This is a genomic window from Pantoea sp. RG18 (assembly GCF_025910075.1).
In the GTDB taxonomy this organism is placed as follows: Bacteria; Pseudomonadota; Gammaproteobacteria; order Enterobacterales; family Enterobacteriaceae; genus Pantoea; species Pantoea agglomerans.
The window spans coordinates 57,672-173,014 of the sequence record NZ_JAPCIL010000020.1 but is presented as its reverse complement, the minus strand read 5'-3'; the positions used below and the strand labels follow the sequence as shown (position 1 = coordinate 173,014).

Genomic DNA, 115,343 nt, shown 5'->3' with positions numbered 1-115,343 from the left:
AGCAGCTGCCAGGCGGGTCAGCAGGTCTGGCTCTGCACGGTGCTGCGCACCTATGGATCTTCGCCGCGCGCGCCTGGCACCCTGATGACGGTCAACGAAACGGGTGCTTACTGCGGATCGCTGTCGGGCGGCTGCATTGAAGAGGACTTTCTGGCGCAGCTGGCGGCAGGAGCCTATCGCGCCAGCAGTCAGCGGGTGCGGTACGGTGAGGGCGGAATGCGTCCTGACGTCAGCCTGCCGTGCGGCGGCAGCCTGGAGATCGTCATTGAGTTTCTGCCGCCCGATGATGCCACGCTGGCGCTGCTGACGGCCATGCAGCGTGCGCTGAGCGGACAGCAGCCGATGGTGAAAATGATACGCACCGGCGAACGTGCACAGTGGGAAGTGATCGCCCCTGACAGGGTGTTGCCTGCGCTGGATGCCAGTGAGCAGCAGATGTTACTGCCGGTTGGTGCGATACCGGAACTGCTGATCGCGGGCTACTCGACTGTGGCATATGAGTGCATCCGGCTCGGGCAGATGCTGGGTTTTCACGTGCGGGTCTGTGAGCACCGACCGGAGATGCTGACGGAGCTGAAGAGCCACTTCAGCGCTGCGGACAACGTGACGCTGGTGTCACAGCATCCGGCGCGCTGGCTGGAGCTGAACGGCGCGCATGCAGCGGTGGCGATTGTGGCACTGACCCACGATCCCCGCATTGATGATCTGACGATGATGGAAGCGATCGCGACACCCGCGTTCTATATCGGCATCATGGGCTCGGCGAAAAACAGCGAGAAACGACGGGCGCGACTACAACAGATCGCCGGCATGGATCGTGCCGAACTGGACCGCATCCATGCGCCCATCGGCCTGCCTATCGGCAGCAAAACCCCGGCGGAGATTGCGCTGTCGGTGATGGCCGATATCGTCCGGGTGAAAAATCGCGGGCTATCAGCCGCCTGAGTCCGGCGTCGCCTCCGGTGCGAGCCGATAGAGGTAGCTTCCCGAATAGGGGATCGGCAGGAAATCACGGAACAGCTGCCGCAATGTCTGTTCAGGATCGACATCGCGGAACAGTTGCGGGTAGAGCGTGGTGGCGAAGAACTCTGTCGCTACCACGTGCCACGGACTGAGGTAAAAGTTGTGCCAGATTGCCCCGGCATGACCGTCCCGCAATGCCGTCAGCTGCTTCAGCGCATTCTGCTGACCGGTCAGCGCCAGCAGGCTCTGCCGGGTCTGCGCTGTTGTGACGGCGGGGCCGAGTTTTAAGGCTCCCGCTTCATCGGCGCTGCCGGTGCCGGTGGCGAAGTAAAAGTCTGGCTGTGCCGCAATCACACTCTCCTCACTCAGCCGTCCGAACACGCCTTTGATCTGCTGACTGGCGATGTTGTCGCCCCCGGCAAAGCGCAGCAACTCACCCAGATTGCCATTCACCGACGTCACGCAGCATTCACTGCGCCGCCCGAGATGCAGCTGCAAAAGAACTTTAGGTTTAGCACCGTGATAGCCCGCCAGTCGGCTCTCAATGCGCTGCATGTGGCTGCGGTAAAAGCGATTAAAATCAGCAGCCCGCTGGGGCTGATTCAGCACCTCGCCCAGCAGGGTCATGCTGCGCTCGGTATTTTTCAGCAGCTCAACCCGCAGATCGATCTTCACCACCGGGATATGCGCCGCGCTGAGCATCTTCTCCAGCACTGCTCCGCTTTCACTGCCGCGCGCCAGCTGCGGCAGGATCACCAGGTCCGGTTTCAGTGCGATCACCTGTTCGGGATTCATGTCATTGACGCCATCCAGACCCAGCACCGGAATTTCCTCCATCTGCGGAAACTTACTGGCAAAAATCTGCCAGGTCTGGGGATCATACTTTTTCAGATCCTGTGGCCAGCCAGCGATATGCTGCAGCGGATTGCCGGGTGTCAGCAGCGCGACGCTGTAGAGCATCCGGCTTTCACCCAGCACAATACGCTGCGGATGGTCGGGTATCTCTACCTTACGGCCGGTGATGTCGGTCAGCGTGCGGGCGTGTGCGCCAGCGCTGACCAGTATCACGCTCAGCATTAATAACGCACAGCGCAGCGATTTAAAATTCAACACGGGCCTGTACCATCAGGTTGCGGGTTTCACCTTCACGGACGCGCAGGTTGCCGCCGCTTGAACTGTAATAGTGCTGGTTAAACAGGTTATTGATGTTCAGACGCAGCTGCGTTTTTTCACCGAACAGGCGGTTGTTCCATGCCACGAAACTGTCTGCCACCACATAGTCGGGCAGGGTGAAACTGTTATCGGGATCGCCCGCACGGCTGCCGACATAGCGTGCGCCTCCGCCGAGCCGGAACGAGCCGGGCAGGCTGCTGATCTGCATCTCATGACTGAGATAGAGCGCACCGGCATGACGCGGCGCATTCTGCAGCCGATTGCCGTTGTTATCCGGATTAACCCGGTCATTAACGATCTCTGCCTGATCATAGCTGTAGTTCGCACTTAAATCCCAGCCGGGTGCAATTTCGCCGTTCAGCTCAAATTCAGCGCCGGTCGATCGGGCTTTATCAATGGCCCGCGTGCTGCCATTAATATTCAGCGACATCGCTTTTTCGTCTATCCGATAGAGCGCGACGGTGGCGAACAGTTTCGGCGAGAGTTGCCATTTACTGCCAACCTCCCAGCTGGTGCCCTGTTCCGGTTTGCCGACATTGCCATCATCATCCACGTCGGTTGACGGGGTGAACGACTTACTGACGCTGGTGTAGAAAGAGAGGTCAGGTGTGAGTTTGTAGATCACCCCCGCCTGCGGCAGAAACTTATTCCCCTCATCATTCAGGGTTTCCACCTGCGGATTAAATCCGCGCGAGGCGCGCTGTTCATAATGCTGATAACGACCGCCCAGCACCACAATCCAGTCGGGTGACAGAGAAATGCTGTCTTTGGCGTAGAGTGACCGGCTATGAATGCGGTTCAGGTTATTGGCGGCTGCGCTATTTTCCGTGCTGGCGTCCGTGACCGGTGACAGCAAGTCATATTCAGGCGTGAAATAGTTGAACTGGCGGTTGACCTTGCCCTGATACTGATGGGCACGATAAGTCTGGTTCATCTCATAGTCGGTGCCCACCACCAGCGCGTGCTGCATACCCAGAATTTCGGGATTACCCAGCAGATCCCAGCTCAGGTATTTAGTTTTGTGGTTAAACCCGCGATTGGCATCGGCGCGACGTGTGACCACGCCGCTGCTGGCGTTCACCGCCGTCACGCGCACTTCATTGTTGTCATAGCGCCGCTGGTTCCAGCCCAGGGTTAACCGGGTGCGCCACTCATCATTAAACTGCCAGTCATAATGAGCATTCAGGGTTTTGTTATGGCCCCAGGCGTGATTGGCTTTGTCATCCAGCCGATCTTTATAACCGATGTCGATCGGCTTGCCGTCGATAAAGGCCGTGCCGCGATCGTAGGGAATGTCATAGCGGTAGTCGGCATAGCTGATCAGAAAACTTGCCTGCTCGCCATACCATTGCAGAGAGGGTGCCAGCAGTGTGTGCTCTTCACTGCCAAAGTTGCGCCAGTAATCCTGATTTTGCTTTTCGGCGATCAGGCGGAAGGCGAAGCCGTTGCCCAGCGGACCGGTGACATCCAGGGTGCCCGCACCGCCACCTTCACTGGCGTAACGTCCGCTGACGCTGGAGTGCCAGCTGTATTGCGGCTTTTTGCTGACTACATTGATAATGCCGCCCGGATTCTGAATGCCATACAGCAGCGAGGAGGAGCCTTTCAGCACCTCAACCCGCTCGGTCGTGGCATCGAAATTCAATCCCTGACTGCTGCGGATGCCATCCCGGTAGATGGAGCCATCGGCGTTGCTGCCAAATCCGCGTCGTACAAAGCCATCTTCGGTGCCAGCCAGCGTGTTCGCTTCGGTCACACCGCTGACGAAGCGCATCGCATCCGCCAGTGAGCTTGCCTGGTAATCGTCCAGTTGCTGCTGCGTGACCACGCTGACCGACTGCGCCTCATCGATCCGCGCGGTCGGCATTTTACTGGCAACGCTACTCTGGCTGGCGCTGTAATTTCCCTCTGAACTGGCATCCGCGGTCACGGTCATATCCGGGGCGCTGTCGGTTGCTGCATTGACCTGTGGCAGCATGATGCTGCTGCAGATCGCCACGACCAGAGCGGGGTGCCGGGCCGGATATCGTGAGTCTTTGTTTTTCATTTTTCTTTTCGTATCTGAAGCAAAGGACCTGACGACTGACAATCTGTCTGTCTTGCAGGTCTACCCTGGAGGTGTTCTGCAATATGCAGCGTTTAAACAGAGGAGATCAGTATCAGGTCTTCAAGGTCATTATGCCGGCCGGACGACAACCTTTCTCATCTGTAATTGAGAATCATTCAAACATCCGCTATTGTAGTAGTAAACATAATTTGAATAGAATTGACTACATTTTTGCCGTGTCGTTTATCGCTGGCAAATAGATTGGCTGGAAGTTTTAGCTTATTGAAAATAATCAATATATTTTCATGGTGAGGTGATGTTTTTGGTTAAATCCACATCTTCTGCAGGTGAAATATAAAACAGCGTGACGCTTTTACTACATCTCCCGGCCCTTAAACTATCTATTTAGCCAGACTAGCGATGAGCCTTTTCACACGTTAACCCCAGTTGAAGGTGCAACATGAAACAAAACAGGCCCGTTAAAAACAGAGTGGATGTGGTGGCAGAGCGTCTTCGCGCCCGTGAAAAGCAGCTTTCACCCCGCCTGCTGGCGGTGGCGCGCTATATCGATCAACAGCGGGAAACGGTGCTGGAGAGCACCGCGATGGAGATCGCTGTGGCGAATCACACCTCTGATGCCACTGTAATCCGCGCGATTCAGGCGCTGGGCTTTAGCGGGCTGCGTGACCTCAAACAGACACTAAAGGCCTGGTTTGGTCCTTCGCTGACCTCTGAAGATAAGATGATCACCACCGTCAGTGAGGTGACCAGTGATGTGAACAGCGCCATCGACTTTGTGCTGGAGGGCCACCGTCACGCCTGTGAGGTGCTGTCGCAGCCAATGAATCGGGTGGCGGTAGCGGATAGCGTGGCGCTGCTGGGCGAAGCGCGTCAGGTCGCTATTTTTGGCATCAACGCCTCTGGTATTCTGGCGGACTACAGCGTGCGGCTGCTGAATCGTATCGGTCTGCCCGCCTTTTCCCTTAACCGTGCAGGAATTGCGCTGGCAGAGCAGATGCTGGCGCTACAGCGTGGCGACGTGCTGATCATGATGGCGCAACAATCGGCGCACCGGGAAGGGACAACAGTGGTACGTGAAGCGAAGCGGCTGGATATACCGATTATTCTGCTGACCAACGCCACCGACTCCTTTTTCGCCCGCGAGGCGGATGTCGTAATCAATGTGCCGCGCGGCGGCGAGAAGGGACGCATTCCCCTGCACGGCACGATTATGGTCTGTCTGGAGATGCTGATCCTGTCCGTTGCCTCAACGCTGCCACAGCGTACCGTTAAGACGATGAAACGGTTACAGGATCTTAATCGCGGGCTGAAGCCCGCCAGCAAAAAGTAGCCAGTGTAACGACGCTGTGGCGGGTTCCCGGTATTTCACCTGAACCAGCACGGCTGATCTTTAAGTCAAATTTCTCCGCTTTGCGAGCGCGATCCCGTATTTTCTGCCACCCCTTTCCTCAGCCGTCTACGCTTACAGCTTGCTGCGCCAGCCGGTGCGGTTCTTACTCATACTGACTTTCATTTGATTTGTGCGGAGCTGCTGATGAAACCCCTTCACGCGCAATACCTTTTCTGCTGTGCCACCCTGAGCCTGCTGTCGCCGCTGCCTGCGATGGCCTGGAGCGACCTCACCGTCTTTGGCGATAGCCTGAGTGATGGCGGGAACGTCGGGCGCTTTACCTATGATGGCGCGACCCATCCGCTCTATGACGAGATCGTAGCGCAGTCGCTGGGTGATAACCTGCGCCCTTCATCGCAGGGCGGAAGCAACTATGCCGAAGGTGGCGCAGTTGCGGTACCTGCAATTAATCCCCTGTTTAACACTCAGGATCAGCTTGATAACTACCTTGCGGCGCGAGGCGGACGAGCTGATTCGGACGGTCTCTATATTCACTGGATTGGCGGCAATGATTTAGCGGCGGCGGCTCTTGCCCCCCTCGCTGCCCGGCAGATAGTGGATAACAGCGCCAGTGCAGCGGCCTCACAGGTCAGCCGGTTGCTGGATGCCGGAGCCGGAACGGTGATTGTTCCGACGGTACCTAATGTAGGGGCAACGCCCGCCCTGCTGCAGGCGATTCTGCAGGTGCCTGGTCCAGCGGCACAACCTGCCACGGCGGCGCTGTTTCAGTCGCTGAGCACCACCACTACGCCTGACCGTGCCGCAAGAGAGCAGGCGATTGAAACCGCGCTTGGCGAGGCGGCCGGACAAATCTCTTCAATTCCGCTGATCCGGGATGCCATTGCACAGCAGCTGATTGCCGCCTGGCAGTTACTGAGTCAGGAGGCGGCGGCCCTCACCGACCGTTACAACCAGGCTGAAGAGCAGGGGCTGGTGACCGCACGCGGGAACATCGCACGAGTGGATATCAATGGCCTGTTTAATGAGGTGATCGATAATCCGGGCCTGTATGGACTCACGAATACGGCCGGAATGGCCTGTCCGCCAGGTGTCTCGGCGATGGACTGCACCTCCTCGACGACAGGATTTTCGCAGTCACAGCAGTATCTGTTTGCAGACAGACTGCATCCCAGCCCGGCGGTCCATGCGCTGATCGCCGATTACATTCAGTCGGTGCTGAATGCGCCGCTGCAGGTAGCTGCACTGAGTCAGGCGCCGTCGATGCTGGTGGGCGATGCGCGCAATACGCTGGATGGACATCTGCAGCAGCAGCGTCAGCAGCCCGCCAGTGCTGGCGAGTTTACTGTTTTCGGCGGTTATGCCGGGCAGCAGCGTGATTTCCGCGGCGACAGCCTGCAGGATGGCGATGCGACCAGCGCCAGCGGCACCGTGGGTGTGGGCTATCAGCTGACCGATCACTGGCAGGCCGGTGCCATGCTCTCTACGACCTCGCAACGTCAGGATCCCTCGTCGCGCTTTGATTACCGTTTACGCGGCAATCTGGTGGCACTCTGGAGTCAGTTGAATTATCTCGATCGGGGATGGATTAATGCGGACGCCCATTATGCCGATCTCGACTTTGATGATATTGAGCGTCAGATCAGGCTGGGACCGGCGACCCGCACGGAAAAGGGCAACAGCAATGGTAAGGTGCTGGGAATGCGGCTGCAGACCGGCTGGGATTTGCCGCTGGGTAGCTATGTTTCTACTGGCCCGGTGGCCAGCTATGCGCTCGACTACACCCAGGTCGATGGCTATAAAGAGGAAGGCAACAGCAGCACCTCAATGCGCTTTGGCGACCAGACGCTGCACTCTCAAATCGGCGCAGTGGGCTGGCGTATCGACAGCAAAGATTTGCTGATCAATCCCTGGGCGCAGGTCAGCTACAATCACCAGTTTGGTGACAGCGATTCGGCGGTGACCGCCGGACTGAAATCGACCCGCACCGCCTTTACCCGCAGCAGCGATTCCAGTGATGATAACTGGATCGATATGGCGGTGGGTGCGAGCGTGCCGCTTGGCACCTCGGTGAATGCCTTTGCGGGCGTCTCGGCGGTAACAGGCAACAGCGACATGCATCAGGTGACATGGAACGTCGGGCTTAACGCCCGCTTTTAACGGATCTGCTTTGCGGAGTGAAAAGCCCTGCAGACGTTGTCCGTCGCTCTCATAATGATAGCGGCGGGCGACGTTGCAGCAGATCTGAGCGTTCATCACACCCCGGATGCAGTCGGGTATAACTCTCTTCTGTGGCGTACCTTTTTCACGCTTCGATCAAAGCCTGCGCCTCCAGTTCGCGGACCCGCGGTATCACTTCGCGGCCAAAGAATTCGACCTCTTCATGAAAGTGCAGAAATGCCAGCAGCAGCAGATCCACACCGGCCTGCTTCAGTTCGATAATGCGTTCAGCAATCTGCTGCGGTGTGCCAATCAGATTGGTTTTAAAGCCGTCGTTGTACTGCACCAGATCCTCAAACGACGATTTCGCCCAGTTCCCCTCTCCTTCGGGTGAGGCACTGCCAGCATTTTTGACCTCATGCTGAAAGCCTTTTACCGCATCCGGGTTGGCTTTGCTGATGATCTCATGAAGCACCGCCTGCGCCTGCTGTTCGCTCTCGCGGGCAATCACAAAACCGTTCAGCCCGATTCTGACCTGATGCTGATTACGTCCGGCTTTTTCACGGATATCCGCGACCTGCAGACGGACACCGTCCGGGGTATTACCGTTGGTAAAATACCAGTATGACACCCTGGCGGCCATGTCGCGCGCCGCGCGTGAACTGCCACCCTGGAAAATTTCCGGGAGCGGTGACAACGGCTTGGGTTTCATCACGTAATCGTGGAAGCGATAAAAATCGCCGGCAAAGCTAAAACTCTCTTCACGCCAGATGCCGCGCAGGCAGCGAATAAACTCTTCTGAACGCAGATAGCGCTCTTCATGATCGAGCCAGGGTTCACCAATTGCCTTGAACTCGCCCCGGAACCAGCCGCTGACAATATTAACGGCGATGCGTGGACCATAAAGATGGCTGATAGTGGCAATCTGCTTTGCCGCCAATACCGGATTCCACGGGCCGGGAAGCAGAGCGGCAATCACTTTTAATTTCGAGGTGTGACTAAGTAAATCCTGCGAGAATGTGACCGATTCATGCTGATTATCTGCGCCATATCCTGCAGTAAAGCGAATCTGCGTCAGCGCGTAATTAAAACCCGCCTGTTCAGCGATCTGCGCCAGTTTGCGGTTGTATTCGGCATCCCAGCGGGTACGCTGCTCTATCTGACTGATCACCAGTCCGCCCGAGACATTCGGCACCCAGTAGGCGAACTGTAAAGGTTGGTTCAGTGACATGGTTTTCTCCTGGCATATAGCTGGATTAATGGAACAGTTAAATCTTCCAAACTTTCAGATATAAAAGAAAAGACCAAGCAGTAACCATGCCAGAGATTAAATAATTGAAGTTAAAGGATTAAAATCCAGTTTTGCATAAGCGAGCTGTTGCAAATGCAGCAACACAGAAACAGCACGGTTGCTGATGCAGCAGCGCTTCATGACCGCGCGTAACTGCGGCGAGGCCAGGGGCACTGAACCCGGCGGTATTCGCAGATAGCCGCAAAGCGATGTGATAACGTAGCGGTTCTGTTGCAGAGCCGGAGGGCACTATGATTGTCAGACAGGCATCGCCCGAAGAGGCGCACCATTTATGGAACATCAGAAATCTGGCCATCCGTCATGGCTGCCAGCATGCTTATCCACCCGACGTGCTCGCCGCCTGGACGCCAGACCGCATGCCCGCCAGCTTTCCCGCAATGATCCGCATGAATCCCTTCTTCGTGATTGATGGTCCGGACGACGTACCGGTTGCTATGGGATCGCTGGACCTTACCGCCGCCAGCGTGGAAGCCATTTTTACCCTGCCTGGGTTCACCGGACAGGGAATGGCGGGCCTAATCATCAACACCATCAAAGCGGAGGCGCTGCAGCGTGGCTACCGCCGGTTGACGCTTGCGTCGACGCCGAACGCCGTGGGTTTTTACCAGCAGCATGGCTTCCGGCCGCTGGGCGAAAGTTTCTATCCGTCAAAGCTGGCGGGCAGCGATTTGCGCTGTACTGAGATGGCGATTGATCTGTGAATGCCCGCTGCCGTCAGGCTGGCAAAGCAGAGCAAAAGTTTCCGGTGCAAAGACTTCGCAAGCCCCCGCCGGTAAGGTATAGTCCGCGTTTTTTGGAGGAATCATGCTGACTGACTCATCAACTCGTCTTAATAAATACATCAGCGAGAGCGGCATCTGCTCCCGTCGTGACGCCGATCGTTACATCGAGCAGGGCAACGTTTTCATTAACGGCAAACGCGCCACTGTGGGCGCGCAGGTATTTGCAGGCGATGTGGTGAAGGTCAATGGTCAGCTTATCGAGCCGCGCGATGAAGACGATCTGGTGCTGATTGCCCTGAATAAGCCGGTGGGGATTATCACCACCATGGAAGAGGGCGAGCGCGATAACATCAGCGATTTCGTCAATCACAGCAAGCGCGTCTTCCCGATTGGCCGACTCGACAAAGATTCTCAGGGCCTGATTTTCCTTACCAACCACGGTGATCTGGTCAACAAGATCCTGCGGGCCGGTAACAACCACGAAAAAGAGTATGTCGTTACGGTCGACAAGCCGATCACCGATGAGTTTATTGCCGGAATGAGCGCAGGCGTGCCGATGCTGGGCACGGTGACCAAAAAGTGCAAAGTGAAGAAAGAAGCGCCGTTTGTCTTCCGCATCACGCTGGTCCAGGGGCTGAATCGCCAGATCCGCCGTATGTGTAAGCATTTTGGCTTTGAAGTGACGAAGCTTGAGCGCACCCGAATCATGAACGTCAATCTCAAGGGATTGCCGCTGGGGGAATGGCGCGATCTCACTGACGACGAACTCGTTGAGCTGTTTAAACTGCTGGAGAACTCCTCTTCAGAAGATAACCCAGCGAAGAAAGCTAAAGCTCCGGCGAAACCTGCCGCCGCTAAAAAATCGCAGAAGAGTGCGGCGAAACCCGCTGAAAAAGCGGATGCTAACGGTGCCTCACGCAAGCGCTTTGTCCAGCCGGGACGTAAGAAGAAAGGGCGCTAATGCTGACCCGATGCAGAGAGCGACTTTCCTGCTCTCTGCATCGGTAATCAGCGGATTATTACGGAATGATCCGGGCCGCCCGGAAGCGGGCAAACAGATCGCAGAACATCTTATCCGTTGCGCGATAACCGTGGAATCCCGCCCGCCGCAGCTTGCTGCCGTCGCCAAACATGTCGTAATCCCAGCCAAAAACAAAATCAGCGAAAACACCATCACTAAGCGCAAGAATATCGGGCTGGATCAGCCCGTTGGCAGCGGCGATTTCCCGCCACAGCGCACGATAATCCTGAAATAGTTGCCGGAACGACAGCGAAACCGGCGGCGCGATCTCCAGTTCAAACCACGCTGCAATGACCGGCCATAGCTCACTCCAGCGCCAGAGATCGCCATTATTGATATTAAAGGCCTGATTGCGTGCGTCAGAAGTGCGTGCGGCCCAGATCGTCGCGTCGGCCAGCAGAGTGGCATCGGTAAAATCGACCATACTGTGCCAGGTTTCCGGCGAACCGGGAAAGCGTAAGGGCAGCCGCGCCGCGCGACAGATTGAGGCGTACAGCGCCAGGCTCAGCGCCAGGTTCATGCTGTTGCCCGGCCTGTCACTGCCGACCACACCGGGCCGCAGCGCACTCCAGTGCCAGGCTTTACCTTGCTGTTGTGCGCTCAGCCAGTTCAGCTGCGCGACGTTAAACTCAGCACCCGGTACACCAGGATCGCTTTCCCGCGCCGGCGTTTTAAAGCGTCCGAGATGGGCGCCATACACCTTGTATCCCTGCATCAGGCTGACATGCTCAAGTGGTGCGACATCCTCCATGGTCTGAACCAGATTTTGCAGCATGGCAAGATTCGGCCCGACCATGGTTCCCCAGTCAGAAGCGTTCAGCCAGGCGCTGTAAAAGATATGCGTGACGTCGGTGAGTGATGCCAGCCGTTGCTGGCACTGCTGGCTATCGCGCAGATCAACCGCAATCACCTCTGTGCCGCTGACTGCATAGTCTGACCGATGCGTCAGTGCTTTGACCTGCCAGTGGTCTGCTACCAGTGCCTGACTCAGTTGCTGACCGACAATCCCGCTGGCACCCGCCACCAGCGCAACCTTCTTATCCTGCGTCGTTTTCATGATCATTGCCCTGTTAAGAGAGAAGCTGCATTCTCACCTGCGTTTATTTCTGATTAAATACCCTGAACCGGATGTCACTTATCAGGAAAATCAATAAATGCAGAACAAACTGAATGCGATTCAGACCTTCATCCGGGTTGCTGAAGCGGGATCTTTTTCGGCGGCGGCCCGGCAAAACGGCATGAAGCAGTCGGCGGTAAGCCAGCAGATTGCCGCGCTTGAAGAGGCGCTGGGGGTTGTGTTACTGCACCGCACCACACGAAAAATGGCGCTGACGGAGCAGGGTCAGCATTATCTGCAGCAGGTCAGGCAGCTGCTCAGCGCGATGGAAGAGCTGGAGCAGCAACTACGGCCTGAATCGCAGCCTCTGCACGGCAAACTCTATATGCAACTGCCGAGCGGCATCGGGCAGCGGCTTATGCCGTATCTGATTGCATTCCAGCAGGCGCATCCCGCGCTGCGTCTGAATATTGCGCTGGAGGATCGCCTGTCGGATCTCATTGGTGAAGGCGTTGATGTGGCAATCCGCCTCAGCGAATCGCCGCCCGCCACACTGGCTGCCCGTTCACTCACCACGGTTGAAACCGTGCTGGTGGCTTCCCCTGAGTGGATAGCGCGAAACGGCACGCCGCAAACTCCCAGTGACCTGCAGCACCATCCCCACATACGTTTTAGCGGCGTGTCGCCCGATGCGCCGCTGCAGCTGGTGTCCGCGACCACGAGGGTGTCTGTGCCGGTAGAAAGTGCTTTTCGCTCTAACAACAGTGATGCAATGATGCAGGCCCTTGAAGCGGGGCTGGGGATCGGTGGGTTACAAACACTTATCGGCGCAGACGCGCTGGCATCCGGCCGACTGGTGCGGGTTTTATCGGACTGGCGGCTTCCCGACCGCTATCTTTATGCTGTGTTTCCCGATGCCCGCTTTATCCCGGATAAAGTGCGGAAGCTGGTAACGTTGTTAACTCAGGAGCTGGTGCGGTTGCAGGGAACAGGGCAGAAACTCATCTGATGTGGTGAAGAAAAAATCAGGTCTGATTGAAATGCACCCAACTCAGGGGTAAAGTATGCCCAGGTTGGGGACAGGGAAATACTCAGCACATGGACGCACTATTCATCGATAAAGATTAACGCGACGATTTGACCAGGCAACAGCGTGATGCCCTGGCTACCGCGCTGAATGTGATCAAAAAAGGGCTGAGACATGACTGAACGCGATATTTTCGGTGAACTGATGACGGGTATGCAGGAGCTTAAGGATCATCAGGAGGGCAAAATTACGCTTAAGAGTTATAAGGTCACTAAGCGTGCCCCTGTAACTATTGCGCCGCAGGAGTTACGCGACGTACGCGAAAAACTGAACCTCTCCCAGGCCGTATTCGCCCATTATCTTCATACTGGTGAAACGACATATCAAAACTGGGAACAGGGCAGGGCGAGACCTAACGCCCAGGCTGTTTTACTGATCCGCATGGTGCAGCAGAACCCAGAAACGCTGAAGACGCTCGCGAAGCTCTGACAGGCCAGCCCGTAAGGCTGGCATCCTGTTTCATTATCGATGCCTCCGCTTTCCCCTCTCTGACGAATTTAAAACGCTAACCCCTCTCCCCAATCCGATAGTCCGTTTCATGCCTCCGGCCAGATTTTAATGGGGGTCACATTCAGACCAACGACACTTTTCACCCTGATCAGGGCGTGGCAGGATAAGCGCAATCTATCAAGGAGTGTGCCTGATGTTACTGAAAGGTATGAACGATCCGCTGCTGAAAGCGTATCAGCATCCCAAATCACGGATGATGATCAGCCGTTTCAGGGGGCTGGCGGGGGATCGAAGACTCAGTGACTGGCAGGCGTTCTGTATTCTGGTCACCGGCTTTACCAATTACTGGTATGTGCATGCAGGTCACTACACCATTAATGTCACACTGACTAAAACCCGCCAGTTCGACTTCCTGCAGGACTTTCTGCATTTCACGGTTACGCTGGATGGGTTAATTGGTGATGAACATTTTCGTAGTCCGGACTTTGTGCTGCCCCATTATGATGTGCCCTACGAATTCTGCCGCTGGCGTAACAAGCGCGGCTATGATGCGTTAACTACCTATATCAGCAAGCAGGGTGTGAAATCCCATAAAGGGATATTTGTCGCCTCTGAAGGGGCTTCCCCGGAAGAGCAGGTGATGAAATGGGAAGGTGTGGTCAACGTCTATGACAAAACCTTTTTTAGCGTGACTAACTTCAGCACCACCCAGGAATTTCTGATCAAAGACATCAGTAAATCCATACAGGAAGGATTGCTGAAGCACCTGAGTTTTTACCGCGATCTGTTTCACTATATCTTCCCCTCACCAGCGGAGGCGCGGTTGCAGGCGCGCGATGACAGGCGCTATCTGGCTAAAAGATAGCGCCCGGGCATCTTCAGATCAGGTCAATGGGTTCAGCCGGGTCTGCTTAAACGTTGCTAACCCGGTAGTCAGCTGACCTCTCAGCGGGGTTTACCACTTCATCTCGCCGGTATTGACTTTGGCGCTGAGTTCCAGTGAAGCGGGTTCTGCCAGTTTCGGCCAGGCGGCTTTCATGGCGGTAATCACCTGCGCTGAGGTTTTATGTTGCGCCAGCGCCGCCTCAAAACTCTTCAGATAATTCAGGGTGAAATCCACCGCCTGTGAACCGGCCGGACGGGCACCGAGATAGTGACCCGGAATCACGTTCTTCGCGTTCAGGGTCTGCATTTCGGTCAGGATATGACGCCACTCAGCGCGGCTCTGAACGGTCTGAGTGTCAGCCGTCCAGACATGAATGCCCGAGGAGAGGGCGGTACCGCCCAGAATGGTGCTTGCAGACGGGATCCAGATATAAGCGGCGTATTGCTCCGGATGACGCAGCTCCAGCACCTCACCGTCGACGCTAAAGCGGGTCTGATGGGTCACTTCAGGCACAAACACCTTATCCGGCGCGCCCTGCTTCATCTGTGGACCCCAGTATTTCAGCTTGGCGTCATGCGTCTGCTGGATATGCTTCACCACCGCCGGCGCGGCAACCACCTTCACGTCCGGCCAGGCTTTAACAATTGGCTCCAGACCAAAGTAGAAATCGGGATCGCCAGAAGTGATCACAATTTCCTTTAACGTTTTTCCGCTCTTTTTAATCATCTCTGCCAGTTTTTCACCGTCCTGGGTGCTGAACTGGGCATCAAACAGAATCGCTTCGGTTGGCCCGGTAACCAGCGTTGAGGAGACGGCAAAGATGCCCTTTTCCTGCGGATTATAGGTTTGCAGTTGCAGGGTGGCCGCGCTGGCGGAGGCCGAGGCCAGCACCAGCATCACAGGTAACAGCGTAGTTTTCATTGAGGATCCTCAGAGATAAATGCCCGATTCAGGCAGGCGTAACGGGCGATGTTCAGTATCAGTGGCGCTATTCTACGCATCTGGCTATCTGTTAGAATTCCCGCAATCAGAGATGCTGAGTTTCATAATCCGAACAGGTGGAGTGGATGGACAGAGTCACGGCGGCAGCCGTTTTCAACCGGATATGTGAACTGGGCAGCCTGAGTGCCGCCTCACGATCGCTGGGGATCTCTCGCCCGATGGTCAGCCGTTATCTGGAGGAGATGGAAAAGTGGGCGGGAACGCGTCTGCTGCATCGCTCTTCGCGCCAGCTGACCCTTACGCCTGCCGGTGAGGCGATCCTGCAAAAAACCCGTCAGCTGGCCCTGCTCTCAGAGGCGATCCAGCAGGAAACCACCCAGGGCGTACCGGCCGGAACGCTTCGCATCGCCTGCGCCCACTTTACGGCTCTTCATCTTGTCGGCCCGGTGATCCCCGATTTTCTGGCGCGTTATCCGGCACTGCGCATCGAGCTGGAAATTAACAATCAGCCAGTAAGCCTGATTGGTGAGCGTATCGATCTCGCTATTCGCATCACCGACTCGCCAGAGCCGGGGGCGATCGCACGCCGTCTTGGCGAATGTCACTCGGTACTCTGCGCCTCACCTGAGTATCTTAAGGCGCGGGGTAACCCGGAAACCCCGGACGATCTGGCTCAGCATAATTGCCTCTACTACAGTCGCTTTGCCGGACAGAGCTGGCATTTTACGGCGGCTGGCGGGGAGAAAATCGCGGTTGCCGTCAGAGGAAATTTCAGTGCGGGTATCTCTTCACTGTTGTGTGACGCGGCGATAGCGCATTGCGGGATAGCGATGGTGCCTGAGCAGGAGGCTCGCCACGCACTGGAAACAGGGAAGCTGGTAAAATTACTGCCCGATTATGAGCCGCAACGTATCGGCATATGGGGGCTTTACCTGTCGCGTGAGCACCAGTCTGCTGCACTGCGGCTGATGCTGGATGAGCTGCAAAGCACAATCCAGAGCCGGTGATCAGAGGGGAGAGTAACCGATCAAAATGGAACCTTACTATGAGTGATAATCAAACCCTTTACTGGAACCCTATGGTGCCAGAACTGACCGTCACTGACTTTGCCGCTTCGCTGCATTTTTACACCGTGGTGCTGGGTTTCAGTGTGAGAATTCAGCGCCAGCAGCCTGATTTTGCTTACCTCTGCTATGGAGAGGTGCAATTGATGATTGAGCAGTTCCATCCGCAGGGCTGGAACATAGCCGATCTGCGCTGGCCGCTGGGGCGGGGTATTAATTTCCAGATTGAAATTGATGATGTTCAGGCTGTGCTGACGCGTTTGCAGCAGCATGCTGTTCCGCTCTATCGGCCGCTTCGGGACAACCACTATGACACCGGTGAGACCACCGCCTGTCAGCGGGAGTTTCTGGTGCAGGACCCCGATGGTTATCTGCTGCGTTTCAGCCAGTATATGGAATAAGCTGAACGTGTTTTGGCAATATTAATCAGCAGGAGAATGGCTTGAGTAAAATAGACATTCTCTTCGGATATTTTATATTGACTGTTCAATCATGATCAATGGAAGCCTTTAATAGCAGCGTAGTGAAGTCATCTAAAGCGCGAAGAGTTACCTGCTGTTTACCACCGTCACATTAATCATGACCTTTTCCACTAACGGAAGGCGCTATGCATAGCGTGTTAACTATTGTAAAGCGTCATTAAGTAACAGGCGGCCATGATTTGCTGCTACAAGGCCATAATAAAAAATGAATGTAAGAAAGAAAATTTATCCAGCGATGGTCTACACTCTCGTTAGCTGGCTGGATTAGGATTATTCTTAACAAAAGTTTTTTAAGGGATTTCATTGGGCTAAGCGTTCGTACATTTACATTTATTCGTTCACTCAGCACTTAATCTTTGGGAATGTGAGCCGATAACAGGTGATACATACTCAGGAGGACGCACAATGAAATCTTTTTTATCTGTCTGCATTAGCATGTTGCTGATTGCCCTGGCCGGACCGGTTATTGCGGATTCAAATTCAGGCATGCTCACCTTCAGCGGAGCCATTACTAATGGTTCATGTAATATGAATGTCGGAAAAAATCCTGTCGTGTTTGACTGTTTTGATCCCGCCAGTGGTAGGGCTGTGGTCACTACTGCTGACCTGATGAATCCCGAATTGCTGACCAAATTACCCCTGGAAGTAAAAATGCACTGGTTTAATCCTGAAAAAAGCAAAGGGATACTTTACGTTACCTATCTTTAACGCTTCTCTTGAGGTTTTATTCTGAACGACAGTGCAATGCCTTAGCAGCAACGGTGACATAGAACCTAAAGATATAAACCCATAGCTCATACAGGGTTTATCATTAAGTCACCAAGAGCCAGTGAAGTATCTTTTGTGAAATTTTTAAGTCAGCATCGGGGAATTCAGTTTACCGTATTCATCATCAGAAGATAATGTCTGCATCTTATTAATCCCTTGCATAATTGAGGGTTAACACACGTTGCATCTGTTGATATGCAGACAAAACCCACCTTTGCTGTCAAAGGTGGGTTTAATTTACAAAAAGCTTGCGTGAAGATCAGTAAGAGTCAGAAGAGCGCTGAGTAAAATATTTCGTGTTCTGACGCTTCTCCTTTTTACGACGCAGCACAAGGCTGGTGGTAATAATCAGCAGCGTCAAACCGCCGGTTGCCAGTAATTCAGCCTGATGTTTCGCATCAAACAACATGATTACCAGCACCGTGACGATAAACAGGATAGTGACCCACGTCAGGCCAGGAAATAACCACATCCGGTAACTCAGGACTTCACCCGCTTTCTCGCGCTTTTTACGCAGCACCAGGTGGGACGCAGCGATCACCAGATAGACCAGCAGTGCAATCGCTCCCGATGTGGCCAGTAAAAATTCAAACACCACGCTGGGCGCCAGATAATTGGCGATCACCGCCAGAAATGCAGCCGCGGTAGAGAGCAGCACAGCAATCCACGGCGTGCCGCTGCGATTGGTACGTGAGGCAGCCGCCGGTGCATCTTTGCGGCGTGACAGAGAGTAGAGCATGCGCGAAGAGGTATAAAGTGCAGAGTTAAGACAACTGCACACCGCCATCAGCACCACCAGATCGACAATCAGTCGGGCGTGCGGGATGTTCATCGCCTGTAACACTGTCTGCCATGAACCCTGTTCAACCAGCCCTGGTGCATTCCACGGCACCAGCGCCACTACAAAGAAAATCGACAGCAGATAGAACAGCGCAATACGCCAGATGACGGAGTTAGTTGCCTGAGTAATCTGCTTGCCGGGATTCTTCGACTCTGCGGCGGCAATCGTGACAATTTCTGTGCCCATAAAAGAGAACATGGTGGTCAGGATGGCAGCCACTACCGCGCCGATACCATTCGGCATAAATCCGTGAGTGTCATAGAGATGCGACAGGCCGCTGGTATTGCTGTCAGGCAGCACACCAAACACTGCCGCACCTGCCACGCCCAGGAACAGGATGATGGCAACGACCTTGATTAATGCAAACCAGAACTCAAACTCACCATAATTTTTCACGCTGAGCAGATTAGTAATGGTCAGCAACAGGGTGATAGCAAACGTGAACTGCCAGATGGCGACATCGGGGAACCATGCATGAAGAATGGTTCCCGCCGCATTGGCTTCCAGCGGGATCACCAGCACCCAGAACCACCAGTAGAGCCAGCCGATGGTAAATCCGGCCCAGCGTCCCAACGCTTTATCGGCGTAGGTTGAGAACGAGCCTGAATCGGGTGAGGCGACGGCCATCTCGGCCAGCATCCGCATAATCAGGACCACCAGCGCACCGGCGGCGGCATAAGAGATCAACACCGCGGGGCCCGCTTCAGAAATAGCATGGCCGGAGCCAACAAATAGCCCGGCGCCAATCACGCCCGCAATTGAGAGCATACGCACGTGGCGCGGTTTCAGGTTTTGAGCCAGCGAATCTGCATTCGCACTCTGAGTCATCGTCATGTAAACGTCTCCTGTCGACGTCCGGCCTGGATGGCCGGACGAACGGGGATGAACTTGCGTTAACGCGTCAGCGAAATCAGGCCGGGACGACGGGATGTCCGGCGGGTGCGACACAGTGATCGATCACCGTGGAGAGAATGGTCAGCGCCTGGCTGAACTGCGCATCCGGAATGGTGAGCGGGTAGAGGAAGCGGATGACGTTGCCTTTGGCTCCGCAGGTCAGCAGCAGCAAGCCCTGTTCCATCGCCATCTTCTGAACCGCCTGCGCGGTGCTGGCCTGATAGAACTCCATCGCCACCATCGAACCCAGCGCACGCACTTCAGCAATGTCCGGATGTTTGCGTTGATGTTCCTGGAGTTCTGCTTCAAGCCGGGCACCGAGATCAACGGCGCGCTGGCAGAGCTGCTCCTCTTCAATTACATCCAGCACCGCATGGGCCGAGGCGATAGCCAGCGGGTTTCCGGCATAGGTCCCGCCCAGCCCACCTGGTGCAGGTGCATCCATCACCTCTGCGCGACCGGCGACCGCGGAGAGCGGCATCCCGCCTGCCAGGCTTTTCGCCATGGTGATGATATCGGCCTTCACCGGGTAGTGTTCCATGGCAAACAGCTTGCCGGTTCGCGCAAATCCACTCTGGACTTCATCCGCAATCAGCAGAATGCCGTGACGGTCGGCCAGCTCCCGCAACTGCACCATAAACTCTGCGGGTGCCGCATGGAATCCACCTTCGCCCTGCACCGGCTCCAGCACGATCGCGGCGACGTCATGGGGCGCAATGTCCTGCGTAAAAATTTCTTCAAGGCTGGTCAGTGCCGCCTCGATGCTGATCCCCTGAACCGCGCTGGGATAGCGTGCATGGAAGACTGACGGCGGCATCGGGCCGAAATCCCGTTTGTAAGGCGCCACTTTTCCGGTCATCGCCATGGTCATAAAGGTGCGGCCATGGAATGCGTTACCAAAGGTGATGATGCCGTGGCGGCGGGTATAGGCACGCGCCACTTTTACGGCATTTTCTACAGCTTCAGCCCCGGTGGTGAAGAAGGCCGTTTTCGCCGCACCGGCGATGGGAACCCGCTGATTAATACGCTCGGCCAGTGCGATGTAGCTTTCGTAAGGGGTGATCTGGAAAGCCGTATGGGTAAACTTTGTTAATTGATCGGCAATCGCCTGTTCAATGCGTGGATGGCGGTGGCCGGTGTTCAGTACCGCGATGCCGCCCGCGAAGTCGATCCAGCTATTACCCTCCTGATCCCATAAGGTGGCGTTCTCTGCCCGGGCAACGTACCAGTCGCACAGCGTACCGATACCTTTGGGGAGAGCCTGTGCTTTGCGCTGCTGCAACAGGTTATTTTTTTCGCTCATTTATTCCACCTCGTTAATATGCGTGTTTACAATTCCCGACAAACACGTTTATTTATGCCTGAGGCGTGGTGAGTTGCCAGAGCCAATTGTCAGAGGAAAGGTGGAGCCAATTGCGACTCTTATACGCAGATCATCTATTAGCGCGGTTACAGTTTTTAAGAACTGGCTCATTACATCAGCGGCTGCTGAACTGCATGCAGGCCGCGATCGCTGAAGAGGTGTTTCCGCGCGGAAGCCGTTTGCCGCCAACCCGCGATCTGGCGCGCGAACTGGGCGTGTCGCGAAACACGGTTATGCATGTTTATGAGAGCCTGATGGCGCAAGGCTATGTTAACGCGCGGACCGGCAGCGGCACCTGGATTGCAGAAACGCTGCCGGAAAACTCTCTGCAGAGTGATGCAATTGCCGACCTTCAGGCGGTGAAGGCGCAACGACCGGCAACCCTGTCGAAGCGTGGCGCCAGTCTGCTGGGGCATGCTACAGCATCGCCTTACCAGTGGGGCGCGTTTGTCCCCGGCGCGCCCGATGTGACCGAATTCCCCCACAAGCTGTTCAGTCAGATTCAGGCGCGTCTGAATCGCGAACCTGACGTTCACCGCCTGGTCTACAGCAGCGGCGGTGGCTGTCCCGATCTGCGCCATGCGCTGGTGGATTATCTGCGGGTGGCACGCTCAGTGCGGGCCGATGCTGACCAGATCCTGATCACCGAAGGGGTTCATCAGGCGGTTGATCTGGTGACCCGGGTGTTGTGCGATCCTGGCGATCGGGTCTGGATGGAGGAGCCAGGCTACTGGGGAACACGCAATCTGCTGCGCATGAATGGCCTGAAGATTCGGGCGATGCCCGTGGATGAGCAGGGACTGGTGCCGGACAGCGGCCCGGCACCAAAGATGGTGTTTGTGACGCCCTCTCATCAATATCCGCTGGGTGTGCATCTGAGTCTGGCCCGTCGTCAGGCATTGCTCACCCTTGCACGTCGCCATCAGAGCTGGATTGTGGAAGATGACTACGACAGCGAATTTCGTTTTTCCGGCCAGCCTCATCCCTCACTGCAGGGACTTGAAGCGGATGCGCCGGTCATTTACATGGGAACGTTCAGCAAAACGCTCTATCCCGCGCTGCGCATTGGCTACATGGTGGTGCCGAAACCGCTGGCACAGCCGTTGCGCATCGCCGCGGCAGAGCTCTATCGCGGCGGACATCTGCTGATTCAGCGTGCGCTGGCGGAGTTTATCCGGCTGGGCCATTACATGGAGCATATCCGCCGGATGCGCCTGCTTTACCGCCAGCGGCGGCAGTTTCTATGCAGGCTGATCGAGTGCTATCTGGGGCCAGCCTTTTTACCGGCATTCAATCATGAAGCGGGGCTGCATCTGGTGATCCCGTTGCCAGCAGGCGCGGATGACGTGGCGATAGCCGCGGAGGCGCTAAAGCGCGGCGTCAAAGTACGGCCACTTTCGCAATATTATATGCACCCTCAGGAGGCGCGCGGATTGCTGCTGGGTTACGCCTGCGTCAATGAGCGGCAGTGTCAGGATGCGTTTGGCACACTTAAAGCCTGTCTTGCGTCCGCCGGAATGGTGTTCACTCCACAGCGCTAGCGGGTTCAGGGGCGCGTGTTTTGAAGGAGGGCGGTTTTACTGCCGCCTCTGTGCTAACGCATTGACATTTAATCAGAGTCACCGAGAATACTCCTCTTTGCGCCCCGACCAGACAATACTGGAGTCTATCATCGCCTTTAAACCCTTTACTGCACCGGCCCGTGCGGCTATTAAGCGAGGCGCCGCGCTGGCTGCCGCGTTCTTGCTGGTCAGTTGCGCATCCGAGCCGCCGAAATCGCTGGTCACACCTTTTCCGCCCGTGACGAAACAGCCGCTACCGACGCCTGGCAAGCCAGCACATCCTCATGCGCAGGAACCGATGCGGGGTGTCTGGTTAGCCACGGTTTCGCGCCTTGACTGGCCGCCCGTTGCGTCGGTAAATGGCACCAGTCCGGCGCAGCGTATCCGCCAGCAGCAGCAATCACTGATCGAAAAGCTGGATAAGCTGAAAAGCCTGGGCATCAACACGGTGTTTTTCCAGGTTAAGCCTGATGCCACTGCGCTCTGGCCCTCAAAAATCCTCCCCTGGTCAGATATGCTGACAGGAAAAATTGGTGAAGATCCGGGCTATGATCCGCTGCAGTTTATGCTGGATGAGGCGCATAAGCGCGGTATCAAAGTCCATGCCTGGTTCAACCCTTACCGGGTGTCGGTAAACACTAAATCGTCTACCGTCAGCGAACTCAACCGCACGCTGTCACTGCATCCGGCCAGCGTTTTTGTGCTGCATCGCGACTGGATCCGCACTGCAGGCGATCGCTATGTACTCGATCCGGGTATCCCTGAGGCGCGTGACTGGATCACCAGTATTGTGGCCGAGGTGGTGGCGCGTTATCCCATCGACGGTGTGCAGTTCGATGACTACTTCTATGCGGAATCTGCCGGTTCACTGCTCAACGATAATCAGACCTTCAGCCGCTACGGTCAGGGGTTTGCCAGCAAAGCGGACTGGCGGCGTCACAATACTCAGCAGCTGATTGAGCAGGTGTCACGTACCATCAAACAACTGAAGCCGGACGTGGAGTTTGGTGTCAGCCCGGCGGGCGTCTGGCGTAATCTGTCGCATGATCCTGCCGGTTCCGATACCCGCGGAGCGGCGGCGTATGATGAAGCTTTTGCCGATACCCGCCGCTGGGTGCAGCAGGGCTTGCTTGATTACATTGCACCTCAGCTCTACTGGCCTTTTTCCCGTCAGGCGGCCCGATACGATGTGCTGGCAAACTGGTGGGCAGAGGTCGTGAAACCGACTAAAACCCGGCTCTACATCGGCCTTGCTCTCTATAAAGTGGGCGAGCCGTCAAAAGTTGAGCCTGACTGGACACAGCAGGGCGGCGTACCGGAGCTGAAAAAGCAGCTCGACCTTAATGAATCGAACCCCAATATTGATGGCACGATTCTGTTCAGAGAGAACTATCTGAATCAGCCGCAGACTCAGCAGGCGGTAAGCTATCTTAAAAGCCGCTGGGGAGGCTGAGAAACGCCGCGACGCTGGGCCATTAACTCTGGGTCATATGACGGTAACGGGTTTGGTATGGATCTGGATGCAGGAAACTTATTGCTGCAATCATCCAATCTGAAATCAGTGAATGCTACCGAATGGATCCCGATTTTTATCAATGGCGAGCCGCGTTACATACAGTATCAGGAATTCAATAACGCTATCCGATTCCCTCGTTATACATATGCTGAGTTACCAGACCCGGCTAAAACAACTTATGGGATGTGTTTCTGTACCGATACAACACGCACGCCAAAAATGCAGATGCTCTACGCGTCAAATGACGGGTTGTGGTATCCGGTTAACAATCCATCAGAAAAGTGGAAACCTATTTAATGGCCTTCACAGCTAAATTTATACCAGACGAATCAATTGTCGATGGGATTGGTATGCCCGATGCTCGCGGTTATTACAACGTCGAATTTGATTTTCTGGATGTGGTAGAGATTATCGAAACCGAGCCCCAACAGGTTGTGTGCTGCTTCACACTTACTATTGAGGGAACGATACTAAACTATCGGTTTCGTTACGCCTTTACTTATGACGGCACCAATGCAACTGCTGAGGCGGCTGAATATGCCCTCCAAACGTATCTACAGAAAATATACGAAAGCTCTGGTACTGAGGTTGATGATTAACTGAAAAAAGGCTGCTATAAAATTGGAAGTAAATCTTTTATTTTCATGCACTTAAACCAATCGATCTATTATACCGATCAATCTTCGAAAATTGATCGGTACAACCAGTTGGAGCCACCCTAAAACTGAGTATATTTTAATCATGGTTAGAGGGAGCCTGATATATGAATAGGAGAACAACGTGGACGTTAATATTATTTGGATGTGTGATAGCTTGGGTGATAACAATAACTGGACTGATAGAAATATATAAATATTATTGGTTTCACTTTTGAAGTGCCAACACCAGCCCGGTTTATCCGGGTTTTTTTATGTAATGCATCTATTCAATATTATTTGGAAGACGTGTCGCAATATTGACTTCCAAATATTCAAAGAACGATTTGATAAGTTACATTCGGTTTTTTATAGAATGGGAACAGCAATATGAAAAATGGATTTGAAGAGCAAGTACACGATGCTGTATGTAAGGCTATTGGGGAAGCAGTCTGGCAGTTGGTGACAACAGGTGAGCAATTAACGCCTGATGCCATCGCCAGAAAGATTGTGGTGCTCTCAGAGCATCGTGATGGCCTAGCTGCCAGCATTGCACTATCAGTGTTGCTGCAAGCTTACAATTCGCATTATGAGTCCCTTTAGAATTCCGGCACAAATTTCATGTCAGTAACGTTGTGTGATTTATTTCATCTTTATAGCCCGCATCAGACTGATTATTCTATAAAAAAAGGCAGCCTCTGCAGGTGAGGCGCCCTCGTAAAGAAGTTGTTAATCAATGCATATACGGTGTGATTACGGAAATCAGTAGGCCAACCGAAAATATCATGAACACAGCACCACCCGTCTTATTAAGATATGAGAATGCTCTACCCGCAGCCAATTTTTTCTTAACAGCACTTGCAGATGCGCCATAAAAAAAATGAATGATTACGACTAATGCGCAGAATATAGCCGAAAGGGTACAAAACTGCCCTATGAAAGGTTTTTCAGCATTGATGAATTGTGGAAACAGCGCCATAAAAAACACAATAGGCTTTGGATTAAGTAATGAAACAAAAAAACCCTGCCGGAATCTTGAAGATTTTGATGGGAGAATCAGCGATCCTTCGTTGCCAAGCTCGTTCATCTTTCTTGGAGTTGAGCGAAATAGCTTCACACCAAGATAAGCAAGATAAGCGGCTCCGACAATTTTGACGACAATCAGCGCAAACTGAGAGGTAGTGATGATTATGCCAAGGCTACTGGCAGCAATGATAGAAATTACACCCATACCAACTGCCACACCAATAATACCGACTAGTGCACTGCGCAAACTGTAGTTAAGAGTATTAGTTAGTGTGAGCAGGACACCCGGTCCAGGGCTCGCAATGGTTAGGCTTGCAATTAAGATATAAAGGTAAATCTGAGACATTATGATGCCCTGAAAAAAAGGGGGGTATCTCCCCCCGGCAGTTGAAAGATTAGAGTGAAAGATCTCTGTATTCCTGACCTGCAAACAGTGGGCTGTCAACCAAGCGATCGCCATCAGTCTTTGCGACTTCCAGATGGAACTTCGTTGGGCCCGCATACTTGAAGTAGTTTCGTGGAATCTCAAGATCGCTTGCTCGCTTGGCATCATAGGTGCTTTCAGAACAGAAGAAACGCATTACAAATGCTGCACGAATGTCTACCTCACCTTCTCCCAGCATGATGCTACGATGGATGACGTACTTATCGAAAATAAGTGCATCTCCAACCTCAAATTCATCTTCCACACCAAAGTGGTTAAGAATAGCCATTTGAGCATTGTCGTTGAGAGGTCCATCGCGCCACTGAACAAAATCATCTGTGGTTGGATTCTCTTTAGCATCAATTTTTTCCTTCAACATCTGGAATACTGCAGGATCGATATGGCTATAAAGGTAATCACCATTAACGCGATTTTTAGGTACGTAAGCCATACCTCCGCGCTGTCCTTTTGGGTTGATATTGACTAGGGGAGCCCAGATTGTACATCCAAAATCTTCTGCATGATGGTAGCCAAAACTCTGAGTTCCTATATGCCATGGAAAACCTTTATTTTTGAGTTTTTCAAGCTCAAAAGATAATGCTTGCGCATAAAACATATTTCGACCCGTCAGGTCTCTCATTGCTTTCTTAAATGCCGGGTCTTTCAAAAGTCCTATCACAACTTCATCGCCATCATACATGTCAAATGCTAAGCGACTGAATCCCGTCTGATACTTATCAGTAGGTTTATCAATGTACTGCCCAATAGTTGATTTGATATAGCTGATGAACTCCGAAGAATAAAACCCTTTTAATAAAAGGAAGCCTTTTTCTCTAAAGTCTGAAATCTGCTCTTGGTTTAAGCTAAAATTTTTATTAATCATTGCACTACTCCATTTTAAAAGCCCAATAGGGCAAGGCCAACCATATAGGTTGAGGTAAATGCTGCTTCCTGGGGTGATTAAATTAAAAAGTTCAGCAATACATCATAATGTCAGACCTGAGCATCTAAATAATTCGAAGCTTCTGGCATTATTACATTTATTTTTTTATGTTGTTACCGAGCATTGGAACGAATCAGTTACTGATACATCGTTCAGAAGAATCGACATTACTTCTTAATACTTCAAATCGCAGGGCCTTTTTTATTATTTATTCCTGGCCTGCACGCACTTGCATCAGCCTGTCAGGTAAAAATGGGATGGCCAACTCTTGTGCAGCAATGAACGCTACCAACTGATAAAAATGCCCTTCACTATCGATTTCACTTTAAATGCATCCGAAGACCAGCGTTAATTTTTTGCTTCAAACATAAGCTAATCAGGGTATGAGAGGATTTTTAGGAGCATATCACTCTGTACATCATCAACATTTTATCATTAAACCGACTTTCTTAAGAATTCTCTCTAGCGCATGTGATTGCAAATAATATTCAGGAAAAATGATTAATAATATAAAAAATAAGACAATTTTCATGTCTATTTTAGCCCTGAAATTATCCCCTCAAAACTCAAGGCGAGACCTGATGTTTACATAAAATTTACTTTAACTACATTTGGTTTACTTGTCATTATAAAATTAACTATCTGTTTTTAAAGAGTTAAAAAGCTAGAAATGAGAGGTAAGGTTAAATTTTAAGCAGCTCTTAGTGCATTTTAAAGCCGTGATTTTATAAAATACTGCTCAGCGCCATCAAATCAGATATATAAACTATAATGGATAATTTATGACCATAATTAATATCAAGCATAAAATATATATGTTTTTTAGAGTGAATAATTCTTTCGAATATTAACACCATGATTTTAATGTGAAACTATTTGCATGTTAATAGATTCATTTAGGGCATAAATACAAGGATTAATATCTCTTATGGCACACGTCCAATTATAACGAGATCTTCTTATCAAATGTGTTGCTCAACCTCTGCTTCCCAATTTGAAAATGCCTGATATTCATTTTGAACCCCCCTTAAAGCAGAACAATTTGTGCCTCCAAAATTTAAAACCCTATACTCCTTACAGCCTTGCCTGATCCACCATTGAGTTTATTTTTTTCGCAATGTGATTATCGGCTGTACTTCAATAGATGCTTTGTTATAAAGACCATTGCACCCATGCCCTCACACCCGAAATGCATCCCTTCGTCCTTCACTGGTCCGGTTAGCCTATAAAGGTTACTTCTCCGGTTCTGTTGGAAAGCTTTAGGGGCCATGCGTAGGCCCATGTACTTTTGCCTATCGGCCTGCCGCTGAGCCAGCTTCAGGTCCCACTGCGCCTGCATGCTCCAAAGGAACTGCACCAGACCGCTTTGTGCTAGTAGCGGACATCTCACATATCCACATTCGCATATGATCCGCTGCGGCCTACTTCAAGGAAATTAAGCTAAGTAACATTCATATGGATGACACTTTAGATACTCAAAATGATTTATTCGGAATATTGGATACATTTTGAATGGAGCCTTAAGTGCGTCTTTTTCATTTCAGCGATAGTCCTGATATCAGCACATTCAAACCTCGCCCAATAAGGGTTCATGTCGATAGGCCTGCTGGACAAGAGTGGTTAAATGGGTCACTGATATGGGCTACTGATGAAGCTCACGAATTACTTTATCTTTTCCCTCGGGAGTGCCCGCGCATCGTATTTTGGCCACTACCTAATACAAACAGAGTGGACCTTGAACAATGGATGGGAAACAACTCACATGCTACTGCCATTGCCTGCATTGAGCATGCATGGCTATCACGCTTTCAAAATGGAAAAGTTTATAGGTATGAATTGCCTGTAGATCACTTTGAGCCAACGGGAGATGTCGGTATGTGGGTATCCCGGACAAACGTTATCCCAACTGGCTTGAAGGTAATTTCAAACCTGGATGCTGAACTTGTATCAAGGAATATTACGCTTCGTGTAATGGAGAGACTCACGCCACTCAAAAGTATATGGCTGACATCGCTTCACGCTAGCGGCATTAGATTGAGAAACGCACAAGACTGGGGAAAACCAGGCTGGACGCATTCGAAACCGGGCCGCCAGGTTATCGTTTAAATTTATAATTGAGAAGTTAGGCCTTTGAGCCAACGTCAGTGATGTCCGCCTCTCGCTCTTAGCGGACGTTTATCTGATTCCGTCCGCTTTGTGCCAGAAGGGAACGTCAGCATCAGGAACCAGTAAGGTGCATTACGGCGCTTAAAGTAAGAGGCCAAAATTTTGAGTAAGGCACACATATTGGCACAGATAGCAGCCTGCCGGCTGCCATCCTTATCGGGTATGGAGATCACCGTTACAACGGCAAGCTCAGCCAGCAAGCAGATAAAGAGTTTCTTCTTACCTTAGCGCCTACGGGATCAGAATCAGCCGGTCGTCGCCGGTATCCTCATTCCACATTCTGCCCACGTCAGAAAGCGCGCAGGTCCGCACCGGCGTGGTGAATCCCCCCTGAGGGATTGCATTCAGCAGCTCGCCTGCCCCATTAACCAGCGCCTGAACCGAAAGACTGCCTATGCCGCTGCCCAGTATCTCAAGGCCCGAACTCCGAAGCGAAGCTGCAGAAAGGGCGATTGATTCTCCTGCCGCGGAACCCAGCTGAATATACCGCAGCCGCGGCTCTCCCAGTCGCGAACCGCGATTTGCCGTCGCCTGTGAGATTATTCTGCTCGCTGGCTCCCCCCAGAGGTAATCCAGAACCACATCGACCCTTCCGGAGAAAACCTGTTTCAGTGCTTCATCTGCAGATTCATCCAGCACGATTTTTTCCACACCTGCCGGCAGCTTGTCCAGCTTTTGCCGGTCACGCCCCGTTGCAATGATCCGGCTTGCGCCAAGCCACGCGGCTATCTGAACGGCCAGCCCGCCCGCTGAGCCGGTGGCACCATTAATCAGTACCGATTCACCACGCTGAAAACCGGCTCTCAGCGTCAGGGCAACCCAGGATGAAAGCCCTGCGGTTACGACCGCAGCAGCCCGTGCATCGCCCACACTTTCCGGAACCGGAACGACTGATCGTGTCGATACCAGAACCTTATCGGCCATAGAACCGAATGGCGATTTGGGAAACAGGAAGTAAACCCGTTTACCGTCCGGATCAATGCCCACGCCATCAATTCCGGGGATAAAGTTCGCCTCTGCGGTACCCGAGTAGTGCCTGCCTGTCGCGAGGCTTTTCACAATAGGACTCAGGGGTGCGGCCAGCACACGAATAACAACTTCACCTTCACCGGCAACCGGTTCAGAAAAGTAGCCATATGACGGTGGTGCATCAAAACGGGTCACAACAGCAGCACGCATAGTTAATCCTTACGAGGCAACATTATTGCTCATTGATACCCGGTTTACGGGCGCGATGGAGGCGGCTCAGCTGAAGGCCGTCACGAATGTTTAATCCGATCAGCGTCAGGTTCAGCGCCCCTGCAATCAGCTCGATCACCTGAACGCTGTAAAAAGCGCCGTCAAACTGGCCTGCCCTGGCACGAATCCACAGGAAAAGGGCTGATGGCACCAGAATGAACAGACCGTTTATGCCGATGACAGGCGTGCGGCGGCGTTTCAGCTTAATCAGCGGATGATTGACCCTGGCACCCATCGAAAAGCCGGTAGCCGCTGTCAGCCCCATCAGCGGTACAAACGCAAGAAGGGCATGAGCAATTAACTGCTTCACTTCGGCGACTGCTGTAGCCGATAGAAAAAGTTCGGTGATGATTGTCGAGGTCCAGAACGTTGCCAGAAACAACGCTGACAACATCGAAGCGGTAGCATGAATCCTGCGTTTCAAAGGCACTGCTCCGCCAGAGACTTTTCGTGAGTCTCAATGAGACTTTTCAGAACATGCTCCGCCGTTTCCAGTTCGGCTGCGCTGAACTGTCCCGCCATTTCGGTTGCCTGATGTTGCCATCGTGCATTAACGCTGTCATAGATTGACTGACCTGATTCGGTCAGCGCATAAAGCGGCGACCGCTTGTGCATTGGATTGGGCTGCGTTTCCATCAGTCCGGACTCAACCAGTGTATTGAGCTGCTTCTGCGCACCCTGCCGTGTAACACCCATAGTCAATGCAATCTGAGGCGCGGTAACTGGCCGTTGTGCCAGTGCAACTGCACCCAGCATGCGCCAGCGTGTGCCGGTAAGACCATCAGGCAGGACAAATCTGTCACCCCACTCTGTCAGGGCACCGTTGAGCCGGAAAACGTTAAGAATAACCTGCGTTAGCTGATCAGTTTTTGAATGTGCCATAAACCCTCCCGTTATGGTAACAGGTTTGCATTATGGTAACTGGTTGTCAAATAACATTGTTTGAAATTCAGACATTCTTATTTTACGTTTAGATATCTCAGAACCTTTTTTACGTAAGCTACTGCGATGTAGGCTTTTTATTCAGCACAGACAGGTCCTTCATACGGATAACTGAAACTCCGGGTTTTGCTCATATCAAGCTCAGCACAATCTTTCAGAGTGATGAATGAGTATTGTGATATCACTACCGGACTCAGGTATGTGTAATAGAGCAGCAATAATCATCGCAGAATGCAGTTTTCGTTTTCAGTACGCCATAACATCAGTGCACCAGTTTTCTCATCAGGGCACCGATGGTCACCATTTTCGGCTTGTCACGCAGACATAACTCAACGTAGAGATTGCACATCCATTTATTGTGAATTTTTCCGCATAAGGCTGACATGTAAAGCTTTGCTCTTAATTGAGGCGGACCGATTTTAGACATACGGGGCGGCTGCGTACCGACGTGCGTGAACGCTTTTCGACAGGCACCGTACCCAGAAAAGCTGCAGCCTGCTCAGCTGACTCAAAGTTATGGCTGCGGAGCACAACAAGCATGTGCATTCCCAGCGGAGGACCTACAGAGTCAATTGATGTCAGCAGATGTTAATCCTGCTTCAGTCCAGGCCTGAATGCGCGCGTTGATCTGCCGCAGAACTGAAAGCCAGGCAGGGGCCATAAAAGGCTTCCAATAGCTTTCAGTAAATATGTCCGCTTTTCGCTCATAGCGGACGTCAGCTCTGTGCCAAAAGCAGACGATCATTGCAATACTGATGCTAAGGAAAGAAATTTTTTGAAAAAATTGAATGAATAAAGAGCTGAATAAATATTTTTCATCAAAAGCACTTTAGTTTTAGTAATGATATTACTGTGCACATTGTTATACTCTTATTTTATATATGAAGGTAATTTTCACAATGCCACCCCTAAGAATGGCATCAATTAATCATCAATTGCCACTAAACAACTCGCGATAATTTGAGCAATACGATCCTGGAATAAGATACATAGGTTCCAATTTATTGTAGGTACCCATGCTATCGTTTATTCCGAATTGAGTGCCAAAAAAGAAATCAGGATTAAGTGACTTTCTGACCTCTAAAGAAAAAAGATTTAACGCATGAGCTAAATTATAGTGTAGCCGAAATAGTTCTCTTCTCCAATTTTCATAGGTTTCGTTTTTCTCATGATATTTATCTTGGTCCATGCTGATTCTCTTCCAACTCATGTCTCTCTTCCAAAAACCATTTACGTTACTTGCAAAGCTCATATTAGTTATATGTTCGCAAAGGTAATACGCATGGTTAGCAAGCTCAACCATTGATAAGTCAAGGTTGGGAAGTCGGCCTGGCATTTGGGTCGTCAGAACGGTCCGGCAGGCCTCATAAAATCCATCAACAACTTCAGATTGCATACCATTAGCGATAAGGTTATCGCTAATGTTATCCCAGGCATGAAGATACATCTTATTTGTGAGGCGTTCTACAAGGTGGCGTTCTGTTTCGAACTGATTACGAGTCGATTGCCCACATATATAATTTTTTTGCTCATTACTCAGCGTTGCAAAAAAACTCTCAAGGGCCGTAGCACCAATCACCATAGCTTCATTTAAGTTATGTTCATTTTTAATTTCGGCGATGGCATTGTTTAGATATGGTGGAATGCCGTAATATTTATCATTGACAACATAATAAAATTCCCTGACTGTGGAAATGGTATTCCAATACGAGAAAAGCTTTTGAAAATCAGCCTTCATTTTATCTAGCGATTTTTTTTCATTACTAGGCAGGTCCTCTGGAGCGTATACCTGATAGTAAATTCCTGCACCATATACCCATCCATCATTACCTCTGTCACCTATGTTACCATGTGGTTTTACTTTATCGAATCCGGGACGATAATATGACATAATTTTTGAAAATAAATTTTCATACTCTATTCCGTTACTTTCGTGAACTTTAAGTTTAAAGCTCTGGATATATCCCTCTGACACTTTCGGCCCCCTAACTGAAATTTATTTCTATAACTAAATAAGTGAAGGCATGGGTTAAAAACACTCTCCATTTATTTTGTGTTTTACCTTCAGCACAGCTTAAGATGTGCCTAGCTTTGACACTATATCTCTACTAAGCAGTTATGGGGAGCAGATTTTCTGTGACAGTCTATACAATAAATGATGCTGCATATGGCTGATGAGAATCTAGATATCCACCTGAGCTATAGAGTGCCGTTAACGACCGTTTATCGCTCATAGCAGACATCGGGCTGCACAACTGAGCATTGCCGCCTGTAGCGTCTTATACTCATATCAGGAGTTGAATAACGCTGGTTAGAATGGAGCATTGCAATGGCATTTCAGAGCCCCGCCCAGAACTATACTGAAACGCGCCTGAACTTGGGCGATCTGGTCTATCTTTCACCTTATTCAACCTATCTAATGCGTAGCGAAAGCGACTGTCCCGGTGCCGGGATTGTCAAAGGATCCGTGCTGGCCATTAATCGCGCGCTGACACCAGCGCACGGTCAGCTAATCGTTGCTGAGTTTGATGGGGAGCTTACGCTGAGGCGGCTGCTTCTCAATCCTGTTCCCGCCTTGCAGGCGCTTGACGAGGACGAGACTGTTACGCTGCTTGATATAAGCCAGGCTCTTCCAGTGTGGGGTGTGGTTGCCTATGCCCTCACTGATGTAGCCGGGGTGGGATTCAACGGACCAGCAGGGGATTAACTATGTTTGCGCTGGCCGATGCCAACAACTTTTACGCCTCCTGCGAAACTGTATTCAGGCCCGATCTGCGCGGTAAACCCATTGTCGTCGTATCGAACAACGACGGCTGCGTGATCGCGCGCTCAGCAGAGGCAAAGCGCATGGGCATCAAAATGGCTGCGCCGCTGTTTAAAAATGAACATTTCTTCCGGGAAAACGGGGTGCACGTATTCAGCTCCAACTATGAGCTGTACGGGGATATGTCAGCACGCATGATGGCCATACTGGGTGAGATGGCTGCGGGTCAGGAAGTCTACTCCATTGATGAGTCTTTTCTGGACGTTACCGGGATTGGCAACATTATACCGCTTGAGACATTCGGGCAGCAGATGCGCGAGCGTATCCAGAAGGAAACCGGGCTAATAATCGGTGTGGGATTGGCGCCTACTAAAGCGCTGGCCAAACTTGCCAATCACGCGGCCAAGAAGTGGACACAGACTAACGGAGTCGTGGATTTGTCTGACAGAAGCCGGCAGCTAAAGCTCCTGCATCTGACAGATGTCAGCGATATCTGGGGAATTGGTCAGCGCATCAGTAAGCGGCTGAACCAGCTGGGAATAACGACTGCTCTGCAGCTGGCAGACAGCAACATCAGCATGATACGGAAAAATTTTGACGTTGTTGTTGAGCGTATTATGCGTGAGCTGAATGGCGAGTCCTGCATCGCGCTCGAGGACGCGCCGCCGCCGAAGCAACACATACTGAATTCGCGGTCATTTGGCGAGAGAGTCACAAAACTGGAAAACATGCAGCAGGCTATCGTGCTGTATGCCACACGTGCGGCGGAGAAGCTCAGGGAGCAGAATTCGCGCTGCCGCCATATCAGTGTGTCAGTTGCTACCGGCAGGCACGGCGATGAGCCGCGATATTCGAATACTGCATCATGCATGCTTGACTATCCGACCAATGATACGCGGGACATTATCGAATCTGCTCTTCATGGTCTTGGTACTATCTGGCAGGACGGCTACCGGTATGCTAAAGCGGGGGTTATGCTGGGTGATTTTTACCAGTCAGGCATGACGCAGTTTGACATGTTCAGTGAACAGCAACCGCGTGCGAATGCAGACTCTCTAATGGCAGCGCTGGACGGTATCAATCGATCCGGTAAAGGCAAGATCTGGTTTGCAGGGCAGGGAGAGCGTGACAGCTTATGGCAGATGAAGCGTGAAATGCTTTCTCCTCGCTATACAACCAGATTGAAAGATATTCCAATAGTAAAGTGAGTTCAAAGGCTCAAGTTAACATATGGTCGGTATACTTATAGTTAAGAGTAAAATTCATGCCAAAAGCGGAAGTTAGCAGACCTTTAAATTTTGAGATATGGTTACTTCAGCATTTTTCTAAGGAATGGCACTGTATGTATTTACAGTTTTTATGTGATTGAGCAAAAAAATTGGGATACGGACGTTAAAACTGTAATATATTTTTCAACAATGTTGAATTGATTACTAAATGGGGTTAGCTTGTATCTATTCCAATATAGATTGCATCAATCCAATTTTTAATAAAAGCATATTAATTTATTTGCCAGTCAGGTGGTGATATTCCATTATGCTATTAAAAATTTAAAACATATAGCCTGTTATCTTCATTAAAAGGAAAGTTAATGTCTAAGAACCTCCCGATTTTATTAAGCTCACCATCAAGAACTAATTTTCCAGCAACTGTTAATACAGAAATAGAGTTTCTTTCGCAAGCTAGAAGGTTGTTAGATTCTGGTTTCCCTGATCATGCTCTTTTAGATATATGGAATGCAGCTATTCATAATCTTAGGCGGCGAGTTGAGGCTTATGGGCTGGACTTATTCTTATCAGCAATCAAGGATGATAGTGGTCGTAAAAAATATGACAAAGATGGTGAAACATTAAATGAGCGATGGTCAGGCGTGGATGATTTAGTGTTAATTAGCGGATCAACCAAGCTAGGGGTGTTGCATAAAAAAGCTGGAAAATCATTAGAAATGATCAATTGGATGAGAAACCATGCCTCTCCAGCCCATGCTAGTGACAGTAAAGTAGATGCAGAGGATGTGTTTGCTTTAGCTCTTATGCTCCAGAAGAATTTGTTCGAGTCTGAGATGCCAGATCCGGGACACTCACCATCTGGATTATTTGAACCAATAAAAAAATCTGAATTATCAATCGAAAGTATTGATTTACTCAAAGATCAAATCAGAGCATTCAAGCAAGGCGATATAAGAATAACATTTGGATTTTTATTGGATTTAATTACCAAGGGTGAAGGCCCGGCTTATGGTAATGCTAGCAAGTTATTTGAAGAGGTTTGGGAAAAATCAAATGATGACCTCAAAAAATCAGCGGGAGAGAGATATTACTCATTCATGCTTGAGCCTGAATCTGACACCAGTGAGGACAAAGGAGCAAAAATAAGAATACTTGAAACTTTAGTAAAGGTTGAAGGTGTAAAGTTTATACCAGATGCTGCAAGGGCGAGCTTATACAGGCATGCAATTAAACAACTAGCTAAGGCTAAGAATACATCATACGGTTGGAATGATGAAGAAAAAGCTGCTAAGGCATTGATGCAGTTTGGGCCTCATGTCCCATCCATTGCTTTTGAAGATGTATATCAAGAAATACTTACTGTTTGGGTTGGGAATTACTGGGGAAGATCTAATGCACATTTAATACTTAAACCATTTTTAGATATATTAAATAGTAATCAGTTAATGGCCCTCTCAAGGTTGTTTATAAATAATGAAAGAGCAAATTCAGAACTGATATCAGCAAAACCAAAAAGAAGAGCAATCGAATTGCTTGAAACCATAAAAGACAATCTAACAATTCAAGCAAGTATTGATGAAGTCGATAAAATAATTGAAGAAATAGATGAGATGTAATGCAATATGATTTAATCAGGAGTTTTTTTGAAATGTATTATTTTTACTTAATTTAATCTGAGGATATAAGGGCATTGCGATTTATCAGTTTATCTTAGCGATTTTTTTAAATTTTGTCCCAAGGGCGTTTCTCGCTCTAAATGGACCTAAACAACTATAGAATAAAGCCCCGGCGACGGGGCGGATTTTAAACCTCGCTGAACTCAGCGGGCTATGGGGTGGTTTTATCAGATTAGAATGCTGCTGAAATGACAGCCAAGCGACAGGCGAAAAAAGCCCGCTCAGTAGCGGTCTCTTAGCTTTTAGAGATTAATTTGAGTATTTGTCGGAGTTCATTACTAGCTTTCCAGATGTCGTCATGAGTGTCGCCATCCCATTCGGGTGTCATTGCTCTCTCTGCCTGAAAATACCGTAATCTGATGTGTATCTCTGCGATTTCGTCCCGCCTGCATTTAGCAGCGATTCGGTGAAGACCCTCAATGGGTGTTGGCTCCCAAGGCTTCAAGTTTGGTCTTTCTCGCCTGAATAGTAGTGATAGTTTTTTGTTCATAAGGCATATTTAAAAAGCCCACTCAGTGGCGGACTATATTTGTCGCAGGCATGAAAAACCCGGCGCTGTAGCCGGGTTGCTTGGGTTAGTGCAATTCTGAAGAACTATCATGTTCCATATTAATTAATACTTGAATTGGAGCAGGGGTTATATCTGCAAGAGACTTAACTGTCATTCCCATTTCTTTGCAACGTTTAAACACACCAACATCGTGTGTCCAAATCTCGTCCACGTTTAATGATTTTGCAATAGAAATTATTTGCCTATCGAATTTAACTTTGTTAGCGGTATCCGATGACATCATAGCTTTCAATTCTTTAATAGAAGGCATCTGAGCACATTCGATCGCAGCAATTTCATCGAAACTGGCTATTTCAAAACATGATTTTTTTTGAATAATATTTAGGTGATTCTGGTGATCTTTCTTATCGACGCCTACGAGATACTCGGCCAAAACCGGGGTGGGAATTACTATAGAGCCACCACAAGATTCAACCACGTCAACTAATGCTTCAATTCTTCGTTTCGGATCAGGTATCTCTTTTCCATTCTCAGGGTCGGTGAGCTTATAACCTTCCCGCATGCCAGTCATTGCTTGTATGAGAATGTTCGTATCGAATATTATTCGCAATTTAGCGTCCTCAATGCCTTCAAGATGGCTTGCGCATCATCTTCATCTTTCCATTGATTGCCAGGGGCATTTTGAAGTGCTGTGAAAGCGGCCCTTACGTTGGACTTCTCAAGGACTTCATAAGATTCAATTACTAGCTTTTTGAGTTTCCATTTTTCATCTTTTTTAATCCACTCGCTATCACCAGATACTCTGATATACCTGAAAAGTAGAGATCCAAGTTTTGCTGCTAATTCTGGAGTGGCTTCACAATGATAAGTTTCGCCGTTTGGGCCTTCAAGCTTGACTGGTGCCGATTCATCCTTGCCGCCAACGTTATAAAGTTTGCCTTGGACTTTACCCTTCTTTCTAATAACTAAGGGGGTGGGTTGAACTAAAGATGGAAACTCAAGGATAGTGACCTTATTGTGGTTGATTATTTTAGCTTCAAAGCCATCCTGAGCAAGAAGAGTGACCAGTTTCATGTAGGAGGTGCCAGAGCTGGCAGCCTGAGAAATGGATCGCTCAATTACAGCGTTGTATGCGGCTTGACTATCAACCCAAGTGTTAAGACATGCTGACCCTTCGCTCACATCTTTAAAGTGAACGGCATCTTCCGATCCATAAAGACCAGATAATGCAGATAGATACTTCCCCAGACGATGCATAGGCAGCTCATCAGGACTAGTTCCATCAAGTTTTAGGGTCAGGCAGTTGTCTTTGCCCATTTCGAATAATTGCCTCAGAATTTGTAAAAAGTGATAGTGAAAACATATTCATTGTTGTTCACGATAGATCCGCAGTCAACGCGTTTATGACTGAATTTGCGCATCATCTCACCCAAACGTGTCTTCCGGCCATTAGCCTGAAGTAATCGCGATCACAGCATTCACTACTCCAGCCGCTAACAGAACAAAGCTCGGAATCAGGTAGTTTTTATCCCGCTTTTTGCCGGCCAAGTAGAACATTACGAACGCAATGCATAACATCGGAATCGATGTCTTCGCAAAAACTGACATGCCATCTCCTTCGCTACAATCGTCTTCCTGCTATCTAGACATAAACCAGCCGCATCTTTGTCTCGATCGGCTACACCCAGTACCTTACAGTTACCATTGTTCGGCCATTAGCCTACTTGTTATCTCTTCGGTACAGCGCCCATTCCTCTATAAACTCTCCACTTGGTAGGGTGCAGTAACCTGATTCACCATCTGGGCCTTTAACTATGTCCAGTTTGCCATCCATTTTTTCACAATAAACTGAGGCAGGATTAGCCTTGACTATCCGCTGGGGCTTGTCAGTTTGGGCTGAGCAGGCTGCCAGTAACGCAGTGGAAACAATTAGAGTGATAACTTTCATAACGGTCCTTATACCTAAAATCTATGGGCTGAGCTTAACCTGAGCTTTAAACCTACCTGCTAGTGTGGATTTACATGAGGGATTACTGCAAGAGCAGGCTAGGCTACGGAAAAGTAATTTGAGATTAGCCATATGCCCTCCAACCCGCCAAGCTAAAAATCCCGCATCCTCAGCGACTTTACAAATTTCCCCACCGCCTCGCCTTGATCAAAACCACCATGAGCTACTACTGTTTATCCATACAGTATTTGTAATAGGGGATTTATCATGCCGCGCGACTATGAAATCAAACATTCATTTATGAACGCTATGAGGCGGAAGCCAGGGCAGGGTGTCATCGTTACTACGCAGGAATTCGTGCGCCAGTTGGAGTTACTTAACTGGCACTTCAGCCAGCGGGAGGCCAACCAGTGGATCAGGGCTAACACTGTAACGTTCCGCGACGCCTCGACCGAGGAAGGTGAAGCTAAAACCTACTGTCAGTTCAACCCGAACGGGGGAATCTGACATGGCATTTCCATCACCAGCGCAGGACCACATCGAACAGCGCATTGACCTGAACAAAATCCTGATGCCTCACACGGTTCATATGCTGATGATTGAGACGCCGTCTGGATTCGCTATTGTGGACAGAACGGTTTCAGGCAAGCCGGGCGACAAAGTGGCATTCCAACTCGGCAATTACTCTCAGCTGGGGAAACTGTTCAGTACAGGGATTATTACCCATGATGGAGAGACGATTGACGGGGAAGGGCTGGAGGGGATCATCGTGCTGGGAAAAGTGACCGCCACGATTGTAGCGGTATACGATCCGTTTAGGCCTACAATTTAAATCCAGCGACTTTCACCCGTAGATTTCAGAAGTGTATATATACGTGTACATAATAAAAAGCAGTTACAAAAGTCCGCCCAAAAACCCTCGAATTACCAAGCATGTGTGCACTGTACTGTTATAGTTGCGCTTTATATGGGAGGAACCATGAGCGAACTGATTGATATTTTTACAAGTCACAAAAGTGAACGCAGTTTCACTGAGCAATCTGTCGATGAAGCTGTGCTGGATCGGATTATCAGTACCGCTTATCGCGCACCGACATCAGTAAACTCGCAGCAGGTTTCTGTGGTGATCACGCGTGATGCAGGACGTCGCGCACAGATCGCCGCCATTGCAGGCGGTCAGCCGTGGATTGCCAAAGCACCGGTGTTTATCACTTTTGTGCTGGATATGCATAAATCAGCCGTGGGAATGGCCGCTGTCGATCAGCAGCAGATCGCCCATCAGAGCATTGAGAGTATCGTGTCGGGTTCTACTGATATCGGTATCGCGCTGGGATCGGTAATGGCGGCTGCGCGTGCGGAAGGTCTGGGGATTGTGCCAATTGGCGGTATCCGTCGCGACCCGCAGGCGATGATTTCACTGCTGGAGCTGCCGCCACTGACCTTCCCGGTAGCGGGTGTGGTAATCGGTCACGTAGACGAACCGGCTCATCAGAAACCACGTCTGCCTCTGGCGACGTTCCGCCATGATGAGACTTACCAGACGCAGGGTCTGGAGCAGCAGATTGCGGCCTACAACGATGAGATGGTTCAGCACTGGAAGACGATTGGTCGTAATGACGGTGAGAGCTGGAGCGAAAGCGTCAGCGGTTACTATAAAAAAATCTACTTCCCGGATGTACTGCCAGCACTGCTGAAGCAGGGTTTTGGCACAGATAAATAGTTCGCTCTCGTTATTGAGTGAATAGAAAAAGGCCATCCGTAGCGTTTACGGGTGGCCTTTTTCATTTTGTTACTATAACGAAAGGTGACTTTCCACGTCGTAACACATAATTTCCCTTTTAACCGAAGCGCAACTGCCTCTAACACTTACCTTCCAGGGAAATAACATGTCTCAGCGTTCACTCTACGCGCTCTGTTTAATGAGCTTTTTTCTGGCCGATGTCCGCGACGGCCTGGGGCCATTTCTGGGCATCTTTCTTACGGAGCGACACTGGCAACCCGACGAAATCGGTCTGGTAATGACCTGTGGCGGTATCGCCGGATTACTTGCCACGCTACCGGCAGGGATCGCCGCCGATGCGACCCGTCATAAAAAAATCATTGTGCTGCTGGGCTGTCTGGTGATTACCGTTGCCACACTGCTGCTGTGGTACAGCAATCAGACCTGGACGGCGATGGTCTCTCAGGTTGTAGCAGGCCTGGCTGCGGCGTTTATCGGCCCGACTGTGGCGGGGATCACCTTAGGGCTCACGGGTCAGCGCGGCTTTAACCAGCAGATGGGACGCAACGAGGCGTTTAATCATGGCGGGAATACGATTGCTGCATTGCTGGCCGGTTTTTCAGCCTGGTACTGGGGCATGGGTGCCGTTTTCATTCTTATGACGGTAATGGCGGTTTTCGCTGCTTTCGCTACGCTGGCAATTCGCGGAAATGAGATCGATAACGATGTGGCGCGCGGTTATGAACCGCATGAAGAGCGTCAGCCAGCGCTGCACTTATCAATGTTGTTGCGAAACCCGGCGCTGATGATCGCCGGTTTGACGCTGCTGCTGTTTCATCTTGCCAATGCCGCGCTGCTGCCGATGCTGAGCATGCGCGTCGCCTCGGCAGGCGGCCAGGCGGCGATCAGTCCGGGCCTTTACGCGGCGGCAACGGTGGTGATTTCCCAACTGGTGATGATCCCGGTCGCGCTGTGGGTATCTAAACGCGTTGATACGCACGGCTATCGCCTGTTTATCATGATCGCCCTGATGATATTACCGCTGCGCGCGGTTCTCGCCGCCGGCTTTGCCGGGCCGATTTTTGTCATTCCGGTTCAGGTTCTGGATGGTATTGCGGCCGGGATTCTCGGTGTGGCGGTGCCAGGCTATATTGTCTCCCTGCTGCGGGGTACGGGTCATGTTAACGCCGGGCAAAGCGTTATTATGCTGATGCAGGGCGCAGGTGCCGCGCTGAGTCCCGCCATGACGGGCATGATCGCCGCACGTTATTCTTACAGCACCGCGTTTGCGGTACTCGGCGCAATTGCGCTGGCAGCGCTGATTCTATGGTGGCGCACCGGTAGCGCCCCAGCCGCCCGTCTGGCCTGATCGGACACAAAAAAGGCTGCCCATTGGGCAGCCTCTTCTGGCAAATCCGTTTGCGACCATCCGTTATTTATACAGTTCTGCGGTCATGTGAACACGGTTGTTGGTGTTCGCTTCCGTAATTTTATACTGCGCACCCTGTTCCTGAGCCTGAGCAGCAATTTTTGATTCTGCGCCATCCAGTGTGGATGAGGTGACAGAAACGCTCTCGGCAAAGCTGCCAAAAGAGATCAGAGAAAGAGTTGCGAGTGCGGCGATTGAAAGTGCTTTTACGTTTTTCATGGTCATATTCCTGAGTTATGAATTGGGAGGATGTTTGCCTCCGATGGGAATAATAGTAACTCAGGTTATGATATCAATATTAACTATTAGTGCGGCAATGGTGATCGTGCTAATTGTTTATCTGAGGATCAGACAGCGACTGTGCCGTCTCCGCAATCAACGTCCTGAACCAGCGATGGGCAGGATCGTCGCGATAGCGTGCATGCCAGCCCATTTCAACCGGAAAGGTGCCCAGGTCAACCGGCGCGGGAATGATTCTGAGCCGCTGATCGCGTGAAAGATGCTGACAGATCAAACGCGGCAGGGTCGCGCAGTAGTCCGTGACCGCAATCATTTCCGGCACGGCCAGAAAGTGTGTGACGGAGACTGCAACCTGACGACGCAGGCCGCGCTGCTCAAGCGCCTGATATAACCCGGCGCGCATACGGCCAGGTGGCAGAACGTTGACGTGCTTTAGCTGCTCATATTGCTCCGCGCTGAGGTTTTCGCCCACCAGCGGATGATCGGCGCGTATCACGCAGGACAGACCTTCATTCATCAGGTGCTGAACGACGAGATTGTCGGGCGGCTCCACGATACGACCCAGCACCATATCGGTATTACCTGAAATCACACCGGTTTCAGTGACGTCATTGCCAAAAGGAGTGAGGCGGAGTCGGATGCCGGGCGCACAGCTCCTCAGACGAGCCACGATGGCAGGCATCATGATGAATTCTACATAGCTGTTAGGCGCAACCGTGAAGAGCCGGGTGGCATTAAGTGGATCAAAGTCCTGCTGGCCAAGAATAACCTTGTCGATCGATGACAGCGCAGCACCGACCACCTGGGCCAGCTGTTCCGCTTTCGGCGTCGGTCGCATCCCGTAACGTTCGCGGATAAATAGCGGATCGTTGAGCGTTTCACGCAGCCGGTTTAATGCATTAGAAAGCGCCGGCTGGGTTATGCCAAGCCGTTCAGCTGCGCGAGTAACGTTGCGCTCCTCCATCATGACTAGCAAAACTGGCAATAAATTCAGATCGTATTTCATTAAGCTATAATGCTATGTGAATAACTGAAATTGAAGAAATAAATTTCATAAATATTCGCAACCCCGCCATGATTAACGGGTCAACGCAGAAGATGGCGGCTCAGACGCTGGTTCTGACTATCCTTACACCTGAAACCGACTAACTGTTATATGGAGCGGAAATGAAAATTTTAATGGTTTTGACCTCGCATGATGAGTTGGGCACCACTGGCAAGAAGACCGGTTTCTGGCTGGAAGAACTTGCCGCACCTTACTATGCATTTCTTGATGCGGGCGCAGAGATTACCCTGGCTTCACCGAAGGGCGGACAACCTCCACTCGATCCAAAAAGTGATGAACCCGATTCTCAGACTGATGAAACCCGCCGCTTCCATGCCGATTCTGCTGCTCAGGCAGTACTGGCCTCAACCGTCAAGCTTGATACTGTTGATCAGGAAGCGTTTGATGCCGTTTTCTATCCAGGCGGCCATGGTCCTTTATGGGATCTGGCAAACGACAAACACTCCATTTCGCTGATTGAGCAAACCCTGCAGGCGGGCAAACCGGTTGCGTTGGTCTGTCATGCTCCAGGTGTCCTGCGTGATGTGAAAAATGCTGATGGCACGCCTCTGGTCAAAGGGAAAAAAGTCACTGGCTTCACGAACAGTGAAGAAGAGGGCGTTGGCCTGACTGAGGTGGTGCCGTTCCTGGTTGAAGATGTGCTGAAACAGAACGGGGGTCTCTACTCACGAGGCGATGACTGGCAGTCCTATACGGTTCAGGATGGCTTGCTGATTACCGGTCAGAACCCAGGTTCATCAGCCGAGACCGCGAAGGTTTTACTGGCAAGCCTGGCGAAATAAAGATCTTTACAGCATGCTGAGTTTTGAGGGCGCCTGCGGGCGCCTTTTTTTATTGCTACCGTTAAGTGTCAAGATTGATAGTGACCTGCTTAATTATTCAGGTTGAATAGATTAGGGCTCAATTTTTCTTAACATTGATAATAAATTTACGGGCGTTTCAGAGCTAAATGATTGCCTGAAAAATTCACTGCAAATATAAACATGTTTTTAAAACCAGTGTTGACATCGTTTTTTATATCCGTAAAGTAGTATTCATCAGCGGCGTGCAGTTGCCCTGATAGACTGAAAACCAAAGGTGTTATGTGTTAAAGGTGCCGACAAGTGTTTGAGTTGATGTTGTCGGTGGTTCTGTTAAACATTGTTCTTTGAAACTGTTCGTTAGTTAATGATAACCCTGTTAAATGGAGTTGAAGTAAGTCTTTAAGAAGTATGTAGTATCGCGTCGCGATGATGTAAGGCCTCGTAGTTCTGAACGTTACGTTACGGCAGGATACGATTGCGGTTTAAACGTCGTAATGAAAGTAAGGCAACGCATCAAAGAGTATATATCGCGATGGGGGTGTGCAGATTTATACGGGCCTGACCTGTCTTTGTCTCCTGAAAGACTATCAGGTGGTTGAAACCGATAATAATAGTGACATTTCAGTATCGTGATCATTATTATCCGCAGGATCTGTTCATAAATAGCAGTATCGAAGTAGTACCTATCAATTAAGTTAGTTAATGGTAAACGTAAAATCTGTAGTACCTTAAAAGCCCTGGCTATTTCAGTCAGGGCTTTTATCTTTTTACGATGTCTGTCAGTTCTTTTCAGAACGTAAATATGAGTAATTAACATTATCAAAGCAGCTTTTATCGATAATATTTAAAGTGATTCACGCGCGATTTATTCTCCTGCTATTGTTTCCTCAGTTCAACACTCTCTTTCCTGATCTCCCCAGCATCAATTTTTACCCCGCTATCGACATAGTAAAGCGCGATTTTGCCTTTTCGACGTCGGACAGAATGCGATATAACGCCCCGTTATCCTGTCTGTTGCTTAAACAAAATCGCAAAACAGTGAGCCGCAGTCCGCTATCCCTGTTAATACACCACCGTTTTAGCCACGGACGCCAGTCGTTCACGCAGCCACTCATGCCCTTTGTGATGATGGGTTCGGTTATGCCAGGCCATGATTTTACTGAAGCCAGGGATGATCAGCGGTGCTGGCAACATGACCAGACCCGTAGTGTCGATCGCCAGTCGTTTCGGTACCACGCTTACCAAATCAGTGACGCGCAAAATTTCCGGGAGCACCTGAAAACTGCAAACTGAGAGCGTTACCCGGCGGGCCCGGCCAATCGCAGCCAAAGCCTGGTCGGTAACCCCATTAAAATTTCCGCCGGGCCACGAAACCAGCGCATGATCCTGCGCACAGAACTCATCCAGCGACAGCGTCGCACTGCCCGCCAGAGGATGATTTTCACTCAGCAGACAAACATATTCTTCATTGAACAGTTGCTGCATATGCAATGTCGTCGGCGTGGTCTCTGGCGTCAGCAACGCCACATCAACGTCCCCATGTTCAAATTGTCCTGACAGGGTCTTATCTGGCAAAGTAATGATGAAAACATAATCAACCCAAAAAAGGAAAATGCATATGTTATACTTTTCAAGTTATTGAAAAATAATCTCTATATCTAAAATATACTGAAGAAAGACTTACTCAGCATGGTGATAGATGACTGATAGATTTCTCACCTGACAACTATGCATCTATAAGTTTCCACTAGTAATTCATATGAAAGTATCTATTTTCAGGATTCTATTGCCTTCAGGGAGCCGGGAAGGGTTTTTTAAGGAGTTTTTAATTTACCCATTGCGAACCATTTCCGTTTTCAGATGGCAAAAAAATCAATCTGCGTCATAGTCAATATTCACCGAGTTATTGCGCTATAGCTTTCTTTTGAAATTCATCTGCGCCTGTTAAGTGCGCTATTCAAACAGAGGTTAAAATGTCTGCAGAATCTCCAGAGAATATCTCCAGCGATCTTTCTCAGTTCGTCGGTACGCATTTTGTCTATACCTATGATAATGGCTGGAAATATGAGTGGTACGCTCGCAATGAAACCACCTGCGACTACCGCATTCATCAGGGATTGGTAGGTGGCCGCTGGGTGACCAACCAGAAAATGCATGCGATTCAGTTCGCCCCTGGCATCTACAAAGTAGACTGGCATGAGCCCACCGGCACCTGCGTCAGCCTGCTGTTTGATCTGAATCGCACCCTGGTTCACGGCACAATTTTCTTCCCGCAGTGGATTGCCGGTGAAGGTCAGCATCCGGAAAAAACGATCTGTTATCAGAATGACTTCATTGAAGATATGCACCGCTTCCGCGATGAAGGGCCGGCCTATCCGTATGTGATCATTCCAGAGTTTGCGAAAGTGACCTATATGAAGAATGAAGGTCCAGATAACGATGAAGTGATTAATCAGGCACCCGGACAGATGCCTGCTGACTATTTTGATGGTAAGTAATTAAGCCGGTCACCCGCCCCTACGGGCGGGTAGCTTCTGCCTGACGCGCCAGCGTGCGGGCCAGTATTGAGGAGTAGAGTGGTTTCCCTCCCAGAAACTGCGCCAGCAGCGTAGCGCCCAGACAGGTAATAATCATCGGCAATATCAGCTGATAGTTATCGGTCATCTCCAGCACCAGCACGATACCGGTCAGCGGTGCCCTTACCGACGCCGCAAACAGTGCTCCCATCCCCGCGATAGCAAAAGTGCCCGCTTCCAGATGATAAAACGGGAAGAGGTCCGACATGGCCACCCCAAAGGCTGTGCCGAGCAGCGTACCCAGCGCCAGCATCGGCGCAAAAATACCGCCTGGCGCACCTGAGCCAAAACAGAGCAGGGTGGTCACCAGCCTGACCAGAAAGATGATCAGCAGCAGGGTGAACGGGAAGACGCCATGGACCGCCTGTGGGATCAGTTCTGAACCGCCGCCTGCGCCAGGTGCAAACAGCAGAGCCAGAATACCGCAGCCGCCGCCCAGCAATGCACCGGCCAGCACTACGCGTGCCGTTTTACCGGCATAAAAGCGCGCAAAAAGGTCCTGCGTGATAAATATCAGGCGATTAAACAGGACGCCGACCATACCGATAATCATCCCGAGCACCAGATAGAGCCACAGCGTCTGCACCGGCGCATCAGCCAGCTTACCGACGGAGATCACCGCCTGTTCGCCGTTGAAACAGCGGAACACAATGCTGGCCATAATCACACCGGTAAACACGGCTTTAATTGAAATCAGGTTATAGCGGAATTGCGGACGCATCTCCTCGATGATAAACAGGATGCCCGCCAGCGGCGCATTAAACGCTGCCGCCAGACCGGCCGCCGCGCCGGTTGCCAGTAGCGTATGGCGTGCCTCATTGCTGCGCATCCCCAGAATATCAATGACCATGCGGCCAATGTTCCCGCCCAGCTGCACTGTCGGGCCTTCCCGGCCCAGCACCATACCGGCACCCAGCGTGCCCATGCCGCCAAAGAACTTCACCGGAATCACCCGCCACCAGCGCACAGGCCTCAGCTCTTCCAGCGCCCCTTCAATTTCAGGGATACCGGAGCCACCCGCTTCGGGAGCAAAGCGCCTGACGAGAAAATATCCCACCATCGCCAGCAGAGCCGAGATGGCAAAGGCGGCGGCGTAGAGCATCCAGCCCTGAAACTGCGATGGTATAAGCGTGTCAGCACGCCACTGCTGTATTGTTTCAACGGCCCGGGCAAACGCTACGCCCGCCAGGCCAACCAGCGTACCGACCAGCGCGGCACAGAACAGCATCGCCAGCGGCGTTTTATCACGATAGAGCAGGGCGCGAAACATCCGGCTGCGCGCCGCGATGGAGCGGGGAACATAAACCGGCTGCGGTGATTCTTCATTCATTGAGAGACATTCTTGTTCAACCAGACCAGCGCCCCAGTTTACTGAGTGATAAGGTGAAAACAAACGTCAGGATCAATTTCATCGGGGTAAAGGGTTAATTCGTCTGTGGTGGACAAACCACTTGCGCCATGCGTTCGCGGTAGGCTGGATCATCCTGGTTTTTCAGCGCCTGAGCCGCCGCGGTCAGCGTGACCTGATTCTGCTTCTGGTTCTGCTTATCGTTAAGAAACGTCTGACGCAGTTTTTCATCGGAGATGGCTGGCGATAGCTGGCACTTCTGGCGCAGATCGTCAGTTATTTGCTGCTGACGCAGCGCAAACTTCAGCGTGTCGTAGGGTGCGGCTGCCATAATCAGCGGGCTTAACAGCGGCAGAATAAACAGCGTGTTGCGGATCACGTTCATGATGGTCTCCTGACTGCTGAGGACAGGATCGGGTCTTCGGCAGTTTTCAGTTGATATTAATCGCATTGAGTGATTAGCCTGAGCACAATATCCCCGACCGACTGCGGCAATGTCGCCACGGTCGACGCAATAATCATAGCAATACTGGCGTGACAGGGAGCTGACATGCAGCCACATTCCACTGAAATTCTCACCGCTGACTGTTGTATCGTCGGCGGTGGCCCGGCCGGATTAATGCTGGGTTATCTGTTCGCCCGCGCAGGCCTGCGCGTGGTGGTGATCGAAAAGCACGCCGATTTTCTTCACGATTTTCGCGGTGACACCATCCATCCCTCGACGCTGGAAATTATGCATCAGCTGGGTCTGCTGGAATCTTTCCTGACGCTGCCGCATCAGCGTGCTGAAAAGCTGGAGGCGGAAATCGGCGGACAGAGTATTACGATGGCCGATTTCTCACGGCTGCCGGTTCAGTGCCGTTTTATCGCCTTTATGCCGCAGTGGGATTTCCTGAACTATATGGCTGAACAGAGCGCCCGGTATTCGGGCTTCAGCCTGCTGCAGTCGACCTCTTTTGAGTCGCTGAATGTTGAAAATGGCAAGGTCAGTGGTGTGATAGCTTCCCGCGGGAATCAGCAACTGCACATCCGCTGTAAACTGGTGGTCGGTGCAGATGGCCGCCATTCACGCGTACGCGAAGCGGCAGGACTGACCGGACAGGAATTCGGCGCAGCACGCGATGTCATCTGGTTCCGCTTAAGTAAACAGCCGCAGGATCCCGATCTGGGTATGGGGCATAAAGGGCCACGCCAGAACTTTATTGTTATCGACCGCGGCGACTACTGGCAGTGCGGACTGACTATTCCGAAAGGGGAGTTTGAAGCGAAACAGGCCGCCGGACTCGACGCATTTAAAGCGGAAGTTGCCGCACTGTCGCCGTTCGGGCCTGCGCGCATGGCGGAAATCGAGAGCTGGGAGGCGTTCAAACTGTTGACGATACGTATCGACCGCCTGGACAAGTGGGCGAAACCAGGTGTGCTCTGCATTGGTGATGCGGCGCATGCCATGTCGCCGATTGGCGGGGTTGGCGTAAATCTGGCGATTCAGGATGCGGTAGCGACGGCGAATCTTTTGACCGATCCTCTGAAGCGGGGAGAACTGCAGCTGCGCGACCTGGAAAAAGTGCAGAAGCGCCGTCAGTTCCCTACCGTCGCCACACAGTTTTTGCAGATCAAAATGAGCCGCAGCAAAGCAAAAAGAAAACCTACGGGAAGCAGCAAGGTTCCCGCGATTATCCAGCGCCTGCCGTTTCTGCGTTTTGTACTGGGACGCCTTATCGGTCTGGGCTTCAGGACGGAGTCGCCGCAGGTTGCGCGCATGAAAGAAGAGCGTTAAATGATTTCGACAGCGATCAGATATCATGCGACACTGTTTCACTGTGAAAGTACTGTCAGATTGAGCCGCTATTTATCTGATAATTGGGCGCTAATTGAGCATTTCTGAGCTAAATTATTTTCGATTTTTGCGCCTGCATAGGAGAGGTTTCAGTGCATAACGAGCAAAATGGCAGCGACGTAAAACGTCTGAGTGCGATCAAGGCACTTTTGTCCCCGGATGAAGCCCGGGATAAGGTGCTGGAAAGATTCGTTAATCTCGCCAGCCAGGTGCTGGGTATTTCTGGCAGCTTCATTTCAATTATTGACGATCATAACCAATATATTAAAGCGTCCCGCAACTTCGATCTTAAGCAATCGACCCGTGATGAATCTCTTTGCCGCCACGTCATTGATGGTGAGGGACATCTGGTGGTGTATGACACCTTACTGGATGAGCGCTTTGTCACGCACCCGTTTGTGAAAGGCGATCCGCATATTCGTTTCTACGCCGGTGTCTCGCTGCAGAACCTAGACGGCGCGGTGCTGGGCACGCTCTGCGTCACCGACACCCAGCCACATCCCTTTACGGATGAGAAACTCGCTACGCTGCGCTCACTGGCTACGCTGGTCACCTCATTTCTGGATGCCTGGAACAATGCGGGTTTTGCCGACGTCATTACGCACCTGCCGAATCGCCCACGTCTGATTCGTGATATTCAGCAACTGACCCTTGTCGCACCACAGAGCCGCTTTCGCCTGATTCTTATCGACTGCCTCGACATCATTCGCGCCTATGAGCTTTCCCGTGCGGTGGGCATTGCGCCGATGGAGAAACTGCTAAAGCAGATGGCGCAGGATGTCGCTCACCGGCTCAATCTTCCGGAGAATGAAACGCTCTATACTTTCGCTCCAGGCCGTTTTGCCATTGTTCAGCCCTACTCGGGTCGTTATACCGCACATAACATGATCGACCTGTTTAAGGGCATGAAGGCCGATCTGGCGGAAAATATCACGCTCGACCTGGATGTCTTTACCGGTGAAACAGAGTTTGTACCGGGCCAGATGGATGCCAATGAAACGGTGCGTCAGGCCGTGAGCGCGCTGCATGAGGCGGTTGATGAGAACATCAGTGCAATGTGTTTTGAAGAGAGTTACGACTCGCGGCGCACCGATGACTTTATGATCATGAACGATCTGGCTCAGGCGCTGAATAAAGACGAAGAGCTTTACCTGGCCTGGCAGCCTAAAGTGTGTCTCAAAAGCGGTAAAACGGTCGGGCTGGAGGCGCTTATCCGCTGGAATCATCCTGAGCGGGGCGAGCTTTTCCCTTCAGAATTCATTCCGTTAGCGGGTAAAACCAACCTGATTTCCGATCTGACCAACTGGGTTATCGATCACACTATTGAGCAGCTTGCGCGCTGGGATCGCGAGTACGATTTGATTCCGGTTTCGATCAACGTCAGCGAACGCGACTTCGCAAAGCCCGATTTTGCCGATCGGCTGGTGGCAAAATTAGCGGCGGCTCAGTTACCCAATTCTATTCTGGGCATTGAGTGTCTGGAGAATGAACTGATCACCAAAACCAATGTGGCGATCAGCGGGCTGGAAGCGCTGAAATCACACGGCTTTGTGATCTCGCTGGATGATTTCGGCACCGGCTACAGCAACATCAGCTATCTGCAGGATATCCCGCTGGATGTGATCAAGATCGACCGATCCCTGATCTCGCGTATGAGTGAAGATGATGCATCAAAAATCATCGTCAGATGCATTATTCAGATGCTGAAAGAGCTGAACTACACCGTGCTGGCTGAGGGCGTTGAGACGGAAGCCACCCTGACGTTGCTGAAAACTTACGGTTGCGATCAAATCCAGGGCTACTTCTTTTCAAAACCGCTGCCAGCCAGCGATATTGAACACTGGCTTTATCAGAAGTGATGCCAGGAAAATGGCCCGCAGCGATCGTTGCGGGCTCTCATATTACTCACTGCCGGTAGCGTAGCGCTCAACCGGCGTGATGCTTTTAATCAGCTTGTTATCAAACAGAAATTGCTCGTAAGCCTGATAGCGTGCGCGATCCAGTTTTGCCGGATCGGCGGCAAACAGCGGCAGGGTGGCACGCCATGCCTGATGATTCAGCGGTGTGTTCAGCTCCGGATGCGCGCGGGCAAAGGCCTGCCAGCTCTCCTCCGGGTGCGCCTGCAACTGCGCATTACCCTTCTTCAGTGCCCGCAAAAACTTTTTGATTTTCTCCGAGTGTGCCTCATCACGGTTGGCGACGATGATCAGTTCGTCATAGGCCGGAACACCATAATCCTCGACGTTGAAGACTACCGGTTTTTTACCGTGCTGTTTCATCTCCAGCGCTTCGATATTGCGATAGCCGCCGATAACCGCATCCACCTGCCCGGTCATCAGGGCGCTGGTGAGCTGGAAATTGACGTTAACCAGCTTAACCTGATCGGCTTTAACGCCATCATGGTTCAGCATGGTCGCCAGCGTCGCCTGTTCAATGCCGCTGACCGAATAGCCGATGCGTTTCCCTTTTAAATCGGCTGGTTTTTTTACCGTTTCGTCTAACGTCATCAGCGTATTCAGCGGACTGTTAATCAACGTCCCCACCCGCATCAAGGGCAATCCCTGATCGGCGAAGAAATGAAGCTGCGGCTGATAGGTAATCGCTAAGTCCGCCTGCTTTGCTGCCACCAGACGCGGCGGCAGCGCCGGATCAGAAGGCGGCACAATGTTAACCTCCAGCCCTTCTGCCGCAAACGCGCCGGTCTGCTGGGCCACCATAATGGGTGCGTGATCGGGGTTGATATACCAGTCGAGCACCAGTGTCAGTTTCTCCATCGCCTGAGCCTGTGTGGCTAAGGTGGCGCTGAACAGCAGGGTAAACAGAGGCATTTTTGTCATGGGTTGTCTCATTGGTATAGTCATTAATGTGTCTCGGGTGCCCAGGTAATCAGGCGGCGCAGCAGGATGTCGAGGGTCAGCCACAGGGCCAGCGTCATCAGCACCAGAATAAACAAGGCGGCGAAACAGAGGTCGCTCTGCATCCGGGCGTTGGCATTCAGCATCACGTAGCCCAGCCCCTCGGCCGAGCCGACCCATTCACCGATGATTGCGCCTATTGGCGCGACGGCTGCCGCCATCCGCAATCCTGAGCCCAGGGCGGGCAGCGCGGCTAGCAGCCGGACATGGCGCAGTTGCGCTGCAGGTGATGCGCCCAGCGTGCGAGCCAGATCGAGATAGCCGGGGGTGACGCGACGCAGGCCATCAAAAAAGGCGGAGGTCACCGGGAAGAAGATTACGAGGACGGCCATCGCGACCTTTGCGCCCATGCCGAAACCAAACCAGAGCACCAGCAGCGGCGCCAGGGCAAAAACCGGAATCGCCTGGCTGGTGATCACCAGCGGCATCATCCAGCGCTGCAGCCATGGCGAAAAGGTCATGCCCAGCGCCAGCACACTCCCCAGCAGCACGCCGAGAGCCATGCCGCTGACGATCTCGGTCAGGGTAATCAAAGTGTGATGGCCGAGATAGCCGGCGTTTTGCCACAGTGCGATGGCGACCGCAGCGGGTGAGGGCAGCAGAAAGGCCGGAACCGAAGTCAGCGTGGCGAGCCACCACAGCGCAATCAGTCCGGCAAACAGCATCACTCCACGGTGAAAACTGGCAAAACCTTTGTGTAATCTCATCCCGCTATCCTGCTCAGCTGCTTCAGCAATGCGGCCTGACTCTGCAATACCTGTATGTCGTCTGCAGCCCGCGGTGGCTGGCCCGCCAGGGGCGGGCAGGTTTCAATTCCCGCAGAACCGATCATAAGCACGTGGTGACTGAGCCGACAGGCTTCGGCGGCGTCATGGGTAATCAGCAGCACGGTGTGTCCGACCAGCACTTCTGCAGCCAGCGTCTGAATCTGAGCGCGGGTGAGGGCATCCAGTGCGGAGAAGGGCTCATCCATCAGCACAACGGGCTGACGGGTGTAGAGGGTGCGGGCCAGCGCGGCGCGCTGACGCATCCCGCCGGAAAGTGTCGCGGGTCGCGCGTTCGCAGAATGGCTAAGACCTACCCGCATCAGCAGATGCTGCGCCCAGTCGCGATCGGCCCTTTCACCTTTCAGGCGACTGGCGAGACAGACATTTTGTTCAACCGTCAGCCAGGGATAGAGCAGATCCTGTTGCCCCATCCAGGCGATGCGTCCGGTCAGTGGCAGGCCGTCGCTGCCGCTGACCTGCCCGGCGGTGGGTGGCGTCAGACCAGCAATGACCCGCATCAGGCTGCTTTTTCCGACGCCGCTGGCACCCAGTAAAGCGGTAAAAGCACCGCCCGCGATCTCCAGATCAAGCTGGCTGAAGAGTGGCTGCTGGCCATAATTCAGGCTGAGCTGGCGAATTGAAATGCCTGGCGGCACCGGATGGCACGGCAGGTTCATGAGCTGATCCGCTGGGCGGCAGCATGGTTGAGACCCATCTGCCAGAAAGCGGCTTCCAGCCGGGTTGCAGTGGTAAAAATCTCCGCCAGCGGGTTAAACCGGTGTTCACCGGCGCGCTGCCGGGCCAGGGTTTCAAACAGTGAAAGTGAGGAGCGAACGCCAGCCAGATAGGCTTCGTCGGCGTAATTTTCTATCCATGCCGCGTAAGGATTCCCCTCAAAGCGGGTTGCGGGATCATGCAGTAGTGTCAGACCAATTTCAGCGTAACCGGCAACGCACGGCATCAGCGCGGTCAGCAGCTCCAGCGCATCCCCGGTGTGACCCACGTCCAGCACGTAGCGGGTGTAGTTGAGCGTTTCCACGGCTTCGGGTTCACTCGCCATAGCCGCCTCGCTGATGCCCCATTGCTGGCAGTAAGCCTGGTGAAGTGGCAGTTCGCTGACGATGGCGTTAAGCGATGCCGTTGCGCTGCGTAAGGCTGCTGGCTCGGAAAGTTTGCTGATCAGCAGGCCCCAGGCACGGGCGAAGTGCAACAGAAACAGATAATCCTGGGTGAGATAGTGGCGGAAGGCGGCGGGTGGCAGGGTGCCCTGACCGAGTTGCCGCACAAAATCGTGCCCGATATAGGCGTGCCATTGACTGCCCGCCTGCTGGCGCAGACGACCATAAAAGCCGGTGTCGAAAAGCGGATGTGACATAGGATCTCCAGTAACAGGGAGATCCGGGCATACGGTCTGGAACAGGGAATGTTGCAGGAGATGACGCAGAAAATCTGCCGACCCGTCCCTTCGCTGGCATGACCCAGATCAGGTTCAAAGGGTTCGGCTTACGCCATCTCAGCCCATTACAGGACACCCCTCGGAGACATTGGTTATACGATAATTACTGCCGGAGTACAACGGCAGAAATAAGCGTTCTGTTCCGGCGTTGCTGTCGCGCCAGTAACAGCATGACGATAGATTTTAAGTGACGTTGTCACTCAAGATCCGCACCATTACTGGCAATGACTTTTTTGTACCACCAGAAGGATTTCTTCCGCGTGCGCGCCAGCGTGCCGTTACCCAGGTCGTCGCGGTCAACATAGACAAATCCGTAGCGCTTGCTCATTTCACCCGTTGAGGCGGCAACCAGATCGATACAGCCCCAGCTGGTGTAACCCATCACTGGCACGCCATCCTCAATTGCGTCGCCCATGGCGCGGATATGTTCGCGCAGATAGCTGATGCGGTAATCATCGTTGATCTCGCCATTTGATTCGATCTCATCGCGCGCGCCCAGGCCATTCTCCACCAGAAACAGCGGCTTCTGATAGCGGTCATACATCATATTCATCGTGATGCGTAAGCCGAGCGGATCGATACCCCAGCCCCACTCACTGCGCGGTACATGGGGATTGGTCAGGGATTTCACCACATTGGCGGCGCTGCTGTTCTGCTCGTTCATCTCGGCCGAGGCGCAACGTGAGGCGTAGTAGCTGAACGAGACAAAATCGACGCTGTTTTTCAGAATGTCGTCATCGCCGTCAGCGATCTCAAGCGTCACCCCTTTTTCACGGAATACGCGGGCGGCGTAGGCCGGATAGGCCCCACGCGCCTGCACGTCAATAAAGAACAGGTTTTCGCGATCCTTTTCCAGCGCAGCCCAGACATCTTCCGGCTTGCTCGACCAGGGATAGAAGTTGCCGCCTGCCAGCATGCAGCCGACCTGGTTCATCGGATTCACTTCATGCGCGATGCGCGTCACCAGCGCGCTGGCGACCAGTTCATGATGGGCCGCCTGATACTTTACCTGATCCTTGTTCTCACCGGGTTCGAACACCAGACCGGCGCCGGAAAAGGGGCTGTGCAGCAGGATATTAATCTCATTGAAGGTCAGCCAGTATTTCACCAGGCCATCAAACGCCTCAAAGCAGCTGCGGGCATAACGGGCAAAAAAGTCGACCATTTTGCGATTGCGCCACGAGCCATATTCAGTCACCAGATGCATCGGCACATCAAAGTGACAGAGCGTGACCAGCGGTTCGATATTATATTTCCGGCACTCCTCAAAGACCGCGCGGTAAAAGGCGATGCCTTGCGGATTGGGCGTCAGTTCGTCGCCATTGGGATAGAGACGGCTCCAGGCAATCGACGTGCGGAACACGCTGAACCCCATCTCCGCCATCAGCGCAATGTCTTCCGGATAGCGGTGATAAAAATCGATGGCTTCATGGCTGGGATAAAATTCATCGTCACGCAGGGTAAAACGCTTTTCCAGACCGAGTTTGACCGGCATACGGTGCAGGCCATGTGGAATCATGTCGACGGTGGTTAAGCCCTTTCCGCCTTCACGAAAACCGCCTTCACTCTGGTTGGCGGCCAGTGCGCCGCCCCATAAAAATCCTTGCGGAAACCTTGAATCAGACATGCAATCCTCTTTTCCGGGTCAGCGTGACCCTTTCCTTTAGTGGCTATTAATCGCGTTAGCGCGTTCGGTAACGGGCGCAGGTTGCGTTGCGCTTTCGGGTGCGGTTTTGATTTCGGGTTCGGTTTCAGGAATATCTTCAAAACCTAACAGCAGCGTCAGCACAAATGACAGCACCACAGACAACACCATGACCGCACCGACCCAGACAATACTCATGGGATTGGTGGGATCGAAGAACTGTACGCTGGTAAACAGGCCAGGAGAGGCCATGGAGTGGCTGGCCAGCCCGCCAATGCCTGCTACCGCGCCGCAGATAAAACCACTGATCAGACAGGCGATCAGCGGTCGTTTTAAGCGGACCGCAACGCCATACAGCGCCGGTTCTGAAATGCCGGCAATAATCGCTGATGCCGCCGCTGCCAGCGCGGTCTGGCGCAGTTCACGGTTTTTGGTCCGGAACGCCACCGCCAGCGACGATCCTCCCAGCGAAAGGTTGGCGCCAATCTCTGACGGCATCACCATGCCCTCTTTGCCGGTTTCGGCAATGGTCTGGATGATGGTGGGGGTGAACACCCGATGCATTCCGGTCATCACCAGTAGCGGCCAGATTGCGCCCATAATCGCGACGGAAAGCCAGCCAAGATAGCCATGCACGGTGTAGACCAGCGCGGAGATACCGCTGCCGATCCAGATGCCAATCGGACCGATCAGCACAATCGCGATGGGTGCCGCAATCAGCACAATCAGCATCGGTTTCAGGAAGTTTTTAGTGACGGCAGGGGTAATACGATCCACGCCGCGCTCGATGTGCGACAGGATCCAGGTCATCACCAGCGCCGGGATTACGGTGTAGGTATATTTCACCGCGGTCACCGGGATGTAAGCAAATTCCACCGCCTGACCCTGTGCCGCTTTCGCCATCAGTTCAACAAAGTTGGGATGAACCAGTACACCGGCAATGGCGATCGCCAGCGACATGTTCGTTTTGAATTTCAGCGCCGCAGAGGCGGCCACCATGATCGGCAGGAAGAAGAATGCGCCATCGCCAATCACGTTGAGGATGACCAGCGTTGATGAGCCTTTCTCAAACACGCCCGCCATATCCAGGATCATCGCCAGCAGCTTAACCATTGACCCGCCAATAATGGCCGGAATCAGCGGCGACATGGTGCCCACCAGCGCATCAAGAATCCCTGCACCGATGCCTCGCAGCGTGATTTTACGTTTCATGGGTGCAGCCGATGTCGCTGCGGGCGAGCCCAGCTCCAGCACCGCCTGATAAGCCTGTGACACGTTGTTACCAATGATCACCTGGCACTGAGTGTCGTTGTGCACCACGCCCATAACACCATTGATCGCCTTGAGCCGGGGATAGTCGACCTGAGCTTCATCTTTCAACACAAACCGCAGGCGGGTCATGCAGTGGGTTACGGCTTCGATATTGGTGAGGCCGCCTAGCGCATCAACGATGGCGCGTGACACCTCGGCATAATTTCTGGGCATGATCGCTCTTCTCTGTAGGGTAAATCGGTCAAAGTTTTTATGTTTTTGCGCCTGCGGGCAGGCAAATAGGAAACCGGTTTCACAAAATCATGAAGTGCTTTCACTGCGCCGACAAGCGCCAAAATCATCCAGATCTCTTTTTTGTGAACTCCATCACCTGATGCTGCCAGGTAACCTCATACTAAGGCGGGGTAAATATTTCCAAGATTGAGAGGCTTAGGTAGACTGCAGGACGACGCAGCAAAGGAGCATCAGCATGGCAACGATTCAGGAAGTGGCAAACAGGGCGGGCGTCTCAAAAGCGACAGTGTCACGTGTGCTCTCGGGCAATGGCTATGTCGGGAAGGAAAAGCGCGAAAAAGTACTGAAGGCGATTGCCGAAACCGGATACCGGCCCAATCTGCTGGCGCGCAACCTGGCGACAAAAACGTCTCAGACCATTGGACTGGTGATCACCAATACGCTCTACAGCGGCAGCTACTTCACTGAACTAATGGCACACTCCGCGCGCATACTGGAGCAGCAGGGCCGCCAGCTGATTCTGGCGGACGGCAAACACACCGCTGAGCAGGAAGAGGCGGCGATTCAGTTTCTGCTCGATCTGCGCTGTGACGGCATCATTATCTATCCGCGCTTCCTGACTATTGACGCGCTGGATGCGATTATCTCCCGGCACAAGCAGCCGATACTGGTGATCAACCGGCGGCTGCGCGTCAACCATAGCTACTGCATTTACAGCGATCAGCACGCCAGCAGCGCTGCGGCGGTGAGCCATCTGCTGAATCAGGGGCATCGCGAGATCGCGTTTATCACCGGTTCGCTCGATTCGCCGACCGGCGTGGAGCGGCTTTCCGGCTATCACGCTGCGCTGGCCGCACAGGGCATTGAAGCCGATTCCCGGCGAATCGTGACCGGTAAATGGACGGCGCAGAGCGGTATGGCGGCCGTGGACCAGCTGCTGGAACGCAGGGTGACATTCAGCGCGCTGGTGGCGAGTAATGATGAGATGGCGATTGGTGCCATCAAACGTCTGACTGAATGCAACATCGCGGTACCCGGGCAGGTTTCGGTGATTGGCTTCGATGATATTCCGCTGGCGCCCTTCATCACGCCGTCGTTATCCAGCATGAAACTGCCGGTCACCGAGATGATCGATGAGACGATTAACCGCCTGCTGAACATGCTTGATGGCGGAGACTGGCATACTCAGGCACCCTTCACGGCCAGCCTGATGATGCGGGACTCCGTTACTAAAGGCCCCGGCCGTTCTGCTTAACCTGCGGCGATCTGTATCACCTCTATCGCCTGTTCCCTGAGCTGCGCTACCGTCGCCGCATCCAGCGTCTCATCGGTAATCACGTGCCCGACCTGATAACCGGATGAAAGCGGATAGGGGTGAATCTGACCAAACTTGGAGGCGTCGGTCAGGGCATAGCTCTCAGCGCCTTTCGCCAGCACGGCATCCACCACATCACAGCGCAGCATGTTGCGGCCGGTAAAACCAGTTTCGGGATGCCAGCCATCCACGCCAACAAATGCCCGGTGAAAATGGACCTGCTGGATGGAATACCGCGTCAGCGGGCCGACTACCGACTCACTGCTTTTCTGCAGCAGGCCACCGAGCACAATCACCTCACAGGCGGCTTCCCGAAGAAGCTGGGCAATATAGTGACTGACGGTAATCAGCGTAAGATCGGCGCGGTCAGCCAGCGCACGCGCCAGCAGCGCATTGGTACTGCCGCCTTCGATGAACACCGATTCACCCGCCTGAACCAGGCTGGCCGCATGTCGTGCCAGCGCCTGCTTGATGGGATAGCGGGTATTCATGCGGGTGCCGACGTTATCGCTGTCCAGCGCCAGCGCGGAACCGTGAACCCGCCGCAGCAACCGGTCGCGTTCCAGCAGCGTGAGATCCTGCCGCACCGTCACTTCAGAAACCCCGGTAAGCTGCGCCAGTTCGCTGACCGTTACGCTGCCCCGGCTATTAACCAGTTGAATAATCTGATGATGTCGCGGGTTCATAATTGCGTTTCGCAGAAAAAAAGAAGCTCCAGTGTAACAGGGATATCCCGCGCTGGTGTACAACGCGGGATTGGGATCAGGACAAATCCAGCGACCGGCGTCCGTTAAGATTGAGATCCTGCAGCGTAAAACGCTGGCCCCACTCTGTTTCATAATCTTCTGGCGGAAAATCTCCCGGTGAACGTCCCTGCTCCAGGGCCTGTGCAACCCGCCGGGCATAGGCGCGGTTTTTGTCACACATAGGTGCAGCGGGGATATACATCACATTGCCCCAGCCCTGCTGATCTTCAACCGGTGCAACGGCGTGGATCACATCACAGTGCCACCATACCGAATCGCCCGCCTCTAAGGCCGGTATCGAACAGAGTCCTGCAATCAGGTGCGGATGCCACTGTTCATTAACGGGCAACACCCGGCCCGGCGCGACGCCGCACAGTTCATCTTCGGGTACGTCTGAAAGCAGCGGGCGCAGCAGAACATAGGCCATCGCCTGCGGCACCGGCACCACGTGCAGCAGGCCCTGACCGGGGATCATATCGGAGAGTGCGGTCCAGCCCTGAAAGGTCCGGAACACGGAACATTTGGTGGTACCCGGCAGATCATACTCATCCACTTCGGTGCGGTGAGCTGCATCCCAGGGGTCGTAAGCGGCAAAATCACCGTGAAACAGCTTACTGAAAACCTGCTGATACGCGGGGAGTAACCAGCGTTCCAGCGCGCCGGAATCGGTATGGGCGCCTAATCCCTTCGAGGTGGTGCCCGGCAAGCGGCGACGGATGCGATCGGGATAGATAACGCTGACATCCGGGTCAAACCACTGCTTTCCCTGTGATTCAGACTTCCATAACCGGTTCAGAAAAGATTGCGCGTCAGCCATTGCCGCGCTCTGCCGCGCCTGCATTTGCGCCTGTGACCAGTAAATCGGATAGATTTCGGGGCGGGAGGCGGCCAGCGATCCAAAAAAGTCATCGCCGGGGCCGCGATAGTGTTCGTCAAACCGGTTGTGATCCAGATAGTCGAGCATCGACTTATCCCATGCCAGCGCCTGCTCACGCGCGAAGTGCTGCTTAATTACCACACAGCCGCGACGTTTAATCAGCGCCCGGGTTTCATCCGAAACCTTTCCCGCTGCAATGTCCTGCATGGGCACTACCGGCCAGGCACTGCCCGTGCGCTTTTCATCTGCTTTTGCTTCAGCAATCGCAGCAGTGATGTTGTCGCAAACCTGACGGAAAAGGGCATCGACATCACCAATCTGTTGACGTAACTGCTGTTTCATCTCGCGAATAGCGGTTTTGACGTCGTCAGGTAAAGGGGTTGATCGGGAATCTTCACGCATCTCGTGCTCCTGAATATCTGGGGGTTGAGTTACGAATGTAATTAAAATAACCTTCATTCGTAATATTCGACTGAGGTTAACATCCTTTTAACGAAAAAAAACGTGCGTGATAACACAACTCCGGAACCGGAACGCTCTGAAAGCCGTTAGCAAAGTCACTATTTGCATTCTCATTAATCCACACAGCGAGTAAGCTTTATGAATCAAATCAATCAGCCGAAAGGACAGAACGGCGAACGTATAGGGGCAGGCGAGATGGCGGTTAAGATGATTGCGGTGGATATGGACGGCACCTTTCTGGACGACAATAAGCAGTACAACGTTCAGCGGTTTTCACGTCAGTATGCGCTGCTGAAGCAGAAGGGCATCCGTTTTGTGGTGGCCAGTGGTAATCAGTATTACCAGCTGCAGCGCTATTTTCCCGACATCAAAGATGAGATCGCTTTCGTGGCGGAAAATGGCGCATGGGTTTCTGACTGTAATGAAGAGATCTTCTGCGGAGAGTTAGCTCAGGAGAAAGTGCATAAGATCCTCGATATCCTGGCGCATGAACCTGACATCGCGGTCGTGGTCTGTGGACGCAACGGCGCCTATATGCATTCATCCACCTCTGACGAGGTGATGGCAATGCTTGCAAACCACTATCACCGGCTGGAAAAACGCGATGACCTCTATGCCATCGACGACACCATTTTCAAATTCTCGCTGAAGCTGGAGCACGAAGGGGTTGATGCACTGCTGCAGAGACTGCATTCCCGTCTGGGCGAGCTGGAAAACATCATGCATCCGGTATCCAGCGGTTTTGGCTTTATTGATCTCATTATTCCCGGCTGCCATAAGGCACACGGCATTGCGCTGCTGCAGGAAAAGTGGGGCATCAGCGATTGCGAAGTGCTGGCGATTGGTGACAGCGCCAATGATATTGAGATGCTGCGTCAGGCCTGCTTCAGTTTCTCAATGGCCAATGCCGCTGATTCGGTCGCTGCCGTGGCGCGCTATCAGACTCAGAGCAACAATGATGAAGGCGCGCTGAATGTCATTTCCCGCGTGCTGGCGCGCGAATTCCCGTTCGATTAAGCCTGCACTGCGTGAGAACTGGCGGCCTTCTATCCGCCACTCTCCTGATGGCTGCGCGCGTGATGTTCCATTTCATCCAGCGCAGCCTGATTCTCCAGTCCCCACTGATACATCTGCTCAATCGGCTGGGCAAAGGTATGCCCCAACGGCGTGAGGCTGTATTCCACTTTTGGTGGCACCACCTGCCACACCTGACGCGACACCAGTCCGCGCTGCTCCAGCTCACGCAGCGTCTGAATCAGCATCTTCTTCGAAATACCCTGCAGGCTACGCTCCAGTTCACCCGTGCGTGCCCGATTTTCCGGCCAGTGATAGAGCGCATGCAGCACCATCGTGCTCCACTTCACCGAAAAGAGTTCCATCAGGCGGCGTGGCGGTGAATCCGCATAAAAGCAAAGTTTTCCTTCAACCCAGACCGGCATAGTGACTTCCCAGACATGATGGTAACCAAAAGGTAACTACTACCAAATGGGGTTCCGTATGTCTATAGTGGGCCGCTTTCTTTACGACCACCAGGTGATAAGAGGCAACAGATGAAAATTAACGCGCTGATAGCGTCCCAGGCAGACCAGCCGCTGCGGGCAGGCCAGGTAGAGTTACGCGAGCTGCAGGCTGACGATGTGAAAATCGAAATTCTTTACTGCGGTGTTTGTCACTCCGATCTGCATATGGCCCGTAATGAATGGGGAGTCAGCCGCTATCCGCTGGTTCCCGGTCACGAAATTGTCGGACGCGTAGTGGCAGTGGGCGGCAACGTCACTAAATTTTCCGCCGGGGATACGGTTGGCGTTGGCGTGATGGTCGACTCGTGCGGTGAATGCCATTTCTGTCAGCAGCAGGAAGAGCAATATTGTGAGGCGGGTTTCACGCCGACCTACAACGGTACGGATAAATACACCGGCAATACGACATTTGGTGGCTATGCGCAGCATGTCATCGCCGACCAGCATTTTGTGGTCACGGTGCCCGACAATCTGGCACTGAATGCGGTGGCACCGCTGCTGTGCGCTGGCGTGACCGTCTGGTCACCGTTGCAGCATTTTAAAGTCAAAGCAGGCGATCGTGTGGGTGTGGTCGGGCTTGGGGGATTGGGCCATATGGCGGTTAAACTGGCCAGTGCACTGGGCGCAGAAGTCACCCTGTTTACGACTTCTCCGGCGAAAGGGGAAGATGCACGCCGGCTCGGCGCTAAGAACGTGGTGATCTCACGAGACGCCGCACAAATGGCTGACTGCCAGGCGTCACTGGATATCATTCTGGACTGTGTCGCTGCACCACACGACCTTGATCCTTATCTCGGTGCGCTGAAAACCAATGGTCAGCTGGTGCTGGTGGGCATACCCGATCAACCTCATCCATCACCGAATGTGACACCGATGGTGTTTCGTCGCCTGAGCATCAGTGGCACCTCGATTGGCAGCATTCAGGAAACACAGCAGATGCTCGACTTCTGTGGTCAGCACAACATCACGGCTGATGTTGAGATGATCACCGGTGAAGAGGTCGAAACTGCCTTTGAACGTATGCTGACCAGCGATGTGAAATATCGTTTTGTCATCGATATGCAGAAAACCCACTGGTGATGAATACGGCCCGCTGTGAAAGCGGGCCGTCAGACTTTTACAGGGGCTGAACCCGAAAGATAAAGCCCTGCATATAGTTACAACATACTTAAATGTTTTAATATCAACCCACCTCATTGAACTCCGTGCAGCAAAAGTCTTGCAGCAAGATCGTTCTGATTAGACAAAAAAATACCCGGCTCATTGACCGGGTATCTCTTTTGCCGCTTACCAGGCGCAGTTAATCCTGCTCTTTATCCGCGTCACTCTTTTCCGCTTCTTCTTTCTCCACAGCATGGGTAAAAGGCTTAAGCAGTTGAATATCCAGAATCACATAAACCATGGTGCTGATAAACAGGGAGATGACACTGCCAAACACCCCGCTGGTGGTAAACGTCAGATAGTTATAAATCACCAACCAGGTCAGGCAGATAAACAGCGCGAGCGAAATAGAAAGGTTGGGCACGGAGTAGTTGCTGGTACCACCGCCCTGGGTATGCGTCGCTTTAAACAGATTTCCGATGGAGTATTTCTCCAGCACCAGGATAGTCCTTTCCCAGTTACGCTGTTTACGCGCGCTGGCGCGGGTCAGGAAGAGATAGAGAATAGAGATGAAGAAGCCGGAGAAGGCGATGAGTACCGGAATCGCTTCCAGCGCATATTCAATACTCTTATGAGGCGTGCCAGTGGTGCTGAGATCAAGCGTCAGCGAGGCACCCAGCGCAGCATATAAAAAGAGAAACAGAATCAGAAAAGTCAGACTACGTTTCCAGTCGCCATCAGCCTCTGCACCTTTTTGCTGGATGGCCAGCTGAAGCGATTGCTGAATCTGTTGTGCCTGTGGTGAGTCTGTTTCAACGGTGTGGCATGGCGCAGCAAAGAAGTTGTGCATAAACAGCTCATCTTCTTTGTGAATGGTGATTTTCATCAGAAACCTGTATTCGGGAAATTTTCTTTATTCTAATCAGCACAGCATGAATTAACAGTAACTTTGGCTTTATACCTTCAGCCCCGCACTGACTCAGCGGGATATCAGGTTCATCAGGCTACCTGAAACTGAATCGGTTGCGAAATTCTGCTCAGCATTATCCTCTTCGTGACGCAGTTGCTGATAGCGCAGCAGCGCAGCAGCGCGGCATCGGCGTTATCGGCATGCACCACGTCCCACACCATCTTATAGCCATCAGCCATTAACGCGTCCTGCTGATCCTGCCGCTCAGTGTTCACGGCTCTGACTGTTTGCTCTTTCTGAAACAGACGATAGTCTGGCATGGCTATTTCTCCCCTGGATGGTCCAGCGCTTTAAACTGCTTAATGGCTTCATTGATATTGTTGGTATCGACGGTTGCAATACAGCGATCGCCGTTGAACACCTCATAGCGGGCGTTGTGCAGCTGAAACAGCAGATCCCTGCCACGGAAGTGTATACGTTTCTGTTTAACGCCAATCCCATGCCGCCGTAATAATGCCTGTGACAGGCGATCGGTCTCTTTTATCATTCCTTCAGCTCCTCGGCAGTACGTGGTCACTGCCAGTAAACCTGATGAACATTAGTTTTATATTAAGAGATAACCCTATTTTTTACAGGGCTAAACGCATGTTTCAGAGAAATTACCGGGCTGCGTGTGCTGACGGAATCAGAAGCCCACCGGATTAATGCCATTCCCTGCGTTAACGGACCGCAAATGCGGTACACTTGCCGGGATAACTCGCCACAGGACACGCCGCTATGAACGATAAAAAGATGATTTCCATTGATCAGTTCAACGCTGATGAACGACTGGCCGTCGAGCAAACCTATAAGGGCCTGGCCGAGAAGTACCGTCAACGAACCGGTAAAGAGCCTGATAGCAAAAAAGAGAAAGAATTCAATAGTGAAGCTCGTCAGATCATCATGACCAGCAAAATGGAGAAGCAGAGAGCGCAGGCTGAAAAGGAGAAGAAAAAACCACTACGTAAGAAAAAACCTTCTTCAATGACCGCCAGCGAAGTCAGCGATTTCAACTGGTCTGCCTCAGTGGTTAAAGGCCGTCGATAAACAGCCTCCGCGCGTATTCATGGCGCGCGGTATCTTCTCACATTACTGCCATTGTTCCCTGACTACCATCGTCCCCGGCACACAAGTCACAACCTGACGAGATACCTTTCTCGGCCCGCAATAAGAATATTCTGTAAATAATTTACCCTGATTTATTAATTACCGATAAACTGCCATAACCCGTTGCTGCTTCAGTCTGCATATGAATTACTACACTCCTGACGATATTCAACTGAAGCGCCGTTCGACGCGATTTGTGCGCCGCATGTTCATGATGCGCCAGCTTGGCACCTTTCTCTGTTTTCTGCCCATTCTGTCGGTACTGATGGAGATGGGAAAAAGCCCGGAGCTCTGCGCACTGCTATTTACTAATGCGTTTGTCTGGCCCTATGCGGCCTTCAGACTGGCATTGCGATCGCGCGATCCCACAGGTTTTGAACGTAAGAATCTGACGCTGGATGCCGCTTTCGGCGGCTTCTGGGTGGCAACCATGGCGCTGAGTCCGCTTCCCTCGATTATTATCATGGCGGTACTGATCTCTGATCGTTACTCGGCGGGCGGTTGGGTTCAGCTGAAGTCTGCTTTGCAGGCCTTTCTTTTGACCTTTTTAATGGTCTGGTTAGCGGAAAAGGCGCCTTTGCAGCTGACTTTCTCTACCCGCACCGTCTGGCTGACTCTGCCGCTCGCCAGCGGCTATCTGCTGGCGCTCAGCGTGGTTTCACACAATCTGACCCTGAGTCTGCGAAAGAAGAATCAGGAGCTGGAACGCATTGCGCTGATGGATCCTGGTCTGAAAATACCTAACCGCCGTCTCTTTGAGCGGCGGCTTGAAAGCGAGTTTTTACGTACACAGCGAGGTGAGGGGAAGGCCTGGCTGATGCTGCTGGATGTCGATCACTTCAAACAGGTTAACGACACTTTCGGGCATGAAGCCGGCGACTTTCTGCTGGCAGAAATCTCGGCACTGCTGCGGGACAGCGTCGGCCTGAAAGATATACCTGCCCGCTTTGGCGGTGATGAGCTGTGTGTGATTGTGCGGGATGCGGATGAACCCAGCATCATGTTGCTGGCAGCGCAGATCAGACAGGGGATTGCCCTGCTGCGGCTGCCGGCTTCATCCACCTTTCAATGCTCGGTGAGTATCGGGATTGCACCGGCATGCGATGCGGCGACAATTCATGAATGGCTGAGATGCGCCGACGAGGCGCTGTATCAGGTCAAGCGCGCCGGACGTAACGATGTGCAGGTGTGGCATTCCGGCACGCTGGAAACGCTGAGTGAAGTCAGGGGCAGTTAACAATGCAGCCTGAGAGCGTGGCTCAGGCTGAGAGATTAAATCGCCGGGTAGTCGCCGGTGCCTTCAGGCCAGGGCGTGAGCAGATCAAAACCCTCATCGGTCACGGCGACGGTGTGTTCCCATTGCGCCGAGAGCGAGCGATCTTTGGTGACCACCGTCCAGCCATCTGACAGCACGCTGGTTCCGGCTTTACCGGCATTAATCATCGGTTCGATAGTGAAAATCATTCCTGCTTTCAGTGGCATTCCTTCGCCCGGCGTGCCGTAGTGCAGCACCTGAGGATCGGTGTGGTAAATTTCACCGACGCCGTGACCGCAATATTCACGCACCACCGAGAAGCCAGCCGATTCAGCGACACGCTGGATAGCCGCGCCCACATCGCCCAGCGTCGCGCCAGGACGGACGGTTTTGATACCGGCGACCATCGACTGATAGGTGATATCGACCAGACGTTTTGCACGGACTGACGGTGTGCCGACAAAGTACATCCGGCTGGTATCGCCATACCAGCCATCTTTAATGATCGCTACATCGATATTAACGATATCGCCATCCTTGAGTTTTTTGCTGGCCGGAATGCCGTGGCAGACCACATGATTAACCGACGTGCAGGTGGTGCGGGTATAGCCGTGGTAACCGATGTTTGCTGGCGTCACTTTAAGCTCATTCACAATAAAATCGTGACAGATATCATCCAGTTCTTCCGTGGTGATGCCGGGACGGACGTGAGGTGTAATCATCGCCAGCACCTGAGCCGCAGCCTGTCCGGCTGCCCGTGCCATTCCGATTTCCGCTGCGGTATGAATTTTAACGCTGTTCATGACACGTCTCCTTGTGTGGTGAGGCTCTCTTTAGAGAGCATATTGCGTATATCAGCGCTGCCTTCCAGTTCAAGCCGGATTAGCATCTGCGCCAGTTGATGTTGGGTCTGCTGCGGATAGAGTTCAGCCAGCATACCGAGTTTTAGCCAGTGTTCTGCCTGTGCATTAATTGAGCGGCTCATCGCCTGACTGGCGATGCGCAGATTCTCATGCATCAGGTCGGAGATTTTTACGATACCCATGCAAGCCTTATATGAAACGTATATGTTTCGTATAGCTTAACGCTATCGGCGTGATTTGAAAAGAGGGGGAAGAATGTTGCGCGTCTGAAGCAGGGTACAGAATGATGACCCACGGCCACGCATTTCGGTCGCGACAGAAAAATCTATAGATAACAGAGATGTGTGGATGGCCAGGTAACAGTAGTGCTAGCCCCGCCGAAAAAGCGCCGAAACACTGTCTTTTTTTGAAAACGTAGCTGATGACTGAGCAGATGAAGTACTGGGTTGTTCTGGTGGCTGTGGATATTAAGACTGTAGAATAGATGATATAAAATCCGGGAAAACATCAGGGATGTAATCATGAAAAGAATAATTGCTTTGACTGCCGCATTGGCCGTTTCAGGATGCCATATGAGCACAAATCACATCCGACAAAAGGGAATTAAGACTCCCGACGCGTCAGAGATTAAAAGTCAGTGTGAATCTCAGACACCACAGCAAACTCAAGAGCGTGAAACTCAGCTTTGGCTCTGCCAGGCTGTTACAGCAATACAATATCGGTTTTTCGATGCAGATAATTATCGCGGTAAAACATGTGATGTAAGGATCAGGCAGCCGGAAGGCGAGCCTCCGGTAAGCATCAACGTTCAGGGCGGAGATCCAGCTCTGTGCGCTGCTGCAATTAAAGCAATCAAACAAGCTGCAGATGCCCACACTTTTCCAATGAGACCCGCCTTTATGAAGGATGAAATCCCGATACATTTTGCTCCGCAATAAGATTACATAGCTAAGGAAAGTGTTAAGCGTTGCACTTAAATGTCTAAACTCACAATCCCATAAGGCACCGTGCTGCTCTGAAGCTATGCCGTCAGATACCGGCTGCTAAAACTGTGTACCGCGATGCAGTTATCCGTTGTCAGCAACTGACAGCAAACTCTTACTCCGGTACAGGCTCCATTCAGCCCAGCAATTTTCAGGGTTGATATCGAAGTAACCGCGACATTCAGCCATGGCGAGAGCAACATCACGCGGTACTTCGATAGTTGTGGCATTATCACGGATGCTACTGACTTCCTGCTCAGTAAGCGGGCTTCCTTTCTCATTCTCAATTCTCATCAGTAATGGGATGAGGGCAGGTATAAAAACTATGGTCATGAGTTATATCTCATATTATTAAAGGTTCGTGTCCCTACGAAGTCACTAAAATATGACCTCTCCGGGGTGCGGTAAGTGGCATTCTGTAAAATGTGTCTTCCTGAAAAATATCAATTCATCGTCGTTTCATCGCTACAAGGCTTGAAATCAATTAACACTGCCCAGGCATACAGGCAGGTTTGTATAGCCCGGCTGGCTTACCATAGATAAGGGTGAACATGTCGGTGCCATATTCTGGCTAACTGGCTGAGCCTGGGGCTGATTTGGATACTGGTTGTCATAGCTGTTCGTTGAGGGTTTTCTTGCGGCCTGACGGCCCTTCTCACGCACGTAGGATGACGTGTAGTTATGGGCCTGGTATGCGCCATAACCCGCCACGCCCGCAGTAGCATATCTGGCCGATCGCTTGCTGCTGGAATATCTCTTCGTGATTCTGGGTGTCGTTGTTTGTGATGAGTAACCTGAACTAAAACTATGGCTGTAGCTTCTATGCCCACCCCCACCACGATGGCCGCGCGCATCAGCTGTAAACGAGGCAGCCATCAGTGACGCCATAGTCAGACTTAAAATAATTCCCTTCATTACTGCTCCAGTTTATTCATATTCATTAATCATGTTCTCGTCAAAAATCACGATATCTTCAGCCAGAAGAACAATTTTTTTAGATTTATTTAACTCGTTCAACGCTGCGCTATCCTTATGAGAGGAGGTCCCCATGTGTGGACGGTTTGCGCAGTACAGCAGCAGAGACGATTACTTTGCATCCCTGAGGCTGAAGCCCGATGAAATTATTTATGATCCGGAGCCGATAGGCCGCTTTAACGTTGCTCCAGGCACCAAAGTGCTCTTGCTCAATGAGCGGGATAATGAACTGCACTTTGATCCGGTTTACTGGGGTTACGGTCCGGAGTGGTGGGACAAACAACCGCTTATCAATGCGCGTGGTGAAACCGCTGCGACGGGACGCATGTTCAAACCGCTGTGGGAGCATGGTCGCGCCATTGTTCCTGCCAATGGCTGGTATGAATGGAAGCGAGAGGGCGACAAAAAACAGCCTTACTTTATTTACCACAAAGAGAAAGAACCGCTGTTCTTCGCCGCTATCGGCAACGCTCCTTATGGTAAGGATCATGGGCATGAGGGTTTTGTTATCGTAACGGCAGCGAGCAATAAAGGCATGGTTGATATCCATGACCGACGCCCGCTGGTTTTAAGTGCGGATGCTGTACGCGAATGGCTCAGTGCCGAAACCACGTCAGAACGTGCTCAGGAAATTGCACATGAAGCCGCATTACCGGAAAAGGACTTTGCCTGGCATCCTGTTACAGCCAAAGTCGGCAACATCCACAATCAGGGTGAAGCGCTTATTAAAGAGATCAAGCCTGACTGAACAGACCGATGAGGTGAGAGATTTACATCGTTTCCCGCACCGTTTCCCGTTATAAAAACAGGATCACTCGTTTCTTAATCTGAGAGCGTTTATTTTGCAGCCAGACACTATGCGGTTGTTTCTTCGGCCAGTCACCCCATCAGATGCCGATGATCTTTACAGGATCTACGGCGACCCTGCGACGAATACGTTTAATCCCGCTGGCCCACATCCGGATATCCATCATTCACGGGAAGTGCTATCGCGCTCTATCCGTCACTGGGAATTGAATGGCTTCGGCAGTTGGGCTATCTCGCTTCAGGATAATCCAGAAAGAATCATCGGTTTTGGGGGATTGAGCATCAGAAGCTTTGCCGATATCACGATCAATAATCTGGGATATCGTTTCTCTCCGGAAGCCTGGGGGAAAGGACTGGCGACGGAATTTGCGAACTATGCAGTTAGTTATGGGTTCGAAGAGATAAAACTGGCTGAAATTTCTGCAGTCGTAAGAGCGAATCATCTGGCTTCACAAAAGGTTCTGATTAACGCCGGCCTCCGGCATACCCGGGATATTTATGATGTGGAAAATGCGCCCGCAAGCATGCTGTTTACCCTGAGTCAGGATGAATGGAATCAAAAACGGGGGTGAGGAGGATATATCCTGTCCTGCTCAGTACCTATCGTTTCAGGTCAATCAGTGCGAGCTGTAGATGATGCGCTATAAAGTTCGCTTTGAGCGCGCTGTAGCGTTGAGCATCGTTGTTACAGAGTGATGCTGCTTCACGCTTTATCTCAGCATAGGTTGCTGCGATATCTGTGTTTTCTCTGAGGTAATCACGGAAAGCAAGGTGCCTTATTATCTGTTCGTCTCCAGCTGCAAACGCATGCACCTGATGGCTACGCCTTTCTCCACCCTTAATAAAATATCTGCGGCCTGAGATTCCGTTCTCACCACGAGGACACTTCTATTGTCAGTCATCTCAAATGACGCTGAAGAGTCTGTTAAATCCGTGGTGCCACAAGCGAAGCTGGAATAGTTTTATCCGCATTCAGGCGACAAGTTACGAGAATAACACTCACTGCCTTAATGGCATCCGTCAGGGATTTACCCTTTTACTCAGCCCAGGAATCATCGCTTCTTACCCCTTTCATTACTGTAATTTCTTTCCCCGCTGCCGATAACAGATCCAGTACCAGCGAGCCATAGAAGCGGAACGTCGGTGATAACCTATTAATTCAAACATCGGGGTCTCCTATGTATCGGAACAAAAAAATAAAATTAAGCGTCATGCTCACTGCGGCATTCCTCACAGTCATCTTAACGGGCGTTTTTGTGACAGGATTCGCCGGGTTTAAACTCAATACGGCCAGCGATCAGCAGGAATTGACGCGCGCGCGGCTGGGCGATCTCCAGGCCTTGCAGACGCTAAAAGATAATTTAACTCAGCAAACTGTCCTTTTACTGTCCGTGGCTTCAGACACTCAGCCTCAGGCAGAGGCCACTATAAAAACCCAGTTCTCTGCGTTGCAGACCAACAGTGATAATACCACTGCGCATTTCCGGGAACTGATCAACGGTGCCAAAAGCATTCCGGGGATCAATCTTGCTGAAGTAGAAGAGGCTTCCACGCAATTAAATAAAATTGAAGTGGCAGCGGGTCCGCTTCATCAGGCAGAGCAAAACCTGTTTATGCAGAACGCCACTACGTTCCCGGAAAAACTCCGTGGTGAACTGATCCCTGCGCTTTCGCACTACCGCAGTGCGGTGGATGGGATGGTTGATTATCAGGCGAGGGTAACGAGTAAAACGGCGGAAACGTCGACTCAGGCGCTCTCCGGTGTTTATATGACGCTGGCAGGCCTGACCACCCTGTTTGTTGTGATGGGATTTGTGATGAGTGGGCTGATCACCCGCTGGATCAAGACTCAGCTGGGTGGCGAACCTTCGCATGCGCAGGGCCTGGCCGCTGCGATTGCGGCGGGCGATCTGACGACAAAAGTGACCCTGCGTCAGGGGGATACCGTCAGCATGATGGCTTCTCTGGATAGCATGCAGAGCAATCTGCGTGACCTGGTCTCGCAGATTAAAGATTCTTCCGCTTCGGTCGCCATGGCAGCTGATGAAATTTCCCAGGGCAATACTGAACTCTCTTCCCGTACAGAGCAGCAGGCCGCCGCTTTGCAGGAAACCGCCGCCAGTATTGAACAGCTCACGGTTACAGTGAAAAGCAATGCAGCGGGCGCGCAGCAGACCGCGGATTCAGCCCGTGAAACCGCTGCGCTGGCGCGTTCGGGTGAACACGATATGCAGCGCATGTCAGAGACGATGAATGATATTTCAAAAAGCGCGGTGAAAGTCCGGGATATCACATCCGTTATCGAAGGAATTGCATTTCAGACCAACATTCTGGCGCTTAACGCGGCAGTCGAAGCAGCGCGAGCGGGCGAACAGGGCCGGGGTTTCGCCGTTGTCGCGGGTGAAGTCAGGACGCTGGCGCAACGCAGTGCAACGGCAGCCAGAGATATTAAACATCTGATTGAAGAGGCTGTGGCGCAGGTCGAAAGTGGTGTTGTCGTGGCAACCGGGACCGGCAAGAGCATTCTTGATATCAATGCAATGGTTGGAAAACTTGCCGTCGCGATGGATAACATCTCACTCGCCTCAGCTGAACAGATGCAGGGCATTTCACAGGTCAGCATCGCAGTGAACGAGATGGATGGCGTCACGCAGAATAACGCCGCGCTGGTTGAGGAGTCCTCTTCGGCATCACAGTCGCTTTCAGCCCAGGCACACGCTTTACGTGAAGCAGTGAATGCTTTTCGCATTTAAGTTCATGCGCATAACTCACGGCGAAAGACGTGGGTTGAGAGCATCTGAGCTGTCCGGGGCAATGCTTTTTTACATTGCTGATTTGTATGACCGGGAGCTATTTCTTGCCAGTAATGACGGCTGTCTGCTGTGCGTGAAAAGCAGACGTTGACGCAGTATGGACTCGTTATGATAAGCCCACCTCTGGTGGGCTTATTGCATATCGCCTCAGCCTGAACCCCCTCAGATTAAAAAAATTAAAATTTTTTGCATCCGTTTTCGCTGCTCATTCGTATTAACAGATAAGGGCGCTCTCGCCCTGTCCGTTAACTCAATGAGGGAAGTGAAAATGAAACCATTCCTGCCAACTCTGATTTTTTCTGCATTAGCCTTCAGTGGCGCCACTTACGCGGCGAGCATGGACAGCGACACGGTGATGGTCGGCGGTGCCGCCATGTACCCATCGAAAAATATTGTTGAGAATGCTGTTAACTCGAAAGACCACACCACGCTGGTGGCCGCCGTTAAAGCCGCCGGTCTGGTCCAGACACTTGAAGGTAAGGGGTCGTTTACCGTTTTTGCGCCCACCAATGCCGCCTTTGAAAAACTGCCTAAGGGCACCGTCGACTCCCTGCTTAAGCCAGAGAATAAACAAAAACTCACCAGTGTCCTGACCTATCACGTGGTTGCAGGAAAACTGGACATGAAAGCGCTGGAGAAAAAAATCAAAGCGGGTGGCGGTAAAGCCGAGCTGAAAACGGTGAATGGCGAATCACTGTGGGTGATGGCAAATGGCCCGCACAATATTCAGCTTAAGGATGCTCAGGGCAATATTGCCAGTATCACCACGTATGATGTGAATCAGAGTAACGGTGTGATTGACGTTATTGATACCGTGCTGATGCCGTAAAGCGTTACCTATACTGTGTGTAGCCACTTATCGCGTGGCTACATCTTTCACAGGGAAGCCGATGACAAAAAATGTGCCCCATATTCAGGCCGGTTTAATGAATCAGATAGCCGTCGGTGATAAAGCTGCTCTTGAGCAGCTTTACCGCGTTCTGTCGCCCCGACTCTATGGGATCATCCTGCGGATGGTGAGACGCCGGGACTGGGCAGAAGAGATCCTGCACGATACGTTTATTCAAATCTGGCAGTCGGCTAACTATTACGACGATAAGCGCAGTGAGCCGCATATCTGGCTCAGTCACATCGCCAGAAATCGGGCGATTGATTTCCTCCGTAAACATGAAAACAGAAGCTGTTCCGTGGATGAGATCAGTGAAGCGGAAGCGGGTTTCCAGACGCCACTTCCTGCCGATGCGAGTCATGCGGAGGCGCGTCGCCTTCAGCACTGCATGGCGCACTTACCCTCTGAGCAGCGACAAAGCATTTCGCTTGCCTATTATCGTGGCCTCTCACAGAGTGAGATTGCGCTCTCAATGAGTCAGCCTGAAGGGACGGTGAAAAGCTGGATCCGTCGCGCGTTAACCCATCTTCGGGAGTGCATAGGCCTATGACCGGTCAGGAACAACATGATCTTACTGCGGCGGAATATGTGCTCGGCCTTACCGACGATGTGACACGTCATCGGCTGGATAAACGCCTCAATGACGATTCAGTATTTGCTGCAGAGGTGCTGCACTGGCAGAAAGCGTTCAGCGGCATTGACCTGCTCACTCACGCCGTTATCCCGCCTTCTGCGGTCTGGCAGCAGATTGAGCAGGATCTTGGCCCGAATACTGGCGTTTCTGGCACGACATCAATCCGCAGGCATCCTGGCTTCTGGCTCGGCTGGGGCCTGGCGGCGGCAATGGCTGGCATCCTCATTTTTACCCATTTAAGCAAGCCGGATGCCCCACAGTCTCTGCAGCCGATTGCGGTACTCAGCGGCGCACAGCCCGATGCACAGTTTGTGGTGAATCTGGATAAGTCAGCTTCACTCCTTCAGGTTTCGGCACTGAACATCACGCTGCCGGAGAATAAAAACCTGCAGCTCTGGCTGATCAGGGGCAGTGCTCCGCCACAATCTCTGGGGTTGATCAATCACCGCGACAGTAATGTTTTCCGGTTACCGCCTGGCGAGTTAGATAATCAGACGGTACTGGCGGTGAGTCTGGAGCCGGTGGGAGGGTCTACGCTCAGCGGGCCGTCCGGTCCGGTGATTTTCCAGGGCAAAGTCACGTTGCTTTAATCTTCAGGACGCGGGTTCTCGGGCCGGGATTAAGCGGCAAAGGGGAGTGGATGGCTTTTCCAATGGCAAACCTCATCCTCTTGCCTTAACCAAATCAGGGGGAATGACAAAAGAATGGAAATCAGAGCGGCGTTGGAGTCTGATGCGGCAGGCATCAGTGAGCTGATACAGCTTGTGTCTGTGCAATGTAATTTTTCAGAGACAGAGCCCTGTCCGCAATGGTTCATCGAGAGCACAAAACCCGATGTGCTTCAGCCGTTGATTGTTTCAGATGACTATCTCTGGCTGATTGCCGTGGAAAGAGGTGAGGTGACAGGCGTACTCACCCTTTTCGAAGGCAATTTAGTTAAATACCTTTTTGTACATCCGAAATGTCAGCGAAAAGGGGTAGCGAGGGCACTCTGGCAGCGGGCGATTCCCGAACTGCGTTCAGAAATCAGCGTACGGTCTTCACTCTTTGCCATCCCTTTTTATGAGAAAAGGGAATTTAAAAAAGTCGGTGAGGTGAAATTTTTTAACGGTGTATCATTCCAGACAATGATCGCTCAGCTCTGAATTAAAAAAGAGATTTTAAGTTCTCTGTTTCTGCAATAAAACGGCCCGGCCACGCATTTATCAAACCAGCTTTGAGGGTGAGCGGAACCGGGCCAACCCGCCTTCTTTATTTATACCCGCGTATATTCCCTGTATTGAACTCACTGACTTTTTGCGCCATCGCTGTCCGCTAATGCTATATCGGACGCGTGATTTGCAGCGTTTTTACACTTCATCAGCCTCTTTTTACGCCTTTTTTACAGGCCGTTCGGTTTAATTAAAGACATCAGGCGTTTACGTGACAACGTTACACGATGGCAGTCACAACCCGATTTACGCAAAAAGCGTCTGCAGGCATTAAGTGGACGGGGTGCACATTCATGAGTGGTTTTCTCCAGTTTATTATCCGACCTCCGATTAACAGCCGCTGGCTGCCAGGCACTGTTGCCTCTCCGCAGCGGGTTCTTAAGGAATACTGTATGTCAGGCCTTATCCTTGTTTCGCATAATCAATGTCAACGATCGACGCTTAATGCAATTTATGACGGCATACTTTCCCGTCAGGGAGGCGTCTGGATTAGCTGGGATGGTGAAAGCAGGGTGATGCCTCTGGATGCGTCAAGACCCTACGCCGTGCAGCAGATGAGCCAGTATGAAACCGTGACCTTCCCGTATACGCCGGGCGAGCTTAATGAGGGGTACCATAATTATATTCACAAAGGGCTCTGGCCTGTTTTTCATCAGCGTCCGGACATAGCCCGTTTTTCCGCCAGCGGCTATCAGGAATATAAAAACATCAATAAAGCCTATGCACGCGCCATCTGCGAAAATGCCACACCCGACGATGTTATCTGGATTCAGGATTATCATCTGCTAGGCTGTGCCACTTATCTTCGTGAAGAGGGGCTGACTAACTCAGTGGGTATTTTTCTGCATCAGCCTTTCCCGGCTGGCAGAATGTTTGAAACCATACCCGAATGGCGCTGGTTCACTGACTCTCTGTTATGTTGTGATCTGATTGGCTTTCAGACCGTGCAGGATATGAATAACTTCCTTGTCTGGCTGGAGAGCGAATTCCGTATAGAACGGCTGGAGGCGCAAAGCTTTCGTGTTCATGGCCGGATTATCAGGGTGGGTGTGTTTCCTGTCGGAATTGACCTTGACGATGTCCAGTCTCTGCGTGATAGCAACAGCTGTGCTTACATGGAAATGCAGTGCCGCGAAACCCTGCCCGAAAATACCGTGCTAAGCGGCGGCCATCTTGATGAGAGTTCAGGTCTGCCTTACCGAATCAGCACCCTGGAGGTGCTGCTGCGAAAACATGATTGCTACCAGAAAAATATCACGCTGTTGCAGCTGGCGCCTCCGGCAGCCGGACACGCACATGATGCGTCAGAACTCGGTCACGCTCTGGAAGCACTGTGCGGGGAACTTAATGGCGTGCATGGCACAATGAACTGGTATCCGGTGAACTATCTGACTCATGGTTACAGCCGGGAAGAGCAGGCCGGTATCTATCGTGCCTCACGCGTTGCGCTGGTGACGCCGTTGATGGCAGGCATGAGCCTGATGGCCAAAATGTATATCGCCTTACAGGACCCGAAAAAACCCGGGGTGCTTATCCTCTCGCAGTTTGCCGGTGCAGCCGGGCAGATGGAGGGTGCCATCATCGTCAATCCTTATGATCCTGATGCAATGGCCAGTGCGGTACATCGCGCATTGCAGATGCCGTTACACGAACGGCGGTCTCTGCATGCCCGTCTGATGAAGGGACTGCATATGCAGAACAGCCATCACTGGGCTGAGTCATTTTTGCGCATGCTGAACGCTGAGCCAGCAGCCCCGGAAGCCTTGCCGTCGCCTGCCTTTTTTCCGCACCTGAGCAGTAGCCGGGCGAGGTACTGAGGTTTATAGGTTAAAACGGCGATTTAAAAGGGATGGTGTGGACTTCAAACAGCATCACGCGGATAGAGAACAGGGCAGGTAAAACTTTTACCTGCTTATTCATGGGCTCTTTGAGTTTGCGCTCAATAACATGAGGTTAAGGTCCTCATCGAACGAAGGTGTCACTACAGGTCTTAGCTTCCCATGAGAGCAGCTATTCAGGTTCGTTCTGTCATCACGCTACGCAGTTCCTCCCTGAGCCAGCGCAGTGACAAATCGTTATCAAACCGTTTATGCCAGAGCAGTGACAGGGCTATTTCCGGTGTTTCAACGGGAACGGGGCTACAGCATAAACCGTAATGCGTCACCCACTCATCCGATAGCCCGGCGGGAACGGTGGCTAACGCGGGTGCGCGCGCCAGCAGCGGAGGCAGAGAGGAAAAATGTGGCGTCACGTAGCGAATCGAACGGGCCTTTCCTGATGCCGCAAGCTGGTCATCGATGGCGCTCCAGTTCGCCCCGCGATAGGAAACCAGCAGATGGTCATGCGCCACATAATCCTCCAGCGTCAGCGGTGCACGCAACGAAAGCTGTTCCGGGTGCCACAACGTACAAAAGTTGTGTGACACAATTTTCTCGCGCTGGAGCGTGGCGGGTGTGCTCTCGCCAACCGAAATGGCAAGATCGATCTCTCCGCGCGCGACCAGCTCCGCATCCCGGAAGGGATCGCTGGCCGTAACCTGAAGCGTCACGCCGGGAGCGGTGCGCGTGATGCGCGCATACAGTCCCGGCATCAGCCAGCGTTCAACCCAGTCGCTCATCCCCAGCCGAAAAACATGTGTCGCCTCAGAAGGCGTGAAGGATGCTGGCTGAAACAATACGTTCTGCATCTGTGCCATTAACGGGCCCAGCTCAGCGATCAGCGCTTCAGCACGCGGGGTAGGCTCCATGCCTTTCGCCGTGCGCACAAACAGTGGATCGCTGAACATGACCCGCAACCGGGCCAGTGCATTACTGACTGCTGGCTGACCCAGATGCAGCTTTTCTGCTGCACGCGACACGCTGCCTTCCCGCTTCAGAACCAACAACACCGTCAGTAAATTCAGGTCGATTCGATGAAAATCATTTTCTCTGATAGTGAGCATCAGTTTAATCAATTTGAGTGATACAGGTTGCGTAATGATACTGCCCACCACGTTGTGATGAAACTTTCTGGAGAGATATTTATGAAAATTTTACTGATGCTGGTGGCTTCTCTTATCGCGTTCAGTCCGGTCTATGCTGCCGAACAGACCTCTGTACGGGATCAGCAAGCTCCGGGTTATTACCGGATGACATTGGGGAAATTACGCATTACCGCGGTTTCCGACGGCACGGTAACCGTTCCCCTGAATAAATTACTGACTAACATTTCGCCTGAAAAACTAAACCATGCAATGGCCAGAGATTCGATGACGCCGCAGGCCGAAACATCAATCAATGCCTTCGTTATCGATGATGGTAAAAAGCGCATTTTAATCGACACCGGGGCCGGTGAGCTTTTTGGACACAATGGCGGACATCTGCTGACTAATCTGGCCGCCGCTGGCTATCCGGCAGAGTCGATCGATGCCGTACTCTTAACCCATATTCATGCCGATCATTCAGGCGGTGTTTCACGCGCGGGCAAGCCTGCTTTTCCAAAGGCCGAAGTGTTCGTGGATAAGCGGGATGTCGATTTCTGGCTTAATCCGGCTAACGTCAGCAGGGTAGAGACCAGTCAGGCCCATACCTTTGCAGAATCTGAACGGACTCTTCGCCCGGTCATCAATGCTGGCCTGCTTAAAACGTTTATGGCACCAGCCACATTACCGGGGGGAATCCGTGCAGAGTCGACAGCCGGCCACACGCCGGGCAGCGTACTTTATCGGGTAGAGAGTGAAGGACAGTCCCTGGTGCTGTGGGGAGATATCATCCATGCCAAAGCGGTGCAAATGCCCGATCCTGAAGTAGCCATCCATTTTGATGTGAATCAGAAGCAGGCTATCACTACACGTGAAAGGGTACTGAAACAGGCTGCAGATCAGGGCTACTGGGTGGCTGCGGCGCATATCGCCTTCCCGGGCCTGGGCCATGTTCAGCATGAAGGTAACGCTTATCGCTGGGTACCTGCTAATTACACCACGCAGCTCGGGCAGTAAGGTTTTTTAATTTAGCGGCAAGCGGAACGGCATCATCGCTCTCTGCTAATCGCCGGACGTCAGCTGTTCTGGTGTTATGCCGCTAATCATTCAGGTCGTCGCAGCAAATCAGGCACATTTTTTCTGAAAGCACGGTAGTCGATTTTCCAGGCATTCAGCTTGTTGTATAACGCCGTTCGTGAGATCCCCAGCAGTTGCGCCGACTGCCGCAGATTTCCCTGTTGTTCACTGACAATCTGTAAAATATGCATGCGCTCCAGGTTGTGCAGTGAGGATGGCATATCCCCGGCAACCTCATTCATTGAGACTTTCTGCAGCGATTCGGGCAAATCGGTTCGGGTAATCTCTAGCCCTTCACTCAGATTGACCACACGCTCGATCACATTTTCCAGTTCCCGAACGTTTCCCGGCCAGTTCCAGGATTGCAGACATGCCATTGCGTCTGGCGCGACCACCGGCGGAATACGCTTCAGACGCGTGCAGAGTGCCTGAATAAAAATGTTAACCAGCTCCGGAATATCTTCGCGACGATCACGCAGCGGCGGGATCTCCAGTGAAATCACATTCAGGCGGTAATAGAGATCGCGCCGGAATGCGTTTTTCTCAACGGCTTCAGGCAGATTACAGTGGGTAGCCACAATAATACGCACATTCACTTTAACGGGCTGCGCTGCGCCGATACGCAGCACTTCGCTCTCCTGCAAAACACGCAACAGGCTGGTTTGCGCTTCGAGCGGCATCTCACCTATCTCATCAAGGAACAGGGTGCCGCCGTCAGCCAGTTCAAACTTGCCCGCTGAACCGCCACGACGCGAACCGGTGAAGGCGCCATCGGCATAGCCAAACAGTTCGCTTTGCACCAGGTCGCGCGGTATTGCGCCGCAGTTCAGGGCGATAAACGCTTCATGCTGGCGGGGACTGGCATTATGAATGGCCTGAGCAAACAACTCTTTGCCGGTCCCGCTTTCGCCGCTGAGTAGCACCGTGCTGTCGGTGCGGCTGCTGACGCGTGCCTTATGGATCGCCTGCTGCAGGGGCGGCGAGTGGCCGCGGATCATTTCAAAGGTGTAACTGGCGTTTACGCCCATTACCCGCCGTGTAATGGCGCGGATACGTTGATTTTCACGCAGTGACAGCACGCGTCCACCATCCGGTGCGGGCATTAAAGATATCAGGCAGGATAGGGGATCAAGGCCTTCCGGCCTGAACTGCAGCTCAAGGTCATTGCAAAAAGGCATCGTCAGCAACGATCCGCCCTGCGGTTGCAGCAGTGCGTCAATGGGGGTGTCGTGTGGATCCAGCCCGCTGAAAATCTGGCGTGCATAGCGGTTAAGGGTTTTGATGCGGCCCTGTTTATCACAGACAATGACGCCCTCATTCAGCGTCTCCAGAATGGACTGCTGTTCAGCCAGCAGGCGTCGAAGCGTCAGCTGCTGCCCGACAGCTTCTGCCGCCGCCTGGACCGTTCCCAGAGTATGGGCATTAAAATTCTCCGGCGTGGCGGTCAGGGTCAGCACACCAACCAGCTGGCCGCTGTCATCGCGGACCGGTGCCGCCGCGCACTGTCGGCGGCGTTTACGCAGATCAAACTTCCAGTTCTCACCGCTCAGCACGTACACCAGCCGCTGTTCAATCAGGCAGCGCGCGGTACAGTTAGTGCCCAGTACCTCTTCACGCAGGATACTGCCGACGGGTGTCAGGTCGGCACCGCAAAAATGCAGCGTCACGCCCTGCGCGTCGGTAAGGTTAATGTGACCGTCCGGATTATAGGCGAGCAAATTTTCCATAATGCTACGCGCCACAAGAATCAGTTCGGCATTGTTCTCAAGAATCGCAGTCAGCTCACTGTCCGGCGGGGCGGTATAGATAAAGCGGTGTGGATCAATACCGTACTGCTGCGAACGCTGCCATGAATGCAAAATACTCTGTCGCAGCGCGGGTGGCTGTTCGCCCCGGGTAAAGCTCTGCCAGCTCTGCCACAACAGCGCGTCCCAGCTGTCAGCATCCTCTCTATCCGGCAGGCTGAAAATCGCATCGCTCTCATCTCTTAATAACCGTTGCTGATTCACCGGCCATTCCCTTCAGGTTAAATGTCCATTTTATTGACATGTGAAGTTGACATGTAAACTTTGTTGCCGATTTGTGATCAGATACCGTGCCCATGCTCACAAAATTTCCCGTATTTTGGTTGGCATCTCCTTTGCAATGGTTGATGCCGTGATGTGAATCAAACAAGCCAAGGGAAATAAGTTGTTATGCGCAAACATAATTTACGCCTGATTCTGTTTATCTGTGCCATTGCCTCACTCAGTGGCGTGATTCTGGGTTATGACGCTTCAGTGATTTCCGGCGTTATCGATCCGCTGACAGAACATCTGAATTTAACGCCCTGGGAAAGTGGCTGGGCAGTATCAAATGTCATTCTCGGCTGCATCGCTGGCGCATGGGGCGTTGGCTTCATTTCAGATCGTATCGGCCGCAAATCGACACTAATCGTCACCGCCATACTCTTTGTGCTCTCTGCGGTGGGCGCGGCGCTGGCCAGTTCTTTGACAGATTTTGTTATCTGGCGACTGATCGGCGGGCTGGCGGTCGGGATGGCCTCTGCGATTACGCCGCTTTATATCGCGGAAGTTTCACCGAAAGACTGGCGGGGCCGCATGCTCGGCCTGCAACAGATGCTGATGGTCGGCGGACAGGTGGCGGTTTATATCGTGAATTACCTGATAGCACGCGGTATGCCACATCAGTGGATTGTCAGTGAAGGCTGGCGCTGGATGCTGGCCTCTGGCGTGGTGCCCTGTGCGCTATTCCTGCTGCTGGTACCATTTATGCCTGAGTCGCCGCGCTGGCTGGCGCTGAACGGTAAAAAAGATCGCGCCCTCGACGTGCTGACCCGTCTTTCGAATGCGCAGCACGCCGAGCGACTGTTACAGGAGATCCTGACATCGAGTCAGCATGATAACGCCCGGACCAGCCAGCGCGGCATCCTGCGGGACGCGCGGGCACGCTATATCCTGCTGGTTGTCTGTGCCATTGCCATTTTGCAGCAGATCTCCGGTATCAACATCCTGCTCTATTACGCGCCGTCACTTTTACAAAACATCACCGGCAGTACCCAGTCTTCCCTGTTTCACAGCATCTTCCTTGGCCTTGCGCTGCTGGCTGGCGTGGCCGTTTGTCTGAGTACCATCGATCGTCTGGGCCGGACGCTGCTGCTGCGCTGGGGGGCACTGGGATGTGCGCTCTCTATGGTCTTCACCGCCTGGGCATTTATCGCCGATGCTGGTGGATTGCTGCCGGTGATTGGGCTGTTAGCCTTCGTACTGATATTTGGCCTTTCCTGGAGCCTGGGTGCCTGGCTGCTGATCTCTGAAATCTTTCCTAATCGTATTCGTGCCGTGGCGATGGGCTTTGCGTTTGCCTCAATGTACGTCGCGAATTTTATCGTTACCCAAAGCTTCCCGATGATGAACCGCAGCCGGGTGCTGATGGAACACTTTCATGGTGCCTTCCCGCTGATGTTGTGTGCGGTGGGATCGCTTATCGCGTTCTGGTTTGTCCGCCGCTTTTTACCGGAAACCCGGGGCGTTTCACTTGAGCATATTGAGCCACTGATGCTCTCCAAATCCCGTCGTTTCGCGGCTGATGCGCAACGATCTGATCAACACCCGTCCTCGCCCGCCTGGGCTAAAGCGAAATAATAAGGAGTTTTTATGAACCATCAAACAGTGCGTGTGGGTTTAATTGGCGCAGGCCGCATGGGCAGTTTTCATGCCGAAAATCTGGCCTGGCGCGTGCCTGGCGCCACCCTGGCAGCCGTGGCCGATCCGTTCCCTGGCGCGGCGGAAAAGCTCGCCAGCCGGCTTGGGGTCAGCAAAGCGCACAGCGATCTGCATGCGCTGCTGCAGGATGATGAAATTGACGCCATTGCGATTGCGGCTCCTGCCCGGACACATGCAGAGTGGGTGATCGCTGCGGCCAATGCCGGCAAACATGTGTTCTGTGAAAAGCCGATGGCTGTGACGCTGGAGGAGGCCGATCGCGCTATCGCGGCGGCAAAACAGGCAGGTGTTGTGTTACAGGTAGGCTTTAATCGCCGCTTTGATTCCGGCTTTGCAGCGGCGATTGCGGCGGTGAAAAACGGCGAGAATGGGTCGACGCAGCTCAGCCGATCTGTAACCCGTGACCCGGGCCTGAACGATCCCGCCCCGATTCCGCAGTGGACAATTTTCCTTGAAACCCTCATTCACGATTTTGACACCCTGCTGCACTTCAATCACGGCGCGAAGCCGGTTGAAGTCTATGCGCTGGCAGATGCACTGGTGCGGCCAGATTTCAAAGATAAAGGTCTGCTGGATACCTCGGTTGTCACTATTCGCTTTGATAACGGCGCCATCGCGATTGCTGAGGCTAACTTTCAGGCGGTGTATGGCTACGACGTGCGTGGCGAGGTCTTTGGCAGTAAAGGCATGCTTCAGGCGGGCCACATCAATGCCAATCACTGCGTGCGTTACACCGCCAGCGGAATTGCGGTGGATACGTCACGACTGGATTCAGATCTGCTGCGCGAAGCGTACGTGGCAGAAATGAGTGAGTTTGCCCGCTGTATCCGCAGCGGTGAAACGCCCCGCGCCACCGGCGAAGACGCGCGAAACGCGCTGGAAATCGCGCTGGCCTGTATCGAATCCGTGCAGCGCAACCTGCCCGTTAAGCTGGGAGTTCGCTGATGGCCGGTTATCAACTTTCCGTATGCGCTGAAATGGTATTTCTGGAACTGCCGTTTGTTGAGCGCGTAAAACGCATTCATGAACTGGGTTTTGGCGTCGAAATCTGGGGATGGGCCAGCAAGGATATCGATGCGCTGGTCGCGACCGGTGCACGCTTTACCTCTATGACTGGTTATCTGAGCGGTAATCTGACGGATGAGACGGAAATCCAGCAGCTGCTGCAAAGCGCTGAAGCGTCGCTGGCCGTAGCTGCACGTCTCGGCTGTCCGGTACTGAATCTGCATGGCACAGGGCTTGACGAACGCGGTCTGCCGGTAAAACCCGTGACAACGGTAACGGGCGCAATGTGGCTGAAGGCCGCCGATACGTTGCGGCAGGTTGCGCTTCTCGGCGAACGAGCCGGGCGGGTTTTCACCCTCGAAAACCTTAACCTGCCGGTCGATCATCCAGGCACACCCTTTGCCCTGGCGTCTGAGACGCTGGCGCTGGTCGAAGCGGTCAACAGCCCGGCGCTGAAGATGAATCTGGATCTCTACCATGCACAAATTGGCGAAGGCAATCTGATTGAACTGCTGCGGCGCTGCGGCTCCGCTATCGGAGAAATCCAGGTTGCCGATGTACCTGGCCGCCAGCAGCCGGGCACCGGGGAGATCAATTACCGTGCTATCGCCCGGACCCTACAGGAGATGGGTTACAGCGGCACAGTAGCCATGGAAGGCTGGGCCAGCGGCGATAGCACAGCGGCTATCCAGCAGTTCCGCGATCACTTTACGTTGTAAGCGCAGTGCGTCGGGTATCTGCCTGTTGCCCGACGCAAAATAAAGTTAATGAAAACAATAACAACCTCAACCCTACAGGAACACACTATGAACATCAGAAACCTCCTTCTTTGCCTATGCGTCCTGCTGTTTAGTGTCGGTGTCAACGCCAAAACCCTCACCGTTGGCGTCGCGCTGGCTAACTTCGATCTTAACTTTGTCTCTATTCTTCGCACCCGCATGCAACAGGAGCTGAAAGCCAGCCAGCTCAACAGCCAGTTTGTCGATGCGAAAGGTGATGTCGCGCTGCAGGTGCAGCAGGTAGATGACTTTATCAACCAGGGCGTAGACGCCATTATTCTTAATCCGGTCGATACCCAGGGCGTTTTACCGATGATCAACGCTGCAAAAAAGGCCGGTATTCCGCTGGTTTTTGTGAACCGGAAACCGGAAGTGAAATTGCCCGAAAACATGGCGTACGTCGGCTCTGATTCGGCGCTGGGTGGTGAAATGCAGATGGAAGCACTGGCAAAAAAAAATGAACTACAAAGGCAATGTGGCCATTCTGATGGGGGCACTGTCGAATGAAGAGGCACGTGAGCGCACCCGCGCTGTGGAAGCCGTTATCAGCAAATATAAGAACATGAAAGTCATTGAGAAACAGACGGCGAAATGGCAGCGCAATGAAGCGGTAGATGTCGTGTCAGGCTGGCTGCTGAATCAGCGTCCGATTGATGCCATCGCCGCAAATAACGATGAGATGGCAATCGGTGCCATCATGGCGTTAAGCCAGGCGAAGAATGAAAAAATTCTTGTGGCCGGTATCGACGGAACACCGGACGGTCAGCAGTTCATTAAAAACGGCAAGATGGCGCTGACTATTTTTCAGGATGCCAGAGGCCAGGCTACGGGTGCAGTTCAGGTGACCAAAGCACTGCTGGATAAGAAGAAAGTTGAGACGCTTAACTGGGTGCCTTATAAGCTGATTACGCCTGAGAATTACCAAAGCTTCTCTGCTGAGAATGCAGGATAATTTCTGGTTCAGAAATAACGTTAACCTCTCCTGTTGTTCACATGAAAGTAAATGACCGCATCTGACAAAAACGGACATGCGCGCGAGTTCAGGACCGCTTTAATTAAAAACGGAAAGCTGGCGTGCATATATTGTCAGTTTGCGGTTCTGATGCGTTCTCGCTTTATTCATTTCAGATGCCGTCGCGATCAGCTCAAAATAGTTTGCCGCTCAGATTTGGCCATCCAAGAAAATTTCCCACAACGCTTCTACCGCGCGGGACATCCTCGCTGCGGGTCTGAACAACCGGATCTCTATGGGTATCCAGAGTGCGCTCTCCTTATTAGCTGCTACGGCAATCGAGCCAGCATCAACATCCGGCGCTGCCAGTGTTTCCGGCAGCCAGGCAACGCCATCTCCGGCTTTAACCATGGCGAGTAATGTGGCAGCAAGATCGGCCGTGAAGGCGATATCCATTCCACGTCTGGCCCGGTTAACCTGTGAGGTATTAGACAGGATGCGGCCCAGGCCGGACTCTGCAGAATAGGAGAGGAAAGGAAACTTTTTACCGCCTGACGCATGGAATATAGGCTCACGCGTTGTCGGATCGCATCGTGAATACGGCTGTAAAACTTCCCGTCCAAGCCGGACGCTGAGATATTTCGACTGATCGAGATGGATGTGCATATGAGGATGGTAATAAGAAAGCAGAAATTGCGCGTCACCTTTCTCAATCATGCGCTCGCAGGCACTTAATGTGTCAGACAGCAGGCGAAATGATCCGAAGCGGGCAATTTTTTCGTTGTTCCGCATCAGTGCCGGAAAAAAAGAAAATGACAGCGCGTGCGTGGCGGAAAAAATAACATCCGGCCTGGCTTCTCCTGCGGCCTCGATAGATTCACTTCTCAGTGTATAAAGCGCACGAATAAGTTCCGGCACCTGCTTGACGAAAACCTCTCCGGCGCGGGTCAGGTTGACGCCCCGACGATTTCTCTCAAAAATTGGCGTGCCAAGCCACTCTTCTAGCGAGACGATTCTGCGGCTGAATGCAGGCTGTGTCACATATCGTGAAGCTGCCGCACGGGAAAAATTGAGTGATTGCGCCAGCGCAATACAGTCTTCAAGCCAGGTTAACTCCAGGTGATGCCGATTTTGCATTACAGGCTGCCTCTTTGGCATTAGAACGGAACCCATGTACTGCTTAGGATAATAGCAGACAGAACAATCAGGTCCCTTAACACTACGCTACTTCATTGTGCCGATGAATGCCGATAAACAGATGGCATGACATAACTGATTGCGTAGGTATTTTAGTAAAACAGTCTTTGACTGAGAACTACCGGAGAGATCATGCGCATCCTTGATGTTTTAGAAATTACCAAACCCATTGCTTCCCCTATTCGTAATGCGTACATCGATTTCAGCAAGATGACGACAAGCCTTGTCGCCGTTGTGACCGATGTTGAAGTCGACGGGCACCGTGTAGTGGGATACGGATTTAACTCTAACGGCCGTTATGGCCAGGGGGGCCTCATCCGGGAACGCTTCCGTGACCGCATCCTGGAAGCCGATCCCGAAAGCCTGCTGAATGGCAAAGGTAACAACCTGGATCCGCATAAAGTCTGGGCTGTGATGATGAGCAACGAAAAGCCTGGCGGTCATGGCGAGCGTTCAGTTGCAGTGGGAACCCTGGACATGGCCATCTGGGATGCAACGGCAAAAATTGCAAACAAGCCGCTGTTCCGCCTGCTGGCCGAAATGAAGGGCGTTGAGGCTAATCCGCGCGTCTTCGTCTATGCGGCTGGGGGTTACTACTATCCGGGTAAAGACCTTGGCGCACTGCGACAGGAAATGCGCGGCTACCTGAACCGCGGCTATAACGTTGTGAAAATGAAAATCGGTGGTGCCTCTCTGGACGAAGACCGCCGCCGTATTGAGGCCGTACTGGAAGAAATCGGCAGCGAAGCGCGCCTCGCCGTTGATGCTAATGGTCGCTTTGATCTGGAAACCGGTATTGCCTACGCAAAAATGCTGCGTGAATTCCCGCTCATTTGGTACGAAGAGGTTGGCGATCCGCTCGATTATTCTCTGCAGGCAGCCCTGTCAGAGTTCTATCCAGGCGCAATGGCAACGGGCGAAAACCTCTTTTCTCATCAGGACGCGCGAAACCTGCTGCGGTATGGCGGTATGCGTCCGGATCGCGACTATCTGCAATTTGACTGCGCGCTCTCCTACGGTCTGGTTGAGTATCTGCGCACACTGGAAGTACTTAAGCAGTTTGGCTGGTCACCGTCACGCTGCATACCTCATGGCGGCCATCAGATGTCCCTGAATATCGCCGCAGGCCTCGGTCTGGGCGGTAACGAAAGCTATCCTGATCTGTTCCAGCCTTACGGCGGTTTCCCGGACTCGGTAAAAGTTGAAGATGGTCATATTATTATGCCGGAACTGCCGGGTATCGGATTCGAAGGCAAATCAGACCTTATTAAAGAAATGCGGGCGCTGGCTGAATAAGTTTTCGCTTACATTACGGCATATTTAATGTCAATGCGCCCCTCGTTAAGCCGAGGGGCTGCGGGAAAATATCAATCTCTTAATTAACCTGACGCCTCAGGCAGAATAAATTTATCTGAATCTGAGAGGAGAGGGCGTTAGTGAGCTGGCAAACGGTAGCATTGTTAATAATTTCTGTTTGAAGGGCTGGCTTTGATTCAAATACAACATCTTCTTGTGGGTATATCAGCCACCCGTTGAATTATCGATATTCAGATATGCTTGTCGGATTAAATATGCACTAGAAGTTTTTATAGATATCAGTCATTTAAAGCCAATCATGAATTCTGGAGTTTTGCTTGTTTATCTGCGCCTTTTATTTTCAGACTGCTCATTTTTCCGTTACATCCTTCGGGTAATGAATAAACATTTTGACTGATATTCAGATGGATTTGCAATCAGTATTTCTTCCCCCTGCCACAGTGTTAAATGAGGAAGTTATCATGAGTGAGAAAACTCTCAAGGGTAATGCGCTTATCGGAAATAAACGCTGGACAATCATATTACCTGCCGTATTCATCATGTATACCATTTCATTTTTTGATCGGGTGAATATAGGTATGGCGCTGCCCCATATAACAGCTGAAATGGGCCTGAGTCCTGTTGAAGCCGGCTGGCTTGGCGGCGCCTTTGCCTGGGGTTACGTCGCCACGCAATTTACCGCAGGATGGCTGGCTCTCCGTTTTGGATCACGGAAAATAATAGGTATCAGCCTGTTTCTGTTTGGGGCCTGCGCAATGCTTACCGGCCTGACGCGTAACTTCGGTGAACTGGTAGCGATCCGTTTCTTACTGGGCATCGCTGAAGGTCCAATTCAGGCCGCCACGGCCATGTTCCTTGCCCAGTGGTTTATGAAGCCTGAACGGGGGCGGGCATTCGGAATCTGGAATCTTAGCCTGGGTGCGGGCGCGTTTCTGGCCGGTCCGATATCTGGCTGGATCCTTGCACATCATAACTGGCGCATGATGATGGTGATTGAAGGTGCACCGGCCTGGCTGTTCTGCATCATCTGGTTTTATCTGGTACCCAAAAGTATTCAGGCCGCTGGCTGGCTGAGTGCCGAAGATCGGGATTATATCCAGAAAGACCTGGCCGCTGAGCAGTCAAACTACAGGAATGAGAAATCCGATCCCTGGTGGACCATTCTCAAAATACCGGCCCTCTGGCTGATGCTGATCGGCTACTCCCTGCATAGCATGCTCGCTTACGGTTTTACGCTCTGGTTGCCGACAGCTCTCAAAGGGTATGGCACGCTCAGTGAATTTATGGTTGGTCTCATCAGCGGGATGCCATTCCTGATGACGATGCTGGGCATCTGGTATATCACCCGGCGTTCAGATAAGTACAACCAGGAGCGACGACTGCATGCCGCTATTCCCACCGTCCTCTGTGGTGTGGCATTACTGGCTGCCGCTTTTGTGCCGCTGTCATATTACTGGGCTCAGATAGGTTTGTTCATGTTTGTCGGCCTGACAATGAAGATGCTGGTGCCGCTGGTTTACGTCAGGCTGACTGAAATCCTTCCGACAAAGAAAGCGGTTCCTGCGGTGGCTTTTGTCGGCGCATGCAGCAACTTCATTGGACAGTTTGGCGGCCCCCTTGTTGCCGGATACCTCAAGCATCTGGGTGGCGGCACTGATATGACGCTGGCATGGGGTGTTCTGGGGCTGTTCTCAATTGTGGGTGGCGTGCTGTTTGCCCTTGCCGTGGGACGTGAGGAACGCATCCGGGACTTCGGCAAGGCATTCTCTGTATCTGCACACAGAGCAGTATCAACACGTCAATAACAAAGCGAATCTTCACACGGGCATCGGACGCCCGATCGGGCAGGATGCGCGGATCAGCATTAAGCACTCTTGGGCACCTGTGGAATTATCATGCTCATCCCCGACGTGTATCTCTCTCAACACCTGACTGTTACAGCCCGTACTTCACGGGCTTCAGAATGCCTACAATCCCACCAGCGTGATATGTTTCTTTGTTGTCAGCGCTTTATACAACGCTTTTGCCAGCGTGCCTGGTTCCACACCTGATTGAGCGCCCTCGGAATCGGTCCAGAACGATTTGATGCGCAGTATGGTGTTGATACTCGTTACGCGTTCCATTTCCAGCACGGCCAGCACAGGATGGCGCATTTCGCCATGTTCCTCTGTTGCGTCCGCCTGGATCACTGCGGCGCGCGATGCCTGACTGTCAAAGATAACGTGGCAGCGTACGCCGTTCAGGTTGAGTATGCCGATAACTTCATACAGGCACTGAACAGTCTCTGCACTATAGGATGCGGGCACAACAAACATAACAGATCCTTCTGAAGTGAAATTTAATGAGCAGCCAGCATAGGCGAACTGTAATCAGAGGAGAAGTTACTGTTTTTGAATGAAAAATGTAGAGTTCTAAGGTTACGATAACGCGCGTTATTTTCACTCCAGTTTTTGCTGGTACTATCAATAACTGACGTGTAACCCGATCATGGCGGTGGGGTGCGGATTTGACTTAAGGAAAGGCCAGCAGGTGGCAGTTTATTCGTTCCAGTGGGGAATGCATTTATCTATATGCGCAACGCGTTAGCTGTGTGTTTCAGCCACTTAACAGGATGAACATCAGATTAAGTTTAAGATTTTTCGCGCTCTTCAATCGCTCATCTCTCAATCCTGCCGTCACGTTTAACCGGAGATTATCATTATGAGATCATGTGCTGACTCACATACTGTTCTTATCCGTGTAGCATCGCTGCAGTCAGCTCAGTACTGACGGCACCCAACACCCAGGTGCATTACCTCTGACCTATACCCATCAACGGTAATTTTAAATTTTGAACATTCATTTCCGTTAAACATGCAGACACCATCGCCAGAGCGATCGCCTCTACGGCAACGCGAAGGATATTAAATTACTGACAGCCCAAAGTGACGGGGCGGAGATGAAGCGGATTTTATCCGCGACAAATGAAAAAGGTTTTTTATTCACCCTGACAGCCTGAATATATTATTCATCTTTATAACGAATTTACAGGCGAATGGGTACTTTGACGCCGCAGGGCTATGTTTAAAAGCCTTCTGACAATCAATTCTCTCATGACGTATACCATACCGCGACACTACCAGCATTGAATTAGTCTCACAACAGAAACCGGACAAAAGCGCCATCAGCAAAGCATCTGAATTGCATGCTCTGAATTCAGGCGCGCCCGGTCATTCTGTGCGCATCAGGACCACTTAATTCTGTTTTTTATATTAATTCGTCCTGAACATTCCTCACACCATAAAAATGAGGTAATTCTCAAAAATCAAGAGGCTGACTTACATAGGAAATAAACTCAAATTCAGGAGAATAAGTAAAATATGGTTTAAAATCAGATAGATAATGCTGGCTGCATTGTAATTTTAAATTATAGATTTTTGATGCTCATCAAAGTTAGCGAATAAAAGCCGCTGTTTGACTTAACTCAAACTGGTGAATTTTTAAGATCTTGCTAACGTTAAAACAAATGTTAGCAATTATTGCTAACTCGTAACAGTTGCTGCTGGCTTTTCATGCCGGACGCTGTAAGCACGTCTTTAATTCCGTTGTACCGGATGCAGTTTTCATTCGTCTGAAATCCCGAGGAAACATATGAAATTAACACCTCTGGCCCGCAGTCTGGCCCTGGCCGGTTTACTCTCTACCGCTTCGCTTAGTGTATTTGCAGATGAGGCTCAGAAAGATGCCGCGCCTGCTACCAAACAGGCTAATGATGCCCTTTATCAGCAATTACCCTTCGATAACAAAAGCGACTTTGAAGATGCCCATAAAGGGTTCATTGCTGCACTGCCTGATGCCGTCATTAAAGGCGAGTCCGGCAACGTTATCTGGGATCCGAAACAGTACGCATTTATTAAAGAGGGTGAAAAAGCACCGGATACGGTCAATCCCAGCCTGTGGCGCCAGTCTCAGCTAATCAATATCAGCGGTCTGTTTGAAGTGACTCCGGGAATCTATCAGATTCGTAATCTCGACCTTTCCAATATGACCATCATTGAGGGTAAAGAGGGCGTTACCGTTGTTGATCCATTGGTTTCTGCGGAAACCGCCAAAGTCGGTATGGATCTCTATTTCAAAAACCGCGGTAAAAAACCTGTCGTTGCGGTCATTTATACCCATAGCCACGTTGACCACTATGGCGGCGTGCGTGGCGTTGTCGATGAAGCTGACGTCAAATCGGGCAAAGTCAAAATCTATGCACCGGCCGGCTTTATGGAATCTGCCGTCTCTGAAAACATTATGGCAGGCAATGTCATGAGCCGTCGTGCCAGTTACATGTACGGCAACCTGCTGAAAGCCGATGCCAAAGGTCAGGTAGGAGCAGGACTGGGCACCACCACTTCTGCTGGCACCGTCACCCTGATAGCGCCTACCGATTATGTGACCAAAACCGGTGAGAAACGCGTCATTGATGGTCTGACCTACGATTTTATGATGGCCCCTGGCTCGGAAGCCCCGGCAGAGATGCTGTGGTTTATCGAAGAGAAGAAGGTCATCCAGACAGCCGAAGACGTCACTCATACCCTGCATAACACCTACTCGCTGCGCGGGGCCAAAATCCGTGAGCCGCTTCCCTGGTCCAAGTACATCAATGACGCCATTAACCGCTGGGGCGGCAAGGCAGACATCCTGATGGCGCAGCACCACTGGCCGACCTGGGGCAATGAGAATGTTAACAAACTGCTGAAAAGTCAGCGCGATCTGTATCGTTACATCAATGATCAGACCCTGCGCATGGCCAACGAAGGCCTGACGCGTGATGAGATTGCCGCTCAGTTCAAACTTCCGCCATCACTGGCCACCATGTGGGCCAACCGCGGCTATTACGGCTCGGTCAGCCATGACGTGAAGGCGACCTACGTGCTGTATCTCGGCTGGTTTGACGGCAACCCGGCAACGCTTGACGAACTGCCGCCGGAAGATGCTGCGAAGAAATACGTTGAGTACATGGGCGGTGCCGACAGCATTCTGCAGAAAGCCAAAACGGACTATGACAAAGGGGATTACCGCTGGGTCGCCCAGGTAGTCAGTAAGGTGGTGTTTGCCGATCCGGAGAATAAAGCCGCGCGTAATCTGGAAGCCGATGCGCTGGAGCAGTTGGGCTATCAGGCCGAATCCGGCCCGTGGCGTAACTTCTACCTGACGGGTGCGCAGGAATTGCGTAACGGCGTGAAACAACTGCCGACGCCGAACACCGCCAGTCCGGACACGGTCCGTGCCATGACGCCAGAAATGTTCTTCGATTACCTGGCGCTGCACATTAACGGTGAAAAAGCCGCTAATGCGAAAGCCGTGCTGAACGTGGACTTTGGTGGCGACGGAGGTAAGTACAAGCTGGAGCTGGAAAATGGCGTGCTTAACCACACGGCAAATTCAGAAGCGCAGAACGCGGATGCAACCCTGACGCTTTCCCGTGAAACCCTGAATAAGGTGATCCTGAAAGAGGAGACGCTGAAGCAGGCGCAGGATAAAGGCGAAGTAAAAATCACCGGCAACGCCGACAAGGTCAGCGAGCTGCTGGGCTACATGGATAAGTTCGAATTCTGGTTCAACATGGTTACGCCATAAAAAATGCAGCCGGTAGCGTAGCGCTACCGGTTTTTTTTTAAGCGACAGAAACTCCGGATGATTTTCAATGAAAACTGCAAAGATGAGTGCCGCGTGTCTGCTTTTATCTTCCCTTGCTGGCAACGCGTACTCAGCCGATCCGCCGGCAGACGCCGCCCAGGCCAATAACCCGCTGGCGAACATGACTGCATTTAACATGCAGAATTATTACATCGGTGACGTCAGCGAAAGTGACAAAGACGCCAACCAGTTCTGGTTCCGCTACGCGCAGCCTTTCTCGCTGGGTGAAAGCAAGTGGCTGCTGCGCGCCTCACTGCCTGTCAATACCTACCCCTCACCGCCCACCGGCGGGCACCAGACCGGGCTGGGCGACCTGAACCTCTTTACGGCCTATCTGATAGATACCGGCAATCCGGCCGTCAGCTTTGGCTTTGGCCCGCAGGTCACCGCACCCACCGCGACTGAAAATTCACTTGGCAGCGAGAAGTGGTCCGCCGGGCTGGTAAACGTGCTGTTTGATGCCAGCTCCCCGAAAATTCAGTATGGCTATCTGGCCTCCTGGCAGCACAGCTTTGCGGGCGAGGGTGACCGCAGCGACGTTAACCTGGGCGCTTTCCAGCCGTTTGTTTTTTATCAGCTGGGCGGCGGCACCTATCTGCGTGCGGCGCCTATCTGGAATTATAACTTCCAGAACGACAGCTATGGCGTGCCGCTGGGGCTGGGCGTGGGGCAGGTCATCAAACAGGGTAAAACGGTTTATAACTTTTTCGTTGAGCCGCAGGCATCGGTCGCCGACGACGGGCCGGGACAGCCACGCTGGCAGATTTTTGCCGGGCTTAACCTGCAGTTCCTGAACTGATAGCCGGGGGATGCCCCAACATTTTTACCGGCGCAGAGAGAAGAATGATTCGCGCCACCGGCCTGAAGCTTTACAGGAAATCAGGCAAAATTTCACCGTTTAGCGGAGCCCGAAAATGAAACTTACCTCAGCCGCTGTTGGCTCACTGCTACTGCTATCAGCGATGCCGATTGCGGCCTCGCCCTACCAGAATCTTGAGTATGCACTAAAGGAACAGAAGATTATTTCTGACCTGCGGACACACTGCACGCTCGGGGAAAACATTTCGGATGAGAAAATCCGGTCCGTATTTCTCAGCAACGAAAGCAGTCATGACCTGATCCTTGCTGCAGCTAAGGCTCTCTCTGCGGGTAACCAGCAGGTTTACGCAGAGTCTGTAGAAAAGATTCAGTGTCCCGACATCAAATAAACCCGCCACAGCCATAACCTTCCGGAGACGCTATGCGGCGAATCACAGGACTGTTTGCACTGCTTTTAGTATCCGCTTCTTCACAGGCCAGCGGGCTGTACCTTTATGAAATTGGTACGGATGATATCGGTCTGGCTGGTGCCGGTCAGGCGGCACGTGCGCAGGATGCCTCAACCCTGTTCACCAACCCTGCGGGCATGACAATGCTGTCAGATAAAATGCTTACGATAGGTGCACAGGCCCTGTATGGCGATGCGCCTTATCATCTGGACGATGATGCCCAACTCAGCGGAAACAGCCCTGGCAATGTTATTGGCTGGTTTCCCGGTGGCAGCGCTTTTTACACGCAACGGATCAGCCCAACCGTAAGTGCCGGAGTAGGATTTTACGGCAACTACGGGCTGGGTCTGCATTTCGGTGACTGGGCCGGAGAAAACCTGATCAGGGACAGTACGCTACTGGCGGTCACCCTGATGCCTGCGCTTGCCTGGCAACTCAACGACGCCGTTTCGTTGGGTGCGGGTGTCGGGATTAACTATGGCCTGCTAAAAATCAAACGCGCCCGCGGCGATGAACTCTCCGACCATGACTGGGCGCTCAATGGAAAAGTCGGTGCGTTATGGCAGTTTACCCCGCAGACGCGTGCCGGATTAACCTATACCAGCCGGACAAATTATCACTTCAACGTTAACAACACTATCCGGCTTGACCAGCTCAATAATTCCCCGTCGTGGACATTACCCATTGCCGCCACCGTCAATACGCCTCAGCAGATCATGCTCAGCCTTTTCCACCAGCTAAATGATCGCTGGGCTGTTATGGGTGATGCGGGATGGCAGGACTGGAGCGATTACAGCAACAGTGAAATAACCGTGGCAGGCAATCAGGTGGGCGATAACGGACGTCTGCGTGATACCTGGCACCTCGCGCTGGGTACCCAATTCAGACTCACTTCTGACTGGACGCTGAATACCGGCGTTGCCTTCGACAGCAGTTTCTACCGCAACCAGCAGGATACCTCCCTGACCATGCCTTCCGGCGATACATGGCGCTGGGGGGCTGGCGCGCGTTACCAGCTCGATCCTGCCAGCAGCATCGGCGCGGCCTTCGAATACGCGCACATTGACTCCTCCCAGGTCGCATCGCCCTTGATTAAAGGGCGTTATGACAACCCTGCTCTCTACTTTTTTGGCATCAACTACAGCCGGACATTCTGACCGGGCAAACCAAGGAGGCGCATCACATAACCTGATATCGAACGATCTGACCTGATGGGCGAAATTTATGCCTTTCCTATGAGAGTCCACTTATCTGGAGCACAGAAATGTCAAAAGTGCCATTTTGCAAATCGCTGCTCGCCTCAGTGCTGTCTGTCGCCTGTTGTGCGACCAGCACCTATGCAGCCCCGGCAAGCACCACTCCGACGGCGCCGGAGCAGAATAATCAGAAGCCCAACATCGTCGTCATATTCGGCGATGACATCGGGTACTGGAACGTCAGTACCTACAATCAGGGAATGCTGGGTTATCAAACCCCCAATATTGACAGTATTGCGGCGGAAGGTGCCAAGTTCACTTCTTATTACGCGGAACAGAGTTCTACGGCTGGCCGTTCATCGTTCATTACAGGTCAGATGCCATTCCGTACCGGGATGAGTAAGGTCGGCATGCCCGGCGCCCCACAAGGTTTGCAGAAAGAAGATCCGACCATTGCCACTGTACTTAAACAGCTGGGGTATGCCACCGGTCAGTTCGGGAAAAACCACCTCGGCGATCGCAACGAGTTTCTGCCTACCGCGCATGGTTTCGATGAGTTTATGGGCAACCTTTACCATCTGAACGCGGAAGAAGAACCGGAGAATCCGGACTACCCGAAAGATCCTGAGTATAAGAAGCAATTCGGCCCGCGTGGCGTGATCAAGTCCAGCGCGGATGGAAAAATTGAGGATACCGGCCCGCTGAACACTAAGCGTATGGAAACCGTCGATGAAGAGACGCTGGCTGCGAACAACGACTTCATGGAGCGGCAGGTAAAAGCTAACAAGCCGTTCTTCACCTGGTACAACACCACCCGTATGCATAACAAAACGCACATTAAACCGGGCGACAAAGGCGTGACCGGTTTAGGTGACTATGCCGACGGCATGGTGGAGCACGACAAAATCGTCGGTGAAGTGCTGAAGAAAATCAAAGATCTTGGCATAGAAGACAATACGATTGTGGTTTACACCACCGACAACGGCCCGATGACAGCAACCTGGCCCGATGCCGGTATCACACCGTTCCGGGGTGAAAAAAATACTGGCTGGGAGGGCGGCTTCCGCGTGCCTGCGATGGTGAAATGGCCGGGACATATTAAACCCGGAACGCTCATCAACGACATCATCGGCAGTAATGACTGGTTCCCAACGCTGGTGGCAGCAGCAGGCGTGCCGGACATCAAGCAGCAGTTACTGAAAGGCTACAAAACCAGTGCCATGACCTACAAAGTGCATCTGGATGGTTATAACCAGCTTGATTTCATCACCGGTAAAACTCAGGAGGATCCGCGCAAAGAGTTCTTCTACTGGAGTGATGACGGTGATCTGCTGGCGATGCGTTACGGTCGCTGGAAAGCACACTTCATGATTCAGGAACGGTCAGGCATGGATGTGTGGAAATACCCGTTCGTCAAACTGCGCGTACCCTTGATCTTTGACCTGAAAATCGACCCTCTGGAAAAAGGCACCGATGGCATGGATTACAACCATTGGTTCTACGATCGCCTGTTCCTGCTGGGCGGTGCGCAGAAATATGCCACTGAAATGCTGCAGAGCTTCAAAGAGTTTCCTCCACGTCAGAAACCGGGTTCATTCACCGTTTCTGATGTTTCGAAACTGATTGAGGAAGGCAGTCCGGCTACCAACTGATGCTCTGACCACACCACCGGGTGAAATAGTTCACCCGGTACTCAGGAGGCGTTCATGAAATACAGCACTATGTTGCCGGTTAAACCTCTTCCTACGGCGGAAAAATTCAGTGGCAAAGGACCGGCCTACACGCGCCGTTTTCATGTGATGGCGAAACCCACCGGATCGCGTTGCAATATCGACTGCAACTACTGTTTTTATCTGCACAAAGAACAGCTTCTGGAACAGGACCGACATAGTGGGATGAGCGATGAGGTGCTGGAAACCTTCATCCGGCAGTACATAGACAGCCAGGATGGCGAGCAGGTGGTGTTCTCCTGGCAGGGCGGCGAACCCACGCTAATGGGGCTGGAGTACTTTGAAAAAATAGTAGTGCTGCAAAAGAAATATCAGAAGCCAGGCCAGCGCATAGAAAACGATCTGCAGACCAACGGCATTCTGATAAATGACCACTGGGCACGCTTTTTACGCCAGCACAATTTTCTGGTCGGCATTTCGATTGATGGGCCGGCTGAGCTGCACGATCGCTATCGCGTGACGCGCAGCGGTAAACCCACGTTTGAGAAAGTGATGGCAGGGGTTGCGGCGCTGAAGCGCCACCACGTTCCCTTCAACGCCTTAGTTACCGTCAACCGAACCAATGCGCGCTTCCCGCTGGAGGTCTATCACTTTCTGACGCGCGAGCTGGGTGCCACCTATATCCAGTTCAATCCTTGCGTTGAGCCGGTGGATTTTAAGCAAACCGCTCCGCAGTTCTGGCGGGATGACACGATACCGGTTACCGGGACCCGCCGCGCCAGACCCGGCGATCTCGACTCGATTGTCACCGACTGGTCAGTGGATCCCGATGACTGGGGCCGCTTTCTGATTGCGGTGTTTGAAGAGTGGGTAAACAACGATTTAGGCCGCGTTCAGGTCAACCTGTTTGAAACTGCGGTGGCACAGACCATGGGCATGCCGGCGCAGATTTGTATCACTTCAGAGTTCTGCGGCAAAGGGCTGGCGATTGAAAAGAACGGCGACATCTTCTCCTGCGACCACTACGTCTATCCCGAATACAAATTAGGTAATGTGCAAAGTACCAGGCTGGCGCACATGGCCTTTTCTGAAAGACAAAAAGCCTTTGGTTTAGGTAAGCGCGATACGCTGCCCGCTGCCTGCAAACGCTGTCCCTATCTGAAGCTCTGTTACGGCGAATGCCCGAAAAACCGCATCGTCAGGAGCGAGGAGGGTGAACTGGGGATGAATTATCTCTGTCCCGGTATCAAGGCCTTCTTTAGCTATGCGCAACCGATTCTGGTTGGCATCGGGACACTGCTCAAACGTCAGACGGTGGAACCTGCATAATGAATAATCGTGAAAAGCTGCTGGCGCTGGAAGCCAGTATGAACAAACAGGTGATCGGACAGCAGGAGCTGGTGCGGATGCTAATCGTCGCCTTGTTGTGTGACGGTCATGTGCTGCTGGAAGGCTTACCGGGTCTGGCGAAAACGCGCGCGGTGCGTGAGCTGGCTCGCCATATCGAAGGGGAATTTCGTCGTATTCAGTTCACGCCTGACCTGCTGCCGTCAGACATTACCGGCAGCGAAATCTATCAGCAAAATGCCACGCGAGAAGAAGATCAGTTCCGGTTCCGTCCCGGCCCGGTGTTCGGCAACATTATCCTTGCCGATGAGATCAACCGCGCCTCAGCCCGCGTGCAGTCAGCGCTGCTGGAGGCCATGGAAGAGCGTCACGTGACCGTCGCGGGCAAAACCTGGCCGCTGCCGGGCGTATTTATGGTCCTGGCGACACAGAACCCGGTGGATCAGGAAGGCACCTGGCCCTTACCTGAAGCCCAGCTTGATCGCTTTCTGATGAAGGTGATTGTCGATTATCCGTCGAAAGAGAATGAGCTGCAGGTGATGAAACTGGTGCGCGCCGAGCAGCAAGCCAGATATCAGGCTGCACGGCATGAAAATCCGCCACCAGCTACGGACCCTTTACTGATTGGGCAACAGGATATCGCCGACTGCTGGCGTGAAATTGCCACGGTTTATGTCGCGCCAACCGTAGAGCAGTACATCGTTAATCTGGTGGAGATGACGCGTCATCCTGATCAGGTCAGCGAAGCTTTTGCGAGTTACATCAGCCTGGGCATCAGCCCGCGCGGTACGCTGGCACTGGACCGCTGTGGCCGCGCCTGCGCGTGGCTGGATGGACGTGATGCGGTGTTGCCTGAAGATATTCAACGCATCGCACCGGCGGTGCTGCGCCATCGCCTGCTGCTGAGCTATCAGGCAAATGCCGATAACTGCACGCCCGATCAGGCGATTGCCATGCTTCTTAACGCAGTGGTGGCGTGATGCCGCAGCCGCTGACGCTTGAAATGGCTGACCTGATGTCGCTGGCAGTTGATGCACAGCGACTGGATAATCCGCCGGGGCAAATCCCACCCGGCGCGTTAAGCGGTGAGCGCGTGTCCCGCCAGCAGGGACGTGGCCTGAACTTCGATAGCTTACGCCGCTATCAGCCCGGTGATGACGTCAGGCTGATCGACTGGAAAGCCACTGCGCGTCTGCGCACACCGTGGATCCGCCTCTACAATGAGGAACGCGAACGCCCGGTGTTTATCCTTGTGGATCAGCGACTGGACATGTACTTCGGCACCCGCCAGCAGATGAAATCGGTGGCCGCTGGAAAGATTGCCGGATTGCTGGCATGGCGAAGCTGGCATGACGGTGATCGGCTGGGCTGCGCGATATTGGGCGATGATGAACTGGCCCTGCATCCCTGTCGTGCACCAAAACGAAACCTGATGCCTGTTCTCACCGATATTCAGCGCGTGAACGCCATGCTTCCCGACCACTACGCGCAAAATCGCCGGCAAGCCGTCTCTTTATCAGAGGCGTTGCAGCGTATCGTCCCCCTGCTGCCATCGGGCAGTTGGCTGGGGATCATCAGTGACTTTCACGATCTGGATGCGCGCTGCGATGCAGTGCTGGCCTACCTGCGTCACCGCTGCGAGATTACCGCTTATGTCACGCTGGATGATCTTCATCGCCGCCTGCCGCCACGCGGCCAACTTGCGGCTTATTACCATGACCTGAGCACCGCACTCAATCTCACCTCACACCTCAGCGATCGCATCCAGCAAAGCGTTACCGAACGTCTGTCGCAGCAGCAGCGCCGGTTACAGCGTATGGGGATCACGGTGAAAACTGTCGTGACCGGTGAGGAAATTCTGCCTCAGCTAAAGCAGGAGGATGCACATGCTGGCAAAAGGATTTAGCACGCCGGAACTGGCACATCCTGCTTTGCCAGACGCCGCCTCGTGGTTCCCGCTCCCGCCAGGCTGGACGGTGCTCGGCGTGATGCTGTTATTGGGGCTTTTCATTGTCCTGCTGATATTGCTCGCGCGCTTTCGTCGTAATCGCTGGCGGCGTGAAGCGCGAAAACAACTCGCCCAGCAGCAGGTGGATGGCTGGATTACATGGGTTAAGCGGGTACTACTGGTGCAACACCCTCGCGCCCAGGTCAGCCAGTGGCAAACGCCGGAACAGCTTCTGGCACAGACGCCGCTGGACGAAGAACTGCGCGCGCTGATGTGTCGTCGCTACTGTCAGCCGGATAATCAACTGGAAGGCGTTATCAATCAGCGTATCGCACAGCAATTACGCCACTGGCTGGAGACGCTGCCTCATGTCTGAGTTTTTATCGCAGATCGATTTTGCCTGGCCATGGATGGGCGTGCTGCTGTTTTTGCCGCTGATTACGCACTATCTGCTCCCGGCAAAACAGCCAGTGAGTGAACAGGTGAGGGTGCCTTTTTTACCTAAACTGGCTGAAGCCCTGCAACTCTCTGCGCCAGCACCGCAGGCCAGCTGGCGCCATCGGCTACTGTTCTGGACGGTATGGATCTTAATGGTTACTGCGCTGGCCCGCCCTGAATATCTGATGCCACCGAAAACGGTGATAAAACCCATGCGCAACATCGTACTGATTCTGGACGTTTCCGGCTCAATGGAGACAAGCGACGGGCAGAATGGTCAGACGCGCTTACAGGCGGTACAGCAAACAGTGCATACCTTTATCAATCAGCGCAAAAATGATCGCATCGGTCTGGTGATTTTTGCCAGCCAGGCGTGGCCTTTTGCGCCGATCAGCGAAGATAAACAGGCGCTGCAGGCGCGCATCAGCCAGCTCGCGCCGGGCATGATTGGCCAGCAGACTGCGGTGGGGGATGCGCTGGGCGTGGCAGTGAAGTTGCTGGATCACAGCCTTGAAGCCGATGCGTCCAAAATGGCGATTCTGCTGACCGATGGCAATGACACTGCCTCTCAGCTGCAACCCACGCTCGCCGCACAACTCGCTGCCGCGCATCACGTTATGGTGCACACCATCGCCTTTGGCGATGTTAACAGCAGCGGCGAGGACAAAGTGGATACCGCGCTGCTGGATAACATTGCCAGTATCACCGGCGGTAACGCCTGGCGCGCCGCCACTAACCGTGATGCGCTGGCCCAGGTGTGGCAGCAAATTGATGCCCAGACTCCGGAACAGGTGAAAACATTGGGTTTATCCTGGCATCGTCCGCTGTTCGTCTGGCCGCTAGCGGTAGCGCTACTGATTTTACTGCTGTTCGCCATCGGCAGCACAATGATGAGGCGACGCGCATGAGCGATTTCCACTTCCTCTATCCCTGGCGATTACTGGGTTTGCTGCTCTTTCCGGTGCTCTATTTTCTGGCTCAGCGTTCGGGCAGTGCCTGGCATCGTGTTATGGAAAAGCCTTTTGCGTCGGCATTGATTAAAGGTCAGCACGTACGGGCTCGACAGGTATTACCGTGGCTCTTTGGCCTGGGGGTATTGGCTTTAGCGGGTCCGAGCTGGCAACGCGATTTGCCCGCCGCCTTCACGCCTGAAAATAATGTGATGGTGATCATGCAGCAGGATCTCAGCATGCTGGCGCAGGATGTGCCGCCTGACCGTCATCAGCGCATGCAACAGAAAATCGCCGCGCTGATGGCGCAAATGCCCGGCAGTCACTTTGGTCTGGTGGTTTACAGCGCGAATGCCTGGCTTACCACGCCGCTGACCAGTGATGCCGATTTTTATAATCTGTTCCTGACGGCTCAGCAGCCGACGCTGGTGCCGCAGGAAGCGGGTTCCGGACTGCGTCAGGCCATCGCTCTGGCGCTTAAAAATTTGCCCTCAGCGCCTGAAGCACCACGCGCGCTAATTCTGGTCGCGGATAATGTGGCACAGCAGGACGCTGAATGGCTGCGGCAGCAAAATCTGCCTCTGCAGATCTGGGTAGCAGGCACGGCGAACGGCGGCAGATTGCCGGAAGCGCAGGCATCGCAGGGCATCGATACGCGACTCAATGTCGCACGCTTCGAGCAAATCCGTGATGGCGGGATTCCGGTCACGCTGGTCTCTGCAGAAGATGATGATCTGCGTGCGGTCAGCGGCCACATTCAGCAGAGCGTGACGGCGCAGCAGAACAGCCGACAGGATTTGCAGTGGAAGAACAGTGGCTATCTGCTGGTTATTCCTATGCTGCTGCTTTTACTGCTCTGGCGACAGCAACTGCTCTGCCTGGCTGTCGTGATGCTGCCCTTACTGCTTTGGTCTCCCGGCAGTTCAGCAGCACTGCTGGATGCCTGGGTAAGGCCCGATGTGCAAGGGCAGCTTGCCTTTAATCACGGTAATTATGAAGCTGCTGCGCAGCGCTTTCAGGATCCGTTGCGACGGGGGATTGCCTTCTACTACGCCGGGGATTTCGTTTCGGCGCTGGGTGCTTTTCGTCAGGTTCCCGCTACTCCGGAAAGTCTGTTGTGGATTGGCAACTGCTACGCACAGCAGAAATCCTGGCAGCAGGCGCTGAACAACTACGATCAGGCGCTGAGTTTACGTCCCGAATGGGCGATGGCTCAGGAAAATCGGGCAAAAATTGCGCACATCATCATGCAGCTGCGACAAAAAGAACGCGACCGTCAGGCCGATCAGCATGAGCAAAAAGATGAAGATCCTGATGCCATTAAACACGATCTCAAACCCGAACAGGGCGTGAATCAGCTGGATATGAAACCCATCGCAGGCGCTGCGCCCTCGGCTGAACAGTGGTACAGCAATCTCACGCTTTCGCCTGGCGGTTTGCTGGAAAATCTCTACCGCTCAGCGCCGGCGGAGGCACCATGAAGCGACTTCTCCTTTGTCTGCTGTTGCTAATTAACCTGCCGGTTCGGGCTGAAATGGCCATGACGCGTGAGCTGGTTGCACCCGAACAACTGGTGCCAGGCCAGCCCGTAACGATTGCGGTGACCTTCTGGACGGATAGCTGGTTCAATCCACCGCCACAGTGGCCGGATATGGTGATTGAAAACGGTAATTTACTTAATACGCCGCTGCCCAACCAGCTGGTAACGCGTAATAGCGACGGAGTCAGCTGGAGCGGTATCCGCATGGAGCGTCAGGTGATGGCGTGGGATCAGGGCAAGCTGCGTTTTCCCGCTGCGGATGTGGTGATGCGTTCTGCGAATCAGCCACCGAAAACGGTATCGCTGCCGCTTCTGGAGAAACCGGTCAGCTGGCCCGCGGATGTGCGTCAGCCTGACCGCTTCTTGCCCGCCAGCAGTCTTGAACTTTCGCAACAATGGAAACTTTATCGCGCTACTGAGGATAAGCAGCTCCATGTCGGTGACGTCATTGAGCGCGTCGTGACATTGCGCGCGACCGATGTGATTGCTGTACAAATTCCGCAACTGCTTTACGCCATTCCCGGTTCCGGTGCGCAACGTTTGCCGCCGGTAAACAGCAACCTGACGCAGGGACGCGATGAAATCATCGGCGCACAGCGAGAAGAGCGGTTGCGATATCTGCCCTCTCAGCCTGGTGAACTGGTGATACCACCGTTGCGTTTACGCTGGTGGGATACACGTCAGCATCAGTGGCAACTGGCCGAATTACCCGGAACGCATTACGCCATTGCCGCTGCGCGTCCGGCGGGCAGTGAACAAACGTTGAAAGCCCACGCCCCGGTCAACTGGACGTCGTTGTTGATGGGCCCGGCCATCCTGCTGACGTTGCTGCTGTTGAGCTTCTTTTTTCGACACGCCCTTAAAAAAAGCCTGCAAAGAGTAGTGCAGCGCACACGGGAATACTGGCGGATCGTTCCGCTACCTGACCTCATTCCGACCAAAAGGAAAAGATGATGAAATTAAATCCTCTGCTGGCACTGCTGCTAACGGCGTATCTCGGTTCGGCTGTTGCGGCAGACGATCCGCTCAGTGCCTGGAATGACGGTCACGCAAAACAGGCGATTAAGACATGGGTGAATGGCGCTACGACAGCCAATAGCAAAGCGTTCATTCCTGTGAGTCAGCGTTATGTGGTGTTTGATAATGACGGCACATTGTGGCCGGAAGCCCCGCTGACCTTTCAGCTGCAGTTCGTGATTGATGAAATCAAACGCCTCGCTCCGCAACACCCGGAATGGAATAGCGATGCGTTAGTGCAGGCAGTAATTAACAACGATATGAACGCGGTGATGCAGTCGGGCAAAAAGGGATTGATGCAGCTGATGACTCTCACGCACAGCGGCATGACGACGGAAGAATTCAGTCAACGCGTCAGCAACTGGGTTGATAGTCATCGACATGTGCGTTTCGGCTGCCGTTATGACCAGCTTGGCTATCAGCCGATGCGTCAGCTCCTCGATTATCTGCGGGATAACGGATTCAAAACCTGGATTGTATCCGGCGGTGGCATCGATTTTATGCGCGTACTGGCAGAAAAAATGTATGGCATTCCACCTGAGCAGGTAGTCGGCTCCTTTTCGCTGAGTGAATTTTCACTGACAGATAATGGCACGCAATTACGTAAAACCATGAACGGTGCCTTCTACGATGACGAAGCGATGAAGCCGGTCGCCATTCATCTGTTTATGGGGCGGCGTCCGGTCGGTGCTTTCGGCAACAGCGACGGCGACGTGCCGATGCTTCAGTACACCTCCGCCAATCCGACCTATAAAACCTTTGGTTTACTGGTTCACCACACCGATGCGGTGCGTGAATATGCCTACGACACGCATCCGCCCGCCAGTGGCAAGCTTATCAGCGGTCTCAAACTGGCACCCCAAAAGGGTTGGGTGATTGTTGATATGAAAAAAGAGTGGAAAACGGTTTTTGACCCTGCGCAATGTGCTGCGGTTGCAGGCGATAAGTAAGGGCTTAATCCGGGTGTAAAAATGGCCAGAATGGGCCGGGAGATAAGAGTGAAATACCTGATACCGATCGTATTAATTTTGCTGTCACAAACGCCAGCACTGGCTAACTCCGCCTACGAAAATCTGGCCTACGCGCTGAGACAGCAGAAGATTACCGATGACCTGCGACAAAAGTGTCAGCTACCGGCGTCTGTATCTGATGAACAGTTACGGGCCCGCTTTCTTAATAGTACGCATGATAACTCTGCCGTGCTGTCAGCCGTAAAAGCGATGAGCGAAAATAATCAGCAGCGTTATCAGATCTCCCTGAACCAGGTTAACTGTCCTGAATGACGAAATAGCCTGGGGCGCCACGCTTCCGGGAAACCAAATCAACGTGAGCCGGAGTGTGACTATGTCAGATCATTTTGGTAAAGCATGGGTTCTCGGAGTGCTGGCACTAAGCCAGGGAGCCGTTAGCGCAGAAATTAACGATCATCGTGACAAGCTGGATGATGACCCGACAAAGGTGACAACCAAGGCTGGGGTTTCATGGTCAGATACCTACGACATGGACGACAGCAATCTCTCTTTTTCCGGCTCTGTGGCGCTGGATAAGGCTAAGAAACTGAATGCGCGGGTTAACAGCGACGCCAGTGAATGGCGCGTTGGCGGCTCCTGGTTGTTTCCGGTGGGGATTATCAACTTTAACTTTGGCAAAAACGAGTACACCAACGGTGCAACCCAGACTAACTATTCCGTCGGTACCTTTATCCCCCTTAGCATTTATGGCTTCACGCCTGCGGGTTTCCAGATATTCCCGATGGCCGGCTATACCTACAACACCGGGGAGATAACGGGCTGCAGCACCGGTAATCCGGCTGACTGCAAAGCGCCTCAGTTCACCGATGCTATCCCCTCAGAGTATGGCTTCAGCACTATCACCACCTCCGGCAGCAGCGGCTATCTGGGCGCATTTACGCTGCGGCCATTGACTTCGAAACTGACCATGATTGGATTTGCGGCAGGCTCTTACGGTTCCAGAAATGAGGAAGGTAACCATTACCAGGGCTATTTTGGCGGATTGGGAGCTGGTTACCATTTTGATCAACACAGTTCAGTAAACCTGCTGACGTTCATTATGGATAACAATACTTATCTGGACGATCCCGACACACGCTTTCTGGTCTCTTATACCTGGCAGTTTGAATAGCGGATATGAAGAGTAGCCGCCGGGCTGAAACTCAGCCCGGTAATAACGTTGATCAGGAGGCGAAATGTTTAAAACACTTCTGTGTTTAGCCTGTTGCATGATGCTTTTCACCGTACAGTGTGCAACCGGTGCGGAGCCGCGTCAGGCGCCGTCGCCGCAGGAGCGCGCTCGTACCCTGTATCTGCTTAATCAGCCCGTTGTTATGCTACAGGCAACATTTGGACTCACCACGCCCGAAGAGCGGGTACAGCGTATCGTGACGCTATTGCGATCGCTCAATGATCATGACCTGGCACAGCCGGTAGAAACCCATAACGTGACGCGTTACCGGCAGCCTGCCGTGCTCTTTTCGGTTAACGGCAAACCTTTTATGCTGCTGGCACAGGGCGATCTGGATGAGGGCGATGACCTGTCACTTGCCCAGGCGGTTGAACGCATCCGGCTGCGGCTGGATACCCTCCGTCTTTCACTGGGTGAACAGTATTCTTCCCGTTATCTTCTGCTTTCTTCGGTGAAAAGTGTGGCGGGTGCGATGCTGCTGGCTTTGTTCATTCTGTTTGCCGTCCGCTCCCATGACTGGCTGAAGCGGCGTTATGCTGCACGACTCCTGCAGCGAAAAAGCCTTATCCCTGATGCACTGCGCGCCTTCCTCGGTCCGGTTGAGGTACGGCTCTATGCCCTGGTGCTAATCGCCGCCGTACTCGTAGCACTTTACCTCTGGGTGAGTTGGGTATTACGGCTGTTTCCATGGACACGGATCTGGGGCATGGAGCTGGGCGGGTATGCGACAGGCCTGCTGCAGCGTCTGGGGCTGGCGATATTTTCTGCGCTGCCAGGCCTGCTGATTGTCGTCGTTATCTTCCTCATTACGGCACTGGTGACGCGATTAATAAGACTGGTGCTAAGGCGGGTTGAGACCGGACAGTTACGCCTGCCGGGCCTGCATCCGGATACGGTGGGGGTGACGCGTAAACTGATCAGCATCGCCATCTGGCTATTCGCGCTGTCAGCGGCATATCCCTTTCTGCCAGGCGCCAATTCACTCGCCTTCAAAGGGATCAGCGTGTTCTTCGGCCTGATGCTGACGCTGGGCTCAGCTGGCATCATGAACCATGCCATGAGCGGGCTGGTTCTGACCTACTCACGAGCACTGCGCAAAGGAGAAGTGATCAGGATTGCCGATCATGAGGGCGTGGTCAGTGAAGTGGGCATGCTGGCCACCAAAATTCTGACCCGAGAAAATTATGAAGTCACGGTTCCTAATGCGGTGGTCGTCAGTGGCAGGATCGTGAATTTAAGCGCAATGCTTAAAGGCGAAGGCATCAATATGACGACCAGCGTCACGATTGGTTATGACACGCCCTGGCGGCAGGTAGAGGCGATGCTGGAGCTGGCTGCCAGCCGCACATCGGGCATTAACCACGACATCGCGCCGCTGGTGCGCCAGCTTGCGCTTCAGGACTGGTACGTGGCTTATGAGCTACAGGTCCGACTCCGACCGGGAGAGTCGCTGGCCGGAGTAAGGAGCGTTCTCCACGGCCATATACAGGATGTATTCAATCAATTCGGTGTACAAATCATGTCGCCAAACTTCATCAGTCAGCCCGAACAGCCTGTAATTGTGACCAGGCCGAACTGGTTTGCCCCACCGGCTGAAGAAAAACAGGAGTGAGATATCCCAGTGATTAGCGCTGAAAGAGTGGATTTATTTCTCCCACCGGTTACGTCCCTGTTGTTTTGCACGATAAAGCGCCTCATCCGCCCGGGCAATCACGCCTTCTGCGTTATCATGCATGCCTGAAAGCGCGATCCCCATGCTGACAGTGACCGACTCGCTAACTGCTGATGCTGCATGTGGCAGTGCCGTTTCATGAAGGATTGCCTGAATACGTTCAGCAACCCGCGTAGCTTCATCCAGAGAAGCCGCGGGTAGCACAACAACAAACTCTTCGCCCCCGTAACGCGCCACCAGATCCGCGGGTGTCCGGACTGATGATTTCAAAATATCGGCCACTTTCGCCAGGCATGTATCTCCTGCCTGATGTCCGTAGTGATCGTTGTAGCGTTTGAAATAGTCCACATCAAGCATGATCAGCGCAAACGGCAGTGCCTGGCGAAAAGCGTCAGCAAGAAACTTCTCCATCAGACGCCGGTTAGCGGTCCCGGTCAGCGCATCCTGATGCGCCAACAGGTCGAGTCGGGCGATAAGCATCCGGTTCTCCTGATAACGCAACCAGGCTTCATCAAACCAGCGCTGCAGGATAACGCGGCCATAAATAAGAATAGCGGTAAGCGGAAGCCAGACCAGTAAAAACCGGATATTCACCCCCTGGTTAAGCTGCACGCTGGCCAACAGGGCAGTGAGCCATAGGGGTATGGTAAACAGCATTAACGCGGGAGGGTGATAATAAAACGCCGCCAGTGCGGTGAGCATAAGGATGACACTGAGAGGCCAGGCAAATGGCAGCTGCCACCAGACAATAAAGCAGTAGCTACAATAGCTCCACATCACGCCGAGAATCAGCAACAGCGCCGTGCTTAGCGGTATCAAACGCACTGGCAGGCGGTAAGCAAGAAGGAGTAACAGTAGTGACAGAGCGATAATAGCGCCCGCGGTGAGATCGATTAACGGCAGTATTTCAGTGTGAGCGCCTAGCGACCGGTCAAAGTCACGAATAAGAACATGCCGGAACAGAATGATCAGAGCAAAACTGACATTCACAAATGCAAACCATGGAAGACTTGCTGATAGCGCCTGTCTGACCATATCCTTTTGATCCTGCCACACTTTATCTTTATTTAAAGCACGGCGTCTGTCCGTGTTCTGTACCATCCTGAGAGCCTCATAAATGAAGTATTACCTTCCAGTGTAATAGACAGATATATTTCAGGAGGAAATGTCCGGAGTGGTGGGATAAGTATTATGGAGGAATGCAAAATTTATCCATTAGCACAAATCAGGCGGACTTTTTATTTGGAACTGTCGTCCGCTTCTGGCACCAGGCATACATGCGCGTATTACATATGTCCATTATCATCAAAAGCAGCTGAAAACGATTTGTGTACTTTAGCTGGAATGAAGGGATATGATTTTTTTCTATAGATATTCAACTGACGTCCATAGAGTCGCTTTTTGCAACGCGCTGATTTTAATGCAGTAAGTGTATCACTTACACAGATACTGCATCAGTGAGACGCAACACACCTTCTCTAACGTAAAGGCGTTGCCAGAAATTCCGGTCGCTGTTCGGCCAGCAATGTAAACCCGGCCAGTTCCGGATACTGCGCATGGCTGAGGGTATCCGGCAGCATTAATTCTGTAAAACTCCAGGCCACTGCGATGCTGATACCGGCCACAGACAGCATGTCAGGATGACTTTCCCGCAGCCCGTTCTCCAGCATCTGCCAGGCACCATGCAGTTGTTGAGTTACGCGATTCAGCCAGGGCTGGTGCTGTTTTTCTTCCGGCCTGAGACGCTGTTCGTACACAATCTGCACCGCTTTTTCGCAGGCTGCCAGGGCGAAGCCGGTAAGATGCAGATCCCGGAGCTCTTCCACGCCGGACGCTGATGTAGGTACAGGCGAATGACCGCAATATTTCTCAAGGTAATGAATGATTAGTGTGGAATCGATCAGCACCTGATTATCATCTGTGATAAGCGTTGGAACTTTAACGGCCGGGTTAATTTTCGTTAAGGCATCAAAATCGCCGAATACCGAAAGCGGGCGATGCTCGAATTGAATACCCAATACTTTCATGTAAATAGCAACCCGTCTGACATAGGGTGAATCCAGCATTCCGATCAGGATCATGGCTCTACCTCATATTATGTTGATTAACAAAATCAATTACCTGTGCGGCGACTGGCAAGGGGGCATCTTCCATTAAAAAGTGTCCGGCCTGTTCAAAGATATGCAGCGTGGAAGAGACGATGTCGCGCTGCAAACGCCTTGCATACTCAACGGGTTGCCATTCATCTTCGGCGCCCCATAAAATCTGTACTGGCAGCCGGAGTTGCGGCAATTTTTCTGCAAAGTCACTGGTGTAACACTCATTATAGTGCGCAACCTGATGCTGATAAAATGAAGGTTGCGCTACCACACCACAAAGCGGTGCAAGATAATTTTCCAGCCGCTGCTCAGTCATACGATCCTTATTAAAAACAGCCATCTTTAACTGGCGTGACATCGCGCGGTAATGCTCAGTGGCGGGAATCAGCGCATAATCCGCATAGTGATCCCGCATATCTCTCCATGTGGGCGAAGGCCAGGAGTCGTAGCTCGGAATATCGGCAATCGTAAGCGTCTTCACAAGGGATGGGTGGTCGAACGCCAGTCTGAGTGAAATGGCCCCGCCGATATCGTGACCAAAAAGATCTGTTTTTTCGATCTGCCAGTGTTCAAGCAGCTTTATCAGATAACCCACTTGTGCGGCAACTGAGGTATCAGCCGTCAAAGGACGCTCTGACGCGCCAAACCCAGCCAGGTCATACAGATGAACGTGGAAACCCGCATCGACAAATACCGGCACCAGTGACTGCCAGATTATGGAGTGTGCGGGCGTGCCATGAACCAGCACCAGAGGTCTTCCTGAACCATGGACTCCGGTCGCAATGCGACAACCGTTTATCAGAACGTCGTCATTCAGTAATGGGTTATTAGCGGGCATCTGCTTTCTCCGTTGTGTTTGTTTCAGTCAGGCTATCCGTTGACTGAATATGACACCAGTGACATTCTTTCCCGCTGTAATCCTACTTTTGTCATACAAAAATGAATAAACGACTCTCCGTTGACTCACTCAGAGTGTTCCGGACCGTGCTGCAAACGGGCAATATGAGTAAGGCCGCATTACTCCTCAACCTGAGCCAGTCCGCTGTAAGCTGGAAGCTCAGACGGCTTGAAGCTCAACTTCAATGCCAGCTATTAACGCGCATCGCCGGAAAAGCCGTTCCGACAGAAAAGGGCAGCGTTCTGCTGCAACATGCGGAAAAAATACTTACTGAACACGATCATGCCGTGGCCTATTTTTCACCTTCGGCGCTGCGTGGCAAGCTGCGAATCGGGGTCACTGAACACATCTCAATGACTGAAATATGCGGGGTGATTTCAACCTTCACTCACCACCATCCAGAGGTGGATATACAACTGGTGGTGGAGCAAAGTCATCTCCTGCGTCAGCATTTTTCTGAAGGAAGTCTGGAGATCATTTTACATCAGGATTTCACGGGCACGGCATCGATGGAAGATAAGGTATTGTGGAGTGAAAATTTATACTGGTACGCAACGCCTGCCTGGCGACATGACTCGGATAAGAGCCTGAAGCTTATTACCTGGGGACCGGATTGCTATTACCGTAACCTGGCTGAGGAGAAACTTCGCCAGGCAAACATTCCATTTGCTGTGATGCTGGAGTGTCCTTCAGTAGCAGGTATGCTTGCGGCGATAACCACGGGGCTGGGGGTGGGAATACTCAATCAATACAGCGTTGATAAAGCGATTTGTAGCGTGTCTGAACTTGAGAAATTGATGCCTCTGCCGTCGGTCGATTGCCTGCTACGCCTGAATAAACACCGCGTTAATCCAGCAAGCGAGGCCTTCTGCGAGATGCTGATCAGGCTGATGCATAAAGATTGAAAGTGAATTGGCTGCAATGAGTTGATGAAAAGAGGCGTTGTTAATAATGTACGCTTCCGACCAGGCGGACATTTTCCCCATCTTTAGCTAACAACCTGAAACCGAAGCCTGCCTCGGTTGAATTAAGCTGGCGGCCGGGAATTATCAGATGATGTCGTAAACTGGCACTAAGGCTGAACAAGGCTGTTCTGACGGTCAATGTTAAAGCCAAACACACAAAACCCCAGTAAATCTTTTGCCTCATCCTCCACCCGCGTAATCATAACCAAATCGGTGCTACCGCCGGGCAGCTTTACCTCAAACGGAGGGTAAGGAAGACCTTTTGTCCTGAAATCCTGCAACCAAAGCAACTTCTCGGCTTGAGACGGTATCACTTCAAAAATATGGCGATGGGTAATGTCCTGCATTGGCCAGCCAACCCGCGCTGCAAAGGTATCACTTGCGTCAACAATCATCAGTTCAGGGCTGAGAAAACAGATAGAGGTGTCAGGCGCAGCATACATCGATGAAATCTGATG

108 protein-coding genes, 3 pseudogenes and 1 riboswitch (2 of these 112 cut by a window edge) are annotated in these 115,343 nt (G+C 52.4%); of the genes and pseudogenes, 66 read left to right on the top strand and 45 right to left on the bottom strand.

Annotation, left to right across the window (positions count from 1 at the left end):
- Positions 1–945, top strand: the 3' portion of a protein-coding gene (locus OK409_RS20985; protein ID WP_033768803.1) for an XdhC family protein. It extends 39 nt beyond the left edge of the window; only the last 945 of its 984 coding nucleotides appear in the window; its start codon lies beyond the left edge, outside the window; its stop codon occupies positions 943–945.
- On the opposite strand, the gene OK409_RS20980 is transcribed toward OK409_RS20985, so the two are convergent.
- The gene (locus OK409_RS20980; RefSeq protein WP_207253927.1) at positions 934–2,040 is read right to left on the bottom strand and encodes an ABC transporter substrate-binding protein; all 1,107 of its coding nucleotides are present in this window, start codon (positions 2,038–2,040) and stop codon (positions 934–936) included. The two genes, OK409_RS20985 and OK409_RS20980, sit on opposite strands and share 12 nt — an antisense overlap.
- 22 nt (positions 2,041–2,062) lie before the next feature.
- Positions 2,063–4,183 (bottom strand): TonB-dependent siderophore receptor, encoded by a 2,121-nt coding sequence (locus tag OK409_RS20975; RefSeq protein WP_264367472.1) that lies wholly within the window; start codon positions 4,181–4,183, stop codon positions 2,063–2,065.
- Between the two features lie 460 nt (positions 4,184–4,643).
- Here OK409_RS20975 and OK409_RS20970 point away from each other — a divergent pair, with 460 nt between their 5' ends.
- Both OK409_RS20970 and OK409_RS20965 read left to right on the top strand, forming a co-directional pair.
- Complete coding sequence (locus tag OK409_RS20970; protein WP_264367471.1) at positions 4,644–5,534, top strand: MurR/RpiR family transcriptional regulator; 891 nt, start codon at positions 4,644–4,646, stop codon at positions 5,532–5,534.
- 204 nt (positions 5,535–5,738) lie between these two features.
- A complete protein-coding gene (locus OK409_RS20965; RefSeq protein ID WP_033760753.1) occupies positions 5,739–7,712 on the top strand; it encodes an autotransporter domain-containing esterase in 1,974 nt (657 codons plus the stop codon).
- 145 nt (positions 7,713–7,857) lie between these two features.
- Here OK409_RS20965 and sfnG read toward each other — a convergent pair whose 3' ends face one another.
- Positions 7,858–8,943, bottom strand: coding sequence for a dimethylsulfone monooxygenase SfnG (gene sfnG / locus OK409_RS20960; RefSeq protein WP_264367470.1), 1,086 nt, complete (start codon positions 8,941–8,943; stop codon positions 7,858–7,860).
- 311 nt (positions 8,944–9,254) lie between these two features.
- Between sfnG and OK409_RS20955 the strand changes: the two genes are divergently transcribed.
- Both OK409_RS20955 and rluF read left to right on the top strand, forming a co-directional pair.
- Positions 9,255–9,725 carry a GNAT family N-acetyltransferase gene (locus OK409_RS20955; protein ID WP_264367469.1) on the top strand — a complete coding sequence of 157 codons (471 nt, stop codon included), beginning with the start codon at positions 9,255–9,257 and terminating at the stop codon, positions 9,723–9,725.
- A gap of 103 nt (positions 9,726–9,828) precedes the next feature.
- Complete coding sequence (gene rluF / locus OK409_RS20950) at positions 9,829–10,707, top strand: 23S rRNA pseudouridine(2604) synthase RluF (RefSeq protein ID WP_264367468.1); 879 nt, start codon at positions 9,829–9,831, stop codon at positions 10,705–10,707.
- Positions 10,708–10,765: 58 nt separating this feature from the next.
- Here rluF and OK409_RS20945 read toward each other — a convergent pair whose 3' ends face one another.
- Positions 10,766–11,824 carry an SDR family oxidoreductase gene (locus tag OK409_RS20945; protein ID WP_122889545.1) on the bottom strand — a complete coding sequence of 353 codons (1,059 nt, stop codon included), beginning with the start codon at positions 11,822–11,824 and terminating at the stop codon, positions 10,766–10,768.
- A gap of 97 nt (positions 11,825–11,921) precedes the next feature.
- Here OK409_RS20945 and OK409_RS20940 point away from each other — a divergent pair, with 97 nt between their 5' ends.
- The 3 genes from OK409_RS20940 to OK409_RS20930 all read left to right on the top strand — a co-directional run bounded on the left by OK409_RS20940 (position 11,922) and on the right by OK409_RS20930 (position 14,226).
- Positions 11,922–12,833: a LysR family transcriptional regulator gene (locus OK409_RS20940; RefSeq protein ID WP_264367467.1), complete on the top strand. Its 912-nt coding sequence runs from the start codon at positions 11,922–11,924 to the stop codon at positions 12,831–12,833.
- Positions 12,834–13,025: 192 nt separating this feature from the next.
- Positions 13,026–13,340 (top strand): helix-turn-helix domain-containing protein, encoded by a 315-nt coding sequence (locus OK409_RS20935; RefSeq protein ID WP_264367466.1) that lies wholly within the window; start codon positions 13,026–13,028, stop codon positions 13,338–13,340.
- A gap of 214 nt (positions 13,341–13,554) precedes the next feature.
- Positions 13,555–14,226, top strand: coding sequence for a hypothetical protein (locus OK409_RS20930; protein ID WP_122459730.1), 672 nt, complete (start codon positions 13,555–13,557; stop codon positions 14,224–14,226).
- 90 nt (positions 14,227–14,316) lie between these two features.
- Here the strand turns inward: OK409_RS20930 and OK409_RS20925 are convergent, their stop codons facing one another.
- Complete coding sequence (locus tag OK409_RS20925) at positions 14,317–15,168, bottom strand: Vmh family MBL fold metallo-hydrolase (RefSeq protein WP_010246935.1); 852 nt, start codon at positions 15,166–15,168, stop codon at positions 14,317–14,319.
- Between the two features lie 146 nt (positions 15,169–15,314).
- On the opposite strand from OK409_RS20925, the gene OK409_RS20920 reads away from it, so the two are divergent.
- The 3 genes from OK409_RS20920 to OK409_RS20910 all read left to right on the top strand — a co-directional run bounded on the left by OK409_RS20920 (position 15,315) and on the right by OK409_RS20910 (position 17,443).
- Positions 15,315–16,196, top strand: a complete 882-nt coding sequence (locus tag OK409_RS20920) for a LysR family transcriptional regulator (protein WP_033768818.1) — start codon at positions 15,315–15,317, stop codon at positions 16,194–16,196.
- 38 nt (positions 16,197–16,234) lie between these two features.
- Positions 16,235–16,654: a bleomycin resistance protein gene (locus tag OK409_RS20915; RefSeq protein ID WP_264367465.1), complete on the top strand. Its 420-nt coding sequence runs from the start codon at positions 16,235–16,237 to the stop codon at positions 16,652–16,654.
- A gap of 486 nt (positions 16,655–17,140) precedes the next feature.
- Positions 17,141–17,443: a type 1 fimbrial protein gene (locus OK409_RS20910; protein ID WP_264367464.1), complete on the top strand. Its 303-nt coding sequence runs from the start codon at positions 17,141–17,143 to the stop codon at positions 17,441–17,443.
- A 319-nt stretch (positions 17,444–17,762) separates the two neighbouring features.
- Here the strand turns inward: OK409_RS20910 and gabP are convergent, their stop codons facing one another.
- Together gabP and gabT are read right to left on the bottom strand one after the other, a co-directional pair.
- Complete coding sequence (gabP, locus tag OK409_RS20905) at positions 17,763–19,178, bottom strand: GABA permease (protein WP_264367463.1); 1,416 nt, start codon at positions 19,176–19,178, stop codon at positions 17,763–17,765.
- Positions 19,179–19,254: 76 nt separating this feature from the next.
- A complete protein-coding gene (gabT, locus tag OK409_RS20900; protein ID WP_033760699.1) occupies positions 19,255–20,541 on the bottom strand; it encodes a 4-aminobutyrate--2-oxoglutarate transaminase in 1,287 nt (428 codons plus the stop codon).
- 110 nt (positions 20,542–20,651) lie between these two features.
- On the opposite strand from gabT, the gene OK409_RS20895 reads away from it, so the two are divergent.
- From OK409_RS20895 to OK409_RS20875, 5 genes are all read left to right on the top strand, one after another.
- The gene (locus OK409_RS20895; protein ID WP_264367462.1) at positions 20,652–22,142 is read left to right on the top strand and encodes a PLP-dependent aminotransferase family protein; all 1,491 of its coding nucleotides are present in this window, start codon (positions 20,652–20,654) and stop codon (positions 22,140–22,142) included.
- 97 nt (positions 22,143–22,239) lie between these two features.
- The gene (locus OK409_RS20890; RefSeq protein WP_264367461.1) at positions 22,240–23,616 is read left to right on the top strand and encodes a glycoside hydrolase family 10 protein; all 1,377 of its coding nucleotides are present in this window, start codon (positions 22,240–22,242) and stop codon (positions 23,614–23,616) included.
- A 57-nt stretch (positions 23,617–23,673) separates the two neighbouring features.
- Positions 23,674–23,976, top strand: coding sequence for a hypothetical protein (locus OK409_RS20885; protein ID WP_245115041.1), 303 nt, complete (start codon positions 23,674–23,676; stop codon positions 23,974–23,976).
- Positions 23,976–24,278 (top strand): hypothetical protein, encoded by a 303-nt coding sequence (locus tag OK409_RS20880; RefSeq protein WP_182504849.1) that lies wholly within the window; start codon positions 23,976–23,978, stop codon positions 24,276–24,278. Before OK409_RS20885 ends, OK409_RS20880 begins: the two co-directional genes overlap by 1 nt.
- Positions 24,279–24,704: 426 nt before the next feature.
- Positions 24,705–24,917 (top strand): hypothetical protein, encoded by a 213-nt coding sequence (locus OK409_RS20875; RefSeq protein WP_182504848.1) that lies wholly within the window; start codon positions 24,705–24,707, stop codon positions 24,915–24,917.
- 130 nt (positions 24,918–25,047) lie between these two features.
- Here OK409_RS20875 and OK409_RS20870 read toward each other — a convergent pair whose 3' ends face one another.
- The gene (locus OK409_RS20870) at positions 25,048–25,686 is read right to left on the bottom strand and encodes a LysE family translocator (RefSeq protein ID WP_182504847.1); all 639 of its coding nucleotides are present in this window, start codon (positions 25,684–25,686) and stop codon (positions 25,048–25,050) included.
- Positions 25,687–25,735: 49 nt separating this feature from the next.
- Complete coding sequence (locus OK409_RS20865; RefSeq protein ID WP_182504846.1) at positions 25,736–26,647, bottom strand: phytanoyl-CoA dioxygenase family protein; 912 nt, start codon at positions 26,645–26,647, stop codon at positions 25,736–25,738.
- A 1,584-nt stretch (positions 26,648–28,231) separates the two neighbouring features.
- Between OK409_RS20865 and OK409_RS22575 the strand changes: the two genes are divergently transcribed.
- Positions 28,232–28,813, top strand: coding sequence for a DUF6886 family protein (locus tag OK409_RS22575; RefSeq protein ID WP_245115039.1), 582 nt, complete (start codon positions 28,232–28,234; stop codon positions 28,811–28,813).
- A 291-nt stretch (positions 28,814–29,104) separates the two neighbouring features.
- Here OK409_RS22575 and OK409_RS20860 read toward each other — a convergent pair whose 3' ends face one another.
- The 5 genes and pseudogenes from OK409_RS20860 to OK409_RS20840 form a co-directional block, all read right to left on the bottom strand.
- On the bottom strand, positions 29,105–30,052 hold the full coding sequence (locus OK409_RS20860) for a quinone oxidoreductase family protein (protein WP_182504845.1): 948 nt from the start codon (positions 30,050–30,052) through the stop codon (positions 29,105–29,107).
- Positions 30,053–30,074: 22 nt separating this feature from the next.
- Entirely contained in the window at positions 30,075–30,536 is a 462-nt protein-coding gene (locus tag OK409_RS20855) for a hypothetical protein (protein ID WP_220477298.1), read from the bottom strand.
- Complete coding sequence (locus OK409_RS20850) at positions 30,533–30,994, bottom strand: MarR family winged helix-turn-helix transcriptional regulator (RefSeq protein ID WP_109651254.1); 462 nt, start codon at positions 30,992–30,994, stop codon at positions 30,533–30,535. Before OK409_RS20850 ends, OK409_RS20855 begins: the two co-directional genes overlap by 4 nt.
- A 322-nt stretch (positions 30,995–31,316) precedes the next feature.
- A pseudogene (locus OK409_RS20845) lies at positions 31,317–31,639 on the bottom strand (transposase); the annotation flags it as partial.
- Positions 31,640–31,985: 346 nt separating this feature from the next.
- On the bottom strand, positions 31,986–33,029 hold the full coding sequence (locus OK409_RS20840) for a hypothetical protein (protein WP_264367460.1): 1,044 nt from the start codon (positions 33,027–33,029) through the stop codon (positions 31,986–31,988).
- Positions 33,030–33,383: 354 nt separating this feature from the next.
- On the opposite strand from OK409_RS20840, the gene OK409_RS20835 reads away from it, so the two are divergent.
- The 3 genes from OK409_RS20835 (at position 33,384) to OK409_RS20825 (ending at position 36,663) form a co-directional block, all read left to right on the top strand.
- The gene (locus OK409_RS20835) at positions 33,384–33,761 is read left to right on the top strand and encodes a S24 family peptidase (RefSeq protein WP_264367459.1); all 378 of its coding nucleotides are present in this window, start codon (positions 33,384–33,386) and stop codon (positions 33,759–33,761) included.
- Positions 33,762–33,763: 2 nt separating this feature from the next.
- Positions 33,764–35,026, top strand: coding sequence for a translesion error-prone DNA polymerase V subunit UmuC (gene umuC, locus OK409_RS20830; RefSeq protein ID WP_264367458.1), 1,263 nt, complete (start codon positions 33,764–33,766; stop codon positions 35,024–35,026).
- A gap of 383 nt (positions 35,027–35,409) precedes the next feature.
- Entirely contained in the window at positions 35,410–36,663 is a 1,254-nt protein-coding gene (locus OK409_RS20825) for a hypothetical protein (RefSeq protein WP_256843920.1), read from the top strand.
- Between the two features lie 635 nt (positions 36,664–37,298).
- On the opposite strand, the gene OK409_RS20820 is transcribed toward OK409_RS20825, so the two are convergent.
- From OK409_RS20820 to OK409_RS20810, 3 genes are all read right to left on the bottom strand, one after another.
- The gene (locus tag OK409_RS20820) at positions 37,299–37,796 is read right to left on the bottom strand and encodes a type II toxin-antitoxin system VapC family toxin (RefSeq protein ID WP_256843919.1); all 498 of its coding nucleotides are present in this window, start codon (positions 37,794–37,796) and stop codon (positions 37,299–37,301) included.
- A 38-nt stretch (positions 37,797–37,834) separates the two neighbouring features.
- The gene (locus OK409_RS20815) at positions 37,835–38,551 is read right to left on the bottom strand and encodes a hypothetical protein (protein ID WP_256843918.1); all 717 of its coding nucleotides are present in this window, start codon (positions 38,549–38,551) and stop codon (positions 37,835–37,837) included.
- 403 nt (positions 38,552–38,954) lie between these two features.
- Entirely contained in the window at positions 38,955–39,182 is a 228-nt protein-coding gene (locus OK409_RS20810; RefSeq protein WP_264367457.1) for a DUF333 domain-containing protein, read from the bottom strand.
- Positions 39,183–39,449: 267 nt separating this feature from the next.
- Here OK409_RS20810 and OK409_RS20805 point away from each other — a divergent pair, with 267 nt between their 5' ends.
- The 4 genes from OK409_RS20805 to OK409_RS20790 all read left to right on the top strand — a co-directional run bounded on the left by OK409_RS20805 (position 39,450) and on the right by OK409_RS20790 (position 42,271).
- On the top strand, positions 39,450–39,689 hold the full coding sequence (locus tag OK409_RS20805) for a DNA polymerase V (RefSeq protein ID WP_256843916.1): 240 nt from the start codon (positions 39,450–39,452) through the stop codon (positions 39,687–39,689).
- A 1-nt stretch (position 39,690) separates the two neighbouring features.
- Positions 39,691–40,014, top strand: coding sequence for a phage repressor protein (locus tag OK409_RS20800; protein WP_256843915.1), 324 nt, complete (start codon positions 39,691–39,693; stop codon positions 40,012–40,014).
- Between the two features lie 147 nt (positions 40,015–40,161).
- Positions 40,162–40,902, top strand: a complete 741-nt coding sequence (locus tag OK409_RS20795) for a nitroreductase family protein (RefSeq protein WP_264367456.1) — start codon at positions 40,162–40,164, stop codon at positions 40,900–40,902.
- 166 nt (positions 40,903–41,068) lie between these two features.
- Positions 41,069–42,271, top strand: coding sequence for an MFS transporter (locus OK409_RS20790; protein ID WP_010246959.1), 1,203 nt, complete (start codon positions 41,069–41,071; stop codon positions 42,269–42,271).
- Positions 42,272–42,334: 63 nt separating this feature from the next.
- Here the strand turns inward: OK409_RS20790 and OK409_RS20785 are convergent, their stop codons facing one another.
- Both OK409_RS20785 and OK409_RS20780 read right to left on the bottom strand, forming a co-directional pair.
- Entirely contained in the window at positions 42,335–42,550 is a 216-nt protein-coding gene (locus OK409_RS20785) for a YdgH/BhsA/McbA-like domain containing protein (protein ID WP_010246960.1), read from the bottom strand.
- A gap of 109 nt (positions 42,551–42,659) precedes the next feature.
- On the bottom strand, positions 42,660–43,577 hold the full coding sequence (locus OK409_RS20780) for a LysR substrate-binding domain-containing protein (RefSeq protein WP_264367455.1): 918 nt from the start codon (positions 43,575–43,577) through the stop codon (positions 42,660–42,662).
- A gap of 161 nt (positions 43,578–43,738) precedes the next feature.
- On the opposite strand from OK409_RS20780, the gene OK409_RS20775 reads away from it, so the two are divergent.
- Positions 43,739–44,419: a type 1 glutamine amidotransferase domain-containing protein gene (locus OK409_RS20775; protein WP_010246962.1), complete on the top strand. Its 681-nt coding sequence runs from the start codon at positions 43,739–43,741 to the stop codon at positions 44,417–44,419.
- A gap of 1,083 nt (positions 44,420–45,502) precedes the next feature.
- Here the strand turns inward: OK409_RS20775 and OK409_RS20770 are convergent.
- Positions 45,503–46,015 carry a LysR substrate-binding domain-containing protein gene (locus OK409_RS20770; RefSeq protein WP_229518701.1) on the bottom strand — a complete coding sequence of 171 codons (513 nt, stop codon included), beginning with the start codon at positions 46,013–46,015 and terminating at the stop codon, positions 45,503–45,505.
- 398 nt (positions 46,016–46,413) lie between these two features.
- Here OK409_RS20770 and OK409_RS20765 point away from each other — a divergent pair, with 398 nt between their 5' ends.
- Complete coding sequence (locus OK409_RS20765; RefSeq protein ID WP_010246964.1) at positions 46,414–46,938, top strand: phenolic acid decarboxylase; 525 nt, start codon at positions 46,414–46,416, stop codon at positions 46,936–46,938.
- Between the two features lie 19 nt (positions 46,939–46,957).
- Here OK409_RS20765 and clcA read toward each other — a convergent pair whose 3' ends face one another.
- Both clcA and OK409_RS20755 read right to left on the bottom strand, forming a co-directional pair.
- Positions 46,958–48,286: a H(+)/Cl(-) exchange transporter ClcA gene (clcA, locus tag OK409_RS20760; protein ID WP_085978741.1), complete on the bottom strand. Its 1,329-nt coding sequence runs from the start codon at positions 48,284–48,286 to the stop codon at positions 46,958–46,960.
- A 154-nt stretch (positions 48,287–48,440) separates the two neighbouring features.
- The gene (locus OK409_RS20755; protein ID WP_264367454.1) at positions 48,441–48,749 is read right to left on the bottom strand and encodes a YicS family protein; all 309 of its coding nucleotides are present in this window, start codon (positions 48,747–48,749) and stop codon (positions 48,441–48,443) included.
- A gap of 165 nt (positions 48,750–48,914) precedes the next feature.
- On the opposite strand from OK409_RS20755, the gene OK409_RS20750 reads away from it, so the two are divergent.
- Positions 48,915–50,141 (top strand): FAD-dependent oxidoreductase, encoded by a 1,227-nt coding sequence (locus OK409_RS20750; RefSeq protein WP_052271337.1) that lies wholly within the window; start codon positions 48,915–48,917, stop codon positions 50,139–50,141.
- 152 nt (positions 50,142–50,293) lie between these two features.
- Entirely contained in the window at positions 50,294–52,060 is a 1,767-nt protein-coding gene (locus OK409_RS20745) for an EAL domain-containing protein (RefSeq protein WP_159226847.1), read from the top strand.
- A 42-nt stretch (positions 52,061–52,102) separates the two neighbouring features.
- On the opposite strand, the gene OK409_RS20740 is transcribed toward OK409_RS20745, so the two are convergent.
- From OK409_RS20740 to ascF, 6 genes are all read right to left on the bottom strand, one after another.
- A complete protein-coding gene (locus OK409_RS20740) occupies positions 52,103–53,038 on the bottom strand; it encodes an ABC transporter substrate-binding protein (protein WP_010670447.1) in 936 nt (311 codons plus the stop codon).
- 23 nt (positions 53,039–53,061) lie between these two features.
- Positions 53,062–53,823 (bottom strand): ABC transporter permease, encoded by a 762-nt coding sequence (locus tag OK409_RS20735; protein ID WP_050679295.1) that lies wholly within the window; start codon positions 53,821–53,823, stop codon positions 53,062–53,064.
- Positions 53,820–54,560, bottom strand: a complete 741-nt coding sequence (locus OK409_RS20730) for an ABC transporter ATP-binding protein (RefSeq protein ID WP_264367453.1) — start codon at positions 54,558–54,560, stop codon at positions 53,820–53,822. The genes OK409_RS20735 and OK409_RS20730 overlap by 4 nt, the downstream gene beginning before the upstream one ends.
- Complete coding sequence (locus OK409_RS20725; RefSeq protein ID WP_045140054.1) at positions 54,557–55,258, bottom strand: TenA family protein; 702 nt, start codon at positions 55,256–55,258, stop codon at positions 54,557–54,559. Before OK409_RS20725 ends, OK409_RS20730 begins: the two co-directional genes overlap by 4 nt.
- 68 nt (positions 55,259–55,326) lie before the next feature.
- Positions 55,327–55,429: riboswitch (TPP riboswitch) on the bottom strand.
- Positions 55,430–55,535: 106 nt separating this feature from the next.
- Positions 55,536–56,966 carry a 6-phospho-beta-glucosidase gene (locus tag OK409_RS20720; protein WP_033780331.1) on the bottom strand — a complete coding sequence of 477 codons (1,431 nt, stop codon included), beginning with the start codon at positions 56,964–56,966 and terminating at the stop codon, positions 55,536–55,538.
- Between the two features lie 36 nt (positions 56,967–57,002).
- Positions 57,003–58,469 (bottom strand): PTS cellobiose/arbutin/salicin transporter subunit IIBC, encoded by a 1,467-nt coding sequence (gene ascF, locus OK409_RS20715; RefSeq protein WP_256849523.1) that lies wholly within the window; start codon positions 58,467–58,469, stop codon positions 57,003–57,005.
- A gap of 256 nt (positions 58,470–58,725) precedes the next feature.
- Here ascF and OK409_RS20710 point away from each other — a divergent pair, with 256 nt between their 5' ends.
- On the top strand, positions 58,726–59,745 hold the full coding sequence (locus tag OK409_RS20710) for a LacI family DNA-binding transcriptional regulator (protein WP_264367452.1): 1,020 nt from the start codon (positions 58,726–58,728) through the stop codon (positions 59,743–59,745).
- Here OK409_RS20710 and OK409_RS20705 read toward each other — a convergent pair.
- Both OK409_RS20705 and OK409_RS20700 read right to left on the bottom strand, forming a co-directional pair.
- Positions 59,742–60,491 (bottom strand): DNA-binding transcriptional regulator YciT, encoded by a 750-nt coding sequence (locus tag OK409_RS20705; RefSeq protein ID WP_031591628.1) that lies wholly within the window; start codon positions 60,489–60,491, stop codon positions 59,742–59,744. The genes OK409_RS20710 and OK409_RS20705 overlap by 4 nt on opposite strands.
- A 76-nt stretch (positions 60,492–60,567) precedes the next feature.
- Positions 60,568–61,830 carry a DUF1479 domain-containing protein gene (locus OK409_RS20700; protein WP_061902138.1) on the bottom strand — a complete coding sequence of 421 codons (1,263 nt, stop codon included), beginning with the start codon at positions 61,828–61,830 and terminating at the stop codon, positions 60,568–60,570.
- A gap of 255 nt (positions 61,831–62,085) precedes the next feature.
- Between OK409_RS20700 and OK409_RS20695 the strand changes: the two genes are divergently transcribed.
- Positions 62,086–62,907, top strand: a complete 822-nt coding sequence (locus OK409_RS20695; RefSeq protein WP_139016403.1) for a Cof-type HAD-IIB family hydrolase — start codon at positions 62,086–62,088, stop codon at positions 62,905–62,907.
- Positions 62,908–62,936: 29 nt separating this feature from the next.
- Here OK409_RS20695 and OK409_RS20690 read toward each other — a convergent pair whose 3' ends face one another.
- Positions 62,937–63,329 carry a winged helix-turn-helix transcriptional regulator gene (locus tag OK409_RS20690; protein WP_033768861.1) on the bottom strand — a complete coding sequence of 131 codons (393 nt, stop codon included), beginning with the start codon at positions 63,327–63,329 and terminating at the stop codon, positions 62,937–62,939.
- Between the two features lie 111 nt (positions 63,330–63,440).
- Between OK409_RS20690 and OK409_RS20685 the strand changes: the two genes are divergently transcribed.
- On the top strand, positions 63,441–64,490 hold the full coding sequence (locus OK409_RS20685) for an NAD(P)-dependent alcohol dehydrogenase (RefSeq protein ID WP_264352868.1): 1,050 nt from the start codon (positions 63,441–63,443) through the stop codon (positions 64,488–64,490).
- A gap of 220 nt (positions 64,491–64,710) precedes the next feature.
- On the opposite strand, the gene OK409_RS20680 is transcribed toward OK409_RS20685, so the two are convergent.
- From OK409_RS20680 to OK409_RS20670, 3 genes are all read right to left on the bottom strand, one after another.
- The gene (locus tag OK409_RS20680) at positions 64,711–65,397 is read right to left on the bottom strand and encodes a hypothetical protein (protein WP_045140059.1); all 687 of its coding nucleotides are present in this window, start codon (positions 65,395–65,397) and stop codon (positions 64,711–64,713) included.
- Positions 65,398–65,510: 113 nt separating this feature from the next.
- Entirely contained in the window at positions 65,511–65,741 is a 231-nt protein-coding gene (locus tag OK409_RS20675; protein WP_264367451.1) for a hypothetical protein, read from the bottom strand.
- A 2-nt stretch (positions 65,742–65,743) separates the two neighbouring features.
- Positions 65,744–65,968 carry a hypothetical protein gene (locus tag OK409_RS20670; RefSeq protein ID WP_010246998.1) on the bottom strand — a complete coding sequence of 75 codons (225 nt, stop codon included), beginning with the start codon at positions 65,966–65,968 and terminating at the stop codon, positions 65,744–65,746.
- Positions 65,969–66,198: 230 nt separating this feature from the next.
- On the opposite strand from OK409_RS20670, the gene OK409_RS20665 reads away from it, so the two are divergent.
- Together OK409_RS20665 and OK409_RS20660 are read left to right on the top strand one after the other, a co-directional pair.
- A complete protein-coding gene (locus OK409_RS20665) occupies positions 66,199–66,507 on the top strand; it encodes a hypothetical protein (protein WP_031591637.1) in 309 nt (102 codons plus the stop codon).
- Between the two features lie 202 nt (positions 66,508–66,709).
- On the top strand, positions 66,710–67,804 hold the full coding sequence (locus OK409_RS20660; RefSeq protein WP_264367450.1) for a diguanylate cyclase: 1,095 nt from the start codon (positions 66,710–66,712) through the stop codon (positions 67,802–67,804).
- Between the two features lie 35 nt (positions 67,805–67,839).
- On the opposite strand, the gene map is transcribed toward OK409_RS20660, so the two are convergent.
- A complete protein-coding gene (gene map, locus OK409_RS20655; RefSeq protein ID WP_264367449.1) occupies positions 67,840–68,625 on the bottom strand; it encodes a type I methionyl aminopeptidase in 786 nt (261 codons plus the stop codon).
- The gene (locus OK409_RS20650) at positions 68,622–68,867 is read right to left on the bottom strand and encodes a ParD-like family protein (protein ID WP_033780321.1); all 246 of its coding nucleotides are present in this window, start codon (positions 68,865–68,867) and stop codon (positions 68,622–68,624) included. Before OK409_RS20650 ends, map begins: the two co-directional genes overlap by 4 nt.
- 339 nt (positions 68,868–69,206) lie before the next feature.
- On the opposite strand from OK409_RS20650, the gene OK409_RS20645 reads away from it, so the two are divergent.
- The 3 genes from OK409_RS20645 to OK409_RS20630 all read left to right on the top strand — a co-directional run bounded on the left by OK409_RS20645 (position 69,207) and on the right by OK409_RS20630 (position 72,022).
- A complete protein-coding gene (locus OK409_RS20645; protein ID WP_033743904.1) occupies positions 69,207–69,623 on the top strand; it encodes a cell envelope integrity TolA C-terminal domain-containing protein in 417 nt (138 codons plus the stop codon).
- A 1,093-nt stretch (positions 69,624–70,716) separates the two neighbouring features.
- A complete protein-coding gene (locus OK409_RS20635) occupies positions 70,717–71,391 on the top strand; it encodes an SOS response-associated peptidase family protein (RefSeq protein WP_264367447.1) in 675 nt (224 codons plus the stop codon).
- 109 nt (positions 71,392–71,500) lie between these two features.
- Positions 71,501–72,022: a GNAT family N-acetyltransferase gene (locus OK409_RS20630; RefSeq protein WP_410176931.1), complete on the top strand. Its 522-nt coding sequence runs from the start codon at positions 71,501–71,503 to the stop codon at positions 72,020–72,022.
- 28 nt (positions 72,023–72,050) lie between these two features.
- Here the strand turns inward: OK409_RS20630 and OK409_RS20625 are convergent.
- A pseudogene (locus OK409_RS20625) lies at positions 72,051–72,329 on the bottom strand (GrpB family protein); the annotation flags it as partial.
- Positions 72,330–72,628: 299 nt separating this feature from the next.
- Between OK409_RS20625 and OK409_RS20620 the strand changes: the two are divergent.
- The 6 genes from OK409_RS20620 to OK409_RS20595 all read left to right on the top strand — a co-directional run bounded on the left by OK409_RS20620 (position 72,629) and on the right by OK409_RS20595 (position 78,814).
- On the top strand, positions 72,629–74,203 hold the full coding sequence (locus tag OK409_RS20620) for a methyl-accepting chemotaxis protein (protein WP_264367446.1): 1,575 nt from the start codon (positions 72,629–72,631) through the stop codon (positions 74,201–74,203).
- 328 nt (positions 74,204–74,531) lie between these two features.
- Positions 74,532–75,092 carry a fasciclin domain-containing protein gene (locus OK409_RS20615; RefSeq protein WP_264367445.1) on the top strand — a complete coding sequence of 187 codons (561 nt, stop codon included), beginning with the start codon at positions 74,532–74,534 and terminating at the stop codon, positions 75,090–75,092.
- Between the two features lie 61 nt (positions 75,093–75,153).
- Positions 75,154–75,702, top strand: coding sequence for a sigma-70 family RNA polymerase sigma factor (locus OK409_RS20610; protein ID WP_033768880.1), 549 nt, complete (start codon positions 75,154–75,156; stop codon positions 75,700–75,702).
- Positions 75,699–76,376, top strand: coding sequence for an anti-sigma factor domain-containing protein (locus tag OK409_RS20605; protein ID WP_264367444.1), 678 nt, complete (start codon positions 75,699–75,701; stop codon positions 76,374–76,376). The genes OK409_RS20610 and OK409_RS20605 overlap by 4 nt, the downstream gene beginning before the upstream one ends.
- A gap of 114 nt (positions 76,377–76,490) precedes the next feature.
- On the top strand, positions 76,491–76,931 hold the full coding sequence (locus tag OK409_RS20600) for a GNAT family N-acetyltransferase (protein ID WP_264367443.1): 441 nt from the start codon (positions 76,491–76,493) through the stop codon (positions 76,929–76,931).
- Positions 76,932–77,389: 458 nt separating this feature from the next.
- Positions 77,390–78,814, top strand: coding sequence for an alpha,alpha-trehalose-phosphate synthase (UDP-forming) (locus OK409_RS20595; protein WP_264367442.1), 1,425 nt, complete (start codon positions 77,390–77,392; stop codon positions 78,812–78,814).
- Positions 78,815–79,011: 197 nt separating this feature from the next.
- On the opposite strand, the gene OK409_RS20590 is transcribed toward OK409_RS20595, so the two are convergent.
- Complete coding sequence (locus OK409_RS20590; protein ID WP_187511050.1) at positions 79,012–79,938, bottom strand: LysR family transcriptional regulator; 927 nt, start codon at positions 79,936–79,938, stop codon at positions 79,012–79,014.
- Positions 79,939–80,019: 81 nt separating this feature from the next.
- Here OK409_RS20590 and OK409_RS20585 point away from each other — a divergent pair, with 81 nt between their 5' ends.
- Positions 80,020–80,973, top strand: a complete 954-nt coding sequence (locus OK409_RS20585) for an MBL fold metallo-hydrolase (RefSeq protein WP_264367441.1) — start codon at positions 80,020–80,022, stop codon at positions 80,971–80,973.
- A gap of 86 nt (positions 80,974–81,059) precedes the next feature.
- Here the strand turns inward: OK409_RS20585 and OK409_RS20580 are convergent, their stop codons facing one another.
- Positions 81,060–83,042 (bottom strand): sigma-54-dependent Fis family transcriptional regulator, encoded by a 1,983-nt coding sequence (locus tag OK409_RS20580; protein WP_264367440.1) that lies wholly within the window; start codon positions 83,040–83,042, stop codon positions 81,060–81,062.
- A gap of 186 nt (positions 83,043–83,228) precedes the next feature.
- On the opposite strand from OK409_RS20580, the gene OK409_RS20575 reads away from it, so the two are divergent.
- The 4 genes and pseudogenes from OK409_RS20575 (at position 83,229) to OK409_RS20560 (ending at position 87,494) form a co-directional block, all read left to right on the top strand.
- Positions 83,229–84,677 carry a sugar porter family MFS transporter gene (locus OK409_RS20575; RefSeq protein ID WP_264367439.1) on the top strand — a complete coding sequence of 483 codons (1,449 nt, stop codon included), beginning with the start codon at positions 83,229–83,231 and terminating at the stop codon, positions 84,675–84,677.
- 12 nt (positions 84,678–84,689) lie between these two features.
- Positions 84,690–85,703, top strand: coding sequence for a Gfo/Idh/MocA family oxidoreductase (locus tag OK409_RS20570; protein ID WP_264367438.1), 1,014 nt, complete (start codon positions 84,690–84,692; stop codon positions 85,701–85,703).
- Positions 85,703–86,482, top strand: coding sequence for a TIM barrel protein (locus OK409_RS20565; protein ID WP_031591676.1), 780 nt, complete (start codon positions 85,703–85,705; stop codon positions 86,480–86,482). Before OK409_RS20570 ends, OK409_RS20565 begins: the two co-directional genes overlap by 1 nt.
- An 87-nt stretch (positions 86,483–86,569) precedes the next feature.
- Positions 86,570–87,494 (top strand): annotated as a pseudogene (locus OK409_RS20560) (substrate-binding domain-containing protein).
- A 210-nt stretch (positions 87,495–87,704) separates the two neighbouring features.
- On the opposite strand, the gene OK409_RS20555 reads toward OK409_RS20560, so the two are convergent.
- Positions 87,705–88,631 (bottom strand): LysR family transcriptional regulator, encoded by a 927-nt coding sequence (locus OK409_RS20555; protein WP_264367437.1) that lies wholly within the window; start codon positions 88,629–88,631, stop codon positions 87,705–87,707.
- 192 nt (positions 88,632–88,823) lie between these two features.
- On the opposite strand from OK409_RS20555, the gene OK409_RS20550 reads away from it, so the two are divergent.
- Complete coding sequence (locus OK409_RS20550; protein ID WP_264367436.1) at positions 88,824–89,987, top strand: mandelate racemase/muconate lactonizing enzyme family protein; 1,164 nt, start codon at positions 88,824–88,826, stop codon at positions 89,985–89,987.
- A 482-nt stretch (positions 89,988–90,469) separates the two neighbouring features.
- Positions 90,470–91,813: an MFS transporter gene (locus tag OK409_RS20545; RefSeq protein ID WP_264367435.1), complete on the top strand. Its 1,344-nt coding sequence runs from the start codon at positions 90,470–90,472 to the stop codon at positions 91,811–91,813.
- A gap of 162 nt (positions 91,814–91,975) precedes the next feature.
- Here the strand turns inward: OK409_RS20545 and OK409_RS20540 are convergent, their stop codons facing one another.
- Positions 91,976–92,323, bottom strand: coding sequence for a hypothetical protein (locus tag OK409_RS20540; protein ID WP_256843893.1), 348 nt, complete (start codon positions 92,321–92,323; stop codon positions 91,976–91,978).
- Positions 92,324–93,638: 1,315 nt separating this feature from the next.
- On the opposite strand from OK409_RS20540, the gene OK409_RS20535 reads away from it, so the two are divergent.
- The 16 genes from OK409_RS20535 (at position 93,639) to OK409_RS20460 (ending at position 110,863) form a co-directional block, all read left to right on the top strand.
- A complete protein-coding gene (locus OK409_RS20535) occupies positions 93,639–95,615 on the top strand; it encodes an alkyl/aryl-sulfatase (RefSeq protein ID WP_264367434.1) in 1,977 nt (658 codons plus the stop codon).
- A gap of 67 nt (positions 95,616–95,682) precedes the next feature.
- Positions 95,683–96,474, top strand: a complete 792-nt coding sequence (locus tag OK409_RS20530; protein ID WP_264367433.1) for a hypothetical protein — start codon at positions 95,683–95,685, stop codon at positions 96,472–96,474.
- 115 nt (positions 96,475–96,589) lie between these two features.
- Positions 96,590–96,883, top strand: a complete 294-nt coding sequence (locus OK409_RS20525; RefSeq protein ID WP_256843890.1) for a YicS family protein — start codon at positions 96,590–96,592, stop codon at positions 96,881–96,883.
- Between the two features lie 32 nt (positions 96,884–96,915).
- Positions 96,916–98,100 (top strand): OmpP1/FadL family transporter, encoded by a 1,185-nt coding sequence (locus OK409_RS20520; RefSeq protein ID WP_264367432.1) that lies wholly within the window; start codon positions 96,916–96,918, stop codon positions 98,098–98,100.
- A 107-nt stretch (positions 98,101–98,207) separates the two neighbouring features.
- Positions 98,208–99,791: an arylsulfatase gene (locus OK409_RS20515; RefSeq protein WP_182686921.1), complete on the top strand. Its 1,584-nt coding sequence runs from the start codon at positions 98,208–98,210 to the stop codon at positions 99,789–99,791.
- A 54-nt stretch (positions 99,792–99,845) separates the two neighbouring features.
- Complete coding sequence (locus OK409_RS20510; RefSeq protein ID WP_264367431.1) at positions 99,846–101,138, top strand: anaerobic sulfatase maturase; 1,293 nt, start codon at positions 99,846–99,848, stop codon at positions 101,136–101,138.
- Complete coding sequence (locus tag OK409_RS20505; protein ID WP_256843887.1) at positions 101,138–102,136, top strand: AAA family ATPase; 999 nt, start codon at positions 101,138–101,140, stop codon at positions 102,134–102,136. The genes OK409_RS20510 and OK409_RS20505 overlap by 1 nt, the downstream gene beginning before the upstream one ends.
- Positions 102,136–103,062 (top strand): DUF58 domain-containing protein, encoded by a 927-nt coding sequence (locus OK409_RS20500; protein ID WP_256843886.1) that lies wholly within the window; start codon positions 102,136–102,138, stop codon positions 103,060–103,062. Before OK409_RS20505 ends, OK409_RS20500 begins: the two co-directional genes overlap by 1 nt.
- Positions 103,043–103,480 carry a DUF4381 family protein gene (locus tag OK409_RS20495; RefSeq protein WP_256843885.1) on the top strand — a complete coding sequence of 146 codons (438 nt, stop codon included), beginning with the start codon at positions 103,043–103,045 and terminating at the stop codon, positions 103,478–103,480. Before OK409_RS20500 ends, OK409_RS20495 begins: the two co-directional genes overlap by 20 nt.
- Entirely contained in the window at positions 103,473–104,450 is a 978-nt protein-coding gene (locus OK409_RS20490; protein WP_256843884.1) for a VWA domain-containing protein, read from the top strand. Before OK409_RS20495 ends, OK409_RS20490 begins: the two co-directional genes overlap by 8 nt.
- Positions 104,447–105,973 carry a vWA domain-containing protein gene (locus OK409_RS20485; protein ID WP_256843883.1) on the top strand — a complete coding sequence of 509 codons (1,527 nt, stop codon included), beginning with the start codon at positions 104,447–104,449 and terminating at the stop codon, positions 105,971–105,973. The genes OK409_RS20490 and OK409_RS20485 overlap by 4 nt, the downstream gene beginning before the upstream one ends.
- The gene (locus OK409_RS20480; protein ID WP_256843882.1) at positions 105,970–106,986 is read left to right on the top strand and encodes an oxygen tolerance domain protein; all 1,017 of its coding nucleotides are present in this window, start codon (positions 105,970–105,972) and stop codon (positions 106,984–106,986) included. Before OK409_RS20485 ends, OK409_RS20480 begins: the two co-directional genes overlap by 4 nt.
- A complete protein-coding gene (locus OK409_RS20475; protein ID WP_182504985.1) occupies positions 106,986–107,999 on the top strand; it encodes an HAD family hydrolase in 1,014 nt (337 codons plus the stop codon). Before OK409_RS20480 ends, OK409_RS20475 begins: the two co-directional genes overlap by 1 nt.
- 48 nt (positions 108,000–108,047) lie before the next feature.
- Positions 108,048–108,332, top strand: a complete 285-nt coding sequence (locus OK409_RS20470; protein WP_256849506.1) for a YicS family protein — start codon at positions 108,048–108,050, stop codon at positions 108,330–108,332.
- A 61-nt stretch (positions 108,333–108,393) separates the two neighbouring features.
- The gene (locus OK409_RS20465) at positions 108,394–109,191 is read left to right on the top strand and encodes a hypothetical protein (RefSeq protein WP_182504810.1); all 798 of its coding nucleotides are present in this window, start codon (positions 108,394–108,396) and stop codon (positions 109,189–109,191) included.
- A 64-nt stretch (positions 109,192–109,255) separates the two neighbouring features.
- Positions 109,256–110,863, top strand: a complete 1,608-nt coding sequence (locus OK409_RS20460) for a mechanosensitive ion channel family protein (RefSeq protein WP_372340243.1) — start codon at positions 109,256–109,258, stop codon at positions 110,861–110,863.
- A gap of 33 nt (positions 110,864–110,896) precedes the next feature.
- Here the strand turns inward: OK409_RS20460 and OK409_RS20455 are convergent, their stop codons facing one another.
- The 3 genes from OK409_RS20455 to OK409_RS20445 form a co-directional block, all read right to left on the bottom strand.
- On the bottom strand, positions 110,897–112,024 hold the full coding sequence (locus tag OK409_RS20455; RefSeq protein WP_264367430.1) for a GGDEF domain-containing protein: 1,128 nt from the start codon (positions 112,022–112,024) through the stop codon (positions 110,897–110,899).
- A 377-nt stretch (positions 112,025–112,401) separates the two neighbouring features.
- The gene (locus OK409_RS20450; RefSeq protein WP_264367429.1) at positions 112,402–113,004 is read right to left on the bottom strand and encodes a glutathione S-transferase; all 603 of its coding nucleotides are present in this window, start codon (positions 113,002–113,004) and stop codon (positions 112,402–112,404) included.
- Positions 113,005–113,008: 4 nt separating this feature from the next.
- Complete coding sequence (locus tag OK409_RS20445; RefSeq protein ID WP_264367428.1) at positions 113,009–113,860, bottom strand: alpha/beta fold hydrolase; 852 nt, start codon at positions 113,858–113,860, stop codon at positions 113,009–113,011.
- 101 nt (positions 113,861–113,961) lie between these two features.
- On the opposite strand from OK409_RS20445, the gene OK409_RS20440 reads away from it, so the two are divergent.
- Positions 113,962–114,825 (top strand): LysR family transcriptional regulator, encoded by an 864-nt coding sequence (locus tag OK409_RS20440; protein ID WP_264367427.1) that lies wholly within the window; start codon positions 113,962–113,964, stop codon positions 114,823–114,825.
- A 167-nt stretch (positions 114,826–114,992) separates the two neighbouring features.
- On the opposite strand, the gene OK409_RS20435 is transcribed toward OK409_RS20440, so the two are convergent.
- A protein-coding gene (locus OK409_RS20435; RefSeq protein ID WP_264367426.1) for an EAL domain-containing protein crosses the window boundary here: on the bottom strand, positions 114,993–115,343 show its 3' portion. 822 nt of this gene lie beyond the right edge of the window; 351 of the gene's 1,173 nt are visible here — the last part of the coding sequence; its start codon lies off the right edge, out of view; the stop codon is at positions 114,993–114,995.

Coding starts and splice junctions, on each gene's coding strand:
- OK409_RS20980 (WP_207253927.1), bottom strand. CDS start 2,040: ATGCTGAGCGTGATACTGGTCAGCGCTGGCGCACACGCCCGCACGCTG.
- OK409_RS20975 (WP_264367472.1), bottom strand. CDS start 4,183: ATGAAAAACAAAGACTCACGATATCCGGCCCGGCACCCCGCTCTGGTC.
- OK409_RS20970 (WP_264367471.1), top strand. CDS start 4,644: ATGAAACAAAACAGGCCCGTTAAAAACAGAGTGGATGTGGTGGCAGAG.
- OK409_RS20965 (WP_033760753.1), top strand. CDS start 5,739: ATGAAACCCCTTCACGCGCAATACCTTTTCTGCTGTGCCACCCTGAGC.
- sfnG (WP_264367470.1), bottom strand. CDS start 8,943: ATGTCACTGAACCAACCTTTACAGTTCGCCTACTGGGTGCCGAATGTC.
- OK409_RS20955 (WP_264367469.1), top strand. CDS start 9,255: ATGATTGTCAGACAGGCATCGCCCGAAGAGGCGCACCATTTATGGAAC.
- rluF (WP_264367468.1), top strand. CDS start 9,829: ATGCTGACTGACTCATCAACTCGTCTTAATAAATACATCAGCGAGAGC.
- OK409_RS20945 (WP_122889545.1), bottom strand. CDS start 11,824: ATGAAAACGACGCAGGATAAGAAGGTTGCGCTGGTGGCGGGTGCCAGC.
- OK409_RS20940 (WP_264367467.1), top strand. CDS start 11,922: ATGCAGAACAAACTGAATGCGATTCAGACCTTCATCCGGGTTGCTGAA.
- OK409_RS20935 (WP_264367466.1), top strand. CDS start 13,026: ATGACTGAACGCGATATTTTCGGTGAACTGATGACGGGTATGCAGGAG.
- OK409_RS20930 (WP_122459730.1), top strand. CDS start 13,555: ATGTTACTGAAAGGTATGAACGATCCGCTGCTGAAAGCGTATCAGCAT.
- OK409_RS20925 (WP_010246935.1), bottom strand. CDS start 15,168: ATGAAAACTACGCTGTTACCTGTGATGCTGGTGCTGGCCTCGGCCTCC.
- OK409_RS20920 (WP_033768818.1), top strand. CDS start 15,315: ATGGACAGAGTCACGGCGGCAGCCGTTTTCAACCGGATATGTGAACTG.
- OK409_RS20915 (WP_264367465.1), top strand. CDS start 16,235: ATGAGTGATAATCAAACCCTTTACTGGAACCCTATGGTGCCAGAACTG.
- OK409_RS20910 (WP_264367464.1), top strand. CDS start 17,141: ATGAAATCTTTTTTATCTGTCTGCATTAGCATGTTGCTGATTGCCCTG.
- gabP (WP_264367463.1), bottom strand. CDS start 19,178: ATGACGATGACTCAGAGTGCGAATGCAGATTCGCTGGCTCAAAACCTG.
- gabT (WP_033760699.1), bottom strand. CDS start 20,541: ATGAGCGAAAAAAATAACCTGTTGCAGCAGCGCAAAGCACAGGCTCTC.
- OK409_RS20885 (WP_245115041.1), top strand. CDS start 23,674: ATGGATCTGGATGCAGGAAACTTATTGCTGCAATCATCCAATCTGAAA.
- OK409_RS20880 (WP_182504849.1), top strand. CDS start 23,976: ATGGCCTTCACAGCTAAATTTATACCAGACGAATCAATTGTCGATGGG.
- OK409_RS20875 (WP_182504848.1), top strand. CDS start 24,705: ATGAAAAATGGATTTGAAGAGCAAGTACACGATGCTGTATGTAAGGCT.
- OK409_RS20870 (WP_182504847.1), bottom strand. CDS start 25,686: ATGTCTCAGATTTACCTTTATATCTTAATTGCAAGCCTAACCATTGCG.
- OK409_RS20865 (WP_182504846.1), bottom strand. CDS start 26,647: ATGATTAATAAAAATTTTAGCTTAAACCAAGAGCAGATTTCAGACTTT.
- OK409_RS20860 (WP_182504845.1), bottom strand. CDS start 30,052: ATGCGTGCTGCTGTTGTGACCCGTTTTGATGCACCACCGTCATATGGC.
- OK409_RS20850 (WP_109651254.1), bottom strand. CDS start 30,994: ATGGCACATTCAAAAACTGATCAGCTAACGCAGGTTATTCTTAACGTT.
- OK409_RS20835 (WP_264367459.1), top strand. CDS start 33,384: ATGGCATTTCAGAGCCCCGCCCAGAACTATACTGAAACGCGCCTGAAC.
- umuC (WP_264367458.1), top strand. CDS start 33,764: ATGTTTGCGCTGGCCGATGCCAACAACTTTTACGCCTCCTGCGAAACT.
- OK409_RS20825 (WP_256843920.1), top strand. CDS start 35,410: ATGTCTAAGAACCTCCCGATTTTATTAAGCTCACCATCAAGAACTAAT.
- OK409_RS20820 (WP_256843919.1), bottom strand. CDS start 37,796: ATGCGGGAAGGTTATAAGCTCACCGACCCTGAGAATGGAAAAGAGATA.
- OK409_RS20815 (WP_256843918.1), bottom strand. CDS start 38,551: ATGGGCAAAGACAACTGCCTGACCCTAAAACTTGATGGAACTAGTCCT.
- OK409_RS20810 (WP_264367457.1), bottom strand. CDS start 39,182: ATGAAAGTTATCACTCTAATTGTTTCCACTGCGTTACTGGCAGCCTGC.
- OK409_RS20805 (WP_256843916.1), top strand. CDS start 39,450: ATGCCGCGCGACTATGAAATCAAACATTCATTTATGAACGCTATGAGG.
- OK409_RS20800 (WP_256843915.1), top strand. CDS start 39,691: ATGGCATTTCCATCACCAGCGCAGGACCACATCGAACAGCGCATTGAC.
- OK409_RS20795 (WP_264367456.1), top strand. CDS start 40,162: ATGAGCGAACTGATTGATATTTTTACAAGTCACAAAAGTGAACGCAGT.
- OK409_RS20790 (WP_010246959.1), top strand. CDS start 41,069: ATGTCTCAGCGTTCACTCTACGCGCTCTGTTTAATGAGCTTTTTTCTG.
- OK409_RS20785 (WP_010246960.1), bottom strand. CDS start 42,550: ATGAAAAACGTAAAAGCACTTTCAATCGCCGCACTCGCAACTCTTTCT.
- OK409_RS20780 (WP_264367455.1), bottom strand. CDS start 43,577: ATGAAATACGATCTGAATTTATTGCCAGTTTTGCTAGTCATGATGGAG.
- OK409_RS20775 (WP_010246962.1), top strand. CDS start 43,739: ATGAAAATTTTAATGGTTTTGACCTCGCATGATGAGTTGGGCACCACT.
- OK409_RS20765 (WP_010246964.1), top strand. CDS start 46,414: ATGTCTGCAGAATCTCCAGAGAATATCTCCAGCGATCTTTCTCAGTTC.
- clcA (WP_085978741.1), bottom strand. CDS start 48,286: ATGTTTCGCGCCCTGCTCTATCGTGATAAAACGCCGCTGGCGATGCTG.
- OK409_RS20755 (WP_264367454.1), bottom strand. CDS start 48,749: ATGAACGTGATCCGCAACACGCTGTTTATTCTGCCGCTGTTAAGCCCG.
- OK409_RS20750 (WP_052271337.1), top strand. CDS start 48,915: ATGCAGCCACATTCCACTGAAATTCTCACCGCTGACTGTTGTATCGTC.
- OK409_RS20740 (WP_010670447.1), bottom strand. CDS start 53,038: ATGACAAAAATGCCTCTGTTTACCCTGCTGTTCAGCGCCACCTTAGCC.
- OK409_RS20735 (WP_050679295.1), bottom strand. CDS start 53,823: ATGAGATTACACAAAGGTTTTGCCAGTTTTCACCGTGGAGTGATGCTG.
- OK409_RS20730 (WP_264367453.1), bottom strand. CDS start 54,560: ATGAACCTGCCGTGCCATCCGGTGCCGCCAGGCATTTCAATTCGCCAG.
- OK409_RS20725 (WP_045140054.1), bottom strand. CDS start 55,258: ATGTCACATCCGCTTTTCGACACCGGCTTTTATGGTCGTCTGCGCCAG.
- OK409_RS20720 (WP_033780331.1), bottom strand. CDS start 56,966: ATGTCTGATTCAAGGTTTCCGCAAGGATTTTTATGGGGCGGCGCACTG.
- ascF (WP_256849523.1), bottom strand. CDS start 58,469: ATGCCCAGAAATTATGCCGAGGTGTCACGCGCCATCGTTGATGCGCTA.
- OK409_RS20710 (WP_264367452.1), top strand. CDS start 58,726: ATGGCAACGATTCAGGAAGTGGCAAACAGGGCGGGCGTCTCAAAAGCG.
- OK409_RS20705 (WP_031591628.1), bottom strand. CDS start 60,491: ATGAACCCGCGACATCATCAGATTATTCAACTGGTTAATAGCCGGGGC.
- OK409_RS20700 (WP_061902138.1), bottom strand. CDS start 61,830: ATGCGTGAAGATTCCCGATCAACCCCTTTACCTGACGACGTCAAAACC.
- OK409_RS20695 (WP_139016403.1), top strand. CDS start 62,086: ATGGCGGTTAAGATGATTGCGGTGGATATGGACGGCACCTTTCTGGAC.
- OK409_RS20690 (WP_033768861.1), bottom strand. CDS start 63,329: ATGCCGGTCTGGGTTGAAGGAAAACTTTGCTTTTATGCGGATTCACCG.
- OK409_RS20685 (WP_264352868.1), top strand. CDS start 63,441: ATGAAAATTAACGCGCTGATAGCGTCCCAGGCAGACCAGCCGCTGCGG.
- OK409_RS20680 (WP_045140059.1), bottom strand. CDS start 65,397: ATGAAAATCACCATTCACAAAGAAGATGAGCTGTTTATGCACAACTTC.
- OK409_RS20675 (WP_264367451.1), bottom strand. CDS start 65,741: ATGCCAGACTATCGTCTGTTTCAGAAAGAGCAAACAGTCAGAGCCGTG.
- OK409_RS20670 (WP_010246998.1), bottom strand. CDS start 65,968: ATGATAAAAGAGACCGATCGCCTGTCACAGGCATTATTACGGCGGCAT.
- OK409_RS20665 (WP_031591637.1), top strand. CDS start 66,199: ATGAACGATAAAAAGATGATTTCCATTGATCAGTTCAACGCTGATGAA.
- OK409_RS20660 (WP_264367450.1), top strand. CDS start 66,710: ATGAATTACTACACTCCTGACGATATTCAACTGAAGCGCCGTTCGACG.
- map (WP_264367449.1), bottom strand. CDS start 68,625: ATGAACAGCGTTAAAATTCATACCGCAGCGGAAATCGGAATGGCACGG.
- OK409_RS20650 (WP_033780321.1), bottom strand. CDS start 68,867: ATGGGTATCGTAAAAATCTCCGACCTGATGCATGAGAATCTGCGCATC.
- OK409_RS20645 (WP_033743904.1), top strand. CDS start 69,207: ATGAAAAGAATAATTGCTTTGACTGCCGCATTGGCCGTTTCAGGATGC.
- OK409_RS20635 (WP_264367447.1), top strand. CDS start 70,717: ATGTGTGGACGGTTTGCGCAGTACAGCAGCAGAGACGATTACTTTGCA.
- OK409_RS20630 (WP_410176931.1), top strand. CDS start 71,501: ATGCGGTTGTTTCTTCGGCCAGTCACCCCATCAGATGCCGATGATCTT.
- OK409_RS20620 (WP_264367446.1), top strand. CDS start 72,629: ATGTATCGGAACAAAAAAATAAAATTAAGCGTCATGCTCACTGCGGCA.
- OK409_RS20615 (WP_264367445.1), top strand. CDS start 74,532: ATGAAACCATTCCTGCCAACTCTGATTTTTTCTGCATTAGCCTTCAGT.
- OK409_RS20610 (WP_033768880.1), top strand. CDS start 75,154: ATGACAAAAAATGTGCCCCATATTCAGGCCGGTTTAATGAATCAGATA.
- OK409_RS20605 (WP_264367444.1), top strand. CDS start 75,699: ATGACCGGTCAGGAACAACATGATCTTACTGCGGCGGAATATGTGCTC.
- OK409_RS20600 (WP_264367443.1), top strand. CDS start 76,491: ATGGAAATCAGAGCGGCGTTGGAGTCTGATGCGGCAGGCATCAGTGAG.
- OK409_RS20595 (WP_264367442.1), top strand. CDS start 77,390: ATGTCAGGCCTTATCCTTGTTTCGCATAATCAATGTCAACGATCGACG.
- OK409_RS20590 (WP_187511050.1), bottom strand. CDS start 79,938: ATGCTCACTATCAGAGAAAATGATTTTCATCGAATCGACCTGAATTTA.
- OK409_RS20585 (WP_264367441.1), top strand. CDS start 80,020: ATGAAAATTTTACTGATGCTGGTGGCTTCTCTTATCGCGTTCAGTCCG.
- OK409_RS20575 (WP_264367439.1), top strand. CDS start 83,229: ATGCGCAAACATAATTTACGCCTGATTCTGTTTATCTGTGCCATTGCC.
- OK409_RS20570 (WP_264367438.1), top strand. CDS start 84,690: ATGAACCATCAAACAGTGCGTGTGGGTTTAATTGGCGCAGGCCGCATG.
- OK409_RS20565 (WP_031591676.1), top strand. CDS start 85,703: ATGGCCGGTTATCAACTTTCCGTATGCGCTGAAATGGTATTTCTGGAA.
- OK409_RS20555 (WP_264367437.1), bottom strand. CDS start 88,631: ATGCAAAATCGGCATCACCTGGAGTTAACCTGGCTTGAAGACTGTATT.
- OK409_RS20550 (WP_264367436.1), top strand. CDS start 88,824: ATGCGCATCCTTGATGTTTTAGAAATTACCAAACCCATTGCTTCCCCT.
- OK409_RS20545 (WP_264367435.1), top strand. CDS start 90,470: ATGAGTGAGAAAACTCTCAAGGGTAATGCGCTTATCGGAAATAAACGC.
- OK409_RS20540 (WP_256843893.1), bottom strand. CDS start 92,323: ATGTTTGTTGTGCCCGCATCCTATAGTGCAGAGACTGTTCAGTGCCTG.
- OK409_RS20535 (WP_264367434.1), top strand. CDS start 93,639: ATGAAATTAACACCTCTGGCCCGCAGTCTGGCCCTGGCCGGTTTACTC.
- OK409_RS20530 (WP_264367433.1), top strand. CDS start 95,683: ATGAAAACTGCAAAGATGAGTGCCGCGTGTCTGCTTTTATCTTCCCTT.
- OK409_RS20525 (WP_256843890.1), top strand. CDS start 96,590: ATGAAACTTACCTCAGCCGCTGTTGGCTCACTGCTACTGCTATCAGCG.
- OK409_RS20520 (WP_264367432.1), top strand. CDS start 96,916: ATGCGGCGAATCACAGGACTGTTTGCACTGCTTTTAGTATCCGCTTCT.
- OK409_RS20515 (WP_182686921.1), top strand. CDS start 98,208: ATGTCAAAAGTGCCATTTTGCAAATCGCTGCTCGCCTCAGTGCTGTCT.
- OK409_RS20510 (WP_264367431.1), top strand. CDS start 99,846: ATGAAATACAGCACTATGTTGCCGGTTAAACCTCTTCCTACGGCGGAA.
- OK409_RS20505 (WP_256843887.1), top strand. CDS start 101,138: ATGAATAATCGTGAAAAGCTGCTGGCGCTGGAAGCCAGTATGAACAAA.
- OK409_RS20500 (WP_256843886.1), top strand. CDS start 102,136: ATGCCGCAGCCGCTGACGCTTGAAATGGCTGACCTGATGTCGCTGGCA.
- OK409_RS20495 (WP_256843885.1), top strand. CDS start 103,043: ATGCTGGCAAAAGGATTTAGCACGCCGGAACTGGCACATCCTGCTTTG.
- OK409_RS20490 (WP_256843884.1), top strand. CDS start 103,473: ATGTCTGAGTTTTTATCGCAGATCGATTTTGCCTGGCCATGGATGGGC.
- OK409_RS20485 (WP_256843883.1), top strand. CDS start 104,447: ATGAGCGATTTCCACTTCCTCTATCCCTGGCGATTACTGGGTTTGCTG.
- OK409_RS20480 (WP_256843882.1), top strand. CDS start 105,970: ATGAAGCGACTTCTCCTTTGTCTGCTGTTGCTAATTAACCTGCCGGTT.
- OK409_RS20475 (WP_182504985.1), top strand. CDS start 106,986: ATGAAATTAAATCCTCTGCTGGCACTGCTGCTAACGGCGTATCTCGGT.
- OK409_RS20465 (WP_182504810.1), top strand. CDS start 108,394: ATGTCAGATCATTTTGGTAAAGCATGGGTTCTCGGAGTGCTGGCACTA.
- OK409_RS20460 (WP_372340243.1), top strand. CDS start 109,256: ATGTTTAAAACACTTCTGTGTTTAGCCTGTTGCATGATGCTTTTCACC.
- OK409_RS20455 (WP_264367430.1), bottom strand. CDS start 112,024: ATGGTACAGAACACGGACAGACGCCGTGCTTTAAATAAAGATAAAGTG.
- OK409_RS20450 (WP_264367429.1), bottom strand. CDS start 113,004: ATGATCCTGATCGGAATGCTGGATTCACCCTATGTCAGACGGGTTGCT.
- OK409_RS20445 (WP_264367428.1), bottom strand. CDS start 113,860: ATGCCCGCTAATAACCCATTACTGAATGACGACGTTCTGATAAACGGT.
- OK409_RS20440 (WP_264367427.1), top strand. CDS start 113,962: ATGAATAAACGACTCTCCGTTGACTCACTCAGAGTGTTCCGGACCGTG.